116 protein-coding genes and 2 pseudogenes (1 of these 118 cut by a window edge) are annotated in these 115,343 nt (G+C 34.9%); 16 read left to right on the top strand and 102 right to left on the bottom strand.

From position 1 onward, the window contains the following. Positions 1 to 2,464, bottom strand: the 5' portion of a protein-coding gene (locus FA727_RS06160; protein WP_136829967.1) for an MrcB family domain-containing protein. The gene continues 113 nt to the left of window position 1, outside the view; 2,464 of the gene's 2,577 nt are visible here — the first part of the coding sequence; the start codon lies at positions 2,462 to 2,464; its stop codon lies beyond the left edge, outside the window. Between the two features lie 43 nt (positions 2,465 to 2,507). Beyond that, complete coding sequence (locus tag FA727_RS06155; RefSeq protein WP_136829965.1) at positions 2,508 to 2,933, bottom strand: DUF6884 domain-containing protein; 426 nt, start codon at positions 2,931 to 2,933, stop codon at positions 2,508 to 2,510. 744 nt (positions 2,934 to 3,677) lie between these two features. Between FA727_RS06155 and FA727_RS06150 the strand changes: the two are divergent. After that, a pseudogene (locus tag FA727_RS06150) lies at positions 3,678 to 3,899 on the top strand (transposase); the annotation flags it as partial. Between the two features lie 750 nt (positions 3,900 to 4,649). Here FA727_RS06150 and FA727_RS06145 read toward each other — a convergent pair. From FA727_RS06145 to FA727_RS25020, 31 genes are all read right to left on the bottom strand, one after another. Beyond that, positions 4,650 to 5,390 (bottom strand): SDR family NAD(P)-dependent oxidoreductase, encoded by a 741-nt coding sequence (locus FA727_RS06145; RefSeq protein WP_158318801.1) that lies wholly within the window; start codon positions 5,388 to 5,390, stop codon positions 4,650 to 4,652. Between the two features lie 101 nt (positions 5,391 to 5,491). Further along, on the bottom strand, positions 5,492 to 6,424 hold the full coding sequence (locus tag FA727_RS06140; protein ID WP_136829961.1) for a BtrH N-terminal domain-containing protein: 933 nt from the start codon (positions 6,422 to 6,424) through the stop codon (positions 5,492 to 5,494). A gap of 180 nt (positions 6,425 to 6,604) precedes the next feature. Beyond that, positions 6,605 to 6,862, bottom strand: a complete 258-nt coding sequence (locus FA727_RS06135) for a hypothetical protein (RefSeq protein WP_158318800.1) — start codon at positions 6,860 to 6,862, stop codon at positions 6,605 to 6,607. A gap of 126 nt (positions 6,863 to 6,988) precedes the next feature. Further along, a complete protein-coding gene (locus tag FA727_RS06130; protein ID WP_136829957.1) occupies positions 6,989 to 8,170 on the bottom strand; it encodes an acyl-CoA dehydrogenase family protein in 1,182 nt (393 codons plus the stop codon). Continuing rightward, positions 8,167 to 8,415, bottom strand: coding sequence for a phosphopantetheine-binding protein (locus FA727_RS06125; protein ID WP_246041719.1), 249 nt, complete (start codon positions 8,413 to 8,415; stop codon positions 8,167 to 8,169). Before FA727_RS06125 ends, FA727_RS06130 begins: the two co-directional genes overlap by 4 nt. Further along, positions 8,408 to 9,622 (bottom strand): type III PLP-dependent enzyme domain-containing protein, encoded by a 1,215-nt coding sequence (locus tag FA727_RS06120; protein ID WP_136829955.1) that lies wholly within the window; start codon positions 9,620 to 9,622, stop codon positions 8,408 to 8,410. The genes FA727_RS06125 and FA727_RS06120 overlap by 8 nt, the downstream gene beginning before the upstream one ends. Further along, positions 9,609 to 11,099, bottom strand: coding sequence for a class I adenylate-forming enzyme family protein (locus FA727_RS06115; protein ID WP_136829953.1), 1,491 nt, complete (start codon positions 11,097 to 11,099; stop codon positions 9,609 to 9,611). The genes FA727_RS06120 and FA727_RS06115 overlap by 14 nt, the downstream gene beginning before the upstream one ends. Continuing rightward, positions 11,071 to 11,988 carry a Cof-type HAD-IIB family hydrolase gene (locus FA727_RS06110; RefSeq protein ID WP_136829951.1) on the bottom strand — a complete coding sequence of 306 codons (918 nt, stop codon included), beginning with the start codon at positions 11,986 to 11,988 and terminating at the stop codon, positions 11,071 to 11,073. Before FA727_RS06110 ends, FA727_RS06115 begins: the two co-directional genes overlap by 29 nt. Before the next feature lie 44 nt (positions 11,989 to 12,032). Further along, on the bottom strand, positions 12,033 to 13,157 hold the full coding sequence (locus tag FA727_RS06105) for a nucleotidyltransferase domain-containing protein (protein WP_136829949.1): 1,125 nt from the start codon (positions 13,155 to 13,157) through the stop codon (positions 12,033 to 12,035). A gap of 35 nt (positions 13,158 to 13,192) precedes the next feature. Further along, positions 13,193 to 14,038, bottom strand: coding sequence for a hypothetical protein (locus FA727_RS06100; RefSeq protein ID WP_136829947.1), 846 nt, complete (start codon positions 14,036 to 14,038; stop codon positions 13,193 to 13,195). Next, positions 14,035 to 14,661 carry a thymidylate synthase gene (locus FA727_RS06095; RefSeq protein ID WP_136829945.1) on the bottom strand — a complete coding sequence of 209 codons (627 nt, stop codon included), beginning with the start codon at positions 14,659 to 14,661 and terminating at the stop codon, positions 14,035 to 14,037. The genes FA727_RS06100 and FA727_RS06095 overlap by 4 nt, the downstream gene beginning before the upstream one ends. Next, complete coding sequence (locus FA727_RS06090) at positions 14,652 to 16,331, bottom strand: ATP-binding cassette domain-containing protein (protein WP_136829943.1); 1,680 nt, start codon at positions 16,329 to 16,331, stop codon at positions 14,652 to 14,654. Before FA727_RS06090 ends, FA727_RS06095 begins: the two co-directional genes overlap by 10 nt. A 3-nt stretch (positions 16,332 to 16,334) precedes the next feature. Further along, complete coding sequence (locus FA727_RS06085; RefSeq protein ID WP_136829941.1) at positions 16,335 to 18,041, bottom strand: ABC transporter ATP-binding protein; 1,707 nt, start codon at positions 18,039 to 18,041, stop codon at positions 16,335 to 16,337. Positions 18,042 to 18,065: 24 nt separating this feature from the next. Continuing rightward, a complete protein-coding gene (locus FA727_RS06080) occupies positions 18,066 to 18,692 on the bottom strand; it encodes a dTMP kinase (RefSeq protein ID WP_158318799.1) in 627 nt (208 codons plus the stop codon). A 40-nt stretch (positions 18,693 to 18,732) separates the two neighbouring features. Then, positions 18,733 to 19,614, bottom strand: a complete 882-nt coding sequence (locus FA727_RS06075; RefSeq protein WP_136829938.1) for a glycosyltransferase family 2 protein — start codon at positions 19,612 to 19,614, stop codon at positions 18,733 to 18,735. A 93-nt stretch (positions 19,615 to 19,707) separates the two neighbouring features. Then, positions 19,708 to 21,012 carry a glycosyltransferase family 2 protein gene (locus FA727_RS06070; RefSeq protein ID WP_136829936.1) on the bottom strand — a complete coding sequence of 435 codons (1,305 nt, stop codon included), beginning with the start codon at positions 21,010 to 21,012 and terminating at the stop codon, positions 19,708 to 19,710. Beyond that, the gene (locus tag FA727_RS06065; protein WP_158318798.1) at positions 21,009 to 22,526 is read right to left on the bottom strand and encodes an alpha/beta hydrolase family protein; all 1,518 of its coding nucleotides are present in this window, start codon (positions 22,524 to 22,526) and stop codon (positions 21,009 to 21,011) included. The genes FA727_RS06070 and FA727_RS06065 overlap by 4 nt, the downstream gene beginning before the upstream one ends. Beyond that, on the bottom strand, positions 22,507 to 22,737 hold the full coding sequence (locus FA727_RS06060) for an acyl carrier protein (RefSeq protein ID WP_136829933.1): 231 nt from the start codon (positions 22,735 to 22,737) through the stop codon (positions 22,507 to 22,509). The genes FA727_RS06065 and FA727_RS06060 overlap by 20 nt, the downstream gene beginning before the upstream one ends. After that, on the bottom strand, positions 22,713 to 23,669 hold the full coding sequence (locus tag FA727_RS06055) for an aminoglycoside phosphotransferase family protein (protein ID WP_136829932.1): 957 nt from the start codon (positions 23,667 to 23,669) through the stop codon (positions 22,713 to 22,715). The genes FA727_RS06060 and FA727_RS06055 overlap by 25 nt, the downstream gene beginning before the upstream one ends. Before the next feature lie 29 nt (positions 23,670 to 23,698). After that, positions 23,699 to 24,721 (bottom strand): oxidoreductase, encoded by a 1,023-nt coding sequence (locus tag FA727_RS06050; RefSeq protein WP_438646608.1) that lies wholly within the window; start codon positions 24,719 to 24,721, stop codon positions 23,699 to 23,701. A 33-nt stretch (positions 24,722 to 24,754) separates the two neighbouring features. Then, on the bottom strand, positions 24,755 to 25,582 hold the full coding sequence (locus tag FA727_RS06045) for a hypothetical protein (RefSeq protein WP_136829931.1): 828 nt from the start codon (positions 25,580 to 25,582) through the stop codon (positions 24,755 to 24,757). Further along, positions 25,579 to 26,604: a ferritin-like domain-containing protein gene (locus tag FA727_RS06040; protein ID WP_136829929.1), complete on the bottom strand. Its 1,026-nt coding sequence runs from the start codon at positions 26,602 to 26,604 to the stop codon at positions 25,579 to 25,581. Before FA727_RS06040 ends, FA727_RS06045 begins: the two co-directional genes overlap by 4 nt. After that, complete coding sequence (locus FA727_RS06035) at positions 26,601 to 28,463, bottom strand: GMC oxidoreductase (protein WP_136829927.1); 1,863 nt, start codon at positions 28,461 to 28,463, stop codon at positions 26,601 to 26,603. The genes FA727_RS06040 and FA727_RS06035 overlap by 4 nt, the downstream gene beginning before the upstream one ends. Continuing rightward, on the bottom strand, positions 28,453 to 28,872 hold the full coding sequence (locus FA727_RS06030) for a hypothetical protein (RefSeq protein ID WP_136829925.1): 420 nt from the start codon (positions 28,870 to 28,872) through the stop codon (positions 28,453 to 28,455). Before FA727_RS06030 ends, FA727_RS06035 begins: the two co-directional genes overlap by 11 nt. 47 nt (positions 28,873 to 28,919) lie before the next feature. Continuing rightward, a complete protein-coding gene (locus tag FA727_RS06025; protein WP_136829924.1) occupies positions 28,920 to 29,795 on the bottom strand; it encodes a thymidylate synthase in 876 nt (291 codons plus the stop codon). Positions 29,796 to 29,820: 25 nt separating this feature from the next. Continuing rightward, positions 29,821 to 31,317, bottom strand: a complete 1,497-nt coding sequence (locus tag FA727_RS06020; RefSeq protein WP_136829922.1) for a class I adenylate-forming enzyme family protein — start codon at positions 31,315 to 31,317, stop codon at positions 29,821 to 29,823. 450 nt (positions 31,318 to 31,767) lie between these two features. After that, complete coding sequence (locus tag FA727_RS06015; protein WP_136829920.1) at positions 31,768 to 32,550, bottom strand: ABC transporter permease; 783 nt, start codon at positions 32,548 to 32,550, stop codon at positions 31,768 to 31,770. After that, positions 32,550 to 33,323: an ABC transporter permease gene (locus tag FA727_RS06010; protein ID WP_136829918.1), complete on the bottom strand. Its 774-nt coding sequence runs from the start codon at positions 33,321 to 33,323 to the stop codon at positions 32,550 to 32,552. Before FA727_RS06010 ends, FA727_RS06015 begins: the two co-directional genes overlap by 1 nt. Continuing rightward, positions 33,320 to 34,270 carry an ABC transporter ATP-binding protein gene (locus FA727_RS06005; RefSeq protein ID WP_136829916.1) on the bottom strand — a complete coding sequence of 317 codons (951 nt, stop codon included), beginning with the start codon at positions 34,268 to 34,270 and terminating at the stop codon, positions 33,320 to 33,322. Before FA727_RS06005 ends, FA727_RS06010 begins: the two co-directional genes overlap by 4 nt. A 1,627-nt stretch (positions 34,271 to 35,897) precedes the next feature. After that, entirely contained in the window at positions 35,898 to 36,425 is a 528-nt protein-coding gene (locus FA727_RS06000) for a competence protein ComK (RefSeq protein ID WP_158318797.1), read from the bottom strand. A 71-nt stretch (positions 36,426 to 36,496) separates the two neighbouring features. Then, positions 36,497 to 36,817 (bottom strand): helix-turn-helix domain-containing protein, encoded by a 321-nt coding sequence (locus FA727_RS25020; protein ID WP_306461654.1) that lies wholly within the window; start codon positions 36,815 to 36,817, stop codon positions 36,497 to 36,499. A gap of 579 nt (positions 36,818 to 37,396) precedes the next feature. On the opposite strand from FA727_RS25020, the gene FA727_RS05990 reads away from it, so the two are divergent. Then, positions 37,397 to 38,065, top strand: coding sequence for a hypothetical protein (locus tag FA727_RS05990; RefSeq protein ID WP_136829911.1), 669 nt, complete (start codon positions 37,397 to 37,399; stop codon positions 38,063 to 38,065). A gap of 253 nt (positions 38,066 to 38,318) precedes the next feature. Here the strand turns inward: FA727_RS05990 and FA727_RS05985 are convergent, their stop codons facing one another. From FA727_RS05985 to FA727_RS05975, 3 genes are read right to left on the bottom strand one after another with little or no spacing between them, the layout of a single operon-like run. Beyond that, a complete protein-coding gene (locus FA727_RS05985; protein WP_136829909.1) occupies positions 38,319 to 38,744 on the bottom strand; it encodes a hypothetical protein in 426 nt (141 codons plus the stop codon). Continuing rightward, positions 38,734 to 39,981, bottom strand: a complete 1,248-nt coding sequence (locus tag FA727_RS05980; RefSeq protein ID WP_246041718.1) for a replicative DNA helicase — start codon at positions 39,979 to 39,981, stop codon at positions 38,734 to 38,736. The genes FA727_RS05985 and FA727_RS05980 overlap by 11 nt, the downstream gene beginning before the upstream one ends. Continuing rightward, positions 39,971 to 40,870, bottom strand: coding sequence for a DnaD domain-containing protein (locus FA727_RS05975; RefSeq protein ID WP_136829906.1), 900 nt, complete (start codon positions 40,868 to 40,870; stop codon positions 39,971 to 39,973). The genes FA727_RS05980 and FA727_RS05975 overlap by 11 nt, the downstream gene beginning before the upstream one ends. Before the next feature lie 249 nt (positions 40,871 to 41,119). On the opposite strand from FA727_RS05975, the gene FA727_RS05970 reads away from it, so the two are divergent. After that, positions 41,120 to 41,824: a DUF421 domain-containing protein gene (locus FA727_RS05970; protein WP_136829904.1), complete on the top strand. Its 705-nt coding sequence runs from the start codon at positions 41,120 to 41,122 to the stop codon at positions 41,822 to 41,824. A 59-nt stretch (positions 41,825 to 41,883) separates the two neighbouring features. Here the strand turns inward: FA727_RS05970 and FA727_RS05965 are convergent, their stop codons facing one another. Genes FA727_RS05965 through FA727_RS05955 form a run of 3 tightly spaced genes read right to left on the bottom strand, consistent with a single transcriptional unit; the run spans position 41,884 to position 44,455 of the window. Beyond that, positions 41,884 to 42,543, bottom strand: a complete 660-nt coding sequence (locus tag FA727_RS05965) for a CoA transferase subunit B (RefSeq protein ID WP_136829902.1) — start codon at positions 42,541 to 42,543, stop codon at positions 41,884 to 41,886. A gap of 18 nt (positions 42,544 to 42,561) precedes the next feature. After that, a complete protein-coding gene (locus FA727_RS05960) occupies positions 42,562 to 43,251 on the bottom strand; it encodes a CoA transferase subunit A (protein ID WP_136829900.1) in 690 nt (229 codons plus the stop codon). Beyond that, positions 43,232 to 44,455: an acetyl-CoA C-acetyltransferase gene (locus FA727_RS05955; RefSeq protein ID WP_136829898.1), complete on the bottom strand. Its 1,224-nt coding sequence runs from the start codon at positions 44,453 to 44,455 to the stop codon at positions 43,232 to 43,234. The genes FA727_RS05960 and FA727_RS05955 overlap by 20 nt, the downstream gene beginning before the upstream one ends. A gap of 130 nt (positions 44,456 to 44,585) precedes the next feature. Here FA727_RS05955 and FA727_RS05950 point away from each other — a divergent pair, with 130 nt between their 5' ends. Beyond that, positions 44,586 to 45,464: a LysR family transcriptional regulator gene (locus FA727_RS05950; RefSeq protein WP_136829896.1), complete on the top strand. Its 879-nt coding sequence runs from the start codon at positions 44,586 to 44,588 to the stop codon at positions 45,462 to 45,464. Positions 45,465 to 45,503: 39 nt separating this feature from the next. On the opposite strand, the gene fabG is transcribed toward FA727_RS05950, so the two are convergent. The 6 genes from fabG to FA727_RS05920 all read right to left on the bottom strand — a co-directional run bounded on the left by fabG (position 45,504) and on the right by FA727_RS05920 (position 52,738). Further along, complete coding sequence (gene fabG / locus FA727_RS05945) at positions 45,504 to 46,229, bottom strand: 3-oxoacyl-ACP reductase FabG (protein WP_136829893.1); 726 nt, start codon at positions 46,227 to 46,229, stop codon at positions 45,504 to 45,506. Positions 46,230 to 46,592: 363 nt separating this feature from the next. Further along, positions 46,593 to 47,915 carry a gluconate:H+ symporter gene (locus tag FA727_RS05940; protein ID WP_136829892.1) on the bottom strand — a complete coding sequence of 441 codons (1,323 nt, stop codon included), beginning with the start codon at positions 47,913 to 47,915 and terminating at the stop codon, positions 46,593 to 46,595. Between the two features lie 61 nt (positions 47,916 to 47,976). Next, positions 47,977 to 48,930 carry a 3-hydroxyacyl-CoA dehydrogenase family protein gene (locus FA727_RS05935; protein WP_136829891.1) on the bottom strand — a complete coding sequence of 318 codons (954 nt, stop codon included), beginning with the start codon at positions 48,928 to 48,930 and terminating at the stop codon, positions 47,977 to 47,979. A gap of 73 nt (positions 48,931 to 49,003) precedes the next feature. Further along, the gene (locus tag FA727_RS05930) at positions 49,004 to 50,029 is read right to left on the bottom strand and encodes a ketopantoate reductase family protein (RefSeq protein WP_136829888.1); all 1,026 of its coding nucleotides are present in this window, start codon (positions 50,027 to 50,029) and stop codon (positions 49,004 to 49,006) included. 438 nt (positions 50,030 to 50,467) lie between these two features. Next, complete coding sequence (locus tag FA727_RS05925) at positions 50,468 to 51,328, bottom strand: beta-keto acid cleavage family enzyme (RefSeq protein WP_136829886.1); 861 nt, start codon at positions 51,326 to 51,328, stop codon at positions 50,468 to 50,470. A gap of 399 nt (positions 51,329 to 51,727) precedes the next feature. Continuing rightward, positions 51,728 to 52,738: a LacI family DNA-binding transcriptional regulator gene (locus tag FA727_RS05920; RefSeq protein ID WP_136829884.1), complete on the bottom strand. Its 1,011-nt coding sequence runs from the start codon at positions 52,736 to 52,738 to the stop codon at positions 51,728 to 51,730. A 377-nt stretch (positions 52,739 to 53,115) separates the two neighbouring features. Between FA727_RS05920 and FA727_RS05915 the strand changes: the two genes are divergently transcribed. Next, positions 53,116 to 53,514: a cytidine deaminase gene (locus FA727_RS05915; RefSeq protein ID WP_136829882.1), complete on the top strand. Its 399-nt coding sequence runs from the start codon at positions 53,116 to 53,118 to the stop codon at positions 53,512 to 53,514. A gap of 47 nt (positions 53,515 to 53,561) precedes the next feature. Here the strand turns inward: FA727_RS05915 and FA727_RS05910 are convergent, their stop codons facing one another. The 5 genes from FA727_RS05910 to FA727_RS05890 all read right to left on the bottom strand — a co-directional run bounded on the left by FA727_RS05910 (position 53,562) and on the right by FA727_RS05890 (position 59,372). Continuing rightward, positions 53,562 to 54,266 carry a YwaF family protein gene (locus tag FA727_RS05910; protein ID WP_136829880.1) on the bottom strand — a complete coding sequence of 235 codons (705 nt, stop codon included), beginning with the start codon at positions 54,264 to 54,266 and terminating at the stop codon, positions 53,562 to 53,564. Between the two features lie 260 nt (positions 54,267 to 54,526). Further along, entirely contained in the window at positions 54,527 to 55,897 is a 1,371-nt protein-coding gene (locus FA727_RS05905) for an MFS transporter (protein ID WP_136829879.1), read from the bottom strand. A 184-nt stretch (positions 55,898 to 56,081) separates the two neighbouring features. After that, positions 56,082 to 56,972 (bottom strand): R2-like ligand-binding oxidase, encoded by an 891-nt coding sequence (locus tag FA727_RS05900; protein WP_136829877.1) that lies wholly within the window; start codon positions 56,970 to 56,972, stop codon positions 56,082 to 56,084. Positions 56,973 to 57,015: 43 nt separating this feature from the next. Further along, the gene (locus tag FA727_RS05895; RefSeq protein ID WP_136829875.1) at positions 57,016 to 58,176 is read right to left on the bottom strand and encodes an acyl-CoA dehydrogenase family protein; all 1,161 of its coding nucleotides are present in this window, start codon (positions 58,174 to 58,176) and stop codon (positions 57,016 to 57,018) included. Between the two features lie 11 nt (positions 58,177 to 58,187). Further along, positions 58,188 to 59,372, bottom strand: coding sequence for an acyl-CoA dehydrogenase family protein (locus FA727_RS05890; RefSeq protein WP_136829873.1), 1,185 nt, complete (start codon positions 59,370 to 59,372; stop codon positions 58,188 to 58,190). 258 nt (positions 59,373 to 59,630) lie between these two features. Between FA727_RS05890 and FA727_RS05885 the strand changes: the two genes are divergently transcribed. After that, positions 59,631 to 61,208 (top strand): long-chain-fatty-acid--CoA ligase, encoded by a 1,578-nt coding sequence (locus FA727_RS05885; RefSeq protein WP_136829871.1) that lies wholly within the window; start codon positions 59,631 to 59,633, stop codon positions 61,206 to 61,208. Positions 61,209 to 61,246: 38 nt separating this feature from the next. Here the strand turns inward: FA727_RS05885 and queE are convergent, their stop codons facing one another. The 7 genes from queE to mqo form a co-directional block, all read right to left on the bottom strand. Then, the gene (gene queE, locus FA727_RS05880) at positions 61,247 to 61,963 is read right to left on the bottom strand and encodes a 7-carboxy-7-deazaguanine synthase QueE (RefSeq protein ID WP_136829869.1); all 717 of its coding nucleotides are present in this window, start codon (positions 61,961 to 61,963) and stop codon (positions 61,247 to 61,249) included. Further along, entirely contained in the window at positions 61,956 to 62,429 is a 474-nt protein-coding gene (queD, locus tag FA727_RS05875) for a 6-carboxytetrahydropterin synthase QueD (protein ID WP_136829867.1), read from the bottom strand. The genes queE and queD overlap by 8 nt, the downstream gene beginning before the upstream one ends. Beyond that, the gene (gene queC, locus FA727_RS05870; protein WP_136829865.1) at positions 62,426 to 63,094 is read right to left on the bottom strand and encodes a 7-cyano-7-deazaguanine synthase QueC; all 669 of its coding nucleotides are present in this window, start codon (positions 63,092 to 63,094) and stop codon (positions 62,426 to 62,428) included. The genes queD and queC overlap by 4 nt, the downstream gene beginning before the upstream one ends. A 265-nt stretch (positions 63,095 to 63,359) precedes the next feature. Further along, on the bottom strand, positions 63,360 to 64,166 hold the full coding sequence (locus FA727_RS05865; protein WP_136829864.1) for a MurR/RpiR family transcriptional regulator: 807 nt from the start codon (positions 64,164 to 64,166) through the stop codon (positions 63,360 to 63,362). Between the two features lie 18 nt (positions 64,167 to 64,184). Continuing rightward, entirely contained in the window at positions 64,185 to 64,868 is a 684-nt protein-coding gene (locus tag FA727_RS05860; protein WP_136829862.1) for an N-acetylmannosamine-6-phosphate 2-epimerase, read from the bottom strand. A gap of 266 nt (positions 64,869 to 65,134) precedes the next feature. Then, on the bottom strand, positions 65,135 to 66,733 hold the full coding sequence (locus tag FA727_RS05855; protein ID WP_136829860.1) for a PTS transporter subunit EIIC: 1,599 nt from the start codon (positions 66,731 to 66,733) through the stop codon (positions 65,135 to 65,137). A gap of 218 nt (positions 66,734 to 66,951) precedes the next feature. Further along, on the bottom strand, positions 66,952 to 68,475 hold the full coding sequence (gene mqo, locus FA727_RS05850; RefSeq protein ID WP_136829858.1) for a malate dehydrogenase (quinone): 1,524 nt from the start codon (positions 68,473 to 68,475) through the stop codon (positions 66,952 to 66,954). Positions 68,476 to 68,982: 507 nt separating this feature from the next. Here mqo and ahpC point away from each other — a divergent pair. From ahpC to FA727_RS05825, 5 genes are all read left to right on the top strand, one after another. Then, positions 68,983 to 69,546, top strand: coding sequence for an alkyl hydroperoxide reductase subunit C (gene ahpC / locus FA727_RS05845; RefSeq protein WP_136829857.1), 564 nt, complete (start codon positions 68,983 to 68,985; stop codon positions 69,544 to 69,546). A 12-nt stretch (positions 69,547 to 69,558) separates the two neighbouring features. After that, positions 69,559 to 71,088: an alkyl hydroperoxide reductase subunit F gene (gene ahpF / locus FA727_RS05840; protein ID WP_136829855.1), complete on the top strand. Its 1,530-nt coding sequence runs from the start codon at positions 69,559 to 69,561 to the stop codon at positions 71,086 to 71,088. Between the two features lie 432 nt (positions 71,089 to 71,520). Continuing rightward, a complete protein-coding gene (locus tag FA727_RS05835; protein ID WP_136829853.1) occupies positions 71,521 to 71,727 on the top strand; it encodes a helix-turn-helix transcriptional regulator in 207 nt (68 codons plus the stop codon). Continuing rightward, complete coding sequence (locus FA727_RS05830; protein ID WP_136829852.1) at positions 71,724 to 72,155, top strand: hypothetical protein; 432 nt, start codon at positions 71,724 to 71,726, stop codon at positions 72,153 to 72,155. The genes FA727_RS05835 and FA727_RS05830 overlap by 4 nt, the downstream gene beginning before the upstream one ends. 84 nt (positions 72,156 to 72,239) lie before the next feature. Continuing rightward, positions 72,240 to 72,425 (top strand): hypothetical protein, encoded by a 186-nt coding sequence (locus tag FA727_RS05825; protein WP_136829850.1) that lies wholly within the window; start codon positions 72,240 to 72,242, stop codon positions 72,423 to 72,425. Positions 72,426 to 72,612: 187 nt separating this feature from the next. Here FA727_RS05825 and FA727_RS05820 read toward each other — a convergent pair whose 3' ends face one another. The 11 genes and pseudogenes from FA727_RS05820 to FA727_RS05780 all read right to left on the bottom strand — a co-directional run bounded on the left by FA727_RS05820 (position 72,613) and on the right by FA727_RS05780 (position 82,295). Further along, on the bottom strand, positions 72,613 to 73,683 hold the full coding sequence (locus FA727_RS05820; protein ID WP_136829849.1) for a P1 family peptidase: 1,071 nt from the start codon (positions 73,681 to 73,683) through the stop codon (positions 72,613 to 72,615). Positions 73,684 to 73,742: 59 nt separating this feature from the next. Next, positions 73,743 to 74,741, bottom strand: coding sequence for an NADP-dependent oxidoreductase (locus FA727_RS05815; RefSeq protein WP_136829847.1), 999 nt, complete (start codon positions 74,739 to 74,741; stop codon positions 73,743 to 73,745). Between the two features lie 31 nt (positions 74,742 to 74,772). Beyond that, complete coding sequence (locus FA727_RS05810) at positions 74,773 to 75,108, bottom strand: ArsR/SmtB family transcription factor (RefSeq protein ID WP_438646607.1); 336 nt, start codon at positions 75,106 to 75,108, stop codon at positions 74,773 to 74,775. Positions 75,109 to 75,362: 254 nt separating this feature from the next. After that, positions 75,363 to 76,184, bottom strand: coding sequence for an STAS domain-containing protein (locus FA727_RS05805; protein ID WP_136829843.1), 822 nt, complete (start codon positions 76,182 to 76,184; stop codon positions 75,363 to 75,365). A gap of 109 nt (positions 76,185 to 76,293) precedes the next feature. Next, positions 76,294 to 76,803: a GNAT family N-acetyltransferase gene (locus FA727_RS05800; protein WP_136829841.1), complete on the bottom strand. Its 510-nt coding sequence runs from the start codon at positions 76,801 to 76,803 to the stop codon at positions 76,294 to 76,296. A gap of 35 nt (positions 76,804 to 76,838) precedes the next feature. Continuing rightward, positions 76,839 to 77,000 (bottom strand): hypothetical protein, encoded by a 162-nt coding sequence (locus FA727_RS23990; protein WP_158318796.1) that lies wholly within the window; start codon positions 76,998 to 77,000, stop codon positions 76,839 to 76,841. Positions 77,001 to 77,125: 125 nt separating this feature from the next. Beyond that, positions 77,126 to 79,720, bottom strand: coding sequence for a phosphoenolpyruvate synthase (ppsA, locus tag FA727_RS05795; RefSeq protein ID WP_136829839.1), 2,595 nt, complete (start codon positions 79,718 to 79,720; stop codon positions 77,126 to 77,128). A 201-nt stretch (positions 79,721 to 79,921) separates the two neighbouring features. Next, positions 79,922 to 80,050: a DUF3953 domain-containing protein gene (locus FA727_RS24715; RefSeq protein WP_246041791.1), complete on the bottom strand. Its 129-nt coding sequence runs from the start codon at positions 80,048 to 80,050 to the stop codon at positions 79,922 to 79,924. A gap of 197 nt (positions 80,051 to 80,247) precedes the next feature. Continuing rightward, positions 80,248 to 80,486, bottom strand: a pseudogene (locus FA727_RS23985) (zinc dependent phospholipase C family protein); the annotation flags it as partial. 105 nt (positions 80,487 to 80,591) lie between these two features. Then, positions 80,592 to 81,239: a vWA domain-containing protein gene (locus FA727_RS05785; protein ID WP_136829837.1), complete on the bottom strand. Its 648-nt coding sequence runs from the start codon at positions 81,237 to 81,239 to the stop codon at positions 80,592 to 80,594. 84 nt (positions 81,240 to 81,323) lie between these two features. Then, positions 81,324 to 82,295 (bottom strand): macro domain-containing protein, encoded by a 972-nt coding sequence (locus FA727_RS05780; protein WP_136829835.1) that lies wholly within the window; start codon positions 82,293 to 82,295, stop codon positions 81,324 to 81,326. Positions 82,296 to 82,602: 307 nt separating this feature from the next. Between FA727_RS05780 and FA727_RS05775 the strand changes: the two genes are divergently transcribed. Continuing rightward, positions 82,603 to 83,052 (top strand): hypothetical protein, encoded by a 450-nt coding sequence (locus tag FA727_RS05775; protein ID WP_136829834.1) that lies wholly within the window; start codon positions 82,603 to 82,605, stop codon positions 83,050 to 83,052. Positions 83,053 to 83,090: 38 nt separating this feature from the next. Here the strand turns inward: FA727_RS05775 and lipP1 are convergent, their stop codons facing one another. Continuing rightward, positions 83,091 to 84,038, bottom strand: a complete 948-nt coding sequence (gene lipP1, locus FA727_RS05770) for a LipP1 family hormone-sensitive lipase (protein WP_136829833.1) — start codon at positions 84,036 to 84,038, stop codon at positions 83,091 to 83,093. A 270-nt stretch (positions 84,039 to 84,308) separates the two neighbouring features. Here lipP1 and FA727_RS05765 point away from each other — a divergent pair, with 270 nt between their 5' ends. Further along, complete coding sequence (locus FA727_RS05765) at positions 84,309 to 84,698, top strand: ribosomal maturation YjgA family protein (protein WP_136829831.1); 390 nt, start codon at positions 84,309 to 84,311, stop codon at positions 84,696 to 84,698. A gap of 349 nt (positions 84,699 to 85,047) precedes the next feature. Here the strand turns inward: FA727_RS05765 and FA727_RS05760 are convergent, their stop codons facing one another. The 13 genes from FA727_RS05760 to FA727_RS05700 all read right to left on the bottom strand — a co-directional run bounded on the left by FA727_RS05760 (position 85,048) and on the right by FA727_RS05700 (position 97,267). Then, positions 85,048 to 86,034, bottom strand: a complete 987-nt coding sequence (locus FA727_RS05760; RefSeq protein ID WP_136829829.1) for a LacI family DNA-binding transcriptional regulator — start codon at positions 86,032 to 86,034, stop codon at positions 85,048 to 85,050. 16 nt (positions 86,035 to 86,050) lie between these two features. Continuing rightward, positions 86,051 to 87,085, bottom strand: coding sequence for an aldose epimerase family protein (locus FA727_RS05755; RefSeq protein WP_136829827.1), 1,035 nt, complete (start codon positions 87,083 to 87,085; stop codon positions 86,051 to 86,053). A gap of 309 nt (positions 87,086 to 87,394) precedes the next feature. Next, positions 87,395 to 88,885: a UDP-glucose--hexose-1-phosphate uridylyltransferase gene (gene galT / locus FA727_RS05750; protein ID WP_136829825.1), complete on the bottom strand. Its 1,491-nt coding sequence runs from the start codon at positions 88,883 to 88,885 to the stop codon at positions 87,395 to 87,397. A 9-nt stretch (positions 88,886 to 88,894) separates the two neighbouring features. After that, on the bottom strand, positions 88,895 to 89,884 hold the full coding sequence (gene galE / locus FA727_RS05745; protein ID WP_136829823.1) for a UDP-glucose 4-epimerase GalE: 990 nt from the start codon (positions 89,882 to 89,884) through the stop codon (positions 88,895 to 88,897). Between the two features lie 2 nt (positions 89,885 to 89,886). Next, a complete protein-coding gene (locus FA727_RS05740) occupies positions 89,887 to 91,068 on the bottom strand; it encodes a galactokinase (protein ID WP_136829821.1) in 1,182 nt (393 codons plus the stop codon). 119 nt (positions 91,069 to 91,187) lie between these two features. Further along, positions 91,188 to 91,769, bottom strand: coding sequence for a hypothetical protein (locus tag FA727_RS05735; RefSeq protein WP_136829819.1), 582 nt, complete (start codon positions 91,767 to 91,769; stop codon positions 91,188 to 91,190). A gap of 25 nt (positions 91,770 to 91,794) precedes the next feature. Next, complete coding sequence (locus tag FA727_RS05730; protein WP_136829817.1) at positions 91,795 to 93,075, bottom strand: hypothetical protein; 1,281 nt, start codon at positions 93,073 to 93,075, stop codon at positions 91,795 to 91,797. 208 nt (positions 93,076 to 93,283) lie between these two features. Next, the gene (locus FA727_RS05725; RefSeq protein ID WP_136829815.1) at positions 93,284 to 93,937 is read right to left on the bottom strand and encodes a DUF1801 domain-containing protein; all 654 of its coding nucleotides are present in this window, start codon (positions 93,935 to 93,937) and stop codon (positions 93,284 to 93,286) included. Positions 93,938 to 93,965: 28 nt separating this feature from the next. Next, positions 93,966 to 94,334 (bottom strand): iron chaperone, encoded by a 369-nt coding sequence (locus FA727_RS05720; protein WP_136829813.1) that lies wholly within the window; start codon positions 94,332 to 94,334, stop codon positions 93,966 to 93,968. Between the two features lie 128 nt (positions 94,335 to 94,462). Further along, positions 94,463 to 94,849 (bottom strand): SLAP domain-containing protein, encoded by a 387-nt coding sequence (locus FA727_RS05715; RefSeq protein ID WP_136829811.1) that lies wholly within the window; start codon positions 94,847 to 94,849, stop codon positions 94,463 to 94,465. Positions 94,850 to 94,978: 129 nt separating this feature from the next. Continuing rightward, positions 94,979 to 96,139: a DUF4317 domain-containing protein gene (locus FA727_RS05710; protein ID WP_136829809.1), complete on the bottom strand. Its 1,161-nt coding sequence runs from the start codon at positions 96,137 to 96,139 to the stop codon at positions 94,979 to 94,981. Between the two features lie 124 nt (positions 96,140 to 96,263). Beyond that, positions 96,264 to 96,848 carry a DsbA family oxidoreductase gene (locus FA727_RS05705; protein ID WP_136829808.1) on the bottom strand — a complete coding sequence of 195 codons (585 nt, stop codon included), beginning with the start codon at positions 96,846 to 96,848 and terminating at the stop codon, positions 96,264 to 96,266. A 158-nt stretch (positions 96,849 to 97,006) separates the two neighbouring features. Next, positions 97,007 to 97,267: an alpha/beta-type small acid-soluble spore protein gene (locus FA727_RS05700; RefSeq protein ID WP_136829806.1), complete on the bottom strand. Its 261-nt coding sequence runs from the start codon at positions 97,265 to 97,267 to the stop codon at positions 97,007 to 97,009. Positions 97,268 to 97,431: 164 nt separating this feature from the next. On the opposite strand from FA727_RS05700, the gene FA727_RS05695 reads away from it, so the two are divergent. Then, complete coding sequence (locus tag FA727_RS05695; RefSeq protein WP_136829804.1) at positions 97,432 to 98,139, top strand: DNA alkylation repair protein; 708 nt, start codon at positions 97,432 to 97,434, stop codon at positions 98,137 to 98,139. Between the two features lie 39 nt (positions 98,140 to 98,178). Here FA727_RS05695 and FA727_RS05690 read toward each other — a convergent pair whose 3' ends face one another. From FA727_RS05690 to FA727_RS05625, 14 genes are all read right to left on the bottom strand, one after another. Continuing rightward, positions 98,179 to 98,850 carry a GNAT family N-acetyltransferase gene (locus tag FA727_RS05690; RefSeq protein ID WP_136829802.1) on the bottom strand — a complete coding sequence of 224 codons (672 nt, stop codon included), beginning with the start codon at positions 98,848 to 98,850 and terminating at the stop codon, positions 98,179 to 98,181. A 98-nt stretch (positions 98,851 to 98,948) separates the two neighbouring features. Further along, positions 98,949 to 100,475 carry an ATP-binding protein gene (locus FA727_RS05685; RefSeq protein WP_136829800.1) on the bottom strand — a complete coding sequence of 509 codons (1,527 nt, stop codon included), beginning with the start codon at positions 100,473 to 100,475 and terminating at the stop codon, positions 98,949 to 98,951. Between the two features lie 136 nt (positions 100,476 to 100,611). Beyond that, on the bottom strand, positions 100,612 to 101,109 hold the full coding sequence (locus tag FA727_RS05680; protein WP_136829798.1) for an RNA polymerase sigma factor: 498 nt from the start codon (positions 101,107 to 101,109) through the stop codon (positions 100,612 to 100,614). A gap of 67 nt (positions 101,110 to 101,176) precedes the next feature. Beyond that, positions 101,177 to 102,361, bottom strand: coding sequence for a hypothetical protein (locus tag FA727_RS05675; protein WP_136829796.1), 1,185 nt, complete (start codon positions 102,359 to 102,361; stop codon positions 101,177 to 101,179). 13 nt (positions 102,362 to 102,374) lie between these two features. Next, positions 102,375 to 103,205, bottom strand: coding sequence for a hypothetical protein (locus FA727_RS05670; protein ID WP_136829794.1), 831 nt, complete (start codon positions 103,203 to 103,205; stop codon positions 102,375 to 102,377). Next, positions 103,202 to 103,891: an ABC transporter ATP-binding protein gene (locus FA727_RS05665; RefSeq protein WP_136829792.1), complete on the bottom strand. Its 690-nt coding sequence runs from the start codon at positions 103,889 to 103,891 to the stop codon at positions 103,202 to 103,204. Before FA727_RS05665 ends, FA727_RS05670 begins: the two co-directional genes overlap by 4 nt. Continuing rightward, positions 103,888 to 104,265: a GntR family transcriptional regulator gene (locus tag FA727_RS05660; protein ID WP_136829790.1), complete on the bottom strand. Its 378-nt coding sequence runs from the start codon at positions 104,263 to 104,265 to the stop codon at positions 103,888 to 103,890. Before FA727_RS05660 ends, FA727_RS05665 begins: the two co-directional genes overlap by 4 nt. Positions 104,266 to 104,542: 277 nt before the next feature. Then, positions 104,543 to 105,415, bottom strand: coding sequence for a YitT family protein (locus FA727_RS05655; protein ID WP_136829788.1), 873 nt, complete (start codon positions 105,413 to 105,415; stop codon positions 104,543 to 104,545). 195 nt (positions 105,416 to 105,610) lie between these two features. After that, positions 105,611 to 106,186 carry a histidine phosphatase family protein gene (locus FA727_RS05650; protein ID WP_136829786.1) on the bottom strand — a complete coding sequence of 192 codons (576 nt, stop codon included), beginning with the start codon at positions 106,184 to 106,186 and terminating at the stop codon, positions 105,611 to 105,613. 40 nt (positions 106,187 to 106,226) lie between these two features. Beyond that, positions 106,227 to 107,240 carry a S66 family peptidase gene (locus FA727_RS05645; protein WP_136829784.1) on the bottom strand — a complete coding sequence of 338 codons (1,014 nt, stop codon included), beginning with the start codon at positions 107,238 to 107,240 and terminating at the stop codon, positions 106,227 to 106,229. Between the two features lie 22 nt (positions 107,241 to 107,262). Continuing rightward, positions 107,263 to 107,784 carry a GNAT family N-acetyltransferase gene (locus tag FA727_RS05640; protein ID WP_136829782.1) on the bottom strand — a complete coding sequence of 174 codons (522 nt, stop codon included), beginning with the start codon at positions 107,782 to 107,784 and terminating at the stop codon, positions 107,263 to 107,265. Positions 107,785 to 107,861: 77 nt separating this feature from the next. Further along, entirely contained in the window at positions 107,862 to 108,338 is a 477-nt protein-coding gene (locus tag FA727_RS05635) for a hypothetical protein (RefSeq protein WP_136829780.1), read from the bottom strand. A gap of 12 nt (positions 108,339 to 108,350) precedes the next feature. Further along, a complete protein-coding gene (locus FA727_RS05630) occupies positions 108,351 to 109,205 on the bottom strand; it encodes a serine/threonine-protein kinase (protein ID WP_246041715.1) in 855 nt (284 codons plus the stop codon). Between the two features lie 64 nt (positions 109,206 to 109,269). Further along, positions 109,270 to 110,052, bottom strand: a complete 783-nt coding sequence (locus FA727_RS05625; RefSeq protein WP_136829778.1) for a lipid II flippase Amj family protein — start codon at positions 110,050 to 110,052, stop codon at positions 109,270 to 109,272. A gap of 145 nt (positions 110,053 to 110,197) precedes the next feature. Between FA727_RS05625 and FA727_RS05620 the strand changes: the two genes are divergently transcribed. Next, complete coding sequence (locus tag FA727_RS05620) at positions 110,198 to 110,953, top strand: DUF6612 family protein (protein WP_136829776.1); 756 nt, start codon at positions 110,198 to 110,200, stop codon at positions 110,951 to 110,953. Positions 110,954 to 111,003: 50 nt separating this feature from the next. On the opposite strand, the gene FA727_RS05615 is transcribed toward FA727_RS05620, so the two are convergent. The 5 genes from FA727_RS05615 to FA727_RS05595 all read right to left on the bottom strand — a co-directional run bounded on the left by FA727_RS05615 (position 111,004) and on the right by FA727_RS05595 (position 113,897). Then, a complete protein-coding gene (locus FA727_RS05615; protein ID WP_136829773.1) occupies positions 111,004 to 111,732 on the bottom strand; it encodes a hypothetical protein in 729 nt (242 codons plus the stop codon). A gap of 248 nt (positions 111,733 to 111,980) precedes the next feature. Beyond that, complete coding sequence (locus FA727_RS24710; protein WP_246041713.1) at positions 111,981 to 112,367, bottom strand: hypothetical protein; 387 nt, start codon at positions 112,365 to 112,367, stop codon at positions 111,981 to 111,983. Between the two features lie 62 nt (positions 112,368 to 112,429). After that, on the bottom strand, positions 112,430 to 112,618 hold the full coding sequence (locus tag FA727_RS05605) for an amino acid transporter (RefSeq protein ID WP_136829771.1): 189 nt from the start codon (positions 112,616 to 112,618) through the stop codon (positions 112,430 to 112,432). Between the two features lie 17 nt (positions 112,619 to 112,635). Beyond that, positions 112,636 to 113,310 (bottom strand): toxoflavin lyase-like VOC family protein, encoded by a 675-nt coding sequence (locus tag FA727_RS05600; protein ID WP_136829769.1) that lies wholly within the window; start codon positions 113,308 to 113,310, stop codon positions 112,636 to 112,638. 38 nt (positions 113,311 to 113,348) lie between these two features. After that, positions 113,349 to 113,897 carry a TetR family transcriptional regulator gene (locus tag FA727_RS05595; RefSeq protein WP_136829767.1) on the bottom strand — a complete coding sequence of 183 codons (549 nt, stop codon included), beginning with the start codon at positions 113,895 to 113,897 and terminating at the stop codon, positions 113,349 to 113,351. Between the two features lie 103 nt (positions 113,898 to 114,000). Here FA727_RS05595 and FA727_RS05590 point away from each other — a divergent pair, with 103 nt between their 5' ends. Then, entirely contained in the window at positions 114,001 to 114,825 is an 825-nt protein-coding gene (locus FA727_RS05590) for an SDR family oxidoreductase (RefSeq protein ID WP_136829765.1), read from the top strand. Positions 114,826 to 114,947: 122 nt separating this feature from the next. Here FA727_RS05590 and FA727_RS05585 read toward each other — a convergent pair whose 3' ends face one another. Beyond that, complete coding sequence (locus FA727_RS05585; RefSeq protein ID WP_136829763.1) at positions 114,948 to 115,184, bottom strand: hypothetical protein; 237 nt, start codon at positions 115,182 to 115,184, stop codon at positions 114,948 to 114,950. Positions 115,185 to 115,343 lie beyond the last annotated feature (159 nt).

The following is a 115,343-nucleotide window of genomic DNA, read 5'->3' as shown; positions in this document are numbered from 1 at the left end:
GATATTCCATATTAGTGAAAATTGTATAAAGTTCTTTTAGCATTTTTTCCACTCTACTATCGCTTCCTGATATACGAGGCAATATTTTTTGTAAGATACAGTTATCAAGAGCCTCTTCAAAAGAAAATAACTCTCCAGTCTCATTGTTAGCAAGGTAAAAACATATTTCGTCTCTTACTCGATACCCAACATGAGCATGTACGGATTGCAGAGAATTATTAATTCTGACTAGTTCTTCAGTCGTACGTCCAATGATTTCCTTATGGGTTAAGTAAACATCTTTTAAATGTAAAAACTTCGACTCTAACTGATGATTTTCCATGGCTATAGGAGTTATCGAAGCAGCCTCTTCTAGAAAATCTAAATTTTGTAGCTCCACTCGGTTAAATTCAATCGTGTTCGCGCGGTCTAATACCTTTTTACTAAAAGGGTGAGTTGTTTCATCCATATTGACCGTTCCGATAAAATAGAGATTATTAGGAATTCTTAGTTCAAACCCAGCGGTTTCTTGAGAAAGTAGAAGTGATGAAACGATTTTACCATCTTCTCGTCTACGACTCTCCATCACACTTAATATATCACTGAAATAATACTCAACTCTTGCTAAATTCATCTCATCTAAAAGGACAAAATAAGGCTTTTCAAGATTCTCTGAAGCTCTCTTGATTACCTTCGTTAATGGACCTTCGGTAAATTCACCTTTAATATCGCGATAGCCTAAGAGATCACTCCCATCATTCCAATCCGGGCGAATGGGGATTAATGTGAATTGGCCATTATTCTCATTGGCACCAAGACTTTCTGCAAACCATTGGACCATCTTTGTTTTACCTGTACCTGAAATCCCTGAAAGGATAACAAAGGGTTTGGATTTAAGAGATAAAAATAGATTCGTTACCTCTCCCTTATTGTAGTAGAAGCCCTTACTAGTTATGTAGTTGTAGATGTGGGTAGTGAGATCTTTATAACTGAAATTATCTGGCATTTTCTCTAGTACCCTTTCCTTAGGATTACTTGTTTCGTATACCATCGAAGTTTTTCCGTTTTTTATGGTTATAAAGTTCTGGTATATTTCAACCATTTCGTTCAGATCTGATACAAATACATGTTCTTCAGGCATACTATTTAGGTCATATCGAATATAAGCAGCTGTTGAATATGCATAATCTCTAGCTTTTTTACTCGGACCTAAGTCTATGTTATCGTCCTTTTGGACCTTTCTAGACAATCGGATTGATTCTCTAATTTCTTGTTTAATTCTTAACATGTCTTCATTAGACGTTTCTGTTACACCTTGTGCAAGAGTGAGGTAAACATGCTGCATGTCTTCACTAAATAGATAGACAATATAATAGCCTCTCTGAGTTGACATGGTAATACTTCGATGCATAATCGCAATCCAAGGAACAGAGGCCCAATTTCCTTGACCAACAGACCCTGTTACGACATAATCTGTTGAATCGATGAAGGGCAACTGCATAAATTCAGTCGGTATATCTCGTCGAACAAATGCACCTAACGGATGACCGCCAAAACTTTCTCTTTTTGCATCTATGTATTCATTCATAATTCGTAATAAGCTATTTTTGATATTGCTTGTCATAAACTGCTCCTTGTGAATTGATGTCTCAAAATAGTGCTCTTTAGGTGACCAATTCTCATCAATTAATCGGGTGCTTTCGAGCCATTTAAGAAGATTATAGGTCCTTTCCTTTGCTACTGATTCAACCATTAGGTTACTACCCTTAGAATTTCGAACTATTAGCATTCCTAACTCTACTAAGGCCATTCTCTTGTCTTCTTTAGATAGTTCCTGTAATAGATCTAAACAAATAAGCGCCATATGAAAATAACCGATTTTAGGTAGGATATTCTTTATGTACTCATCTTTATTTTCAGCACGTGCGTATTCATCTAATTGGAACTGATTAACCTCAGAAAACTCATTTACAAAGCCTAGTAGCTTTGCATCCTGTCTAGCCCTAGACTTAACCCGATATAGGTTTCCATCTGTTTGTTGGCTTAGTTGTTTAGGGTCGTATTCCCCATTAATCATTTCCTCCAGAAAACTCTTCACCTTGTGATACTGCTCATTAGGGAGTTCATCTGTAAGGTATTCCATTAATTGAATAGAAGTTTTTCCTTTAATAGTTGTAACTTTTACAAAAGGTAATTGACTGAATAGAGCCATTAGGAATGAAGTTCTACCTCTAGTTTTTCTAAAGGAATCTGCAATAGCATTTCTTGCTGAAATAAATTCTTGCCATCCCTCTAATAAAAAATCTTTTGAAATTAAATCGTAGGGTTCCTTGTTTTTTCCGGTTTCAAATTTTAACCGAGATGATTCAGTTTCTATGTAAATCCCATCTTTATCCGTCTTGGCAATAATATTTAATTTTTTTGTGCCTAATGTTTGTGCTTGTCGCACTCTTTTTACTAGTTCTAATATTATTGTTTCTAACAATGTCCTTTCTCCTATCCTTTAAATTAGAAAGAGTTCTATATTTTTAATTGTTTTTATTGTTTGTATAGAATGACAGCTGTTGACCAATCCCTTTACCTTTAAGAGGAACTTTGCATTTGATCCCCGCGTCTTCAAGCATAGGGATCAAATATTCCCGATACTTCTTTCCAGCATAAAAATCTACTTCTTCTAAATCTAGAGTCAATGCTTCAATTTGAGACAGAACCTTTTTAGCCCAATCCATTCGTTCTGAAGTCTTCATAGAATTCAATGTTATATCGTATGGAACTATTAAATTGTGTTTATCTAGTAGACCATATTTGGCTGATAATATATACCAATCATAGTAATCTTTATTTTCAATGTAAGTAGTAGCTTTCCTAAACAGGTTAGACTTTAAGTACATTTCTTTTGCATTACATGGTTTTTCTGCTTTTAGTTTGGTACAACTTGTAAGTGCTATTTTCAAAAAATCCTACATCCTTTCAGCATAACAAGTTCGGTATTCTTATCTAGATATCTTTCTTAATCACTTTTAACTAAATATTAAGAAAAATATATGTTGGAAAAAATCGAGCTATCGGAATAAGGCGAAAAAAATGATATTTATCTAGTAAAAACCGCCAACCTTTTTTATTCAGAAGAGAGAGCTCCGATGGAGATTATAGAAATGGAAGTTAAATCTATTAATACATACCTACAAAATGGTTGTACGTAATGATTGCCTAATTGCCAAAGGATATGATTGACTCAGAATCTTTTAACATAAGCAAAATAAAGTTCATTCCTGTATCACAATTATACTATAATTTGCCAAATGATTTTCATGTTTTGAGAGAACAGAAAGGAATCAGAAGGAAAAAACTTGAAATTCAACATAAATTCACAATACACTATTTCAACTAAATGGGTACAGAAAAAATGAAAAGCAGAGTATCTCTCAATTATTAATTGATCATGACACTCTGCCCTATTGTCTTTTATTCGATATCGGTGGTCGGGGTCGAAATTTGTGTCAAAGTATTGATTTAATAGGGTTTTGCAGATGTGTAGTGTAATATTTGTGTAAACAGAAAAAAATTTATAAAAAGAGGCTGGAACAAAACCCACCTCTAAGATGAAAAAGCCGGTGAAATTTTACGACAAGTAAAATCTCTTTGTCATTCGGTGGTAAAAAGTATGTTGTTACAGATGGTACAATTCGGTGGCCGTAATCAACGAAAAATGGGAACAGCAAAAAGAATATGTGAGAGCGAAGCTTTCAGAAGAGAAAACGAGTGCCATCTATCGAATACGCAAAATCGATGTGGAACCAGTTTTTGGATTCTTGATGGCTAATTTGCGTTTCACTCGATTTTCTGCACGAGGAAAATCGAAGGTAGAAAACGAATTGGGGCTCGCGTTAATGGCAGTGAATTTTAGAAAATTCACTGCCATTAACTAAGGTAATAGAAAAATTTACACACAAAAATAGAGAAAGGTGAATTTGAGTACCCACAAATTCACCTTTCTCTTTATTAGAAGCTAGTTATGTCCCAGACTCTTTTTATTTGCGTTAATAATACCGTATACGACCTCTCCCCTGTCAAATTTAGTTACTAGCAATAAACAGAATTTAACTGAGTTAAAAAGCTTAATTATGTTTGAATTAATAAGGTTTTGATTCAACTCAGTTAAATAAGTTAACCTTTATATCATAATTATGTTAGCAAATTTGTTAGCAAGTGGTCGAGAATTATTATAGCTAAATTGAATGGATAGTTGAATTACTAAAATATTTTTTTTTCTTTTTGACCAAAAAGCCTAGTATTAGTATGCTTCTTCACAATATAAACATAAGAATTAAATACCCTTAAAGCTTTTGTTACTCTATCTTTAGTTTTCTCTTCATAATAATGAGTATCTATATGTATAGTCCAAGGGTTATAAAACAGTTAAATACATTACTTATAAAAGAATATTTAGTTTTTGTAAATTGTAACTGGCGAAGTGAATCTTGATATTCATTCTTATAATTCATATAATGCTAATGTTTTATATTAACTAACAATCTTTAAAAAACAGTTATTTCGTTAAATTCTGTCTATGACTTTATTTTTGTTCCCAAAATTATATTATCTTTTTTACATTAGTATATGGAAATGTTCCATAGCTGAAATAGGCAAAGATAATATAAAACTTGTTATTAAACCTTTATTCTTGAATCTAAATTAAATACTTGACCAGAAATAGAGGAGAAACTATCAGATACCATAAATATGACAAAGTTAATTAAATCATAAAGTGAATCATGATATTTTAGAACACTCGCTTTTTGTGCAGCATATGATTTAAATTCTATATTTTTATTCATATCAGTAGAAATAAATCCAGGACATAAAGCATTTACTAAAATATTATACTTACCTAATTCTATTGCCATCGACTTGGTTAAAGATATAACTCCTCCTTTACTAGTACTATAATTTGCTTGGTTTTCACTACCGCTCTGCCCTTTAAGAGATGCAATGTTGATTATTTTCCCTTGTTGATTATTTACCATATATTTTGCAACTATTTTTGAACAAATAAACATCCCTGTAAGATTTGTTTCTAATACACTTCTCCATTGATCATTTGTCATTTCTAAAATTGGACTGTCTGATATTATTCCTGCATTATTTATAAGAACATCAATAGACCCAAACTTTTTTGATATCTTGTTACACATTTCTAAAACTTCTTCCTCGTTTGTTATATCAGCTTTACATAATAACAACTTATGACATGGAAAACCCTTGAATACATTTAGGGTAGAAGGATCTGATTTATAATAATTCACTATTACATTTGCACCTTCATTTAAAAGTTTTAAAGCTATTTCTCTTCCAATTCCTTTTGATGAACCAGTTATTACTATAGTTTTATTAACAACATCTATAATCACAATTTAACAAAGCCTCCATATTCTGTTCATAATGAAAAAAGAACATGAAAATATAAATACCACAGTAAAAATACTGTGGTTAGTTTTCAATTAATACTTTACTAGACTTTACTTTCAGTAGATAATAGAGTCTCGCAAAGTTTATTTTCGCCGTAATAAACTCCTTTAAACAAACTAGTTATATCATCAATATCACATTTATTTTTTTGTAATTTCAATAGATTTGCTGTGAATAAATTCCAATTATTTGACAACTCAATATATTCATTAAATAAATTTATATTTTTTGATTTAAAACTATTGGCCATTAAATGCCTGGTATATACCATTCCATTAACACCTAAGATACTTCTTGCTAATGTATGAAAACCAAAATTCTTAGCTATTCCTTCTAAATTATTTAAAGTATTAAGCATTTCAATAAACTCATCGAATTTTGCTTGTAGGTGTTCATAATAGCTTTTAACATTTACAACACAAGAATTATCTACATTATTAATAATTTCTATTGGATCATATGCTTTTGAAACATCTATATCTACAAAGCGAAGAGTACCTTGTTCGGTATTTTGCCTAGCAATCATTAATGTTTCTATATCGATCTTTGCAAAGTCGACTAAACTATCAGATATTGTAAACTCCTTCCTTACTGGATCGTAATCATGTATTATTACTACATGATTATTATGTGTTTGGTTAAAGTTATTTTTATCATATGGAAGATAAAAACAATTTGTATAAACCATATGTATTTGATTGTTCTTTATCATTTCAAATGTTTTGAATAGCGCTTCTTCCTGATTAAGTTCTTCTGTAACATTTATTGTGATTCCAGTCAATTGTTTAAAGTACTCGAAATTTTTATTACTTCCATATATATTAAATAAAGAAGTATGTTCATTGTTCGACTTTACAATTTTAAAAGCAATGCCACCAAACAATTGAAAAATATCAGCAGGTTGTAAATCTATATTTACACTTAATTTTAAGTACTTGCTTATTGCATAGTACAAACAGTGATTACTTTGTGTCATTTATTATCATTCCTATACATATATTATTCAAACAGAATATGCAAGATATTCTGTTTGAACCTTCTAAGTAAGTTTTTTAAAACCCTAAAATTATACTACAATTTGTGAGCAAAAAATTTAATAGGACCTAATGCTGTGATCTTTAGTTTTTTTGATGATCTCATTATTAAACACCTCCTTTCAAATTTCTTCCATTAATAATATTTTTATAAAAACTAAATCTCTAATAAAATCTTCTAATTCTTCTCCAGAATATAAAAAATTCTTATCTATATCTTTTACGTCAACGAAATCACTTTTTGCATTTAATAATAAATCGTATATGAATCTTTCAATATAGTAACCTTCATTTGTTTTGTTAACAATTATTATCTTGCCATCTTCAAAATCATTAATTGTTAAATCTGGATTTAACTTTACTTTTAACAAAATTCTCACCAACAATTCACAGAAAATTAATATTATAATAAATTTTCTAATATTATGATATACTATATTTTTGTAACTATCAATCGAAAAATGTAAATTTTTTATAAAAAAAACAAAAAAATGGATATTTTTTCTCTACCTTGGTAATAAATCTGAGTCGAATAATGACAACTTTCCATTAGCCATTGCTAATCTATCGTTGTGATACATCAATTTTGCAGATCTTAAATCCCTAAAAGCTCTTTCTATAGGAATTTTTTCATTCTTTAAATAACCTAGATTCATTCCCGCAATATCCATCAATAAATCAGTTGCTTTAAAAAGCTCTTCTGATGCAAATATTTTAAGATTATTTATATTTATATTAAACCTTTTAGAAGGGTACTCATAACTGGCTTTTCTAAAATCCTCATACTCAACCAACATATTTCTTAAATATACATCTACTGTATCTATAATCAGTCTAACTTGAGAAAGTTTTATATATAGATAGTCAGATTTATTTGAATACCTCTTATTATGATTTTCCCTTATTATTCTTATCATCTTATGATAAATGTCCTTAGTGGCACCTAACCAACTTGAAGCCCACATAATGTGACCTACTGGTATTAGTGTTCTTTGAGTTATTTTTTCAAAATTATTTAATATAACAATATTCGCCCTTTCTAACTTCCCGTACAAGTGAATACCATTACTATTAGTTCCTCTCATCCCTAATGGATTCCACGATGAAAGTTGTCTAATTTCTAACTCATTTTTCCTAGCTAATACTAATAGAACGTCATTTTTAAGGCTGCTACTTTCCCTCCTTACTGTAATAAGAAAAAAATCAGCTAAGTTCCCTCCAGTAACAATCGGCCCTTCTCTGTCTAAGATGAATTCATTTTCAGAAATCCATGACAATGCAGATTGAGCACTAAATAGATCTCCTCCTTTTTCTACTTCTGTTGTAACTGAAGCAATATATTCTTGATTCTGAGAAATATTTTTTATTGTTTGCTCAATATGATTATTATCATTGTTTCGATTTTCAATTAAGGTCATAATCTGTTGGCAATGCATTCCCCACATCATAGATGTAGACAAGCAACCACTAGCTAATATCTGAGCAACATCTGAAGCTAATTGTAATCCTCCCCCTCCTCCACCAAACTCCACTGGAATTAATAGATTCATTAGATTACTTCGTTTTAACAAATTGATTCCTGCTTCAGGTGAAATATTATTACTATCAATTGCTGAGGCAATTTCTTTGAGCTTATCTCTTGTCATATATGCTTGAGAAATTACTTTATTATCTTCAATTAACGTCATACTAACGAATTCTCCATATTAACAAGTTGGATTACAACTTTCCACAATTGGTTAGCAGTTGAAAAAGTCTTTTCTGATAAATATTCATCTGGAAAGCTTATATCGTAGTATTCCTCTATTTCCAATAAAAGTTCAATTGTTGCTAGAGAATCCAGACCCAAGTCTCTTAGATTTTCATCAATCATGTTTTGAGTTAGATCACTTTTTATAAAAATACTTATTATTTTTAAAAATTCGTTATTCATTGCTTATCTCCCTTTTTAAAGATATTTTATTAATATACCTGACTCGGTCATTTAGAATTATTAACTCGGTAGGTATTTCTCGACTTAAAAAGCCAATTAAACTTGCTGTTAAACCATATGCTCCAACGTTTGGTACGAACACTATATCTCCTTGTTTAAAATTTGGCATATTAATTCCTTTTGCCAAGTAATCCAAAGGAGTACATAAAGGACCTACTAACATTACATCTTCAACAATATCTCTAATATTATCTGCACTGTATAACTCTAAACCTATGGTAGGTACACGTTTCAACCCTGCCATACCCCCAAGATTATTAATTCCAAAGTCAACAATACAATACCTCTTACCTCGACTTACTTTATTACTTAGTACAGTCCCAACTAGGCATCCACTGAGTGCAGTCAGGTACCTCCCTGATTCAAATGCTAATTTCGGCTTATTTTTAAAAATTTTATTTATTTTGGTTACTATTTCACTTTTTATTGAACTATAGTTTATTAAACTTTCTTTTTTACCAAATGGTGCTTTGAATCCTCCACCTATATCAATTACTTTAGCTTCAATTTTAAGTTTTTTTTGTAATCTATCTATAGTTTCCAGTGCAAATATGAAATTTTCTTTTAATTCATTCTCATCTTTAAAATTGGAACCATTGTAGATATGAAAGCCCATAAATTTAATATTTTTGTTTTTATATATGGAGTTAGGAATATTTATTATCTCATCTTCATCGAAACCAAACTGAGATGGAACCCCCGTCATCTTAATACTTGCTCTTCCAGTATTTGATGATGGATTTATTCTAAATAATACATATAAAACTTTTTCAGTCTTCATAGCAATTCCATTTAAAAGTTTTAATTCCTCAATAGACTCGACAGAAAAAAACGTTACATTACACTCAATTGCGTAAAGTAATTCATGTTCTGTTTTACCTGGTCCAGTATACAAACACCTGGACAAATCAGCATTAATTTCCAACAAAACTTCTAACTCGCCTCTAGAAGAAATTTCCGCATAGCAACCTAAATCTAACAAATGCCTTGTAATATGAGGATTAGGATTTGCTTTTAGAGAATAATAAATTATACTTCCTTGAGGCAGTGCTTCTTTTAATAACTTATATGCGAAATCTACTTTATCCAGGTCATAAACATATAAAGGACTTCCATATTTTTGAGTAAGCGTTTTATAATCTAACATTTAATTTCTCCCTTTTTCTTCTTAACTCTATCTTATTAATTTTCCCATTTATTGTTGCCGGGAGTTTAGGAGTAACAATAACCTCAGTAGGTAATTTATATTCTTCTAAATAAATTTTAAGTTCATTATAAATCTCCTTTTTAGTCCTATCTTCGCTGGATTGAATAAATAATGTTGAATGATTATAGTGATCATCAGGTGGTATCAATGCTGCTTCCTCCACAAAATCTAGTTTATAAGCAGCTTCCTCAATTTCCAGTGGGCTTATTCTGAATCCCCTTTGTTTAAATTGTGAATCTATTCTACCTATAAAATACAGGTATCCCTCACTATCAATCTTAAAGAAATCCCCAGTTTTCAAAACCTTTTGCCCATCAGAATTAATAAAATATGATTTGTTTGTTAAGTTACTGTTATTCCAGTACCCCTGCATGACATTTGGACCACTTACAATTAGCTCACCAATATTGTTATGTGGTAGCTTATTTCCCTCATTATCAACTACATAACATTCTGTTCCTTTTAAAGGTCTCCCGACTGAGTCTGGCTTTAACATATGTTCTTCTGGTTTTAAAATTGAAACTCTTTTGCATTCAGTAAGTCCATACATTAAATAGACCCCACAATTAGGAATTAACTCAATTATCTTTTTATAAATATTACTGTGTAACTTTTCTCCGGTATTGGTAATAGCCCTTAAATTTGTTAATTGGGATAATTCCCCAGACCTCTCAATCATTTTTATTAATCCTTTTGTTAAATGAGGAAGAGATGGAAACACAGTAACATGCCAGTTTTTAATATATTTAAGTATTTCTATTCCCGCGTTTTCCCAGCTTCCTAGAGCGAGTGTACAGCCGGAATAATTACTTAAAAATACTTGATATAAACCATAATCAAATGAAAATGGTAAAAAATTACCAATTATATCGGATTTTACTAAGCTTAGTTCACGTGCAATTTCCTTTGTACAAAAAATAATATTTTTATGGTTTGACACTACTGCCTTTGGTTTACCCGTACTTCCTGAAGTATAGATTAATAAAATTGTTTCATCCGAATCTGTTTCATTTTGAATAAACTTATTAGAACTTTTTTCAATCTCAGATATTACTGTATTAATTTTTTTATTATTAAAATTTGTTAATGCAAAATTCTCTTCATATATAAAGAGAGAGGGTTTGCAATCCTCAAGAATATAGTTAACATTATAGTCCGTAGTATCAGGGCTTATAATGACAGCAATCGCACTTACCCTTGATAATCCATAGAGAAGATATATCAGCTCTATTCTATTATTGAGTTTAAGTAATACCCGGTCCCCATTTTTTATATTTTCTTTTAAGAAAAAGTTTGCAGCTTGGTGACTTTTTTTTACTAGTTCTCCATAAGTAATAGAATTGTTATTTGTTATGATTGCTAATTTGCTCGGGTTTTCCTCAGCCATTTTATCTAGTATATGGTGAATTTTTTCCATAGAATTCCTCATCATTTTTAGTTATATTATCAATTGAATTAGACAATTGATTGAAATTCACGTTAAAGCTTAATACTTCATTATTACCATTAAAAAACCTAAAAACCCCATCTTCATCATTTGTGAATTCTGATACATAATTGGCAACTTTTTTTAATTCTGTATTCCCATTCTTCATAGCTATTCCTGTACCCGAGTTTTTTATAAGGGAATAGTCGTTACTTCCATCTCCAACACTAACTATATTTTCATTTGATATACCAAGCATTTTTGCCAATCTATTTACATTCACCCACTTATCCACGGAATTAATTGAGAGATCAATAATATCCTTCTTTCCTTTCCATGGGTAAATCGATATATCTTTAAATTTATCAACTAATAGACTACAAATTTGATGTCTATTATTATTGGGCACACTTATTATTACTCTTTGGAAATTGTTAATTTCCATTAATTCAGTAAAAGAACAATACTCATAATCTAGATATTCACTAACCATCATATTGGTTAGGTAACTATTATTATTATTTAACAGAAAAGTTTTAGTATCTGCTGAAAGTATGATATTGATAATCTCGAATTTTTTTTGGTTTTTGTATAAATAATTTATGATTTTTTTCCCTTCCCACATATATCTTGATTCTATAACAGAATTTTGTCTTGGATTCCACATTAAAGCACCGTTATAATTAAGCATGTATGTATCCAAATCTAATTCCAAATAATATTTATAAGAGTCAGATACAGATCTACCAGTGGCAAGAACTACATAAATTAATTGTTTCTTTAAACTTTGGACTAAATTTACCATTCTTTTAGAAATATTATGGTTACTATCTAATATTGTTCCATCTAAATCCAATACGAGCATTTTTTTCCAAACCATTTTCGATCTCCACTTTCCATATTTTCTATTTTTGAAATAATCCTTTAATGTCCGAAACCAGCTAAATCGAATTTCAATTCAATTTCTTTGTATTTTGCATCAATAGAGAATAATCTTTCCCTCAAACTTAAGTCCCAATTTTGTTGAACTCCCTGCTTATCATAGTAAATATCAATAATTGATTTACTTATATTAATCTTGTAAAAAAAATCCTCTGGGACAGTGTTATTGTATACTTGATTTACTATATATAATGTATAGACCACGGGTTCTTCTATCTTATACTTGGTTATTAATTTTTCTAACTTATTCCAATTAATATCTACTGATTTAATTAATTCATAAATATCACATATTCTCATTAGAATTACTTCTTGTTTTGTTTTAACCCAGCTATTTTTAAATGGGAAAAAAACAGCTTCATTGTAAAAATGTGCGCATAACTGGATTATGTGATAATGAGGTTCTAGGTGGTGACAAGGAGTGTTATTTATTTGAAACTGTTGGGTGTTTTCGAATAGTATTCTTGTATTAATTGAATAACCTTTTTTGAGAGTATTCCAAAATACATCCAAATTAACATCAACTGGAATTATAGGTATTTTTGAGTTGCCGCTTATTTTCTTAAATTCGATTAATTCATGTGAATACATCCTTTGTGTGAGTAATTTCCTACGAGATACCGGAGTAATCTTTTGGTTTATTTCATCATAATCTCCTTGAATAAATCCATAATTATTTAATATCTTAGTGACAATAGGTATATCCTCAACTTTTATTAGTAAATCTATATCCCCTAATTCTCTTAGTGAATAATCATTGTAAAGTAAAGGACCTAGTAATCCTCCTTTTATTAGTAAGACTTTAATACCTATTTTAGCAAATTCATCATTTAAATTTTGCAGTTCTTTATAAAAGATCCTATTACGCTCTGCATTTTGATTAAAAATTTTATGCATGGTTTCTCTTATTCTCTTATTAATTAAGTCTAACAAATCTATTTTCTCTAAATTTCGATATACAATACTAACAACTCTGTGGTGAACACAATAGTATAAAAATTTATTCCATTTTATATATCTAATATTGTTTTGTACGTATTTCTTTTCGTCTTCACTTAAGTGTGACTTAGAGCACATAATCAATATTTCCGATTCTATATTTTTCATTTTTTTACCAACCCTTCACTGAAATAACACAAGATTTAATAGAAGATAAATGCATTACTTTCTCTGTTATGTATACTTAACCATTGTGAATATTTCTCAAAATATGGTATACTATTAGTTTCATCTAAACTTACATAATCAAGATATATTTTATGACTATTGATTGGTTCCTCTGTATCTTTAATATAATTATTTAGTAATTGATTAAGTTCTTGATATAGTAATATGGGATTTTTTTTCTTAACTAAATCATTTTTATAACTGTTACAAATTCTTCTCAATTCTAGTATCTCCTCAAAACTCTTATTAGTGAGATTTGGTATTTTTAATTTACTAAAATTAGTAACCAATGGATTCATATTTCTCTTTCTCAGATTAAAATTAAATATACTCCTTCTATTAAATAATCTAATATCAGAATCGTAATAGACTAAATTATTTATCCCTAGTACCTTCGAAACAGCTAAATCCCATAGTTCATCCCTAAGATTTAGAACGTCACTGGTTATTCCAATATACGATTTTTGTTCTTCGAGTTCTTTAAATTCCAATGTTGATTGAGAAAATTTATTTCTAATATTTTCTGAAAGTATATGATAGTTAATTAAAGAGTAGATTCCTAGATATTTTTTCTCATCAATTATAAAATCTCCATCTTTTTCAAAAGACCAAGTTTTTAAAAATTTGTTATGTATTAGTTGCTCAATCATTTCACTAATTCGAATACTGTCACTACTGCATAAATTTCCTTTGATAAAAAAACATTTCTTCATCCAAATTTCATCAGCTAAAATTATTACCGTATATAATAGGTTGTTTAATATGAATTTATCAATAGTATGATTACCACAGTATAATACTGCATTATTTTTTACTTTCATATAACACTCTTTCTAGAAAAAGTATCTTTAGCAAGTTTAAAATCATTTTCACAAATAAAATAACTTAATGTAGTTAATCTAGCATTTCCAAGTTCTAAGCCAAGTTGATTTGCAACTATTTCTTGAAACTTTACAATTTGATATAAGTCTGCTATTCCAACCAGCCACGCATCCATATGTTTTAAGCTGGCACTTATGTATAATTTATTTAACTTAATATAAAAGTATATTAATGTATGACATGGACTATTAAAATTACTAACAAGATCTTCACTTGGATTATATATCGATATAATTGCTTCCTTAGATGTAGGATCATTTTTTAATATATATACTATTTGATTGAGTTGATTAATACCTTCGCTTCCATATTTATATATTCGTTTAAATGTTCTATCATCTTTTTTATTAATCATTTTATTAACATGTAGACTAATAAATTTTTTACTAAATGGATATAGTGGATGTATTACTTCATTAACATTAGGTTCTAATACTACTAAATCCAAGTGATTGATTTCTAATATGTTTCGTTTATTATGAGGGATGAATTCACCATATTCTAAGAGATATTCGATACTCTTTTCCCATACTTCACCTATAGTTTTAGCTACTAATTCCATTGTTTTATATCCTTTCGTTCCAGATTATAACTACTATTATCTGTTATAAAATAAATCTTATCGGTTGGGTTAACAATTTCTTCATCATGCGTGATGATTATTTTTATGGAGTTTTTAAAGTAATTTCTAATATTCATCATCAATTCTTGTTTAATTATATTGTCAAGCCCTGCGGTAGGTTCATCTAATATAATGATTTTAGGGGTTGACATCATAGCCCTAGCTATATTAATTCTTCGTTTTTCTCCATCTGAAAGCTCCCTTGAATCACTTCCATATTCCCATAATAAACCGTTTCCAAGTGAATTAATTAGACTATGAAGTTTTGTTGCTTCTATTATTCTTTGTGTTTCTAACATTGAAATAGATTCACTATTGTAATTAATATTATTGAGTAAAGATGTTTTTAAAATATCATTTGTTTGTAATACGCATACAACGTTTTTATGAAACCATTCTTTATTTATTTTGGTATGCGGAATACCATTTATTAAAATCATGCCATTATCAGGTTCAATTTGTCTCATAATTAACTGTGTTAGTGTAGTTTTACCTACTCCAGATTGACCTCTAATAATTATGGTTTCCCCTTGACTTAAGCTAATATTAATATTTCGAAGATCTTTATTAGAGTTTTTGTAAGCAAATGAAATATCTTTTAGTTGCAATTTTATAAGACCGTTATTATCTGGAATATAGCCTTTTTCATATTTTTTTGTAGGGAAATATATTTCATTTATTCTTCGAAAGTTAGTTAATGCTCGAAATAAATTCATTATCCATTCCTGATATTTTAAAACAACTGGAGAAATCCAAGAATAATAACTAGTAAGTGCAACTAGCCCACCAATTGTTAAAGTTGAGTTTTTCATTAAACTTTCGCCTAAAAAATAAATAATAAAAATTGATAATATTTTAAATATTTGACCTATATTAGCTACCAAAAAATTTATGAATATAGATTTTAAATTGGACTTTTCCCTTTTTTTTTCTATATTTTCAATCTTTTCTATTTCATATTTTCTTCTTTTAGATACTTTAAAATAATCATTAAATATAATACCTTGATTTAAAGTATCAGTTAATTCGATTCTAATATTTAATAGTTCTTTCTCAATTTCTTGTTGCTTTTTTTTGAAGAATTTTACAAACAAAATTTGAAGTAATGTAAATAGAAATACTATTGTTGTTATTTTTAAATTTATTTGTGCCATTAAGAAAATGCCTACTGCAATTGTTGTTGTAAACCAGATAATATTACTTATAGTTAGGAAATAAAACTCTCCAACTGTTGATGAACTATTAACCACTTTATCCAAAAGTTCACTCTTATTTGATTGTTTATGCCAGCCTATATCCTTATATAATATGCCTTTAAATATTTCTGATCTTATTTCTGCAGCTATATCTAAAACGAATTTATTTAAATAAGCATCGAGTGTGTATAATAATAAAATTATTATAGGAATAATAATTAATAATGAACCGTATGTGACAATTTTATTTAAAGAGAAACTTGGGATAATTTCATCAATTATTCTCATAGTAACTAGTGGAGGTAAGAGTAGAATTGAACTTCTAAAAATACTAGATATAATTGCAAATATAAGTTTTGCTATATTAGGTTTTAGCATTTTTATGATTAGTGATTTCAAATTATACTCTTTCATTTGTTAGACTCCATTCATTAACTCTCTATTAGAAACATATTTTGTTTCCTTTGAATAAGTTATTGATCCATTTTCAATTTCAATTATCCGATCCAATTGTTTGGCTAATTCAATATCATGGGTAATAAAAATGCACGTTTTCCCTTTAAGATATCTTCTTATGGCACTGAATACTTTATCTCTACTTTTCTCATCTAGACCTGTTGTTATTTCATCTAAAAAAAAGATATCTCCCTTTGACAATAAACCTCTAGTAATACCTAACTTTTTTAATTGCCCTCCTGATAGATTACCACCGTTACTTTCTAGCTTTGAATCTAAATAATTTTCAAATTTATTAATATCATTATGAAAACCAGTTGCGTTTGATATTTCAAATATTAGTTCATCATTTATATTTTTATTTTGGACTAAGTTTTGTCTAATTGTATTTGCTTCTATGTAGATTCCATGTTGAACATAAACCACATTTTCTCGTAATATATCTAGGTCTATATTTTGAATGTTGACATCACCAAAATATATTTCACCTTCCGTTGGAGAAATTAATCCAGTTAGTAGCTTTAAAATAGTACTCTTTCCACTTCCACTTTTTCCAACAATCGCCACATGCTCCGCTTCTCTAATATTAAATGAAACATTTTTTAATATTTGCATATTATTCACTGTGAAACTAATATTCTTAAATACGATATTTCCACTTATACCTTTTATTTTTTTAAAACTACATTCCCTATTTATTTCATCTGGAAATTCTAGTGTTTCAATAATTTTCTTTATTTTAAAAGAAAATGATTTTAATTCTAAATACGTATTAACCATGGTGCTAATTGGCAGGCTTATTGTAGGTATTAAACCAATTGCGGTAACAATCATTCCTATTGTTAGATTTCCTATAAATACTTGATAACCACCAAAGATTAAGATTATAGCAGGAGCTAGGGCATCAATTATCCGAACAAACGTCCTATAAAAATTATTAGCAAGATAGTATTTTGTGCTTATACTACTCCACATATTATTTTTATTTTTAAAAGTTTGATAATGCGACTCTTCTTTACCATATGATTTAATTAAACTTATTACTCGCAAACTATCTAAAAAAATGTCCTTAATTTTAACATCAACATTTCTTCTTTCTAGAGATACAGACTTCTGATGATTTCCGAATTTTCTGACTGGAATGAGCGCAAGTAAGTAAATAAATGTACTTAAAATAGAGAATAGTGGATATATATTATATATCAATACAAATGCAATGATTCCACTTATAAATTGTTGTAAAAATTTCGGAATTACCGAAAAAGTTATTCTTTGAATTTCCTCAATATCTCCCACGCCTCTTTCCAACAATTCTGCATCAGAATATGATTTTATTTTTAAATAATCTCCTAAAATAATCTTATTATAAAAATCTTTTCTAATTCTGTTACTTACTCTTACCATACTTATTGATTCAATTGCTTGAATAACCCTCTCTAACAGAAAACTGGAATATTGTAAGGTGCACAAATTAACTAATATTAATAGAAAGCCAGAGTTTTTAGCGATGATATTATCAACTAATTTTCCAGTAATAAAGGGAATTAAAGGAACTATAACTGCTAAAATTATTGTAAACAAAATAATTAGCACCATATTTAATAATTCTTTTCTTAAATAATATTCTTTTATGTAATAATAAAGTCTTTTTGTTTTTGTATTATTCATATTTTTACTCCCTAAATAAACCTTTCAAACAGACTTTACAAGGTTATGATTCCCCAAGTATTTAATTATTATTATTTTAATCTTCTCGATCGCTTCGTTAAGCTCACCATCTGAATTTCCAATTAAGAAAATATTATTTTTTTCTTTTGCTGCTTGTAGATACCTCTTTTTTGCCCTATATAAAACTGGATAAGTTTCTTGTTTTTTAATTACGTCTCTTTGAGAAATTCTTTCCAAAGCAACTGATAAATTAACATCAATCAAAAAAGTAATATCTGGTTCAATGCAATTATCTAAAATACTTTTAAGAGCTTTACTATTTAATAAGTATGCAGAGGAATATGCATCATGACAAAGTTTCCATCTATCCATTAAAATAATATTATTATCTCTTGAAAATGATTTTATCTCTTCCGATTCTTGAAATAATTTAAATGCCAGTATTATACTACCGTATTTACCTGGAAAGTTTTCAGAGTATGTTTTCTTATAATTAGAAATAATTTTTTCAAAATTATTACAATAAATTGAGTCACCTTTTACTGATTTCATAGAATTGACATTATAGCCCTCTGATCTTAGCCACCGTTCGATAGCATTAATAATAGTGGTTTTCCCAGCACCATCTATACCACTAAAAGCAATAAACAAATCTACTCCTCCTTTCATATTTAACCATTTATCAAATATTTTAATAATTTAATATTGTGTTAAATATAGGTTTGTTCTTTTCTAATAACCATTTTTTTTTACCATCAATTTGCATTTCATAATCTTGCAGTGAAAGTTTCCCCTGAATAAAATCAATTAACATCAATATTTCTTTTGCATTATGTTTTTCAACAAATTTGCTATGACTTTTATATAAATTTTCATTATAATAATCTTTATTTCTAGCATGAGCTATATGATAATTTGTTGCAGATCTATTAAGTCTTATTGACTTTTTTTGTTGGATTAACCTATAACCAAGTTCAAAATGTTCAAATCCCCACTCTATAAAGAACTCATCAAAAGTTTCACACAAATCTTCTCTTCTTACTGCCATATTACCAGTCAATGTAGCTAACCAAGATATCTTGCTATCTGTATCACCTAAATTATTAAAAAGATTTTCAATAACTCTATAATATGTTGCTTTTCTTGCCATCCTTCCATCTGATAAAACAGCATTCCATATTTCATTTAAATTATCAATAGAATAATATAATTCTTTAACCTCTCCAATACATATAGAACCAGGGTGGTTTTTTAAGAAATTGATATGATTTTTAAGAAAATTTTTACTTGGAATACGATCTGAGTCATTAAAAATTAATATTTCACCATTAGAATATTTAATTCCGACATTTCTACTATAAGCTCTACCCATATTGACCTTATTTCGTATTATCTTCAGATTAAATTTAGAATCATTTATATATTTATCTATAATTGTTGTTAATTCATCAGTTGATCCATCATCAATTAGAACAATCTCAAATGATTCATTATAATGTTGTAATTGAAATGCTTCTAAAACATAATCTAAACTCTTACTTTGGTTATAGACAGGAATTATTATACTAATCATATATAGTTCTCCTAACGCTACTACAATTTAATTTAACTCTGGCATAGAAGATAACGAATTATTTCGAATCTTAGTTTAACGAAATGGCTACTGTTATTTAATTTTCTTTATACCTGTATTGGTTATTTCTCTTCCAGAATCATAATACCAACCCGTGAGACTTTGCTTAAGGAAAGAAAACAAACTTAAACCTCTTACTAAACCTCTAATAGGACAAATTATCATTAACAGCAGACGCTCTTTTAAACTATTCTCTTTTAAGATATATTTATGAGTGTAGAAAACACTATATGATGATTCTATCCATAGAATAAAAAAACCAAATATTAAATAATTTATTGAACCCTCAGAAATTGAAACTACAACACATAAGAAAAGATATATTATATATTGAACCCAACTCAATAAATCAAAAGCTATTTTAGTAAAAAACATCACACTTCTATAAATTGACATTTTCTTATAATGTCTAATCTCTTTATACATTTTGATAGATACCAATGGAGCTTTGATCCAATTTCCTGATTGATAAAATAAGTCTTTAAAAGTTTCAACGATTGTTCCACGATCATAAGTAACTGTTGGGTAAATGGGTTCACCTATTAGTATCATCTTCTGACCAAATGGTACATCCTCATTTGGAGATGGATATTTCCCCACATTATATAAAAAATCACTTTTTACAACCATTCCATGTCCAACAGTATATGCGAATGGTACAAAAATTTTATTAATGTACTTATTAACAGAAAGCATTTGATTTCTACGTTCAAAACCATAAGCCCATCTAGTTTGAAAACAAGCTTCTAGTTTTAAATACAAATTTAAACCATTATAATTTTCGTCAAATTTGGTAGGTTGTTGTATCACATTACAATTTGTTATATTAATTATTTCTTCTAACTCTTCAAAAGTCTCTTTTAATGGCCTGGAATCAGCATCATATTGGCAAATATAAATATCTCTTTCGTTTTTGTTAATTACATCCTTTTCTAATTGATCCAACGCATAATTAAGTTGAGAAGGTTTATTCCCCTTATGATATGGGTAATTAATTAAACTAAACTTATTATCATTCCTAATTAATTGTTCTAGTATTTCTTTTGTTTCGTTTCTTCCAGTTACTAACTTCTCTTTTTCAGTTGTTATAAAAACACACCGAATATTGTTTTTTACATTTACTATCTCCTTAAAATGTTTGTATGTACTTTCAATAATTTTGGATTCATTAAAGACTGATAAAAGAATATAGAATTCTATTTCTTTATTTTTTTTAGATACAGGGGATGATTTATATAGATATTTCAATTTTTGGTCCTTAAAATAAAGTAATGAAGCAACAATTAGGAGTCCATGAACAAAAATAATTAAAGATAATACAAAAAATAATACTTTCATTTTAGAGAAATCTCCTTAAAATGATTAATTAATATTTCAACAACACGGTCCCTTTCATTTGCATCTAATAAAAGTCCTGTTTTATCGTTTGATTTAATTAATATTAATTCATCTGATATGTTATCATTGTTAGTTATTACAATTCCTTTTTCCATTTTATTTAGTTTTTCCCACAATTTAATATTTGATATATCTATTAAAAAGTTTGATTTAACTAATAATCCTTTTGTCCTATTGTGTGTATTACCTAATTTATAGAATTCTTTCTCAACTTCAGGATATTTCTCAAATAAGTCACTTGTATCAATCAATCCATTGTTACTTTTTGTAAATACTTCATCTCTGAAATTTATTTGTTCTGGAAAAATAAAACATGGGAAAACATTAAATTTATTATCTAATAAAGTAATTAGTTGATTTCCCAATCCACTTCCTAATAAAAAAAAGTAATTAATTTGGTATTTTTCCATTAAAAACATTATTACCGAATTTAAATTATCAACTAATATTCTCAAATCTACGTGCTTAAATTCACCCTCACTATCACCACTTCCTGAAAAATCAAACATACAGTAATTGAAATCTTCACGAATTTTTTGTGCTATTTGGTTGAATAAATATCCAGGACCAGTTTTATTTTGGCCAAACCCATGAACAAACACTAGCATGCTTTTTTTCTTTGAAGTACAATTAATATTTACTAGTACTTTTCCATGAACTGTTTGTATGTAAAAAGTATCCATCTTCTCATTATTACTTATGAATCTTTGCCCCCAATCAGTGATATCAACTACAACTTCATTTAACCATTCATCTGTTGTAAATAAATGATCTGCTTCCTTGATAATTTTAAGTTCAAATTTATTATCTTTAAAATATTGGCAACTATTTTGTGAAAGTAAATCGGATTCCGAATAAATGCCGAAATAATCAATACTATCTGGTAAAAGCATATGATCTATCAAATAATCCTTGTATTTCATTATTATCTGAAAATTTACCCAAGTGCCGTAATAACTATTATATGCTATAGTTCCATTTTTCAGGCGTGGTCTTTCAATAGAGAATTTCGTATCCTCTTCTACTATTAAACCATTGCATGATCCTATACCTTTCACATCATTTCTACTCTTTGCAACATCAATACATACTTTTAGACCTTCACTAAATCCAATTAAAATTACTTTTTTTATAAATGTAAAGTTCCCTTTAACTTCATCAATTATAAAGTTCAATACATCTGAAAATATTTCAAAAGTGTTTGTTTCATAAAATCCATCACTTATTCCTGCACCAGGAAAATCAAATCGTAATACGTGTGTATTTTTTTTAGAAAGACCTCTAGCTATTTTAGTTAACATAGACCTTGAATCGCATCTATCTCCTAGTAATCCTGGAACTAGGATAAAAAGAGAATCACTATGAAAATCTAAATTGGAATGAAACATTCCTCGCAATATTAGATCTCCATAATTAAAAGATATTGGTATCTCATTATGAATTTGAATATTCATGCTTACTTACCAGATTACAGATAGATTTTACTGTTTTTAATGAATCTACATTCAATTCTTCGTCAGGAATATCAATATTAAACTTTTCTTCCAATGTTACAATTAAATGCAACACTAACAACGAATCCATACCTATACTGAAAAGATCTTCATCTAGATCAACATTAGTTTTTAATAGTTCTTCAATTATTTCTCCAACAATTGTTTCCATATATTTTCCTCCATCTCATTCTCCGTAATAACATCAAGTAACATGTTTAGATAATTTAACATTCCAGTATAACGCTTTAATACATGAAAATTCTCAGCATGTTTAATTAGTTCATAAGAACAATGAAGTTTCATAGCTTCAACAATATCATTTACCAGTTCTTGATTTATTAATTGATCTCCAAAATAGCTCTGTAATAAATATGCTATTTGACCATAGTTCCTATTAAACTTTATTTTGTTATTTCCTGAATAACATAGAGATAAAGATAAACATGCTAAATCGTCCAATCTGTTTCCAAGGCGAATTGTGTCAAGATCAATAATCTTAAAAATTTTATCCTCTTTGATTACATTGTTTAGAGTAAAATCACCATGAACAATAATATTATCAATTAATTTATATGAATTTAAAGAATTGATAATTTCATATTTATAATTTGATATTTTAGTAATAAAATCATCATCTTCTGTGTATTTAAGATATTTATCTAATTCAGAAATAGCCCAGTCAATTTTAAGAGTTTCTTTAGTGGCATTTATTTCTTCTTCCTTAATCAGACTAGAAATATCATGAAACCCCCTTAATATTACTGAAATATCACTAATATCCGATATATCTGACTTTACTCCAGGTAAATAATCATATAAAACATATACACCATTCGGTATTGAAATATGTAAATTGCCATTATTTAATGAAATAATACTTAAAGTATTCATCCCCCTTTTTATTAAACATTTTGAAAATTCATTTATTAACTTTATCTGATCAATACTAAAGTTACGAGGATAATACTTAAGAACGTATTGACCATTACTAGTGTTAAGTAAAAAACTTTGTCTAAAAAGAAGTCTATTTATTACTGTAATATCTTTGATTTCAATTCGATAATTTTCACTTATCAAAGATTGTATTGTATTAATATCCATGACTCACTTCCTTTCTTTTCAAAAAATTCTTAATTAAATGCTCTCTTGTATTGATCAGGAACCTCAATATGTTGATTTAAGATTTCAGCTGCATCTAGCGCCCAATAAGGATTACGTAGCATCCCTCTACCAATAGCGATAAGATCAGCATCATTATTTCTTATAATTGAATCAGCTAAATCGGGACTATTTATTACCCCAGCAACAATCGTTGGTACTCTTAAATTGCCTTTTATTACTCTTGAAAAAGGCACATGATGTCCTGGATAATCTGTAGGAAATGGACCCTCTCCACCTGAGCTTATACTGAATATGCTTATACCTGCATTCCTATAATGCTCACAAATTTTTAGGACATACTCAATATCGTATCCCCCAACTGCATATTCAATAGCAGAAATCCGCATTATTAATGGCATTGATTTTGGAATTACATTTTTTACACTTTGAATAACTTCTGTTCCAAATTTCCATGGTATTACACCGTATTTGTCATTCCTCTTATTCGTTAACCTTGAGTGAAATTGATGAATTAAATAACCATGTGCACCATGGATTTCAATACAATCAGCTCCCGCTAACACAGCCCTTTTTGCAGTTTGAGTATAGCTATCAATTATTTTCTTGATATCATCAATTTCTAGTTCTCTTGGTTGATTATACATTTCACCTTCAAATTTTATTGCTGAGGGTGAAATTGGTATATTTATATTTTGTGCCTTTCTACCTGCGTGAGAAATTTGAACAGAAACTTTAGCGCCATTTTTTTTGCATAGACTAATAATTTCTTCAAATTTAGGGATATGTTTATCCGACCATAACCCTAAATCTTTATCTGTACTTCTCCCCTCAGGACTAACCGCTGTCATTTCTATAGTAATTAACCCTGCTCCACCAATTGCACGACTTGCATAATGAACCTTATGCCATTCATTTGGCATTCCTTCTCTTGCAGAATATTGACACATTGGTGACATTACTATTCTATTTTTTAAAAATAAATCGTTGATAGAAAATCCAGAGAACAAAGTATCTATGATAATCACTTCCAACTATTTAATTTATTTCTACAATTAACTAATTTTCTAAACTACAAAAAATGGCCTGCTTTGAATTGCAACCGGTTTATTTATATGTTCTCTTATATAAAAGGGTTCAATTCCGTTTAGTATTTTTTTAATTTCAATACCCATATTGTTTGTTGTTGATCCAAACATCAAATTAACTTTGTTTTCGCAATTTTCCGGGATAAAAAAGGTATCAAGCGGTTGATGAATATTCCATCTACTCCCTATTAATTCACCATCTCTATAACCATAATATGTTATTGGAGAAATATTACTAATCGTACGAGGTAATCCTTCTAGATTAATTTCAAGTGAAAATATCATGGTTCTATGGTCTTCAAATTCATTACAAGAAATTTTCCAATCACGAACTAGTAAATCATTATACGAAGGCATAGAACTTTTGAAATTTGCTAAAAATTTTGGTTCCCCAAATTTATTTATTCCTGCATCTATTGCTAGTTCGTCATCACATGGAACAAATATTCTATATATACCTATCAATTTGGTTTGATCTTCGCCCATTAGAAAATCTTTAAGATCTAATGTTGGTACTTTCTCCTTATATAATCTTGGTATACAATAAACTCCAATTTCAATTTCTTGTGTTTCCCCATGTCCGTTTTGAAAATTCGAAAAATATTGTTGATAATTAATTGTAATACATGCTTTTCCATTAAATAAATATGGAATTAGGTTAGTATTATCAAAGTAATGTCCTAATTGATCCTTACTTACTAAATAACCAACCTCAATATAATTTAACCCAGAATAATAAAAGTGTTTAGAGGGTGATTCAATATTTGGAAGTAATTTTTTATTACTTTCTATATAATCTATTTTCATTTTCTGTTTGACTCCTCAATATATTCAAAAGTAGGTGCGGCCCGAAAGTTATCTTCCAAAGGAATTTTCATTAATTCAGTTGCCTTGTTCCTCAATGAGAACATTATTATGTTACATTCGTTAAATACTTCAGGCTTCCCATTAATAGCAATATGTATTAGGTCCAATAAATTAGAGTAAAGTATATTAAATTCCTTTGATTTTTTTTCTAATTCTTCATGATTTTTATAGTTAATATGTTTGGGATTTGTATATATTTTATACACTTTGTCCCACTTTACTGTTATTCTATCTCCAAAAAAAGATTTGCTATCCTCTGAATTAGTATTTAGAATTTCGAAAAAACGTTGATAGTGAGACGGCCCTTCATGGCAGAAACTACTTTCATCTTCTCTATGACCTTGATCTATTATTAGATTTATTGCATTTATCGCTGATTCCAAGTCCGTTACTATAATGGATGTACCACCACTGTTATAATAATATTCTGGATGAATTTGTTTTGTGGGATCCCCACAGAAAAAATTACCTTCTCCAATATGATTATTAAAATAAATGAGAGCGTCTAATATAGTAGAATAAAATTCAGCTATGGAGTTAAACGGCTCATCACGTGGTACACTCTCTCTTATTTCATCTAATGGTGTGTTTTTTTCAATTTCTAAAAAGGTTTCTATAGCTTCCCTTGAGAAACTTTGAAGATTTATTTTTAACAATTCATTTTTTTTAGTCTTTATTGGAACCTCGTAAGGATACTTTGGTATATTTTCTTTATTATTTAATACAGGTGTTCCACCAATTGCGTTTATTATATTAGCAACTAATAACATATGTAACATTTCTTCTACTACGACAGTACGGATTATTTCTAAAGATTCTTTATTTGTATCAGGTTCTAATGTGTACATTGATACCAAATAAGGTGGTATAGTCGATAATTCTATTTCTAAAGCTAAGTTTAAGTAATTCTTAAGTTCATCAATACTTTGAATTTTGGGAGGTAAGCTAACTATTTTACTCATTTATCTACTCCTATAGTAATTTTTTCCTTTTCTAAGCTGTTATTAATCCATTTTGCAGACATTAAAGCTAAAGCAGCTAAAGTTAAAGTTGGGTTTGCTGTTCCTGTCGTTGGTAAACTTCCACAACCAACAGCAAATAAATTTTTATATCCCCAAACTTTTTGATACTTATCTACAACTGAATTATGAATTGATGTCCCCATTACATGTCCACCCATAAAATGTCCTGCACCACTAAAAGCATAAGAGTTATTGTTATATTGTATAAATCCTGGATCGTCATCAGTATACGAGGTGCATTCTTTCGCTCCTAAATAGCTATATAAGGTACTAGCAGTTTGTTTTGCAGCTTCCATTCCTTTAATTGTATATTCAGATAATTTATAATTAATTATTGGCCTTAAGTTTCCAAAACTATCTTTTTCTCTTCTGTCAATGGTAATTCTATTAGTTGCTTCTGCAGGTTGCTCTAGCATAAATCCAAGTTGAATTTGACGTTGATTCATATCATACGTGCTTTCTCTTAATTTTTTTCCAGAATTATTTTTTTCAAAAACTAAACTATTAATTATTGAATATGGTGCACCGTTAGACCATAGCCACCCTAAATTACCAATTTCAATTCTAAATGCACTTCTATGTTCACGAAACTTCCCGTTTCTTAAAGACTCTATCCCTGAAGTAGATCCAGGTCCTTTAAAAATCCCTAATAATTGAGGTGATAATCCCCAAGTCAATAAAAATGGATGGTCCATTAAATATTTACCTATCAAATCATTTTTAATTAATGATTTAAGCATCAACTTGGAATTTTCCACGGGATTTGCAGCCAAGACAAAAATTTTTCCAACTGCTGTGTATAACGAAAAATCATTTGGATTATTACTCGTATATGCCTTATATACAACCTTTTCTACTTTTCCAAATCCATCAACTTTTATTTCTGTTACTACAGCTTTACTAACAATTGTTACATTTCCACTTTTAAGTGCGGAGTCTAATGTTTTTAAAGCACTATATTTTGCTTGGATAGGACAAATGGGAACGCAACTTGAATAACCAACGCATCTTTTTCCTTGAAAATCATTTCCAACAGCACCTACAGGTTTGTATGGTTCACCTCTATAGCGATATTTCATATTAGGTATACCGTTTCTTGCCTGAGGTGTACTAGTAACTTTCAATGAATATTGATGACCTTGAAAAGTGATACTTTTTCCTTCTAATTGTTTAGATAAGTATTTATCTATATTTGACTCGGGAATCTTGTGCATTGGGAAGACATATTCTTTTCCAAACCACTCTTCTTTAATATTTAATAACTGTCCAAGTTCTCTTTGATCATTTACTTCACCAGAAATACCGATTTCATATTCTGCTTGTTCGTAATAAGGTCTTAACTCTTCATAAGTTAATGGCCAGTCTAATCCAACTCCAAACTTTGTCTTTGTCTTAAAATCATCAGGTATCATTCTTAAGCATGTTCCTAACCAATGTAAAGTTGCTCCTCCAAGATGACGAGTATAATCACTTCTATATGGGGTTGGTCCCATTTGTATAAAATATCCTTTACTGTTCATATAAGGAATTTTGCTGATAACATCTAACTCATCTGGTTGAGGAGCATGTGAGTTACTTGAAAACGGAGAATTTGGTGATTTGACACTTGCAGAATAGTATAAATCTAGATTTCTTTGATAATCCAGATATTTCATATGTTTACTCTCTCCTGCCTCAAGAATCAATACCTTCTTCCCATATATACCCAATTGTTTTGCTATTAATGATCCAGCAATACCTCCGCCCACTATTACCACATCAAATTCCTTTTCTGAAACATCAATACATTCATTTATCATTTATATCCTCCAGGTAAATAGATTTCCCCCAAGAGCCATATCCAGTTGGGTTGGCACCGAAAGGATGCGCATTAATAGCTTTCCATATCAGACCTTGTTTGTATGACTCTGAAGATAAGTAATAGTAATTAACTGAATTTATATACCAACGTCCTGTATACCAAAGTAGTATAATTTGCTTTATCAGAAAATTTAATTCTTCAGAAAAGTATGATTTATCTAGCGAGAAATCAGAACAGGGAACAAAATAATATTTTTTTAGTAATTCTTTTAATGTTTTGGGTTCTTTCGCATTAATGAACTCATAATAGTGAACATCTAACCCCGTACTTAAAAGGTCAACTCTTGTAAAACCAGTGATTGTCTCAGATAATTTCAAAAATAGGTCGTAAGTATTTACTCTACTCATTTTTTCTCACCCTACAAATCTATTAATCGAAAAGTTTTTCAACAAAGTTAAGATATTATTGTCGATGGTCTATTCGTTTCCTTATTTTGAATAATACTTATAAGTTTTTCCCAAAATTCAGGTAATTTAATTTGACTATAGTCCTTACCATTCCTTAGTAATGCTTCTACCTCTAGAATTTTATTAATGTCTTCATCACTTGTAAAAGGCATAGTATCCATAGCTTTTAAAATAGGATTATTCGTATTTTGAATTTCATGAGAGAGGTTATAATGATTACTATACAAGTGCAGACTTCCTGCAAAGTGTTTATATGTACCGAGATTAACTCCTAATTGATTTGCTAATAGTTCCTGAAACATCGTAAAACTAAATACATCATATGGTAGACCCCATATAATGTCATTTGACCTCATATATGTTATGCAATGAAGAGCATTATTCCTAATGAAAAATTGCAATAAACAAGTACAAGGAATATCCTTCGAATTATGATTTAAATCTTTAGATGTAAATATTGAAATTACTGCTTGTCTGGATGAAGGATCGTTTTTTAGTTTCTCTTTTAAAACTGACCATTGTGACTGTGACTCTGTATTTGTTTGCCCAAATATTCGTTTTCCATAAGCTCCATATAGAGTTTCTCCATCATCAGAATAGTTTTTATAACGTTTATTATAATAATTAATAATCTCTAACTGATTACTTCCCCTCAAGTACCATAAAAACTCCCCAATTGCAAAAGAAATAGACATCTTTCTTTTTTTATTTATGATTACTCTGTTTCTAGGGTTTGTTAATTCAAAACTTGCCCCCAAAATCTCCTTTGTTTCGAGTCCTCTTGGTGAATGTACTTCACCTCGTTTTTCAATTTCTTTTAATAGTAAAAGTAAAACATCATCCATATTATCGGCTTTAATCACCAGTAGTCCTCCTTTTCATGTCGTTTTAATTTATTCTTTTCATTTTCCCTGTGGAAGTTTTCGGTATTACTTCAACCTTATAGAATCTCTTTGGAATTTTATAATCAGATAGAAACCCTTTACAAAATTCATAAATTTTCATATCACTCAAGTTACTTGTTTCCTCAAGTATAATATTAGCCACTGGCCATTCTCCAAGTAACTCATGATCCTCACCATATACTCTGGCCTCTTTAATATCTGGATGTCTTAATAGTATTTCTTCTACTTCCTCTGGATAAATATTAAGTCCACCTGAAATTACAACGTTCTTTTTTCTTCCAACAAAATAATAATAGCCTTCATCATCCCTAAATCCCAAATCACCTGTATGGAGCCAACCATTACATAGTACTTCTTCAGTTGATATATTATTTTTATAATAACCTCTCATAACACTCTGACTACTAACTATTATTTCACCGACTTCGTGTACAGATAACTCATCATTATTCTCATTAACTATTTTTACAGACACATTCGGAATTGGTTTACCTATAGAACCTAATTTATATATAGAATCACCCGATAATAGAGCAGTTACCCTGGGTCCAGCTTCTGTCTGGCCATATGTTTGGACAAAACCTATACTTGGATACATTGAAATAAGTTTATTTAACTTATCTAAAGGCATACTCCCTCCACCAAAGCATATATGCCTTAACGAACTTATATCGTACTTATCTAAACTCTTAAAGCTAATTAACATTTGCAGCATAGATGGTACAGCAGTAAAATTTGTGATTTTTTCTTTTTCTATATATGAAAAGAAAGACTTTGGAAGAAACATTTTGTCCATTATTACAATTGTTGCACCTAAGTATAGATGTGTTAAGAATTGAGCTGTATTGCAGTATCCGAACAACATTGGAAGTACAATTAGTACTACATCATTCTCAGTTAAATTTAGTGATTGAATATTAGACTCTACATTGCTTATAAGGTTTTTATGGGTGAGCATAACTCTCTTTGGATTACTAGTGGTTCCAGAAGTATGTAACATTATGGCAACTTTTGCATCAGTATCAGGTTCGTTTATATCTGTTATAGTAATATAAGGATGTTTAGGATTTATCTGAAAAACAAGTTTAGATTCAATGTTAATTATTACAACTTTATACTTATATCCTTGGAGATGATTAATTAAATTATTTAGATTTGAATTGTTTGTTAGAATTAATCGGATCTCACAATAGCTTAAAGTACTTTTCAGTTCCAATTCTTTACTTTGAACTGAAATGGGTACAATTACCTTATTATTCATTGTTATTGAAAAGTAGGCTATTGCGTAATCAATTGAATTAGGCAAAAATATCCCAATATTATTCCCGGCATATTTACCCAATCCTTCTATTAAACAGCTTATCTGTTTTGATAAACTGTATAACTCTCTGTACGTTATTGTTCTATTTCCAAATTTAATTGCAACTTTTTCTTTATTTCTATTTTTTTTGATTAGATGTTTTAAGAGTATTTTTATCACACCTTTTCTCTAATTTCCCTCAAAAAGAAATTATAGGGATATTCCAAAATTTCAAATAATAGTTATATTAAACATTATTTTACATATATTTTCAATATATTTCAACAAATTACAAAATTTTAATTTTTCTAAGTTTTTTAATGAGCTAGAAATTGCAAATAAAAGAAATTATGGTTTTCAAAATGAAACTAGTAAAAGATAATAATAAAAATCAAAAGATTTCTAGACTTAGTACCTCTGCAAAATAATCTTCGAATTAGAGGATTCCAAACTCATTAAATTTAAAATGCAAAAAACCAGTTCCCACGAAATATTATCGGGTTCTGGTTACGAAATTGGATATAGAATTATGTTAGTATGTCTCAGACATTTCTTATTAAACGGTATAATTTTAATTGATATCAATTATTTATTTAATCCTTCTAAATGATTTCACTTCAAAATTATATACTAAATGTCTTTAAACAATTCTCCATTTTTCCTTGCTAGCTTTTCCATAGATATAACTAAAATTAATGATAATATTAAATAGCAAAAACCTAATGTTAATTCTTTTAACAGTAAAGAAGTTACTTCATATTTAGTTATCCTATATATAGTTCGAAGTGCTTCAATACTGTGGGTTAGTGGTAATAAACGAGAAATAAACTCTAGAACCTCAGGAAGTTTGTTTACCCCAAAATTAACACCACAAAATATTTGTAAGAATGCTAATGTAATATTAAGAAATAAATTAACATTGGAAAACACTAGACTTATACATGCAAAAAGTAAAGAAAAACAAAACATAGTAAACATTGTAACTAAACATAGAAATATAATATTAACTATATTATTTATTGGAAGGTTTAGGTCAAACAAAATACCACCCAGTATAATACTAATTAAGAAAACAAAAAGACTGTCAAGCAGAGGTACAATTCCTTTTTTTATTATCACATATAGAGTATTTGTTGGAGATGCAATATTTAATTCTAATGTTCCATATCTTCTTTCCATTCTAAACATATTTATAAAGTTAATCATCATAGTTTGACAAGTATAGTACACAATATTACCCAATACAACAAACTTCAAATAACTTGTACCAACTAATGCACTTGCAAGGGTTGCAAAAAAGATATAATGCATAAATGGATCAACAATCCGAAATAGTATAAATAATTTAATTGATTGATAGGAATAAACTGCTTTATATGATAAGGTTGTAAGTCCATATTTATTAATAAACATTAAATTGCCCCCAATTTACCAGTTTTACGTAATAATAATTCAATCCTTTTTATTATAAAAAATGCTGCTAACAGATAAAAAAGACTAATTAAGATTGAAATTGTCATAGTTGTATAAATAGGAGAAGATAACTGTAATGCTTCATATACTGACTTTATTCCCCATGTCATTGGAATTATGTATGAAACTACCTTTACAACAAGTGGAAATTGCTCAACAGGAATGAAAACACCACACATTAACACCATCGGGGTAAGTATTAAGTTTTGGTAATCATAAACATTTTGAAATGCTACAAATACAATCGCTAGTATCAATCCCATAACACTAAGAGAAAGAATTAATACTAATATTGCAATAGAAAATAAAGTATAACTGGCTATCTCTACTTTAAAATTAAAGATAAATTTAGCATAAATAAAACTTAATAACATAGAGAACATAGCTATAAACGAATTACTGATTACTTTAGTCATTAATATCGCACTTAAAGATACTGGAGAAACCAATAATAATTTTAATGTGTCACTCCATTTTTGAGAGGTAAGAGCAGATCCTGAAGAATAAAGTACATAACTCCACATACTAATTAAGGCAGATGCAATAACAAAACGACCATCATTAATATCCCCTCTATATTCATTGAGAAAATAAACAATTGACAAAAACATTAATGGTTGAAAAAAAAGCAAAAATTGATACATCTTATTTTCAAAATTAGTAAAGTACTTTATTTCACGAACTAACAATGTTAGCCAATTTATAGTTGTCATTTATTTATTACCTCTCTCATATGAAAAATATATGCATCTTCTAAAGAAATCTCCTTCTTTTTAATATCCAATACTTCTGCAAAATTAGAAAGGTATTTCATAATAAACTCAATATCTGCTTCATTCGCTTCAAAATTAATAATATAATAAGGTTCTTTAATTGTCTTAATACTAAGATTTCTAAAAAAATTTTCTTTTTGAAGTTTTTCAATATCATTGATACTAAGAGTTGCTTCAAAAAGATTTAAATTGTTACAACTCTTTTTAATATAGTCAGGCTTACCAATTAAGGTTATTTTTCCTCCTCTTATAAATGCAATACGATCACAGAGCTCATCTGCCTCTTGCATGTAGTGAGTTGTCAAAATAATAGTAATACCTTTCTCAGATAATTGTTTTACTATATCTCTCAATAACTTTGCCCCAAGAGGATCTAAACCAATTGTAGGCTCATCAAGAAAGATTAATTGTGGATTATTTATTAAACACCTAGCAATATGTAAACGTTGAATCATGCCTTTTGAAAATGTATGAATTTTTTGGTTTTCAGCTTCGTGTAATTGAACTAAAGTTAGTAAATTATTGATTAAATCGTTTTGATTGTTATTTTTTATTTTATAAAGGGTACAAAAATAATGCATATACTCTTTGGCAGTAAGTCTTCCATATACTCCTTTTTCTCCACCGTATACAAAATTAATTTTATCTCTAATTTTATTACTATCCGACACTACATCATAACCGAAGATCTTGACTTCACCACTTGTAGGTAATAATAATGTTGTTAATATTTTAATAGTAGTAGTTTTACCTGCACCATTTGGTCCTAACAAACCAAATACTTCTCCTTTTTCTACTTCAAATGACACATTATCTAATGCAGTCTTTAATCCCTCTTTTAATTTATAAGTACGAGATAGTCCATTTACTTCTATAATTTTACTCATAGTTTTCCTCCACACTTCAGATTATCGTGATTATAATAACAATATTTTCTAGATTTTTCTATATATTTTAAATTAATTGTATATTTAACAAGGATTTATTATTGGTAATATAAGCTTTAAAAAAACTTATAAATAAGAAAATTTGAAGGTTTCTTTCTCTCCTATTTTTTATCTATAAAATACTTTGAAATAATAGAGTTTTAGCATTCAAATGAATTGTAAGTTAATAAATAATAGAGTTCTGGAAAATTCCCTTATAAATGGAACCTTAATGATCCTTTTTAATTACAAATTCTACTTGTACTTTAAACAAAGTTACATAGGATGTATAATATGTAAGTAATATTCCTTTGATGAAACCAACTAGTTTTAGTTACATATTAATCTGATTTAATATTCTATCCTGTAATTATAGATAAGTTGTTTTTTCAATGAATAAGAGGTTCAAATAGTATTATTTCTATTTTTATGATTTTTGGTTTAAAAAAAACAAAGTTCCTTTCCCATAAATGGAAGGACCTAAAAAATTATTTAATGTTGTCTTTATTTCTTTAATTAGATTAAATTGGTCCTTGTTAACCATTATATAAATTCCTCTCTCAAAACTCTCTTGGTTCTCCTGTATTTTAATAAATATAAATCCACTCGATTCATTAACTCATAAAGCTATTGGTTTGGAGATGTCTTAATAAACTAGTAGATGTAACCCAATGACACATTAGTAAGATTTCATCCAAGTAAACTCTATTCGCTGCACTCGGATGATTTTTACACATTTTGGAATAAATTTCTTCATTGTTAAAAAAATATGTGCAATTACTATTTTTTAATGAAGAACAGAGATTATTTATTAATTTAATTGCTACCTCTTATTCCTTTCCGAATGGAAATATTTCATTCTTTAAAACCATTATTTCTCCACCTTTCCTAATTTTTTCTCCCCTTACCATATTCTTCACCTTCTAAAGTTTTCCCTTCTTCACTACCTTGCCTTTGGAGTAAAATTTATGCCTTATCCATACGAGTTAGCGTACAAATCTGTATCATTTCTGCTTTGATCCCCGAAGCAGACTAATAACCTCTTTATTGAGTTACTATGATGTTTTGTTTCCATTTTCTATTTTAATTACAATATAAAATTTACATTCTATTGAAAAATCCTTTCTTATAGCGTTTATAATTTATGGCTTGTCATGAAGCTATCAATAATTAGTTTCATTTAATCATTTATATCGTGTGAAACTTAATAGCCTGTTCCTAAATCCCAACTTGTCTCTTTCTATCATTTTAAAACCGGAAGATGAAAAGATTATGCTAGGAGAAGAAGATGATAAACTCACAATACAAATTTTTAAAGATATGTATGAGTAGTCCCTTTACAATATTTTCAATTCTTTATTTCTTTGTGTAAAAAATTTGTGTAAAAGAAATCAATAAATATGTAAAACGTGTGTAAACAAAATCAATTCCTATCGTTTTCTAACTTATTCTTGGAAAAAAAAATACTCATAAACATTGATTCATCAACATTTACGAGTATTTAATGCTTAATTAAAATTGACCAAAATTGAGTAGATAGTACCGATGGTCGGGGTCTAACTTCAAAAAATTCATTAATTCAATCTTTCTACTTATTATTCGTCTTTTTCTCTTCTTTTCGCTTCTCAGGTTCCAACACCATCATGTAAGTTCCGTTAGAAGCTTCCGTAGTTAATTTCTTTAATTGCTCAGCAGTTTGAATTTTAGTATTAAATGATGTTAATCTAGTTGGAATGTATAAAGAAGAATGATTGCTTAATATGATGAGAGTTTTTCCTTTGATGTTAGAAGTTCTTCTTATTTGGTAGGGGTTGAACCAGATGTTGTCTTCGTGTGTGAGGGATCTTGTTGGGAACAGAATGACTTCTTGATAAGGATTGGCTACAACTGGAACCATTTTATCCATCTTCATTATCCATTTGGATGATTCAATTGCGCCATCTAAGGTGAAGCCTGTACACCTCAAACTGTACGCTAACACTTCAATGGGAGATTTGTTTATAAAGATAGTTCTATCGGTTTCAACAATTTGTGTGAAGGGATTTCCATACCGGTCATAATGGCCGATCATATACATAAATGAACGAGTGATAATATAATGACCTTGAATAAACAACTTAATCTTCTCCTTTATTAGGCTGCTGCCTGTCATTTGTTACATAACTTTAGAAGCAATATAAAATGGATTCACCTCAGTGTCTTCCTCGGATCTTTATGTAAGTATGTTTGTGGTTGAGAAAGAAAACGTTTACATTCGCGTGTGCACGCAACTGGTATCTCAGATTCTATGCCAGATTGGTTAAGTGATTCACTTACAACATCATCGAACGTGATGATACGTCGTACATCCGTAATTCCCAATGCATCTGCAATACTATTTATATGACCAAAATGAATATTTTGTCGCTTATGATTTGCCAGTTCATGAAGTGTAGCATTTCGAATACCGGTTCTCCTTCCTAATTCTCTCATTGAGATATTATTTTCATCTAATAACTTGTGAATCATAACCCGTAAATCTTTCCCCACCTTTACACCACATCCCATCTATACTAGTTTACAAGAAAAAAATACCATATTCCGAAATAATATGTGATACGTCAATACGTATCATTTTTATCAAATTATGTCGAAATAGTGAAAATATACTGTTATATTGTCGTAAGAATACCGAATGAGAGGAATCATTTCATCCCCATGACCAACAAGTACAATACTAAAAGTTCAAAATAACTTAGGTCGGATTCTCCCCCATTCGGTGCAAATTCAATCAAATCTTCATACATAAGAACGAATCATCAATTGCTTCGTGATGCAGTTTGTAGTATTCAACAAATTCTGCAACTCTATCATTTGTAAGGCTTCTAACTTTCATATGATTCTCTGATCAAGCAGAACGATACGAAATCATCCAAGTATACATAGACCAAAATAACCCAAACTAACAGAGGAAAGGATTGCAATGATTTACCAAAAATTCATAAGCATGAAGAGGGAAAAACTCAAATAAGGATCTATTTTTTGAAACGTTAGTTCTAATATATTTCAAATTATATTCACTTAAGAGTTCAATAAGGAAAGTGGACCATGGATACCATAATCTATTTTTTGCTTTGTATGGGTTACCTCATTTTATTGTTCATTGGAATTCATTTAGCGAAACATCACGGATGGAAAAATAGTGGGAATGTCCTGATGCTAGTGATTCTCGCTTTAATTTATGATAACGGAATTCTAGCACTTGGAAAATATGTAGGTGAAGGAGACTTACTGAAAACATTAAACCTAGTGAGATACTGGTTACATGCTTTCTTCACACCCTTACTTGTCCTATTTGCCTGGAATACTTTAACGAAGGTAAATCTTCCATGGACAAAAACAAGTATGATTCAATGGCTTGTTGTCGTATTTACTCTATGTTTAATGCTCATTGAACTTACCACAGTTGTTTGGGGTATTTCTCTCGAATCGAGCTGGAAGTTTGGCGTGTTAAGCTATAAGGAAGCAGGAGACACTGGTGGTCCTCCCATCATGATAATTAGTGTCTCAATCATCTTGTTAATTACATCTATCATCGTTTGGTGGAGAGAAAAATGGCCATGGTATTGCGTAGGAGTCTTATTTTTGGGAATCATACCGATTGGTCACTTTCTTCTAAAAACTGGAGCTTTTCATAATATATCGGAGTTCATTTTAATGATGTTTCTGCTCACTACAAAAGCTCACCAGGATCGAATTAGTTCCTCCTCAAGGTAGGAGGAACAATTTCTTTAGCGCCTCTTACACACTCTCCAATTAGTCGGCCCAAGGTTCTTGCTAAAGACGGGCATCAGCAAGGAAGAACGACCCCGATCCCGATCCTGTTAATCTCACGCGTGCTTGAAAGACCTTGTTGAAGAGCGCTTGCGATTCCCATAAAAACACCCCAATTGAGTTCACTCAGATACCAAAGAGGAAAGACGTAGCATTTGTCATATCGCGAATGAAAGTTTCGCCGTCAACTTCCCCTTTAATAATCCCTCACATACCAACCCGACACCGCTGGAAATTTCACATGTTCCTTCTTCAAATCCCGAAAAGTGAGGGTTTCGTTTCCCCTCACCAGTTCGTATTCTAGCAATTGTTGCTGACAGTTCAGAGGTGGTTTGTGGTAGGTTTTTATATAAAACTGAGTTGCTTCCTCTTGACTGGCTGCAAAGATGAAAACAAATTTGTTTTGGTCCATTTTGAGTGAGAATATTTTGATAGGATGAAATCCTAATTTATTTTCTTTGATCATCGCAGCTACTTGTTCGTGATTGGCCTTCTCCAAGTCAACATTGGAGACATCATCGTCTAAGGTGATCTGCTTATTTTCGAGGAGATGCTGGATATAATAGGCTAACATCGGCTCTTCATAGTGAATAGAATCGAGATAGAGCGTTCTAACCTTCATGATTGTGCTCCATTATTTTTCCTGTATATTCGTTATATTTAACTATGACGGTACCTGTTGGGCCATTTCGGTTCTTGGCGACGATGATCTCAAGAGAATCATCTTTTAGCGCTCTATCATAATATTTTTCACGAAATAGAAAAAGAATTAGATCGGCATCCTGCTCGATACTCCCAGATTCACGGATATCGGACATTTGTGGTCGTTTAATGGCTCTTGATTCGACACTTCGGTTCAGCTGTGCTAAGCAAATCATAGGGCAGTTAAACTCTTTTGCGATCTTTTTCAAATTTCTCGATATCTCCGACACCTGGTAATGGGTATTTCCGCCGTAAATATCATTAGCTTGAATTAACGTTAGGTAATCGATGAAAATAATGGGCTTTTTGTCTGAAAACTGATGCATGAGTTTTCTAATTTTGGCTCGCATTTCAGGAATGGACTGGCTAGAGCGATCAAAGATTTGAATATTTGTTTCGTTGACTTCATTTATGACACCGGGCCACTTTTCTTTTTGCTTATCCTTCAACCATTTTGCTGTATTCCGTAGTTTCATTCGATTAAATTCTCCAGTAGAGGCAACAAGTCTAGAGGTGAGTAATTTTTGAGGCATTTCCAGTGAGAAAATAATAGGCAAATAACCACACCACCCCGCTTCCTTGGCAAAGTGAAGCATCACGTCCGTCTTCCCCATCGACGGTCTTGCTGCAAGGATGGCAACCTCACCATCCTGCCAACCACCTGTCAATTTATCCATCTCATTGATGCCAGACGTAGCCGTCAGTACCTGTTCCCCTTCTTCCCATGGCGAATTATAGATATCTGCTAAGCAGTCTGTGATCGAATGGTAGTCATCTACCTTCCTTTCGCTGATTTTTTCTAGGCGCTCGATGACATCTCCAATTTCCCAATCGTTCATTGCGCCCAAGGTCAAGATACTCCGCTTTTCCCGTTCCCTCCATAGCTCTAGGATAAGTCCCTCCACTTCCTCAAACTTATCGAGCGCTCCATGGGACTGAAGATCAGCTAAATAGGAAACTCCTCCGAACGACTCTAAATTTGGGATCGTTGTCAGTGTAATTAGATCTGTCTTCTTACCTGATTGTTCAAGTTCTACCATCCTTCTCAACAATTCCTGATGACGAGTCTCTTGAAGATGCTCTGGACGAATAGTGGTATCTTTGATTAGGTAATGCTCCTTCATCAAGCAGCCAAGAAACACTTTTTCAACAATCATCATCACTCTCTCCAGCGTTGATATCGTAATTAGAGTTTCTAGGAATATCTCTTCCCATTGGTGCAGGTGCACGATTCAAATTTTTCGACAATCGTTCCTTAAAAGCAAGCTGTCCAGCATGGACATCATCGATCGTTTGATAGCCGCGATCGGCCCAATAACGAAGGATCGCCTCTACATACTTCCAGTTCTTTCCCCCATATTCTACTGCTTGTTTCATTGCCTCTAAAACCAACTCATCGGACAGATCTATACACCACGCAGAAATCCTATCACTAATGTGAACGCCTATTGTCCCAAAACCATTTTTTTCGAAAAAGGTGAATGGATTTTCATGACCGCGTACGCCAACTTCTTCATCTTCGCTTTTCTTCTCTGGGGTAATCTCTGAAGTAGTCTCTGGTAATGCTTCGTCCAAAATGGACGGTGATGGCGACCAGTCTGGCTCATGTTGTTGCTCAGATTGGTCTGCCACTTCTGGAGATTTATCAGGTTCATCAGTTCGATTGGACAATTCAAGTAGACAATTCTTTTTGCCTCTATTCTTCCGTTCTGGCTCCTCCTTACAAAGTTCCGCGATTAATTCATAATTAACCCTGTACCATTTGGTTTTGTCATTCTTATAGATATTGTAATTTCCCGTAATGATTAATTCTACTTTCTCAAGCCTCGTCACAATTCGCCGAATCGTCGTGTGTGACCAAAATGGAAAATGCTCATTCCAACTTTCATAGCTGTTATATACCCACTTTTGTCCATCATGGACATGCTTGCTGTTGGTCTGCCAATAATGAAGCTGCTGAATAAAAATGTCCTCATTCAACCCCACCATTTCTGCTAATCTAGGTGATAACAATATCGGATGATCCTCAATGACTAGTTTGCTCATTTGCTAACTCCTCCTTGAAATGTTCATTTCGTTCTCACACTTTATATATGGATTTGTTAGCAAAAAGGACAGGCAGAATTAAAAAATTTGGGCAAAAAAAAGAACGGAATTTATGCTTCCTTCATTCTTTTCCTCTGCAAAATTCCTTCAACTACATCAGTTGATAATTGATATCACGAAGTTCTGGTTTAATAAAATGGCAACCGTGTTAAACTATGGAAAGTTATTTTAGTGAGGGACGTGTCTCTGATGAATTTTTTCCAAAGTCAAGAATCACTTACAACAATGGAGTGGATTCTTCGTGCGGTTGTTGCTTATTTCTTTCTATTAATTGTAACGAGAGCTTTAGGTCAACGTGCCATCTCTCAATTAAGACCGCTTGATTTTGCTATGGCGTTGGTTATTGGAAATATAATTGCTCATCCTCTATCAGACGAACATCTCGGGTTAAAAGGGTCTATCATCACCACCATTGTATTAGTGGCCCTATATATCATGAGCATTTTTATTATTTTAAAATGGCCATGGGCTAGAAAAATTATGACCCCTGAACCAATTACCATCGTTAAGGATGGAGAAATCATTTACAAGGGATTAAAAAGAGCAAGGATCACGTTGGATTTACTATTAGAAGAATTACGGGAAGAAAAAATCTATGATGTAAAGAAAGTAGCTTTAGCTATTTGGGAGGCACACGGAAAGTTCTCGATTTTCTTGGACCCAATACACGAGCCTTTAACTCCTTCAACGATGCAGACGGGGACTCATCCATTCGATTTTCCGAAGACCATTATTAAAGAAGGAAAACTGAATAAAAAGGAATTACAACGTACTACTCATAACGAAGAATGGGTTGTTACAGAATTAGCAAGCCAATATCATACCGAAGTAAAAGATGTTTTACTTGCTACATTAGATAGTCAAGATAATCTTAATGTATTTTTATATAAATAAGAGGCTTAAATCATTTCAGTTGATTTAAGCCTCTTTACTTATAAATTCTCTAACGAAATTTAAAGCTGTATCACTCGTAGTTGCTCTGTAACAATCAACTCTGCTTCAGTAGAGTTAATAATGTCCTGCACCGTGTAGCCTTCAGCCACTTCAACTAATTTCAATCCATCTTTCGTTACATCAATCACCGCGTAATCGGTGATAATACGGTCTACAACATTTTTACCCGTTAATGGTAACGAACATGTTTTTAGAATTTTCGGTTGTCCGACCTTGTTCACGTGTTCCATGATGACGATGATTTTTTTGGCGCCGTGGACTAAGTCCATGGCTCCACCCATTCCCTTGATCATTTTACCTGGAATCATCCAGTTCGCTAAATCTCCAGTCTCAGAAACTTCCATTCCTCCTAGGATGGCTAAGTCGATATGGCCACCGCGGATCATGGCGAATGATTCGGCGTTGTTAAAGAAGCTTGCTCCTGGAATCGCGGTTACGGTTTCTTTTCCGGCGTTTATTAAATCAGGATCTACTTCTTCATTTGTTGGGTAAGGACCAATCCCAAGTAATCCATTCTCGGATTGTAAAACGACATTCTTATTTTCAGAGATGTAATTGGCCACCATCGTTGGCATCCCGATTCCTAAGTTGACATAGAAGCCATCTTGAATTTCCTTTTCAGCTCTTTGTGCAATTTGTATTCTAATATCCTTTGTCATCTTTGTCCCTCCTCTATATTATGCTTGAACTATAAGTCGTTCGATTCGCTTTTCATGTGTTCCAACAATCAGACCCTGTACATAAATACTTGGTGTATGAATTTGATCTGGGTCTAGGTCTCCCACTTCGACAATTTCCTCTACTTCAACAATCGTGATTTTTCCTGCTGCTGCCATGATTGGGTTGAAGTTTTGTGCTGTTTTTCGATAGATGACATTGCCCATCTTGTCTGCTTTCCACGCCTTAATTAAGCTAAAATCAGCCGTAAGGGATTCTTCGAGTAAATATTCTTTGCCTTGAAACTCTCTTGTTTCTCTTCCTTCTGCGATAGGTGTCCCGACTCCAGCTGGAGTATAGAATGCAGGAATCCCTGCGCCACCTGCACGAATCTTCTCTGCCAAAGAACCTTGTGGAGTTAGTTCCACTTCTAATTCCCCGTTTAGTACTTGTCTTTCGAACTCTTTATTTTCACCTACATAAGAAGAGATCATCTTCTTGATTTGTTTGTTTTTCAGTAACAGTCCAAGTCCCCAGTCATCAACTCCACAGTTATTGGAGATAACTGTTAAATCTTTCACATTTTTTTCACACAGAGCTTGGATAAGGTTCTCTGGAATCCCTACAAGTCCAAATCCCCCAACCATAAGTGTCATACCATCTTTAATTTCAGCTACAGCTTCTTCAAAACTAGTAAATATCTTTTTCATCTAATCGTCCCTTATTTTCATAGTTTTCGATAATCGTGGCTACACCTTGACCGCCACCGATGCATAACGTTGCTAAACCATATTTTCCATTTAGACGTTTTAATTCATGAATTAAGGTAGTGAGAATTCTTGCACCACTAGCCCCAATGGGATGGCCTAAGGCAATAGCTCCTCCATTGACATTTAAGATCTCATTTGGAAATTGAAGTTCTTTTCCAACAGCTAGTGCTTGAGCCGCAAAAGCTTCATTGGCTTCGATTAAATCAAGGTCACTTACTGTAAGCTCCGCTTTATTTAATGCTTTTTTCGTTGCTGGAACTGGTCCAATCCCCATAACACTAGGGTCGACACCTGCACTAGCATTCGCACGAATTGTCACTAACGGTTCGATTCCAAGTTCATTTGCTTTCTGAAGGCTCATCATTAGCACTGCAGCCGCTCCGTCATTTATGCCTGATGCATTCCCTGCCGTGACACTTCCATCCTTCTTAAAGGCTGGACGTAGTTTTGCTAATTTCTCAACAGTTGTACCCGACTTCACATATTCATCTGTATCAAAAATAATCGGATCACCTTTACGTTGTGGAATTTCTACAGCAACAATTTCATCTGTGAATTTCCCTTCGTTTATAGCGGTTGTTGCTTTTTCCTGGCTCCATGCAGAAAATGCATCTTGCTCTTCACGTGTTAGTTCGTATTTGTCACAAATATTTTCAGCAGTGATGCCCATATGATAATCATTAAAGGCACACCATAATCCGTCTTGAATCATACTATCGATGAACTTCTGATGTCCCATTCGATAACCATCTCTAGCACCCATCGATAAGTATGGTGCTTGACTCATATTTTCCATCCCACCTGCCACGACGATTTCGGCATCTCCTGTTGAAATCGCTTGTGCTGCTAAATGGACCGCTTTTAGCCCTGAACCACATACTTTATTTAAGGTAAAAGCAGATACATGCTCTGGAATACCTGCGAGGATTGCTGATTGTCTTGCTGGGTTTTGACCAAGACCGGCTTGAAGCACATTCCCCATGATTACTTCATCAATTTGCTCACCAGAGACACCTGTTTGTTCAATAACTGCTTTAATCACATGTGCACCTAATTGGACAGCACTGACATCTTTTAAGCTTCCTCCAAATTGACCAATCGGTGCTCTTAAAGCGCTTACAATTACAATGTCATTGTTACTCATTATCTCTTCCTCCCAGTTTGTTCTGAATTTTCATTATCTACTTATTTATTAATTTACAGCATCCATACTTATGAGTAAAATGAATATTAGGTATATCAAATATTCCAAAAAAGAATAAATGGTGATAAACATGGAACTAAAGGATCTTCGTTATTTTACCGAAGTAGCTAATTACGGAAGCTTCACAAAAGCTGCAGCAAGTACCTTTATCTCACAACCAACATTAAGTAAAGCGATTAAGAAATTGGAATCAGAGCTCAAGGTTGAACTGTTTGAACGCTCCACAAGAACATTAACGTTGACGGATGCGGGCGAAATTGTCCTAAGGCAAGCTAGCAAAATATTAGGAGCTACGGATGAGCTTTCTGTTTTACTGGATGATTTAATCAATCTTCCTACGGGAAAAATTAAGATTGGTATTCCTCCTTTAATCGGTACCCTCTTTTTCCCTGCTATTGCGAAAGAATTTAAACAGCGTTATCCGGAGGTAACCCTTGAATTAATTGAACTAGGTGCAAAACGAATTGAGCAACTAGTTGAGGATGGCCAAGTAGATGTGGGAATCGTTGTTTTTCCAATTGACAACGGAAAATTTGATACGACTCCTTTCATTAAAGAAGAATTCATGCTTTATACTAGTCCAAAGAATCCACTTGCTGCATTAGATGAGGTCAATCTTCAACAATTGAAAGATGAACTTTTCATCTTTTTTAATCGGGAGTTCGCTTTACACGAATTAATTATTAATGAATGTCAGAAGGCAGGCTTTTATCCTCAAATCGCATACGAAAGCTCCCAATGGGACTTAATCACTGAGCTCGTTATAGCAGAACTAGGGATTACACTCTTGCCAAAGTCCATTTATCGAAAGATGGACCATGACGCCATTAAGATGGTGAGCTTATCTTCCCCACCGATGTGGGAGCTTGGGTTCATTACCAAAAAAGAAAGATATAAATCCTTTGCTGTAAGAACACTTTTGGAGTTTATTTCTGAAGGAGATAAATAAGAAGAGGCACTTATCCAAATTTGGGTAAGTGCCTCTCTTCTAGATAGAAAGACCGCCATCTACAGGAATCACAGCTCCATTGATATAACTAGAATCATTGCTTGCTAGGAATAAAAATGTATTCGCGATATCTCTTGGAGTACCAAGTCTTTGCAGTGATACTTTCTCTTTCATTCCTTGAAGAACTTGTTCTGGCATCTTTTCTGTCATTGGCGTCATGATAAAGCCCGGAGCCACTGCGTTCACGTTGATTCCTTTACGACCTAACTCTTTCGCCCAAGTCTGAGTCATTGCAATCACAGCTGCTTTTGTTGCCGCATAATTCGTTTGCCCGAAATTCCCCATTCTTCCTACGATACTACTAGTATTAATGATTCTTCCAAAGCCTGCCTCAATCATATGAGGAACAACGGCTTGTGTACAATGAAAGACACCCGTCTGATTAATGGCGATCACGTTATCCCATTGTTCCTGAGACATTTTTACAAGAGTGGAATCCATGGTGATTCCAGCATTATTCAGTAAAATATCTATTCTGCCATAGCGTGCAATAACGTCTTCAACCATCCGATTAACTTGGGCACGTTTCGTCACATCGACTTCCACACCAAATCCGTCTACCTCACTTGCTGTTGCTTCTGCTAATTCCTTGTTATAATCAGCTACAACAACATGTGCCCCTTCACTTGCAAATAGCAAACTTGTTTCTTTTCCGATTCCACCAGCACCGCCAGTAATAATGACCACTTTTCCTTCGAGTTTCATTATTTACACCTACTCCTTTTCTTTTTTAGGCTCTGTTATCATTCATTGTTGATTTTCGAAAAGTGTACCCACTTATCCGGATAAATTCCGTTTATTTTGAAAAATGAATGAATATTAGGTGAAATAGGCGGAGATTTTCCGCTTCAAAGACCTAAAAACCCTTAAAATCATTAAACTGTATAGCTTAACCGGAAAAATTCCGCTTATTTGTAGAGAGATAGGTGAATTTCTTCATTTAGGCGGAATTTTTTCGCTTATTTTTTCAATGTAATAAAATCAACACTCACCTTTAACAGAACTTTTTTTAAACTACGATTGCCACTCCGAACGGTGATAGCTCGGAATGGCAATTCGCACATTTTTTTATCCAATGAACATATTCAAAACTAAGACACCAAGGATTCCATATATAGCAACTAGTGTATACATGAAAGAAACAGATTTAATGGTTTGGCCAACTGTTAGGTTAAAATATTCCTTTGTCATCCAGAAGGAAACATCACTTGGTGGAGCCCATGCAATGGAAGCACTTCCAATTGCTAGTACCATTAATTCAGGGTTAACACCTGTAGCTTCGACAATTGGTAACATAATTCCTGCTGTCGTTAACACGGTTACAGTTGCGGAACCCACGGCCAAGCGAATAATTAAGGCAATAATCCATGCGAGTACAAATGGGGAGATACTCCATCCACTTGTGAAATCAGCAATGTATTCGGCCATTCCACTATCAAGAATAACTTGTTTGAATGCACCGCCCCCGCCGAGGATAAAAATGATTCCACCCATCGATACGAGGGCAGCCTCTACAGTTTTCATTAATTGAGACATCGTTTTTCTCTTTTTGTGTAAACCAAATACGTAAACTGCGATGAGAAGTGAAATGAGTAGTGCCATATCAGCATTTCCGATAAAAGTTAAGATTTTTGTTAGAACCGAATTCTCTGGTAATGAAAAATCTGCGATTACACCGATTAAAATCAAAATAACCGGTAGCAATGTCGTCAAAACAGATGTAGCAAATGATGGGACTTCATTCATGTTGAATTCTTTCTTTGAAACTAGGTGATTTGGAATTTCAATATCCCAATTTTTATATAATTTCGCAAAAAGGATTCCGAAGATATATGTAGCTGGAATGGCTAGTATAAATCCATACCCTAGAACGACACCTAAGTTTGCTCTTAATGCAGCAGAAATCGCAGTTGGTCCTGGGTGAGGAGGTAAAAATACATGTGTGATGGATATTGCTGCTAAAAATGGAATTCCGACTTTCATTAGCTTGACTTTTGCTTCAACAGCAACTGTATAGACGATTGGGATGATTAAAATATAACTAACTTCATAGAATAAGATAATCCCCATAAGGAAGGATGCTATGCAGATGGCCCAATCGACTTTTTTCTGACCAAACATTTGAATGAGAGTCGATGCGATTCTGTTCGCTCCTCCACCTTCAGAAATGATTTTTCCAAAAATGGCACCTAGTCCTATAATGATAGCTAAATGTCCAAGAGTTCCTCCGAGTCCGGTTTCAATCGATGTCACGATTGCTAATGGGTCCATCCCTTGGAAAAGTCCTACGATAATTGCAGAAATAATTAGGGATAGAAATGCATTAAGCTTAAATACGATAACCAATACAAACAATATGACGATCCCTAAGGCCAATGCGATAAGTGGCATATAAACACTCCTCACTATGATTTTTAGATGAAACTTTTCATATTACTTTTAAGTTAGAGCCTCAACTTTTGTCTATGTAGTATTCAGACGCTTTCAGTTGATGGATGAGCTTTTTCGCAAACGTTTCCTTAATTGAATTGGCTTCGTCCGTTTTATATTCGTAAAATCCTTCACCCGTTTTTAGCCCTAATTTTCCTTCTGATACCTTTTGTCGAAGCATTGCGTTTGCTTGCTCCGAATGATCCATCACCTTTAATAAGTTATCACCGACCGTACACCATATATCTAGCCCACCTAAGTCTGCAATTTTTAATTGCCCCGTAGTTGCATAACGGAAAGCGGGCCCAAACTTAAGTGCCTTATCAATATCGTCTGAGGTTGCTGCCCCCATTTCGATCAGTGAGAAAACCTCCCGTGCAATACCTTGCTGAATTCTGTTAGCGATAAGCCCTGGTATATCTTTTAAAACGCGAACGGTTTGCTTTTTAATAGATTGATATAATTCTTCAACTTCTTGAAAAATATCCTCTGGCATATTTCCGAAGTAAGATAGCTCTACAAGCGGCATCAAATGTGCTGGGTTATACCAATGGTTGACGATCATTCTTTCTTTTCGATTTTCACTGATAAACTCCATCATACTCGTTAAACTGAGACTAGATGTATTACTCGCCAAAATCGTATGAGGGGAACAATATTCATCCAATTTTTTATAAAGGTTTTGCTTAAGTTCCAAAATTTCAGGTACCGCCTCAATGACATAGTCTCGGTCCTTGACGGTTGCCTTTAAATCTGTAAAAAGATGAATCCTTTCGAGGGTTGATTCGATTGACTCAGCTTCAATAAAGCTTTCTTCAGACATTAATCTTAATTCCTCAGCTATTTCCTTCTTAGCTGATATTAATTTATTTTCGTCCACATCATACAGATTCACATCATACCCATACATGGCAAATGTTTCTGCAATTCCATGTCCCATTGTACCTGCGCCTAAAACAGCAATTTTTTTTATCATACTCGTTCTCTACTTTCTATATTATTTTTCACACGAATCAACAACAACGAAAAACAATTAGAAATTGGTTCTTTTATTTTGGAGCTTCCTCAAAGTGTTTAATATTATGTGAGAACTCTGGAGGAACCCCCTTTTGCTCAGCTTCTTTCACTAGTTTAACTACAAGGTTGTTAAAAGGAGTTTTGATTCCAACTTCCTCCCCCTTTTTACAAACAAAGCCGTTAATATAGTCAATTTCTGACTTTCTATTTTTCTCTAAATCTTGTAGCATACTTGCTTTAGTTTGGCTATGGGGTGTCCAGACTTCACGGTAAAAGTCCATTTTATTTGGAACATCATGTTCGTCTTGGAGTTCTAAAAATTCCATATCTTTTCCTTGCATCTCTTCTAATTTAATTCCATGTGCATGTGCCACTTTGATTGTTTCATTGGCGATATGTGCTAAGCTATACATGGCCGTTTCGTTTGCTAACACGTCGCCAAATCGACATCCAAGTGCTGCTGACATGCCACTAAAAGTTGCATTCATTAAAAGTTTTGCCCATTTGATCCCCATGATATTATCGGAAACATGGCAATGCCCAACTAAATCCAAAATCTTTCTTACTTCCTCAAGTCGAGGAGTCATCGCTCCATCTAACTCCCCAATGTCGAACGCATAGCTTTTGAGTGTGTGCTCTTCAGTAGCTAGTTCTGAAACACCCGGCCCTATCCATGCTGCCCCAAATCCTACTACTCCACCGAGCGTTCTTTCACGTCCGATTATGGAAGCTACGGAATCCTCAGGTACTCCGTTTTGCAGTGTGCAAACGATACTTTCAGGCGAAAGATGAGGACGTAGTTGATCAAGTGATACTTGATTGTATACTTGCTTGGTTAGTAAAAAGACCAAATCGTACGTGTCAGTCATTTCATCAGGTAATAATGCTTTTACAGGTACAGTTAGATCCATAAAACCTGTAATTTTTGCTCCGGAATGATTTAATGCATCAACATGTTCCTTATTAATATCAATTAGGTCTACTTGTTGTCCACCTGCTGTAATCAAAGCCCCTATGATTGTACCTAAAGAACCAGAACCCATTATTGCGACTCTCATGTTTCTTTTCCTCCTCGTTGAAATGTGAATGGTGTGTACATGAAATATTTCCCTATGTTATGTGGTAAAAATCTGTTTTCGAAGGATTTCCTGTTCTATTTGTAATCGCTTACAATGAAGTGTCTAATTATCAATCATTATTTTTTCATCTATACCCGCAGCCAAAATATAGTTCGGTTTCCTTGGCGAGTGATGCCATTAGAATCAACAAGTATTATGGCTGCTGAGTTAACGTGTAAGGTAGATTTTTCTCCTCTTTGATTATTTAACGCTGTTTTCGTTTTGATTGTTGTTTTTTTCGTAAATGTCCAAAAGCCGACATTTACACTTCCTACAGAGTTCAGTGCTTCATATTATTTTTGCACGGCACTTTTCGCGCTTTTACTGTTTTAATTAATTAATTATTATCTTAAAGCAACAATCTTCGCGAAAAGAGCCTTATTTAACCACACCAGACTCGTTTTTTAGGTCACGTAATTTTCTTAGTTTATCCAGTCCTAATATTTTCCTGGCTTCGTTTGGCGTAGCAATATCTCTTCCTAACGTTGTTGATAAATCTACGATTCTATCTACAAATTGAGCATTTGTCTTGGCCAATTCTCCTCTGCGAAAGTATACACTGTCCTCCATCCCAACTCGAACATGGCCTCCTAGTAAAATACTCATCGTATTAATCGTTAATTGCTCTTTGCTTGCTCCAATTGCAGACCATGTTGAACCTTCAGGTAAGTTGTCAGCTAAGAACATGAGATTTTTTGGAGTTGCCGCCATTCCACCGTGTATACCTAACACGAATTGGAAATGAAACGGAGGATCAATAAGACCTTTCCTGATGATTCGTTTTGTGTTATCAATCATCCCAACATCGAATACTTCAATTTCAGGCTTTATGTAATATTCTTGCATTTTACTAGCCAATTTTTCTAGGAAGATCGGTGTGTTATGGAATACGTCTGAACCAAAGTTCATGGTTCCAGCATCAAAAGTAGCCATCTCGGTTTTTAATTCACATACACGAATTCGATCTTCATCGTTCATGAAAATTCCACCCGCTGTAGTTAAGTTGATAATGATATCACATTTGTCCTGGATACGTTCAACAACTTCTCTATTCGTATTCAGGTCAAGTGTATTGTTACCGCTTACATCTTTAACATGAATGTGAGCGATGGACGCGCCAGCTTTCCATGCTTCGTAAACGGAGTCTGCAATTTCTTTCGGAGTAAGTGGTAGATAAGGAGTATGCTCACGTGTTGTCTGTGATCCAGTAGGTGCAACAGTAATGATTAACTTTTCCATGATTGATTCCCCCTTTGAAATATAGAACTTCTAACGAAACGTTTCGGTAACAACTGAAATACTACTCAGTTGAATATGTATAGAGTTTTAGCTATTTACATTGCATTATTGATGATGTTCGTGAATAGGAAACACACCACTTTTACTTTATTAGCGAAACGTTTCGTTGATTTGATTATTAGTATAAATGTAAACGTTTTTAAAATCAACAGAATATTTTCAAAAAAATAAAATTTGAACAATAAGAAAAAGATCAGTGAATCCCACTTACAGATGTACAACGGGAATAAAAAGCGGAATTCTATCTATCTTTGAGAATTATTCAATGAACAAAAAAAAAGACAATTTCATAGATGAATTAATTCTTCTATGAAACCATCTTTCTTACCCTTACAAAACCTAGGTATTCCTATTAACACCGCAACTTTCACGCACGACTAATGATGGAGTAAGGATAATCTGTCTGTCAGCCATGGCCTCTTTTTCCTTAATGACCTGTAAAAGTAACTCCATCGACAGCTTGCCCATTTCATAAGAAGAATGATCCACGCTAGATAACGGAACAAGAAAATGTTCAGAAAAAGCACTATTATCGTTTCCCATAACAGCTATATCATCTGGAACGCGAATGCCGGCATCTCTAAGTCCCTTAATAACTCCGAAAGCTACGACATCACTCACGGTACAAATTGCTTCTGGTAACTGCTCCACTTCCATCAACATTTTTTTGACATTATTATATCCAGAGTCCAAAGAGTATTCCCCTTCAAACACAAGCTTTGGATCAACGTCTAGACCATGTTCCATCATACAACTGATAAATCCCGATCTTCTTTCCCTTGCCGTGTTTATTTTTAGGTCGCCACCAAAAAATGCAATTCGTTTGTACCCCTGTCTCACTAAATGATTAACAGCTAGTTCGGAACTGAGTGTATTATTTATGCCAACAAAATTTTTATCATAAAATGGAGGTTTGCGATTAATTAATACATATTTTAACCCTGTTTTTTCAATTTCGTTTAAGTCCGCCGACGTTGCAATATTTGCTAATAGGAGGCCATCAACTTGTTTTTCTAGCATAAGTTCTAAATAAGTTGAAATTCGATTATGTTCATTTGATGTATTGCATAGAATGACATTGAAATTATGATCGAATGCCACGTCTTCAATCCCTTTAATCATTGGTGGATAAAATGGATTGAGAATATCTGTCACGATTACCCCTATCGTCTCGGTACTCTTTTTCTTCAAACTTCGTGCAACTGCATTAGGTCTGTAATTTAGTTCTTTGATTGCATCGGTTACTCGTTTCGTAAGTTCTGGACTAACATATGCTGATTGATTTATAACAGCCGACACTGTTGAGAGAGAAACATTAGCTTTTTTTGAAATGTCCTTCATCGTTGCCATCTACAATAACCTCCGCATAAAACGTATCTATAGCTTTAATTTATATTAAATTTTGAAAGTTTTCAATTTGTAACTAAAGCATAATAGGAAATTCACTTTTCAACCTATTTTCTTATGAAAAAACTTATTGAGACGTCCTGAACGCAAAACGTGTGTATAAGCTACATGGTATCTGAGTATAAGTGTAATAATATCATAGTAAAAAGACATGCATTATTTAAGTAGCCGGTCCATATATTTGATTGACAGTTTTAACCTTAGTAAAAGTTTCAAAATATTTCATTGACAAAAAAATCATAAAAGTATTATAGTAGAACTCCTACTAATAAAGCGTTGACATTCTTGTATTTATACATATTTTGAAAGGGTGAATGAACATGAATAAAGAACAATTGGTTGAAAGTGCTCGTAAGATCATGGAAAATGCCTATATTCCTTATTCGAAATTCCCGGTTGGTGCTGCATTGTTACTGAAAGATGGCACTGTTATTAATGGAGTGAACGTGGAAAACGTATCATTTGGAGCAACAAATTGTGCCGAGAGAACAGCGATTTTTACCGCAATCGCTCAAGGGTACAAAAAAGGTGATTTCCAAGCAATCGCAGTGGCTGGTGCTACTCAGGATTACCTTTCACCTTGTAGCATTTGTAGACAAGTAATGGTAGAATTCTGTTCACCAGAAATGCCCGTTTATTTAACAAATGAGAAGGAAGAAATATTAGAATTAACTCTAAAAGAATTAGTACCTTACGCATTCTCAACACTTGATATGTGACGAAAAAAAGGGTCAGACCACCACACTGGGGTCTGGCCATTTCTCATTTATAAAGTCTTCTCCCTTTTTATCAACCACGCCATCGGCCAATAGGTTATACAGAACACCACGATTGCAGCAATTTCCAGATTGATATAATACCAAATCCCGTTGCCAAAAAAAGATAAGATCGTTTCGTTATCTGTTGGGCTCGCCAAGTAGAAGAAGTTCGTGTCGAGCAGTTGATTTAATACATAAATTGGAACGGCGATGATATTTAAAATGAGTAAACTATGGATAATGGCTTTTTTCGGAACTCGATAATTTTCGATTAGAATAAAATACAAAACTGATAATGGAATGGCGGAATGATGAAGGAAATATTTAAAGAAACGAAAATGAGGAAAATGGTATTCGAGTTCAGGTGTGACCATGCTTAAAATCGCTGGAAGCAATCCAATGAAATATAACAAGTTGAACACCTTTTGATTCTTTTTCAAAAATAGAAAGATGGCTAGAAAGGTACTGAGGGAACAGAGCTGCAATGGCAATTCTTTCACTTCCCATTGCCCTGTGAGAATGATCCATGTGTGCTGTAATACCTCACAAACGATTAAAATACTAAATAAAGTCCATTTGATGAGTGCCTTATGTGCTTGAAGCTTCGCCCTGTAATAGATAAATACAAAACAGACAAGAAGGAACAACAGAAACGTCACGATATGTGAGAACGAAAACATGGTGAAATTCTGCATTTCTGTTACAGAAAACATGCGACCACCTCTTTTATAGGGTGAGGTACTGCTTCTAACATTTTATTCATGAAGTATACTTTAGAACACAGTTATGGAAAAATATAGACTTCAACAAAAGACAGGACACCGACTTCATACTCCCTGTCTTTGCACTATCAAACTTGACGCCCAACAAATTCGTTAAGACTTAATTTGGCTACTAGCCTTCGGTAAGAAAAGGTAAAGCCAGGCAGCCGATGATATAATCCCCCCTTTCCGAATCATTTTGTCAGAAGAACCTATTTCAAAGATTTTCTTTTCTGAAGATCTGACAGAATCACAGGGTATATACGATCAATTTTAAAGAAATAGAGGAGTATTAGTTGGATGATCACAAGAGCTACTGGAATATAGAGGTTTAATACCATGATCATTTGATTTGCTAGAGGTGTTTGCTCAGCTACTCCTCCGATGTAACCACCAAAGGCTAGTAACCAGCCGATTAGGCCCATTCCAATTCCTGATCCTACCTTGATACCGAAGCTTGCTGCACTGTTAATAAGGCCTTCTGTTCGCAACTTGAACTGCCATTCACCATATTCTACTGTATCATTTACCATTGCCACTGTAAGTGCAAGACCTGGCATAGCACCAAAGCCTCCGATCGCAGAACCTAACAAAAACGTTGTTAAATTGGTTGGGTCAATCATACGAATAATTCCTCCGAGCATAAATAAGAGACACCCTGCCATTGTCACTTGTCTTTTTCCGAAGCGCTTGACGAGCGGACCTACAAAGAAGAGGCCGATTAACATTGGTGCAGATATCGCTAACCCCACCAATGGGTAATAATTGATATCTCCCAAAATATACTGAGAGTAATATAAGACTGCTCCCTGTGTAAGAGCAATTGTTGCATTGAATGTTACGCTGTAGCTCGTGATGATCCACCAATACTTGTTTTTGAATAATGCACTTAATCCTTGCTTAAGCGGTACGGTTAAACTCATCTCTCCCTGAAGTCCAACCCTTTCTTGAACAAGTCTGAAAGTGACAAACAATGTAATAATGGATAATACGCCATAAAGGATGGAGAGATTTGTCCAACCAATAATTGAGACTAGTGGTTGAGTTAATGTCATCACGATTAAATTTCCAACCATTGTAAAAATTGCTGTATAAATATTAGCTAAGGAGCGACTGTGTTGGTGCTGGGTCATAACACCCATTAAAGTTTTATAAGGAATCATAATCATGGTAATAAAGATGATGAATAAGAAGTAAGTCGTGTAAGCATAAACGAGCTTTCCTGTGTAGCTAATATCGGGTACAGAAAAAAGAAGAACAGTCGTAACTGCAAAAGGAACAGAAATCCAGAGTAACCACGGGCGAGCTTTCCCATATTTTGATTTTGTTCGATCTACGATATAACCCATTCCAACATCTGTTATCCCGTCAAACAATCTAGCCACTAGCATTAACGTCCCCACAGTAGCGGCAGCAAGCCCGACATTATCCGTATAGTAATAGGTTAAGAACGCTCCAATCCATGTTGATATGGCATAAACTCCAAAGCTCCCCAGTCCATAAGACCATAATTCTTTCAGTTTTGGCTGTTCTATTTCAGGCGATTCATATATCCGTATATCCTCTTGTTTGGATTCAAGCATAAGGACTCCCCTTTCGATAAAGCGGAACTTTAATGGATAAAACTAGAATCTAAAAACAGCTTAAGTGTTTTACGCACTATGAAAATAGTAGAAAACCAATCAAAATTGACACCCAGTTGGGTGTTTTGGGAGCAAAGGGTACCGTTTTGACTCAGTACCCTTTAGGCTGTCTGAATAGAAGATTTTATAAAACGCCTGCTTCCACATCAGACATCCTATAAATGTCTTCCATTTTCCTTCCTTTTGCTCTTGTCAGAATTTCGATTCTTACTTGGAGCTGTTTCATGGAAAATTCCGTTGATTCAATTGGCTTGCCAAATGCTGAAATTTCCGCACCTTCATTTCCTTCTGTATTAATTTGAATGGCAAGTGGGGCCAATTCTTGTAATTTATTCATAATGACATCGTATAAATGAGGGTGCTCACAGATCAATCTTTGCAATAGGAATGTACCATATCCTATATGCCTTGATTCATCTCTTTTCAAATACCCAATCCCTTTTAGAAGACCTGGCATATATCCGATATCTTCAAGAGAATTGTAGAATGAATAGTAGCCGGTTTCTGCAAGAACGCCTTCCACAAACATATTGTAGACCGTTGAGGCTTCTGCGATCGCTTCAGGCGATTGATCGGTTTCGATCCGTTGCATGGCCGTTGGCAAAATCTCATAGAATACTTTTTTATAAGTATCGGAATGGAAATGGGATAAATCGCCCTTTTCTCCGATTGTATTCAAAACAATTCGGAAGAACTCTGTGTGCTTGGCTTCCTCAAATAAGAAAGTGGTTAAGAACATTTCTTCTTCTAAACGTCCTTCTTTCGCTATGGCCATTATTAAAGGGAGCAAATCAAGGGTTACAGCTTCTTCACCTGCTTGGAACATCGAAATAAGGCGCAGGATCCCTTCTCGCTGTTCATCATTCATTTTTCTCCAATCTTCAGCGTCCTGTGAAAAATCGATATCAGTCGGATTCCACACACCGAATTTCTTCGCCTTTTGGTAAAGACGATACGGCAACGAATCTTCTATAATCCCCCTGCTACTTGTCGTTAAAATTACTCTTTCTTTCATTTTTTACCCTCCTTCTTTTGAAAGCGATTTCATTTTACTTAAATTAAACCTCGACGAATTTGACTTCTCTATTCGCTACTTGTTGTTGTTCCTCTAGCTGGTCAATGGCTACTTTCGCCACCTTTTCAAGATGCGAGTAGCTATCTCCTAAAACTGCCGCACTTCGTCTCGCTCTTTTGAAAAATAGGTGCATCTCATTTTCCCATGTGAAGCCAATTCCTCCGTGCATTTGGATGGCATCTCCACAAACTTGGATGCCTGCATTCGATGTATAAGATTTAGCAATCGAAATCGCGAGTTCGGCTTCCTCATTATCCGAATCTAAGGCCCAAGCAGCATACTCAACCGCGGCCTTTCCGCTTTCCACCTTCAAATACATGTCTGCTGCCATATGCTTCATTGCTTGAAAACTTCCAATTAATTTTCCAAACTGTGCCCGTTGTTTCGTATATTCAACCGTGTCATATAGTGCTCGCTCGGCACATCCCACAAGTTCCGCAGAAAGAAGCAATGCGCCAAGCTTCCTCATTTGGTCCATTAGCTGTTTGCCGCGTCCCATTCCTATCCCTTTTACGATTGCGCTTTCATCTAAATGATAATTTAAGAGACTTATATCAAACAGTGGATACGTCAAATCAATGGAATTGGCGTCTCGAATGACAAGATTCGTACTTTTTGGATCTATAACAACCAATGTTTCTTCTTCAGATGGAGTACGACCTTTTCCAAGTACTCGAACATTGGCCAAAATAACATCCGCATCCTTGGCAAATGGAACTTCCCTCAATGTCCCATCTAAACAATACCCATTCTCCGTCTTTCTGGACTTTGCATCAACGTTCACCCATGCAATCGTTATTACCTTTTTCCCATTTTCGATTTCATTTACTACACTCGTATGGTTGCTACACGTTTTTAGTGCAGACAGTCCTACCATCGTTTCTAACAATGGATAGGTTAATAGATGTCTACCTGCCTCTTGAGCGACTAATATAGCGTTAACAATCCCTTTTCCGTTTTCATCCGAACCATCTAAATCAATGATTCCGAGTAGTCCTTGGTCACCCAATAGTTTCTGCATCTCTTTTGACATCGTCTTGTCTTCCATAAAGCTTCGCACATGTTCGATCGTGTTCTTATCTTTAAACATGTCTCCTACACTTCTTCTAAGCATCTTCTCTTCATCATTAAGTCCAAAAAACATCCTCTCACCCCTTACCTTGGCATGCCGAGTACTCGTTCAGCAATGATATTTTTTTGAATCTGTGAAGTTCCTGCATAAATGGTTTCCCCGCGAGAACCTAAATCAATATCCTGTAACACGCCACGTCCTACACTCTCTTTTCCCATATAAGGCCCTTCTTCACCCAATACCTCTAACCCGAGTTTGCCCATGTTCAAATGCATCGTTGACCAGAACAATTTTTGCAAAGACGCTTCAGGTCCTAACTTCCCTTCGTTTAAGAGCTGACTGATCGTTTTCAGTCCGTGATAACGAAGGATACGGATTTCAACAAATAGCTCCGCCAACTGTTGACGGTAATAGCTATTTTGACTAATGTTTTCGCCATTCTTATTCAATGATTTACTTATTTGGACTAAAGTATTGAATTCGTTTTGAAAACGAACCTGTCGACCAAGTGCTAATGTTCCTCTTTCAAATCCTAGTGTGCCCATGGCTACATTCCAGCCATTGTTAATGCCACCAACCACATTTTCTTGCGGAATTGACACATTATCAAAGAAGACTTCATTAAAATCTCGATTGCCATTGATTTGAACCAAAGGACGAACGGTGATCCCTTCGCTATTCATCGGAACAAGGAAAAGCGTGATTCCTTTATGTTTAGGAAGCTCATTGTCTGTCCTCGCTAACATGAAACACCAATCTGCATGGTGGGCGAAACTAGTCCAGACCTTCTGACCATTGATCACCCATCTGTCTCCAACTAGTTCAGCACGCGTCTGTATGGCAGCTAAGTCAGAACCGGCGTTTGGCTCCGAGAATCCTTGACACCAGACCTCGTCTCCTTTTAAAAGTGGGGGAAGAAATCGATGTTTTTGTTCTTCTGTACCAAACAACATAAGGGTTGGGGCGAATAGCAATTTCCCTAGAACGTTAATTCCGCCTGGTGCATTGAGCTTACCCGCTTCTTCGTCAAAAATGATTTCTTCCACATGAGTAAGCCCTTGCCCACCATATTCTTTTGGCCAAGATATACCCGCAAAGCCACCCTCATACAACTTTCGATCCCAGTTTCTTAATAGTTTTCCACGTTCAGATTCATCATCGGGCATTTCAAATTCTGGTGTGCCCCATCCTTTGGGAATGTTATGGATGAGCCATTCTCTCGAATGCTGCCTATACTCTTCCTGTTTTTCGTTAAATGAAAGGTCCATATGTACCACCTCTTTTACTTAATTTTTGATACAATAAGGTAAATAAGATTCGATTATTCCCCCCTTAACTTCAATCTATGGTAAAAATAATAGTGGTAGACTTTCAATTATGTCATTTACAGTATATGAATCCTAGATTAGTTTTAATAATATTATAAATATTTTGACTATTCAACACATATTTGTTATCTTTCTCTTAGATGAATGGAACTACATAAGATATTTTGTAAGCGTATACATTGCGTAAGGAGGTTTAATATGCTTCTCACTCATTTAATCGATTTTTCCAAAAGAGAGTATGGTGAATATCCCTTCCTCTATTTCGAGAATCAGGTATACACCAATCTTGATGTTGAAAAATACGCTAAAAAGGTTTCGGTGATGTTAAGAGATCTCGGCATGACTGATGGAGAACGAATCGTTGTCAGCATCCCCAATTGCCCAGAAGTTATCTACTCATACCAAGGTATCCTACGCTCCAGAAGCATTGTCATACCTGTTCTTCATCTATTACATGCTAGTGAAATTCACTATATTCTTAATGATTCTAAAGCTAAGGCAGTATTTACATCTTCTCACATCCTACCAAAATTCCTTGAAGCAGCTAAGGGCCTATCTTATACACCACTTTTTATCGTTGTAGACGAAATTGACGACCCTTCCCTTCTATTCCAACATGAAATGCTCCTTCTTCATGAAACGCTCGATTCGGTTGATGAATCGAATGAAATCATAAAAGATGCAGAGGAGAATGATGTTGCCGTTATCCTCTATACCTCTGGTACAACAGGCAGACCGAAAGGCGTAATGCTTACACATAAAAATCTGTATAGTAATACGAAAACAACCTATGATTTAGCAATGGAAAAAGGGCCATTAAACCGAAAGACGACATTAGGAGTGTTGCCACTTGCTCATGCATTTGGTTTCACGATGATGAACTCTAATATTCTATCTGGAAATTCAGTTGTGATATTTTCTAAATTTGATGTCGAACAAATTTTTGAAAGTATTGAGAAGCACAAAGTATCGTCATTTGCTGCAGTACCAGCCATGATTCACGCCATGGTCGCCTCCCCTCATGCTGAGAATTATGATTTAAGTAGTTTGGAATCGGTAGCATGCGGTTCGGCATCTCTACCAATTGCACTTATTGACGCATTTAAGATCAAATTTAATGCAGAGATTCGCGAAGGCTATGGACTATCTGAAGCTACGACCATTGTTACAACTAGTAGAAATGGGATGCCTGTTAAATATGGCTCCGTAGGTGTACCTATTCCAGGTGTGCAAGTTAGAATCGTGGATGAGCACGGGGGCGATGTCCCACGCGGAGAAATTGGTGAATTACTTGTAAAAGGTGATAATGTGACGCCAGGTTATTATGGTTTAGTAGAAGAAACGAAAAGTACGATAAGAGAAGGATGGCTCTATACGGGTGATCTCGTTCGGATGGATGAAGATGGATACCTCTACATTGTTGATCGTAAGAAGGATCTGGTTATTCGGGGTGGACTTAATATTTACCCTCGAGATGTAGAAGAAGTCCTCGTGAAACATGAAGCTGTTTCGGAAGTGGCGGTCGTTGGCTTACCTGATGAAAAAATGGGTGAGGAAATCGTAGCCTATGTTGTAAAGAAAACGGGTTTTGAAGTGACTAGTGAAGAGATTATTCTATTTAGCCAAGAAAAACTAGCAAAATATAAAACACCTAAGCAAGTCTATTTTGTTCAGCAACTCCCAAGAAACGGTGTTGGGAAGATATTAAAGAAGAAATTAAGAGATATGCATGTGGAGAAACATGACGAAATATTATTGAAAAAAAACAGACCCTGATTGAATAGCTATATCAGGGTCTCATTTGTTGTGGTTTTTTATACCCCTCGCTTATTGCCCCAAATCAAAGTGTGCAATTGCGGAAGTACTCGTATATTTTTCAGCTCAGGATCTTCAATAGTTTTATCAATGAGCCATTCATATTTCTTCAATAAATGATGGACTAGAGATGCTGTGTTTATTGTTTTACTATCATCATTTCCAACCTGCAGGTAAAATAGAATATCGGGATAACGAAGGTGAACTTGTTTGGCGTAGACATAATCTTTGTCATCAAACACAACTACTTTTAGACTTGTTTTCGATGGTGAAAGTCTGCCGATAATCCTATCTAATACTTCAAAATTGGTATCCATTCCGGAGCTTGGCGGTTTCGGTGAGATGGTCAGTTGGTCGATGTCTAGGAACCAATCCTGCCACTTGCTCCCCTGTGTTTCTAATCCAATTTGGATATTGTTTTCTTTTAATAGTGTCACGAAATAGGAAAGATTTTTTAATAGGGCGGGATTTCCACCTGAGATCGTGACAAAAGAAAATCCGTCTCCACCTAATCTCTTTAACTCTTCCCAAATTTCTTCTGCTTCCATTTGTTTGATTAGGTCTTTACCTGAACCATCCCATGTGAAGGACGAATCACACCAAGAACATGAATAATCACAGCCGGCTGTACGGACAAACATCGTTTTTTGACCAATAACCATCCCTTCTCCTTGAATGGTTGGTCCGAAGATTTCCATAACAGGAATTTTACTCACCTTCCATCCACTCCCGTCTTGCCTCTGCATAGCTTGTAGGTGTCTCATATAGACGAATGAATTCTACTCTAGCATCTGGATATTTTGCCAATGATTCTTTGAATTTCTCATAAATCCAAACGACCATATTCTCAGCAGTTGTATTCATTTTCGGCAATGTTTCATTTAGATAGCGATGATCCAAGTAGATTTCGATTTCGTCTTTCCACATCTTTTTGAGATCCCCAAAATCGACTACAAGACCAATCTCATTAACAAAGCCACTCACCCCTACGATGACTTTATAGGTGTGGCCGTGTAGATTTTTGCATTTTCCTTCATAACAATGAAGGTGATGAGCAGCATCAAACATGAACTCTTTGCTCACTAGTACGCGTTTCTTATGATATTGAAGCTCACTTTTTTGAATATCTTGATCGATTTTTTGTAAGTTTTCTACGACTCTAAATCCGAAGAACTCCATTATTTCGCAGCTCCTTCTCGCGTAGAAAGATAGTTATCTAGACCATTCTCTCTGAGCTTGCATGAAGGACATTCGCCACATCCATCACCAATCATTCCGTTGTAGCAGGTTAATGTTTTTTCACGGACAAAGTCTAATGCATTCAAGTCATTTGCAAGTCCCCAAGTCTCGGCCTTGTCTAACCACATTAGTGGTGTGTGAATCACAAACTCCTTATCCATGGACAGATTGATTGACACATTTAACGATTTGACAAAAGAATCACGACAATCTGGGTATCCGCTAAAATCAGTTTCACATACGCCAGTAATGATGTGCTTTGCACCAACTTGACTAGCTAACACAGCTGCAAAGGATAGGAAAATAAGGTTTCGACCTGGAACAAATGTTGAAGGTAACTCCCCATCTTCACCTTCCTTGATCTCGATGTCATCTCTTGTTAGAGCGTTTGGTGCTAACTGATTCAATAAATTCATATCTAATATATGGTGTCTTACATTAAGTTCTTTGGCGATTTCGATGGCGCAATCAATTTCCTGTTTGTGGCGTTGATTGTAGTTGAACGTCACAGCCTCTACTTCTTTAAACGTCTTCAGCGCCCAAAATAGACAGGTTGTGCTATCTTGCCCACCACTAAATACAACAATTGCTTTTTCATCTTTTAACATTTGAAAATCTCCTTTTTCAAAAGAAAAAGCAGTACCCCAAGAATGAAGTACTGCCTCCTCTTAGTTTTTTTAAAGAGGGGTGCTAGAACCTCTACCGTTTTTTGAGGACGGAATTTTATTTTGTTGAAATAATAATAACATAATCTCATACGAAGGGCTATAGGGTTATAGTATGAATCATAAGGTAATCACCTTGGTTATCCTAAGTTGACTATCTTTAATCATTGCCCTTCTAAAATAAAGAAAAAGAGCACCCTTTTGGATGCTATTCTTCAATATATGCTTCTGACGATATAATCGAAATGGTCTCATGATATATTTTCTTCCTTTTTAAGTCATTCAAAAAATGTAAACTTATTAAATCAATAAGGTAAAGTGCGCTTAGGTCTAAACCCGTTGATAAATATGAATTTCTTCCAGGATGAATTGTCCATAGTACTTCATTAGATAACTTTGTCAAATGAGTATTACCATATGCAGTCAGCGATACAAGCATTGCTCCATTACTTTTTGCTTTTTTAACAGAAGTTATCAATTCTCTTGTTTGACCAGAACGTGAAAAAGCTATGAGTAAGTCCCCTTTTTTTAGTAAAGTACTTCTAATGATCATTAAGTGTGGATCTGTCACCGCTTCACAATCAAAACCCATCCTACTTAATCGATAATTTAATTCTTGAGCTGCGAGTCCTGAGCTTCCGAGCCCGTAGATATATATACGTCTTGCATTTGTAATTAATTTGAGCGCCTTAGTTAATGCATCAGAATTATTTAGACCTTGCATATCAGTAAAGATATCGATATATTGACGCCTAATTAAAGAATCTATATCTTCACTTTCTTCATGCCGAGTTTCTCTTGCTAGCTTTACTTTTAATTCAACAAAATTTTTGCAAGACACCTTTCTGCAAAAACGAGTTACTGTGGCAACTGATACACCCGTTTTGTCAGCTATATCTTTAATATTACTTTGCGATGCTTCTGTTGGAGAAGAAAGTAAATAATCCGCTATGCCTCTTTCTTTGTCTGAGAAGGAAGCATATTTCGATTGGATTTCCTTCAAGAGTGTAACCATTGATTACTCCTTTCAATTTCAATCCCTCATTACTTCTTCAACAAAACGACTCGTTATTTGCTGCGGTCTAGTGATTGCTCCACCTACCACAACAGAGTATGCACCAATGCGAAGTACATTTTTTGCCATTTCTGGAGTGATGATATTTCCCTCAGCAACAATTGGTATTGAGACATTCTTAAGGATTGTTTTTAAAAATTCAAAATCATTCTCATATAGTTTATATCCTTTTGTCTCTTTTGTATATCCATATAAGGTTGTTGATACACAATCAAACCCTAATTGTTCTGCTTGTATAGCGTCTTCTACGGTAGCGATGTCTGCCATCAGTTGAACTTTTGCGTTTTTTTCTCGAACATACGAAACTAATTCTAATAATGTTGTTTCATTAGGACGCTCTCTCAGTGTTGCGTCCATAGCAATCATTTCACAACCTGACTCTATTAGTTCATCAACTTCTTTTTTTGTAGCAGTTATAAAGACTTCGCTGTCTGAATAGTCTCTTTTTACTATTCCAACAACAGGAAGATTCACTTCTTTCTTAATTGAAATTATATCTTGTTTCGAATTAGCTCGAATACCTACAGCTCCTCCTAACTTTGCAGCCAGTGCCATTTTTGACATAATATATGAACTATGAAGTGGCTCGTTTTCTAGTGCTTGACAAGAAACAACAAGTCCATGGGATATTTGTTCTAACATATAGAAGTCACCTACTAAGTCTGTAATTTTTACTTGATGTTCTATTACGGTTGAGTCATAAAAAACAGTTATCTATCTTGTTAATATAGTAGAATTTCTCAATAAAATCTTTTCTTTTGACAGCTTAACTGAACTTGGAAATCAATACTGTAGTCTCCTACAAATATTCAGAATCAATATTAGAGTGGAGGTAGCAAAGCACTTGGCTAAATATTTTTAAAACCGTGAGTTAATTACGATTTACTATTCCTCCACCCATTCGCTGATTATTTAATTCTATTTATCTCATTCTTTAAAATCTCTGCAAGTGCTCCATATACTACTTGAACACCAGACCCCATTTTAAAAATACCTTTTGCTTTTAGTTGTTCTTTCCATATGGAATCTTCTGCAACTATGCTTGTATCTTTTACTGTTACCCTTAGTCTAGTAATGCATGCATCTACATCAACTAGGTTCTCTCTACCACCTAATGCAGAAATTACTTCTTCTATATCGATGTCTTTTAAGAGAGCGTCCTTTTTTGTATATAATTTATTTTCAGAATCCTCACCACGTCCTGGAGTTTTCAGATTCAATTTAACAATGAGGATTTTAAATACATAGTAGTAGATAATGGCTGTTGGAATTCCCAATATCAAAATCCAGATGTAGTTTGTTTTATCATTACCTTGTAATAGACCGAATAAGGTAAAATCTATAATTCCCCTTGAAAAAGTTACACCTACTGCTACATCAAGAGCATATAACACTGCGTAAGATATACCCTCTAAGACAGCATGTATTCCGTACAGCAGTGGAGCAACAAATAAGAATGTAAACTCAATTGGCTCAGTTATACCTGTTATAAACGATGTTAGAGCTGCAGAAAATAATAGGCCCCCAACTATTTTCTTGTTTTTGCTATCAGCAGTTCTATACATGGCAAGAGCAGCTGCTGGTAAGCCGAACATCATTGGTAAATATCCGCCTGTAAAATACTTTGTAGCTTCTGCAGAAAATTGTGTAACAGTAGGATCAGCTAACTGAGCAAAGAAAATACTTTGACCACCTTGAACTAGTTTTCCTGCTACCTCTAATTCTCCTCCGAGTGAAGTGTACCAAAATAGCGGATATATCGCATGGTGAAGTCCGAATATATTAAGAAGACGCATTAAAGTACCATAGAAAAACATTCCGATCGGACCCGTTCTACCAAAGAACTCAGAGAATGTTGAAATTCCGATGTGAATATAGGGCCAAATAAATGGAATGATGACTCCGATGATACTTATTGCTAATACTGAAATAATCGGAATAAATCTAACTCCAGAGAAAAATGATAAGGCTTCTGGAAGTTTCTTATCATAATAGCGATTAGCTAAAAAGGCCACAAGTAGACCAACGATTATTCCTCCAAGGACCCCAATTCTAACGGTGAAAATTCCAAGTTCATATCCATATACATTTGCTTGTTTTGCAGCTTCAACAGGATCTAGACCAATAGATAAGAAATATTCTACAGAAGTAGTGTCAGGAGTATGACCAAGAAAACCTAAAATGGTGCTAATAATAGTATGCATGACAAGGAAAGCGATGGAAGCTGATAAACCAGCAGCCCCTTTTTCCTGCAATGCCAAACCCGAAGCAATCCCAACTGCAAATATGAGCGGTAAATTACTAAAGACGATATTTCCTATTGCGGACATCGTACTTAAAACGTAGAACAAAAATGTCCCTTCTCCTAAGATTCCAGTTAGCCCATAAGTTTCAACCATTAGAGGATTTGTAAATGCTGCTCCAATTCCTAGCATCAATCCCGCTATAGGAAGAACTGCAATGGGGATCATGAAGGCCTTTCCTAAACGCTGAAGTTTTTCAAACATTCTAATCCCTCCATTTAATTGTTTTGTTTGAGGTTTACGGAGTACTCAAACATATGCTGTTAAACCCAAGAAAGAAATTTATTATCATCCTCCTCTACTATGTGTAAATTATTTTCATTATTAATTATATAAGATTAATAGAAATAATTGCACAATTTTTTTAAATTATCTTAATTTTCATTTTAGAAATAGAAAAAAGCACAACCACCCTAAGGCAGTTATGCTTCTTGTAGTATACGTTCTTCTTCTTTTGTTTCTACTTTCTTTACTAGCCCAAGTGTTTCTGCTGTGGAAGTGTGGACTTCTTGTAGCAGCTCTGGGTTGTTCATTAGTGAGACTCCATAGGATGGAATCATTTCTTTGATTTTTGTTTCCCATTTGTTCATTTGTTCTGGGAAACACTTGCAAATAACTTCAAGCATGACGTGAACGGCTGTGGATGCTCCTGGTGAAGCTCCAAGTAAAGCTGCAACTGAACCGTCTGCTGCAGTGATCACTTCTGTTCCGAATTGAAGTGTACCTTTTCCTGCTGGTGTATCCTTAATAACCTGTACCCGTTGCCCAGCTACGATTAAATCCCAGTCCTCTGATTTAGCGTTTGGAATGAACTCACGAAGCTCTTCCATCCGTTGTTCCTTTGATAATAGGACCTGCTCGATTAAATACTTGGTCAATGGAATCTCTTTGACTCCAGCTGCAAGCATTGTTACAAGATTATCCGGTTTGACGGAAGTAACCAAATCGAAATTTGAACCAGTTTTAAGGAACTTTGGTGAGAATCCTGCAAACGGTCCGAATAGTAATGATTTTTGGTTATTGATAAAGCGTGTGTCTAAATGCGGTACTGACATTGGTGGTGCACCAACCTTTGCCTTCCCGTATACTTTCGCATGATGCTGTGCGACGACCTCTGGATTGTTGCATACCATAAAGAGCCCGCTAACTGGAAATCCGCCAATATGCTTTCCTTCAGGAATCCCTGTTTTTTGAAGCAAATGAAGGCTTCCGCCACCTCCGCCGATGAAGACAAACTTGGCAGTATGGCGCTCGCTTATGCCCGTTTCCTCGTTCCTCACCTTCAACTCCCACTGACCGTCTGCAGTGCGCTTGATATTTTTCACACAATAGTGATAGTTAAGTTCGACATTTTGACTTTCTAAATAGTCAAATAGCATACGTGTTAAAGCACCAAAGTTAACGTCGGTTCCAGTATCAATTTTTGTTGCCGCGATCTGCTCGTCCGCATCACGGTCGTGCATGATGAGTGGAATCCACTCTAACAGCTTCTCGGGGTCATCGGAAAATTCCATTCCCTTGAAAAGTGGATTATTCGACAGTGCTTTAAAGCGATTTCTTAAAAAAGTGACATTATCTTCCCCTTGGACAAAGCTCATATGAGGCAGTTGTCGGATAAAGTCTTCTGGATTATGTATCAACTTACTTTTCACAAGATAGGACCAGAATTGCATCGATTCCTGGAATTGCTCATTGATATTAATTGCTTTCGTAATATCAACCGTGCCATCTGGTTTTTCGACTGTGTAATTAAGTTCACAAAGTGCGGCATGACCAGTCCCTGCATTGTTCCATTCGTTCGAGCTTTCCTCTCCTGGACTTGCGAGTTTCTCAAATACAGTAATGTTCAAGTTTGGTGCTAGTTCTTTGAGCATCGTCCCCAACGTTGCACTCATGATTCCGGCACCAATTAAGATAACGTCTGTCTTCGTTTCTCCGTTGATCATTTCTACCATCCCTATACGTCTAGAATTCGCAGATCGATGTAAGCGCTCCCCTTTAAGCACTATTACAAGCTAGTCCGAGAACTAGCTGTACATCTGCTCTGTGGCATTTACTGTCTTCTATAGTTTATCAGAATTTTTTCTAGATTAAAATATTTATTTACTATTATAATAGTTCAATTACTTTTTATCTGTTAAAAAGGGATTTGTTTATCAATCAGAATGAACTAAATGATTTTTTACAATAATAATGAAAGCGTTCGCTTTTTGTGTTTGAAAAAAAGTCTTAAGATGGCCATATTTCACGGAACGCCTATCACTTGTGAACTTTTCACATAGAACCATACAATTGCCCTTCGGATGGCTCTTGACAAAAGAATGTTATTCAAGTGATAATGTTTACTCGATTAGAATTATTACAACTAACTAATCATAATAAAAAATGATTGATTGGTTATTCATATTTCTGTCGATAATGATATATAAAAACAATCTAGGAGGAACTTAAAAATGTCATTAATCGGAAAAGAAGTACTACCATTCACAGCAAATGCATACCAAAACGGTGAATTCATCACTGTATCTGATGAGAATTTCAAAGGAAAATGGAGCGTTGTTTGCTTCTACCCTGCAGATTTCACTTTCGTTTGCCCTACTGAGCTTGAAGATTTACAAAACCAATACGCTACATTAAAGGATCTTGGAGTAGAAGTATACTCTGTTTCTACAGATACTCATTTCACTCACAAAGCTTGGCATGATCATTCAGATGCAATCGGTAAGATTGAATACATAATGATTGGTGACCCTTCTCAAAAGATCACTCGCGGATTCGACGTTCTTGATGAAGAAGAAGGTCTTGCACAACGCGGAACTTTCATCATCGATCCAGATGGTATCGTTCAAGCAATGGAAATTAATGCTGATGGTATTGGCCGTGACGCTAGCACATTAGTAAACAAAATCAAAGCTGCACAATATGTTCGTAACAATCCAGGTGAAGTTTGTCCTGCTAAATGGCAAGAAGGTGCTGCAACTCTTAAGCCAAGCCTTGATCTTGTAGGAAAGATTTAAGGAGAAGGTAAGATGTTATTAGATGCAGATATTAAAGCACAGTTAGCCCAATATCTTCAGATGATGGAGGGCGACATCTTACTTAAGGTGAGCGCTGGCGAAGATCAAGTATCTCGTGAAATGCTTGAATTAGTAGATGAATTAGCAACGATGTCTTCTCATATTAAAGTTGAGAAAACTATATTAGAGAGAACTCCAAGCTTTAGTGTCAACCGTATTGGTGAGGATACTGGTGTTGTTTTTGCTGGTGTACCACTTGGTCACGAATTCACTTCCCTTGTACTTGCCCTTCTTCAGGTAAGTGGACGTGCTCCTAAAGTGGATCAGAAAGTGATTGATCAAGTAAAAAAGGTTTCAGGTGAGTATCATTTTGAATCTTACATTAGCTTGAGCTGTCATAACTGTCCGGATGTTGTACAGGCGTTAAACGTGATGAGCGTGTTAAACCCGAACATCCGCCATACGATGATTGATGGGGCTGCTTTTAAAGAAGAAGTCGACAGCAAAGAAATCATGGCTGTACCAACTGTTTTCCTAAACGGAGAATCTTTCGGTAGCGGACGTATGTCTCTTGAAGAGATCTTAGCAAAATTAGGTACTGGTCCTGATGCTTCTGAATTTGCTGATAAAGATCCATTTGATGTGCTTGTTATCGGTGGTGGCCCTGCTGGTGCTAGTGCGGCTGTTTATGCAGCTCGTAAAGGTATCCGCACTGGGATTGTTGCTGAACGTTTTGGCGGTCAAATCATGGATACACTTGGGATCGAGAACTTCATTAGTGTGAAACACACAGAAGGTCCTAAGCTTGCTGCTAGCCTTGAAGAGCATGTAAAAGAGTATAATATTGATATCATGAACTTACAACGTGCGAAGAGCCTTGAGAAGAAGGAACTTGTTGAGGTTGAGCTTGAAAACGGTGCTGTTCTTAAGAGTAAGACGGTTATCCTTTCTACTGGTGCTCGCTGGCGTAATGTTGGCGTTCCTGGTGAAGCTGAGTTCAAGAACAAAGGTGTAGCTTACTGCCCTCACTGTGATGGTCCTCTATTCGAAGGTAAGCGTGTTGCTGTTATCGGTGGAGGTAACTCAGGGATTGAGGCAGCTATCGATTTGGCTGGAATTGTGAAACATGTAACAGTTATCGAGTTTGCTCCTGAGTTAAAAGCAGATTCTGTTTTACAAGAGCGTCTTTTCAGCTTACCAAACGTAACGGTTATCATGAACGCAGCTACAACTGAAATTACGGGTAAGGATAAAGTAAACGGAATTTCTTATCAGGATCGTGCTACTGGTGAAGTTCATCATGTGGAACTTGAAGGTGTCTTCGTTCAAATCGGTCTTGTACCAAACACCGACTGGTTAGGCGATACAATCGAAAAGACTCGTATGGGTGAAATCGTGGTCGATAAGCACGGTTCTACAAGCATCCCTGGTGTATTTGCAGCAGGTGACTGTACAGATAGTGCTTATAAGCAAATCATTATTTCCATGGGTTCAGGTGCAACTGCAGCATTAGGTGCATTTGATTACTTGATTCGTAATTAATAGATAGAAAAAAGAGGATGTCCCAAGGCCTAGCTTTTGGGACATTCTCTTTTTCTGTTTGCTCTATAAGTTTATTTCCACTCCAGGGTGATCTTGCAATAATTGACTTCATTAACGCTTCATGCGGATAGCTCTCACTAGATTCTTGCAATAGTTGTCTTCATGAACGCGGCATGCGAACACTAATCACTGCCTTTCCCAAATCAGTGTCTTCATGCGCGCTTCATGCGGACACTATTCACGGCCTTTCCCAAATCAGTGTCTTCAACGTACTGTTCTATTTGAAAAGCCAAAAATTATCTGGATGAATGTCATTTCTATCCCTGCAAAAATAGATTGCATTTTCATCACGGAAAGTAAGCTTTACATTCATATCATCACCTATTATACTTATCTTATGTAAAGTTAACTTTCCATTAGGCGGGTGAACAAGTGAAAAACCGTTTAGAAAAAATCCGTAAACAACACGGAATTAATCAAGAAGAATTAGCAAAAGCACTTGAAGTTTCAAGGCAAACTATCGGTTCGCTAGAAAACGGACGTTATAATCCATCGATTCTTTTAGCATTCAAGATTGCACGTTTTTTTGATATGACTATTGAAGAAATCTTTATTTATGTGGAGGACGAAAAGGTATGAAAAAAATTTTTTCCGCTTATATTCTTACCATAGTAGGTGTAGGACTACTAACAGGTGGTCTGTACTTCATCATAGCAATTGAAAATCCACAAGGTTTGTTGGGGGCATTGCCTTATATCTGTGTTGGACTGGGCTGTGCTGTTTTTGGTCATGGTTTGGGAGAAATTATCCTCCAAAACGCAATGAAGAGGGCTCCCGACGCAGCAAAACAGCTAGAGATTGACATGAAAGATGAGCGTAATTTGGCAATCGCTAATCAGGCAAAAGCGAAAGCATATGACATGATGGTTTTTGTGTTTGGAGCGTTAATGTTTTCATTTGCCTTGATGGGTATAGATTTACTAGTGTTATTACTATTTGTTTTTACCTATCTGCTTGTCATTGTATATAGCACTTATTATCGTTTCAAGTTTAATAAAGAGATGTAATAAAATGAGTAAACGAACAATGATACTTTTTCACTCCTCCAAAGGAAGCTAGGGAATCAATTGCATTGAAACGAGGTGATGAATATGGCACATGAAGCAAAAAAGCTTATACCCGGTTTAGGCACTCTAGTTAAGATACAACCTGACGAGGTTAGTTTTCAAATTGAACACCAAGCTGATTCTACTGCAACTACACTACCTGAGTTAGTTTCAGACTTTAACAAGTTATTAGAAAAGCTTCAAGAAGCAGGTATTATGAAGAAGCAATAGTCCTTAATTAGTTCAGGAGCAAAGGAGAGACTGTACGAAACTTACCATTCTCTCCTTTGAAACAAAGCCCTATCGAAAATCAACTATTACGTAATCTGTATTAATGTACAGGAAGTACCTATTCATATTTGATTGTAGCGTTAAATAATTTTAACATTTTCAAAAAGCTAAATTTATTTAAAAGTGATTATGTTTTTAATAGATTATACGGTAGCTCGTTCACGACTCTCCCTTTTCTCCCTACTGTTGTAGTTGCGCAACTTAAAGAGTTCAAAATTGCCTCTTCCGTAGATTCCGCTGCCGCAGTAAAAAGTGAATTCAGCACTGTGTTGTCTTCTCTTAACTGACTAAATGTTTCTTTATGATCAACCGAGAAATGTGGAATTGTCTGTGCTGTTGAAAAAGCAATGACAATATCTCCACTCCCATTACTCATATGACTGCCTGTTCTCCCTAAACCAATCCCGCATCTTTTCGCCAATCTCTGTAGCTGCCGTTCATTGAGAGGTGCATCTGTGGCAAGAACGATAATAATGGAACCATCTGTTTGTGAATCCGTGACTTCCAGATCAGTCTGAGTTTGAATAAAGCGATTATAATTTTCCAATTCTTCTGTTTTGCCGAAATTACTTAGAACTAGACAACCTACTGTATAATCCACCACCCCTTCGTTTTTAACGATTCTTGAGGAACAACCAATTCCCCCTTTATAGCCGAAACAGACCATTCCAGTGCCTGCGCCAACTGCCCCTTCTTCAGCTTTGTCAGTTGAAGCTTTCTGGATTGCCTCTTTTGCATGTTCAGGTTTTACTGGCATTGTCCGTATCGAATTGAGGTAACTATCATTGCATTCCCCTACGACAATATTTACAGTACCGGTAGATTCACCGATTTCTGGGTTTCGTTCGAGGAGATACTCTAGGGTCCCTTGCGTTACAGCTGGAACCCCAAATGTATTGGTTAGCATAATTGGAGACTCTAATCTTCCTAATTCGTTTAGTTGTACGAGTCCCGTTGTTTTTCCAAAACCATTAAAGACATAGCTTGTTGCGACAACCTTCTCTTGAAAAATATTCCTTTCGTGTGGGAGAATGGCAGTTACCCCTGTACAAGCCCACTCATCTTCTTCGGTTGAAAGTGGATATTGAAGGGTGACATGGCCGACATGGACTCCTTTTACATCGGTTATGCAATTGTTCGAACCAGTTGGTTGTTGTCCTATCTTTAAGCCTAATTCTCTTATTTTCTTTCTAGACATTGGAAATCACCCCTCAGAAATATTTGCTCCTATACTTGTATCTATTGGTTTAAAACTACCTATCTAATTTTAACGATAATTTTGCCTTTTGCTCTACCCAACTCCGCATATTCCATTGCTTTTTGTGCATCTTCGAATGGAAATACTCTGTCTATTACAGGCTTGATTTTACCACCCTCGATATAGTTTGCTATCGTACGTAATTGCTCTCCACTTGGTTTCATAAACAAAAATGAATATTGAACATTGTGCTTTTTTTCAAGTGCAGTAAGTTTACTACTTGCTAGTGAAAACAACATCTGTTTTAAAAATCCTGAACCATACTCTTGTGCAAAACGAGCATTGGGCAGACCAGAAACGGAAACTATTTTTCCACCATCTTTTATGACCTCGAAAGATTTTTCTAGGTTCTTACCCCCGAGTGTATCAAATACGGCATCATAGTTTTTCAATTTTTCTTCAAATTTTTCAGTTTTATAATTTATAATTTCATCTGCTCCAAGAGATTCTACTAACTTGGCCCCGACTTCACTAGCAGTTGTTGCAACAGTTGTTCCCATCAGTTTTGCCAGCTGAATTGCAAACGTGCCGACACCACCAGCTCCAGCATGTATCAAAATCTTTTGTCCCTTTTGCAATTGGATGATGTCATGAAAAGCTTGATAGGAAGTTAACCCTACCAATGGAATCGATGCAGCTTCCTCAAAGCTCAAATTTTTTGGTTTTAAGGCGATGTCGTCTTCATGAATCGCGATGTATTCTGCAAAAGTACCGATGTTATCCTTACGTGGACGGGCATAAATTTCATCGCCAATTTTGAACCGAGTCACCTTTGAACCAACCTTAACAACGACTCCAGAGAAATCATTTCCAAGGATAAGTGGCATTTTATATTTAAGTAGCATTTTCACTTTTCCATCGCGTATTTTAAAATCAATCGGGTTAATACTTGCTGCATGGATTTCTGCCAGTACCTCATGCTCCCCAATTTTTGGTGTGGGTATTTCTGTCATACGCATTGGGAATTTCCCGTAGCGCTCTATAATCATTGCTTTCATTACCTATTCCTCCAAATTTATTTCGATTTTTTCAATAATAGTCCTGCATGAATTTTTCAATATCCAACACAAGTGTTTTTATTAGATCAAATTTTGTACGAACATTTATATAGTAAAAGTTTTTTGTCCCTTCTTTTCGCATTAGAATAACACCAGCTTCTCGCAAAATTTTTAGATGATGTGACACAGCAGGTCTAGAAAGATGTGTTTGTTCAGTGATTTCTCCCACTCGTAAGCCTGTCTGACAATCTGTTCCCATTAAAACTAATAAGATCGATTGACGCGTTTCATCACCAATGGCCAAGAGTACTTTTTGAGCATTTAGAAAATCCTCTTTGATCATATTTAGATGTTCCTGTTTATTCATTAATTTCAAAACCTCCCACAATCAGTTGAATCGTTTAAGTTGATGAACCATAATGCTGAATACAACATTATACGATCTACGAAACGGGTGCAATATTGAGAAAGAAAATCGAGACCATTCAATAAAAAGTAAATCCAAATGAACATAGCCAAAAGATAAAAGAAGCAATGCCATATAAGGCATCGCTTCTATATAGTTAAATACATATTTATGTATTTAGTTCTATTTACATTTTCCTCTATGGTTGAAATCAACTACGACAACCATGTATCCAAAGCTGTCTTGACACTAGAAAATGTGATCAAAGAAGAGAAATCAGTACCAATCTGCACCATTTTTTGAGCTAATTCAGGTCTGAGGCCAGTCAATACCATTTGGATACCCAATAGCTTCAACACTTCGCTCATGCGAAATACGAAGGTGGTGACTTCTGTGTCAACTGTATAAATTCCTGAACAGTCCAAGATTAGAGTGCTAATGTTCATGCTTCCTATCTTCGGTACCGTATGTTCCAGCAAGTGTTCAGTTCGATCAAGATCGATGGAACCGATTAATGGTAGAACGGCCACACCGTTTCGTAGTGGAACCACAGGTGATGCAAGTTCAAGTATTTCTTTTCTTATTTGATTGTGCTTTTCCGTATTATATCGTTCATAAGCAATAATCGAATCTGCTAAACTGATATCCAACACATAATCAAATCTTCCAATGATAAAGAAGCAATCTTTTAAGGAAAGGTTCAGCTCTTCCATCATGTTCATGAGTTTCTTTTGGAAAAATAGCCTAAACGCTGGATATGGTGCGACCAAACTTGATACTTTATTTAATGCGTAAGTTGATTCTTCTACATATATCTTGTGCCACTCTTTAAATTCGTTCGCAACAATTTCTTCTGACTCTAACTCCATTGCTTTTCCAAGGAAAGATACAAACTCCGTTTGGTATTTCAGATTTCTGTCTATGACTACTTGCGGAACCTCGAAAGGCAATGCATTCAGACTGTATTCCAGAAGTTGTCTAGCGATGTTTTCTGCATTATGTATTAAGGTTGTACTGAATTCGGTTTTGTTTGTCATCGTTTCCTCCTTAAACCGTCATAAATTTCTATATATCTATATTATAATGGTACATATTGAAAAAGTCGTAGTTTTTTTAACAAAACTATCCAATAAATAGATTGAAAGATTATACAAGTTTATCTAATGCATATAATCTCACAATATTATTCGTATCCTCTTCCTCATATTCTCGAATAAACTGCATAGGTGAGTTTTCGAGGATTTTTACGGATGGTATGTTATCCTTTTCAACAATAGCATTAGCCTTCATTAGCTCTAAATCATGCAAACAATATTGGAGTAATCCTTTCAATATATCCGAGCCATAGCCTTTTCCCCAATGACGTTCGGAAAATCGATATCCTACTTCACATTCATCTTTTTCAGTTTTAATTACAGCGCAAGTTCCGATTAAGGATGCATCACCTATTTTTGAAATAGCCATGATTAGAAGTTCCGAGTAATTATCGTCATAAGCCTTTATAACTTTTGAAAGCTCATCTGCGTTTTCCGTCTTTGTTTTCCCTCTTCCAATGATAAACCTCATAACATTTGGATTGCTTTGCATTTCGTGAAAATCTTCTAGGTCACTTAATTTAAATCTTCTAGTGTATAGACGTTCAGTTTCATAAAACATACTTAACTCCCTTTTAGATGTTTCAATCGATGTTATTATTTGCAACTATTACAAATGAACATGGATGCATCTTGATTCATAAAGATACGATTTCCGTGATGGAATGTTCGTATATCCGTTGATATAAATCCAACTTCGGACAATCTATCTTCTGTGTCATACCTTTTAGCTAACTCTTCAAAAACGTCTGTTTCCATTGTTCACTTCCCAATTAAATACTATTTTATGGTCATTATAACAAAAAGTAGAAACTTCAAACACATCTAAAAAAGCGACGCAAAGGTAAGTTTTGCGCCGCACATAAAATAAAGTTGACAGTTCATTACAAAATTTCAATATACCCTTCTGTCCCATGAACGCGAATTCGTTGACCATCCTTAATTAGTTTCGTTGCATTTTCTACTCCAACAACTGCGGGTAAGCCATATTCACGCGCGATAACTGCTCCGTGCGTCATCATTCCTCCCACTTCGGTAACGAGACCTTTTATAGAAACAAACAATGGTGTCCAACTAGGGTCAGTGAAGGCAGTGACTAAGATATCTCCATCTTCAAGATTAGCATCTTCCATTTTTAAAATAACTCGGGCACGTCCCTCGATCACTCCAGCCGAAACAGCTAGACCTACCATCGCATTAGCGGGTAGATTCTCACGTTTGTACTTCCCGGTAATAATTTCACCTTCTGACGTGATCACTCGTGGTGGAGTGAGTTTTTCGTATAATTTATACTCGTCTTTTCGGGTGTTAATAATCGCATAATCCAGTCTTTTCGAACGTACAAGTTCGAGCAGTTCTTCGAAAGAAAGATAGTAAATATCTTCTTTTTCAAGAAGTACACCTAGTCGAACAAGTTCTTCGGCTTCTTTTAGTAATGCCTGCTTATAAACGAAGTAGCGATTGATCATCGAGTATTTTGGATATTCACGATACCCAATATAGTTTCGAATGACATCGATCTTTTGCTTGGCTTCTGTAGCTTTTCGCTCACCATCTGGCAACTGTTTTAAGCGTTCAAGTAGCTCTTCTTCCTTCTTCAAAGCTTCGTGCTTTCCTTGTTCGAATTTTCTACTCGCCTCATTCGGTTCGAAATTTTTAATATTACTAAGAATCAACGGGACAAGTATTGAGGGTTCTTCCATCCAACGGTTTTTTGTAATATCGATTTCTCCAGCACATCTCATGCCGTATTTATTGAGATAAGCTAAAATTGCTTCCTTAGCTACTTGTCCACCTTCAAATTGTCCTAATTTTTCTAATGAATTTTCCTTTTTTACATGCTGTAGATAATCGATTACTTCTGGATAAGGACGAATGACATCCGCAACATCCATTAGCTCCAGACCCATTTCTGACGTAATATTGTTTGGCACAGATTGAGAAAGTGTGTCAGCTACACCTTTTTCTCCTAACCACTCATTCATTTTCTCATTTACCCATTCGGTAGCATTCTGTGCTGCCGTAATTACTTTCATACTATCTAGGTCCGATAAAATCTTTCTTAATTCTTGCAGGTCTTCTAGAATGAAATCAAATAATCCTGTACCAGTTTTCAATTGGATGTTCGCTTTCAAAATCTCAAGTGATCCTTCATATTTTTCTATCAAATCTGCAACAATGGTTGGATCGATTTGTTCCGGGATATTTGAAGTGAAAACGTTAGGATTCGGAGCCCTACCTTCAACCTGAACCATTTTTATAAAATTGTCTTTCGCTACGGCGGTCTTGAGCGCATCTTTTATAAGTGGGTCAGATTTCCCTAATGCTTCGATAATCATTTCTCTACTGCTTGGGACAGACAGCATTGGTGTGACATCCACAAACAATCTCCCGCCAGATTTTCGCATAGGTGCCGGAGTTGTTAACAAGAAGAATGACAAGCCCAACGGTTTCATAGCATCCGTCATCATTTGTTGATGACCTACCGAAACATAGACACGATTTTCCTCATCATTGGCTTCAGGTATTGGGTATAGAGTGGTGATTGGACGACTTTGGACAATGTAAAAAGTATCATCAACCAGACACCATTCGATATCCTGTGGCTTGCCGAAATGTGCTTCTATCTGCCTTCCGATCCGTGCTAATTGTAAAATTTGATCGTCCGTTAGAGTTTGTGAATCTTGCTGTATAGGTTCTAGTTGAAGTGTCTCTGTTCCGCCTTCTTTTCGACCAAAGATCGCTAATTTCTTTGTACCGATTCGCTTCTCGACGATTTTATCTTCTTGAACTTTGTAATTGTCGGCAGAAACTAGGCCAGAAACGAGTGCTTCTCCAAGACCATAACTAGCATCGATTGATAGTAGCTTTCGATTTGAGGTAATGGGATCAGCAGTGAAAAGAATTCCAGAAGCTTGAGGAAAAACCATCCTTTGTATCACAACAGATAAAAGAACTTGACTGTGTTCAAATCCATTTTGTATACGATAGATGACAGCACGTTCTGTAAAAAGAGAAGCCCAACATTTCTTAATATGGTTTAGGATCTCAGCAACACCTATGATATTTAAATAAGTGTCTTGTTGCCCAGCAAAAGAAGCGTGTGGTAAATCTTCCGCTGTTGCACTAGACCGTACGGCATACGAGTGTTGTTCACCAAGATGTTCTACATAACGAGTAACTTCTTTCACAAGTTCAGAAGGAACTTCTACTTGCGTAATAATTTGGCGAAGTTGCCTGCTGATTTCGCTAATCTGCTCTCTGTCTTCTGCATTTAATGTTGCCAAATGTTTTAGGAAAGTATGATATATTTCATTTTGTTCGATAGCTTTCTTAAATCCGTCTGTTGTCACACAAAATCCTTCAGGTACATGTATCCCTTCGATTTTTGACAATTCTCCTAGATTTAATCCTTTTCCACCAACAACGCTAAGCTGTGTTTTATCCATCTCTTGAAATCCAAGTACCCAAGAACTCAATCCACATCGCTCCTATCCCTTTATGTTCTATTGATTCTAACAGCATTAAATATGTATAAACAGTCTATAATGCATATATTTTGTATGCTATAATTAAAGTAGGAAGAGTACAATTTCCGGATTTTAGCCCCTTTTTATCATGTCTAATTCTCCTTAAATTATATAAAAAAAGCACTAACCCGAATTGGATTAATGCTTCTACTAGTTCAATATATACCCTTGAAATGTCACAAAAATTGCAAATAAGCATGCGGCTATGGACACAATTCCAATTCCTTTTCTCCCTTTTTTCAATTCTTCTATGCCGATGACCAATATAAAAAGTCCCATAAAGAACGTCATAAAGGGTTGTAACTCAAAATTTTTCGTAATTAATCCATAACTCGCCAAACATAAAGTGATGACACCAAAGATGATTTTCGCTAGTTTAAAAATAATTATCTCCTACTTTCCTATTAAAGATTTTGTTTTCAATATCCCCAAATCAACTGAAGTCTCTATATAGCCAACAATCTGATCAAAGGTAAATAACCTAGGAGATATGGATTTTCGTCACTTGAATTATATTTATGTAAGAATCCATCGTAATCCACTCTTCGAGTATAATCCTCTACGTACCTATGAAAAAATGTGAGGCATTTTTCTCTTCATATGCGAAAACAGCATCTGGTGCAATACTTCCGAGTAAAAATGCTGTCTTATCTTCAATCGATAATGCGTCTGCAATTCTATTCCCAATAATCATATGCATAATTCTTGAACCCAAAGTCTATACCCCCCTTTTAGAATATTTTAACAGAATTTTCTAATTGGTATAGGAGTTTGTATAAGAAAAGAGTGCAGATCATTACTGATTGCACTCTTTTTGATTCTATTTTGAACGACTGTTGTAATCAGCTTCGATTCCATGTTTCCAGCTACGGTCAATTTTTTTCTCTTTTCGAAAATTCATCACGGCCTCGTTTAGAACTTCATAGTTTAATTGCGTACCTTTTTCGTCTGCATGATAATCAACAGCAAAATCTTCACTAATACCAAAATTGGCTGCAGTTGTAACAGCATCAATATTTGCTCCTAGAAAAATAAACTGCCAGCCATCCTTCTCCTTATGGTGCTCAATCATCTTTTTGATTTTCGTTGCATTGTATTCCTTACTGGAATTCTCCATACCATCAGTGGTGATGACGAAAAGTACTTTTTCAGCACGTTCTTCCTCTTTCGTTTTCTTCTGGACATTGGCGATTTTTTGAATCGAAAATCCAATAGCATCGAACAACGCTGTTGTACCTGATACCTCATAGTCTTCTTCCGTTATTGGAGAAATGCCTTTGATGTTGAAACGGTCATGCAATAACTCATAATCGTGGTTGAAGATAACCGTGGTTACAACAGCTTCCCCTTCAGCTCCTTGCTGTTTTGTTAACATGGAATTATAACCACCAATGGTATCGCCCTCAAGGCCCGCCATCGACCCACTTTTGTCTAAAATGAATACTAATTCTGTTAAATCTTGCTTCATCTCTAATGTCCTCCATTCTTATGTTTATGAACTAAGGATAGCAAGATGAAGATTTGGATTGGTCGCTTTGAAAGCGACATTTTTTTATGCGCCTAACAACGGTTGGTCAAAGGAGAATAAGGCTTCGTTAATTTGATGAATGTTGTAGCTTTGCTCTTTGATAAAATATTCGATGATCACGTCAAATTTGCTACTACGAGAAAGCGTGTAACCCGCCGCAGACAGTAAATCATTCGTTTCATCTACGTCGAGTTGTAGCGCAATTGCAAATGCGATGACAGTTTTCTTTTTTGGCAAGTAATCTTCATCCGAGCGTATTTTAGAAAAAAGCCTACGGTCAATGTTTGCGCGCTTATATGTCTCTACATCTGTCATGTTCTTTTCATCAATCAAATGAAGCAACCTTTGGGAAAACGTTTCATCTAGATCCTCAACGATTTCAACTAAGCTGCTCATACTTTCTAATGGTGCCTCGTTAAAAACTATATGTTCTTCCCGTAAGCGATGAAAATGAATTTCTAATTCTTCCACATAGTTTTCATCGATAAATTCATTAATAGAAGTAAAAAGCTGTTTGCTTAATCCGAACGTTTTTTTATCAAAAACTACGAGATATACATGCATATCTGAACTCATGAGGAACTGACCTATGGCTGAAACAGCAATTTGTAGGGCTTCTTCCTTTGGATAACCGTAAATTCCTGACGAAATGAGTGGAAATGCGATTGATACACATTCGTTCTCTTTCGCAAGCTCTAGTGAATTGATGTAGGATGCCTTGAGTAGCTCAGCTTCGTGATGAGAACCTCCACTCCAAACGGGACCGGGCGTATGGATGATATACTTAGCTGGAAGCATAAATCCCTTTGTGATAACAGCTTCTCCGACTGGACATTGACCAATTATGTCACATGCTTTTTGAAGCTTCGCAATACCTGCTGCTTGAAAAACAGCTCCACAGACGCCACCACCCATCTTCAACTGAGTGTTTGCAGCATTGACAATTGCATCTACCTTCATTTTCGTTATATCATTTCGTACAATTTCGAGCGGCATTGGGGTTGCTCCTCTCTTTTTACCTTTATGATAAACGAAAATGGATTGAGAGAATACTATAATCTATTTCACACTTTGTTACTTCATAAGACATTGTTGATATTCCATATAGTACTTTAAGGTTCTTTGATAATGATTAGTAATCTCTTTCCTCATATTTTCATCCAAGTATAATTCTCCGTTATATGTTTTTTTATCGAATAGCTTCGATAAACTATTTCCCTCGTAATTTGAAAAATAATTTTCTAGTAAGTTTCTAACCGATTATAATGAATACAAACCGCCTTCAAGAAAGGAAAATAAGAATATGCGACATGATCAAATTGTTTGTTCGATCCCTACCTACACGACTGAGGATTCAGCCATTCGTCTTCCAATTTGCGGTAATTATGATTATTGGACTGCTTTAACTCACTATTTTCTACCCAAAGCAAATACGATTGAAATTCATTGCTGGAATGAGGAAATAGAGACTATTAAAGATGTTGAAGTTCTATTTAAGGATAAAAAGTATGAGGGGAATTTAACGATTTTTAGAGGAGAAAACGATTTTGCTCTTACTGATTATCTCTTGAAGGCACACTTAAATCGGTCTGGAGAGTTCAAATGGTTTACGGTAAATTTGGATATGGATACATCTTCTGTGTTTCATTCAGGTCACTGGGGTACTGAATTATTTGTACCGAATGCAACTGAAAGAGATATCGCATTTATCAAAAGTGTCATTCCGGATGAAACCATAATTGTTCAATATTAGCCTGACACCAGATTTCCTGGATGTCAGGCTAATTTCACTTACTTCGTTAATGTCTTGCTAAAAGCTTCTGCCAGTCCTTTACCAGCTTGTTCAAGAGCATCTTTCCCAAGGTCAATTAACTGCGACATGCTAACAAATCCGTGGAATGTTCCGTCATAACGAATGCAATCGACTTCAACACCCGCTTCTTTTAATTTTTCTGCATAGGCTTCGCCTTCATCACGTAACGGATCATATTCAGCTGTGATAACAATGGCTGGTGGAAGTCCGGTTAGATCTTCGAAAAACATAGGTGTAACCAGCGGGCTTAGTTTTTCTTCATTATTGTTTAAATAGCATCTCATGAACCATTTAATCAAATCGCCTGTAAGAAAATAGCCCTCTGCATTCTCGATACTAGAAGCAGTTGGTGTTGATACACCTGCTGCTGTACTTGGATAGAACAATACTTGATAACAAATCTTCGGACCATTGTCCTGTTTAGCAAGGTTCGTTACAACGACTGAAAGTGTAGCCCCTGCACTATCGCCTCCCACAGCAATCCGCGACGGATCAATTTGAAACTCCTCCGCATGTTCCTGAATATATTGGACGGATGCATAGGCATCATCCACCGCAGCCGGAAATTTATTCTCAGGAGCCAACCGATAATCAACGGAAATCGTCACACAGTTTGCATGGTTCGTTAATGCACGGCAGACACTATCATGAGAGTCCAAATCTCCAATAACCCAACCGCCTCCATGGAAGTAAACAAGCCCGGGATAACTTGTTTGTTCCTCTTTTGGATAATAGACTCGAACCTTGAGTTCTCCTCCAGGTCCTGGTATTGTTCGGTCTTCTACTTTACCTACTGGTTCCACATCCTCATTACGAGGTATGGCTTGTGAAGCTCTCAGCTGTTCAGCCGTTAAGGTTTCAAGAGGTGGCATTCCTAGCGCATTAATTTGTTCCAACACAAATTTCGATTTTGGCTCAACTGGCATTATGATCGCCTTCCTTTTTTAACAGAATTTTTGAATAATAAAACGTATAACTAGACCTTCTACCCTCCTTTTTTATAAAAAAATAGAGCTCACCTGTTAGATTTCAAGTAAGCTCCATTTCTCCGTCAAAATATGTACTTGCTATTAAAATACGACACTATGAAAGCGTTGTCATTATTAATGATATTCGTATTTACCACGATTATATTCCTTGTATTTTCTCGTCCGTATTATAAAATTTATACATGTCATATTAAAAGAGTGATTTGAATGAATACAAAAAGAAGATACGTATATTTTGTAGCGATTGTATTTGTGATAATTTTGGGACTGGCCTCTAGGAAATATGGTGAACTCCTCCTTCCCACATTTCTAGCTGAACACGCTGGTGATGCCCTATGGGCCATGATGGTCTATTTCGGATTCCGCTTTCTATTTGTTCAAAAAGGCATCCTTACAGCGGTCATGCTCAGTATTCTTTTCAGTTTCTCCATCGAATTCAGCCAAATGTATCGGGCAGATTGGATTAACCAATTGCGCAATACAATAATTGGCGCATTGATACTTGGTAAAGGGTTTCTTCTTGTGGATTTGGTTCGTTACACTCTTGGGATTATGTTTGGAACTATTTTAGATAAGTTGTTTAAACAACTTCGGTAAATTTATAATTTAGTTTTCTAAAATAAGACTCTTTCATTGTAACTTTATGTTTTTTCTACAGATGTACCCATTTAACCGGAGAAATTCCGTCTATTTTGATATATTAATAGATACCAGGTGAAATAGGCGGAGATTTTTCCCCAATTAACCTAAAAAGCGTTAAAATCATGAAAAATGTATAGATTAACTGAAAAAATTCCTCTTATTTATAGAGAACTAGATGAAATTCTTAATATAGGCGGAATTTTTACTTCTATTTCTCAATGTAAAAGGTTCAATACCCATCTTTAACAGAGAACTTAATAAAATAGAACCCGAGTGAAAATAACTTCACTGGGGTTCCTGAATTTCATAAACTACTATTCCGAATCACCAAATTAGTTGCGATGTAAATTTTCTTCGCGATCTTTCTTCCTGTAATACGTTCTAAGAGCGTATCAACTGCTGTCTCACCCATAATTTCGGTGTACACTTTTACCGTTGTTAAGGCTGGGAACACATATTTAGATACACTAAGGTCGTCCACTCCTATGATACTTACGCGATCCGGCACCGCTATCCCTTCTTCATGAAGTGCTCGTAATGCACCAATAGCAAGTAAATCATTGGCTGCAAAAAAAGCTGTTGGCAGCTTGTCTCCTAAATCTTTAATAGCCTTTTTCATCAATTTGTGTCCATCCTCCACAGAGAATGACCCAATATATAGATGATTTTCATGGTAGAGCTTCACATCCATCATATACGATTTGAACGTTTTTTCACGCATGTCCTCGATTTGGGCTGTTTGGTCCTTAAAAGTTTCTCGTCCACCAAGATAGCCAATCTTTTTGTGTCCTTTTTGGATAAAGTGATCCAATACGTTTTTCGTCACTTTTTCGAAATCAATGATTATCGCATCAAATCGGTCTTCATCTGGATTGGAATCCACGAACACAACATGGTTTGTCATCGCCGTTAATTGCTCAACCTGTTGATGGCTGAATTTCCCTACTGCGATAATCCCTTGGAGTTCCTCCGATTTCATCGCTTCGATGTTGTTATAATAGTTCATCACCTGAACATCCTGTTGTTCACAGCGTTGCTCAATACCTAAGCGAATCGACATATAATACAAATCGTTCAATTCTTCTTTCTCAGTATACCAATGAATAATCCCGATTTTAGTGGAAGCTGTCTTCTTCAAGGATTTCTTTTTATAAGACAATTCTTCTGCAATTTCAAAGATTCTTTTTCGCGTATCATCTGACACGGAAAGTGTGGAATCATAGTTCAAAACCCTTGATACGGTTGCTATTGAGACACCTGCTTTTTCTGCTATGTCTTTAATGGTTGCCATCGCTCTCTCCTTTCAACTAGATTACACCGAATCTATACGTTGTTACTGCGGTATATTCATTTCCTTTTACAAGGACAATTGTCGGAAAATGAGGGTGATGAATCGCATCAGGAAGTCCTTGTGTTTCTAGGCAAATTCCGAGATACGGTCGAGCTTGTACCCCTCTTATTTTAAAATCGCCATCCAATTGATTACTCGTATAAATTACCACTCCAGGTTGGTTCGTTTCAACCGTTAGTGTTCTACCAGACACTTCATCAACAAGATAAATTTCTTGGTCCTGATTCGAATGAAGAACAAATGGGTGGTCATAGCCTTTTCCCGCTAAGTGGTTTTGGGAAAAATCAGTCTCTGTCCCTGCTACTATTTTTTGTCCGTTTTGGAAATCAAACGGCGTACCAGATACATCTGCCAATTCTCCAGTTGGTAGTAGTTTTTCATCAATCGGTAAAAATTTGTCGCTCTTCAGCGATAAGGTATGATTTAAAATATCACGTTTGATATCGCCAGAAAGATTGAAGTAGGAATGATTTGTGCAATTAAGGATGGTATTTTTGTCGGAAACCCCATTGATCGTGATTGTAAATTCGTTTTCGTTATTTAGTAAATATTTTACTTCCATATTTAATGTACTAGGATATCCACCTTCGCCATCCTCACTAACATGGGTAAACACGACACCATTTTCAATCATTTCAGCTTGCCAAATCACTCGGTTGAACCCGTTGTGCCCACCGTGTAAGTGATTGCTATTTTCATTTTTTTCTAATGTAAAAGTTTGCCCATCCAATTCGAATTGCGCGCCTTTAATTCTTCCAGCAGTTCGGCCAACAATCGCTCCGAAATAAGCCGTATCATTTAAATATTCTTCAATGGTATCAAATCCCAGAACAACATTCTCAAGATTCCCATTTTTATCAGGTACTTGAATATCAGTGATGATACAGCCGTAATTGATACAACTTACACTCATACCGTTTCCATTCGTAATAGTATATAAAACTACTGAACGATTTTCGATTTCTCCAAACTTCTTCTTGCTTACATTCATTTGTATTCGTCCTTCCATAAAAATATGGTAGTTTGTTAGTGCGGAAGCTACTTGAGTGACAAGTCTAGTTCCATTTATGGAAATCTTGTCAGTCATTCTGTATTTAAGTGACAACTTTGTTTGAACTTCGGTTTATCTTGTCAATCATTATCGTTTTGATTGACAACTATACTAGAGTTTGGCCATATCTTGTCAGACAAACTAGCTTTGATTGACAACTTTTCGTTCACCTGACTACATCTTGGCAGACAAATTACATTTGATTGACAACTATACTAGAACTCAGTTACATCCTGTCAATCAAACAATTCATCCGATAAGATGTTCTATAAATCTTCTAAAACCAGCTTGACCCTTCTCATCAATTTTAAACACACCTGCATCCTCTAATGCACGGAGGAATTTCTTGCCAACTTCGCGCTTTACAAACTCATGAACATCTTCACCGGTTCCAGAAAAAGACTGCTTTAACTCCTCGGCCCAAGGTTCATGCATTGGTTCAATTGAGTTTGGCTCATCCAGAATATAGTGTTCAACCTCAAGTAACTCTGTCTCAAGTCTGGCTGGTAACACTGCCAACCCCATAACCTCGATCAATCCAATATTTTCTTTCTTGATATGATGAACATCTTCATGAGGATGAAAGATTCCTAGTGGATGCTCATCGTTTGTGCGATTATTTCGTAAGACGAGGTCCAGCTCGTATTGGCCATTACTTTTTCGCCCGATTGGCGTAATCGTATTATGTGGTGTGTCCTCAGAAAAAGCGAAAATACCTACGTCAGGGTCACTGTATTTTTTCCACGCCTGTAAAATCACATCTCCCGCTTCAACTAATTCACTTATATCTTTACTTCTCAAGCGAAGCACAGACATCGGCCATTTCACCTTTGAAAATTGTACTTCTGGAAAGCGAATCCATTCGAACTTATATTCATCCTCTGCTTTCGCCATTGCAAATTCATAGTTACCACCTTGGTAATGGTCATGACTCAAAATCGAGCCACCTACAATTGGTATATCCGCATTCGAACCGATAAAATAATGAGGAAACCGCTCTACAAAGCCTAATATTCTTGCGAAAGTGTCTCTACTAATCTTCATGTCGCAATGCTCTTCGCAAAGCAAAATGCAATGCTCATTATAGTACACATAGGGCGAATACTGCAGAAACCACTTTTCCTCTGCAACTTCAACGGGAATAATGCGGTGATTCGAACGAGCAGGATGACCGATTCGTCCGGCATAGCCTTCATTCTCCACGCAAAGTAAACATTGTGGGTACTTCGTTCCTTCTGATTTCGTAGCTCGTTCTAATGCAATTTGCTTCGGGTCTTTTTCTGGCTTCGAAAGATTAATCGTTATATCGAGTTCGCCGTATTCCGTCTCAACATTATATTCAATTTTCTTTTCGATTCGTTTCATTTGAATATAGTTGCTATTTTTACTTAATTCATAGAAATAACTTGTCGCAGCAACGGGATCATTTTTATAAAGCTCATAAAAACGTCCAGAAACAGTAGATGGCAATGGCATCATCGTATTCATAATCTTGCTTGCAAAAATCTCTTTTGCATCAAAATAATCATCACAATTGCCATTCGAAATCGCAAAGTATACTAGGTTCTCAACAAGTGTAGGAATATCTTTTTCAACGAAAGCCGAGTCAGTCGGCTCAAAACTCTCCAAACCTAGCAAGGAGAGGATTTGATTCCTTACGTAAATCAAGTCTCCTTGCTCGATTAATTGTACTCTGACGGCATGAAATGTTATCTGTTGTACGATGTCATGAACGTTCATACGATTCCCTCAGCTTTCATACCCATTTGGGTGGTTGACATGCCAGTTCCACGCATCCTTAATAATGTCTTGAATTGATGTAAGTTTCGGCTCCCAACCTAAGACTTCCTTTGCCTTAGTAGAAGAAGCAATTAACGTGCTTGGGTCCCCGGCTCTACGTTCACCGATTTTCACTGGAATTTCACGTTGTGTAACCTCTTTTGCCGTTTCTACGATTTCTTTTACAGAAAAACCACTATTGCTTCCTAGATTAAAAATGTTACTGTCCCCGCCGTTTTGGAGGTATTTTAAGGCAAGAATATGCGCATCAATTAAGTCTTCAACATGGATGTAGTCACGGATACAAGTGCCATCTTGCGTATCGTAATCTTCTCCAAAGATTGTAATGAATTCACGCGTTCCAATAGCTGCTTGTAAAACAACAGGAATGAGATGAGTTTCTGGATTATGGTCCTCACCAATTTCACCCGTTTTTCTAGCACCCGCCACGTTAAAGTAACGGAGTGACACGTACTTGATTCCGTGTGCAATTTCAGTCCACTTCATCATTTTTTCCATCGCCAGCTTCGTTTCCCCGTAAGTATTCGTCGGAACAGTTGGCATATCCTCGGTAATTGGCACTTGCTTAGGCTCTCCATACGTTGCTGCTGTAGATGAGAACACGATGTACTTCACATTGTTGGCTTTCATCGTTTCTAAAACGACTTGAGTTCCGAAAACATTGTTGTCGTAGTACTCGAGTGGCGTTTCCATTGATACTCCAACTAATGAATTAGCAGCAAAATGAATCACAGCGTCAATCGTTTCTTTTTCAAAAACGGATTGTAAAAAGGCACGGTCACGAATATCGCCTTTGTAAAACTTTGCTTTTGGGTGTATCGCTGCTTCGTGTCCTTGTTGCAAATTATCGACAACGACAACATCATTTCCTGCATCAATTAATTGATAGACTGCATGTGACCCAACATAACCTGCTCCACCTAAAACTAAAATACTCATGTTTAACACCTCTCCAATTGTTTTAGTTCTCGTGCTCCATCACCAATGCTTACATCATAAAAGGAAGCTTTGTATCCAATTGTTTCTTCATATATTTTATCGATTGCGCGGATTACCGTTTCAACTTTATTCTTTTCAACAAGCGCAATCGCACAACCACCAAATCCTGCGCCTGTCATTCGTGCACCTAGAACACCATCTTGTGCCCAAGCTGCTTCTGCTAGTGTATCCAACTCAATCCCCGTTACTTCATAATCATCTCGTAGTGAGCGATGGGATTCGTTTAAAAGTTGGCCAAACTCATTTAGATTGCCAGCTTTTAGCGCAGCTAGCGCTTGGATCGTTCGTTCATTTTCATACACTGCGTGTTTTGCACGCCTTAGTAAAATTTCATTCGCGATCAGATGCTTATGTTGTTCAAATGTTTCAGACGTTACTTGACCAAGCGCTTCAATATCAAGGGTCTGCTGTAGTAGCTTTAGTGCCTCTTCACATTCACTTCGTCTCTCATTATATTTTGAATCAGCAAGCTCACGACGTTTGTTCGTATTCATAATTAAAATGAGACGGTCCTGCAAATCAAGTGGTGCATATTCATATTTCAATGTCTCACAATCTAGGAAAATACCTGCATTCTCTTTCCCCATTCCAATCGCAAATTGGTCCATAATGCCACTGTTGACACCGATAAAATGATTTTCCACCTGCTGGCCAATTTTCACGAGCTCCACTCGGTCAATCGTTAATTCGAATAGGTTCTCAAACATCACTCCGGAAACCAGTTCAATTGAAGCTGATGACGAAAGTCCAGCACCATTTGGAATATTGCCGTAAAACAGAACGTCCACACCTGTAGGAATCGAAAAACCTTTTTCTATTAGATATCGAAGCATTCCCTTCGGATAGTTCGCCCAATCATGGTCCTTATTGTAGTCTAGGTTGTTAAGGTCGAATTCGATTACACCAAGCTCAGCAAAGTTCATCGAGTACATTCTGATTTTCGTATCCGGGCGCTTTCCTGCTATTGCATATGTTCCTTTGGTGATGGATGCTGGGAAAACGTGCCCGCCATTGTAGTCAGTATGTTCCCCGATTAGGTTGATTCTTCCTGGTGCAAAGAAGGACTTGTATTCGTTTACATTAAACAGTGTTTGAAATGTTTTGACGAGTTGATTGATTTCCATGCTGTGTACCCCCAATAAGTGATCGATTTAATTCTATTGTAGAACCTTAAGTAAAAGCAGTCAATGAATTTTAGTAAAACTTTAACTAAAATTAATAAAACGCTTAGGATTTTATAACCCTAAGCGTTTTTATGGAAACTCAATAATAATCTCCGGATTAGCTGTTTGTTATTCACAATGCAATCGCTTAACGAAATCACTGCAAAATATGAGTCTGGTTCTAGCTCAAGCAATATACACTCATCATAAATCAAAGAGATGTTTAATGATTTTTCAGGTTTAATCTTCTTTTCTAAAAGTAAATCCGCTAGTTCTGTATACATCTTATGTACTTTTTCATCAATTGCTTTTTCTACGGAAAAATGTCCAGCGAAACTGTCCCACCATACTCTAAAGGATAAGTAGAGTTCATTATATCGATTTAGAGTATATTCATCTTCAGCAAATAATCCGTGAAAAAATAAAGGTTTTTCTTTAGTGAAAATAATTTGATCATTATTTGGATTCTCTGAAATTCGTTTAGAGACTTCAAGCCAAATCTCTTTGTAGTTCCTCTCGAAGTCTTTATGAAATTCAATGTTTGTTGGAATGTAAGGAAATTTTAGGTTCTCATTACTTTTGTTGAGATATGCATTTTGGATATAAATCAAAAAATTCAAGGTATAAGACGGGTCTATTCGCATTTGTAATGTATTATTCATTCTAGCTCCCTGTGTAAATTCGCCTTTAAAGATTTTGTACTCGCGAATCATCTGGGTACATTTTTTTGAGATTTACCTTTACTTGTGATTCGATTTCTTTATAAGTAATCAAATTCTCTTTAAATAATTGAAGATACGCACTAACAGGATCGTCGATATTATTCCGGATAGCATCTACAAATGGAGATGTAGAGCTATTATCAGTAAATTTGGTTTTATTTTTCTCCTCGGACATTTCCATATACTTCAGAGAGTCATTCAAATCACTTAGAAGTGACAACTCAGCTAACAATTGCAGGTCAAATGATTCTAGAACTTCCATATTTGTTAATTGACTCACTGCATCCGTGAATTTATATTGTTTCACTAAAAAGTGTGACAAGCTAGTATTAGCAATGTAGTTATTGGGTTCTATGCGTAGAATTTCTTGATAAATATTTGTTGTCTCTTTATAAGCCCCATTAACTGCATATTCACTAGCTTTTTCTAATAAATCATTAATTTGTTCGCTTCTATCTAAAGAATTGCTTAGTAATTCTTCGCTACTAGTGCCAGTTAGGTCATCCAGCGCCTTATAAATATCACTATCTTTTAAAGCCAACAATACTTTAGGGACAATCTCTGGTCCAAATTGATGTACTAGCTCATTCACTGTGAAATAGCTTTGAAGATATGGATCAATATTTCCTTGCCTACCTTTTAAAAATAAGGTATTCGAATCTAGTTCTTTAAAATCAATTGTTTCTAATGAATCTTTATCTACAGATGTATTTTTTTTTGCTATCACTTCTGATATTCCCTCATTAAACCATTGAGGCAAGTCTTCTTCCAATATTCCATGCTCATCTATGTAACGGTTCGTTCTATAATGAGCATATTCATGAAAAAAGGTATCCTCTAATTCAAAGTCCCCAACTACTTCTTCGCTTTTCAAATGGATGGAGTCATTAATTGGCGTATAATACCCACCTAAAATTTCAGAATCCGAAGCAGCATTAAAATCTTCTAATTTCGCATAAACGACAATCGTTAATTCATCTGAATGACTTCCGTACAGTTTGTCTAACTCTTCTTTGGCGTCTGGATAGAGAGTTTTAATCGTTTCAACTGTAGCATAATCATCTTTTTCATATCTGATAGTCAATCCTTCGAATTCCTCGGTGAGAAAATCTTTGTCCAGTGGATTTGCGATCGTTTCATTCACGAGATTCTTAAATAAGGGTTTTACATCTTGAATCAATAACCGTGTCACAACAAATACGCTTACAATGAGTATTACAAATAGTATTTTCTTAAAAAATTTCAATCCATCGAACCTCTTTCGATTATTTTACTAATATATACTTCTTCAAAAATGACCAATATTCCTGCATTGAAGGGACCCATTTGCTGAATATTACCTTTTCTTCAATCTTGTTCCACAGAAAAGTTTACTAAAATGGCAACATATTCATGCCAAATAAAAAAGCATACCTTTCAGCAAAAAGCTGTTCGGTACGCTTCTATTCATTATCTTATTCAAAGTTCTTATGCGAACCATCACAGTTCGGAAACCTTTTTGAGTGACCACAAGTGCAATCGTTGATGCCCTTACCAGCGAGGATTTTCGGCACATATTTCTCAATCCTAGTGGTACGTGTTTTAGATTGTTTTGCTTGATTAAAATGGTAAATATAAGCGTTTCTTCGTCCAACCGTTAAAGCCTCAAACGCCGTTTTCAATTCTGGCATTTCTTCGAATTTATGCTCCAATTCTTCAGGGAAGTCGACATCTTCCTTCTCTTTCATTTCAACCTTCAAACCAGCTTTTTCAACTTCAATAGCTTGTTTTATATAGTCTTTAATAACAGCTTCCATCTCGATGATTTCTTCTAAACTAGTAAACCGAATTTGACGTGCCGACTGTACATTTTCCGTTTGTTGAATGAGAATTCCTTGAGGGTCCTTCAACAATGCACCTTTGTGAAAAAGCAGTGCACAGTATTCTTTGAACCCATGGATTAAGACAATATTTTTATTATCCAAGGTGTAACAAGGATGCATCCACTTAAAATCTTCTGTTAGGTCACAATGGCGAACAATCTGTCTGAGCTTTACAAATTCATCCTTCCACGTTGTCGCCTTACTTAAAAATTCTTCAACCTTCGGATTTGTTTTACTATTCGTCATTTAGTAATACTCCTCTTCCATTCTTCATTTATCGCCAAAAATTTGTATAATCGGCTTTATCTTCAATATTAAATGCAATCATTTTCTCAAGCAGTTCGTAATTCACCTGGTCTTTCCACTTAATTCGAAACATACCATTTGTAGCACTATAACCAGCTTGTGCAATATCCTCAGCAAACCGTATCATTGTAACTTCTTCAGGTGCAACGCTGATATGTTGTTTCGCTGTGGAAATCCCAAGAATAAATGTACCATGATCAGTAAACATCGGCGTGTTCCATTTGATTTCAGATTTCAAATTTGGGAATTTCTCTGATATCCAATTAAATATTTCTTCTAATCGCTCATGATGTGATGGGGTGTCAATCCCTGCTAAATAGTCTTCTAATGTTTCCATGTCATTACCTCCTGAAAAAAGATTCGGTAGATGGGAAAAATTTTTTTACACAATTAAGTAGGTTTTCTAAGGGTATATTTACTACATTTGCACTATAATTAGATAGTAAAAATACTATATTTACTAGGCTAGACATTCTCCACTACTTCTAATCGTCCATTTACAATTGCATTCTTTGTTAAGTAACTTTCCTTCGGAAAAATAAACGTCCAAGGCATACTAACTTGAACTGGAACTGTCAATTTGGCTAAATGAAATATGTGTTCTGCGACTTGCTCGCCCTCAATACTGTACCGTAATCGAATGTTCTGAAATGAGAACGGCATGCTCGTAAAATTGTGCACCAAAACCGTCACAAGGAAATCATGATTATGATTAAATGCTTCCTGTAGCGGAGAGAACACTATTTTAGAATTGTTAAGATGTTTTGTATCATTAAATATTTTTTCGATTTCTATTCGATCTTGAGCTGATAAGGCTTTGTCCCAAGACGGTTCGAATTGTAATTGCTGCATCACTAAAACCACCTTTAATAAGTTTAGTGTATCACAAGTTTGTCCAATGGCTAGAAAACATATCTTCTATATGGACAGGAACAAATGCAAAAAGGCATACCAATTTAATTGATATGCCTAAGTCAACTATTATAATTCCACTGTTTCTAGCTTGAAGCCTTCCAACAACACGTCTTCATCGATTTCAAGTAATAGACACTTTTTCCCGTTGAACATGATGTACTTGACCTTCTTCATTTCCTTCGGATTAATGGAAAGGTCTGCCACGTGCGTGTTGATTTTAATCTTTTTCGGAACAAGGTTTGTAGCTTTGAATTCACGAGTTTCGTCATCAATGATGTCTTTGAAGGCGAACTCTACTTTTTCCGTGTCCACATTTTCAACACCGCTTACCGTCAGGATTCGTTCGACGTCCTTGTAATCGAGTCTTGGCTCTTCAGGTTCATGGTTTTCTTCATGAACCTGAACGATTTTATCGATTTCTTCATACACATTCGAGATAATTTCCGTGTCCACTTCGTCACCAATTACTTTTTGTAAAATAATTTCGAATGTCGCCTTGTCTTCCTCTGCTGTAATGATCTCTTCACAATTTAAGACATCCTCAATAAAACGATAGTCCGGTTGATTCGATTTTGCAGCACTGTATAAAATATGATTCACATCCGCAGCATTTTCGCTGAAAGCTGGGAACATAAATCCTGCTAACGGTGCGGTTAAATTGATGATTGGATCAAGATTGGTATTAGGTTTGAATTCTCTCTCAATATAATCAAAAGTTAGCGATTTCTTTGGTTGATCCGTTTTATTTAGGCTACAGAAAACGAACTGGCTTGTATAAACTTCATCATCTCCGCCTTCTTCTGATTCAGGATCACGCTTTCTCGCTGGTTTCTGGTATTCTCCGCGAATGAAAGTAACAACTGTGTCAAATTCATAAACGGAAACCTTAAACATTTTCTCGACGATTTGTAGCATCGACTCTTTCCAGTCATCTAAGAATTCAAATTGTAGGCCATCATAAAGAATGGATTGCGTGCTGTTCTCGACGTCCGGAGTGAATTTCAGCTCAAATAATTTCGTATCAAGCTGACCAGTTAGTACCTTTTTAAAATTGGCTAAAAATAACTCCTGCGCCTCTTTTTCTAACATATCAAAATGTTGGCTAACGTGCGTGTAAATTTCGCCAGTTTCTTTTTTTACATAAACGTTGAAGATGTCACGAATTTGCATGTATTTGCTGTTAAGTTTAAATTGCTTTCGGATATTTACGATTGTCTCTTTATTCATTTTATCTCAACTCCCAGATCCGATTATACTTGTTTAAAATAATTTATGTAATACTTGATTATTCATTGAGTTTCATACCCATAGAAAAAAGAACTATCTTCCTAAGAAAATAGTTCTTTTGACATTATTGCTCTGCCAACACTTTTTCAAGTGCTTGAATCATTACATCAGTTGGTTGTGCACCAGTAAGAGCATATTTCTTATTTAGTAGGAAAAATGGGACTGCTCTAATTCCGTATTGTTGAGCTAATCGCTGATCCGCACGTACTTCATCGGTCATTGCATCGCTAGCCAGCATGTATGCAACTTCTTCACGATTTAAACCTACCTCTACTGCCAACTCTATTAACGTCTCATGTTCACCAATATGCTTAGACTCAGTAAAATAGGCGTGTAAAATACGCTCAGTCATTTCAGCCATTAAGCCTTTCGTTTTCGCAAACATTGTGAGACGATGGGCATCAAAGGTATTCGTTAAAATAAGCGTATCCATATGGTAATCGAGCCCGACTTCCTTCGCCAATTTTGTCATGTTTTGATTACTAGCTACTGCTTGCTCAATACTCATGCCATATTTTTTCGCTAAAAGTTCATGCATATTTTCCTTTATATCTGTTCCCATTGTTGGGTCCAATTGGAAGCAACGATACGTTACCTCGACTGGAGCATTTATCTGTTTAATAGCGTCATCCAGACGCTTTTTGCCAATATAGCAAAACGGTCAAGCAAAATCCGTCCACATTTCGATCTGTAGCATGTATGTACCCCCTATTCGTTATTCCTAAATAGTATACGGGGTGTTCTTGAATTTTACACGAAATGTGCTTGGACCATTAGAAGTGCCGAATTCATGCTGCCTCAAACTAGTTACCTATTCTTACTCAAATTCTCCTGCGCCATTTTCACAAGTTCCTTCACCATATTGCCTCCTAATCTGCCTCCTACTTTTCCAGCTTCAACTGATGTCAATCTACCGTTATAACCGTCCTCTAAAGGTACTCCCACTTCCTTGGCAGCTTCAAATTTGGCTTGGTCAGGATTGTTTGTACCAGCTACTTTTGCTTTCAGTTGGTCAAGTCCAGCTCTTGCTTCTGGAACTAGAATGCGATTTCGTCTTTTACGTGCCATCGTTGGCATCCCTCCTTATCCTTATTTTTTCTAAAATAACGAAATTCATGTTAGGATTTGAAATTAAAGAATCCTGAATTCTACTATATGTTTATTTCATACTTAAAATATGATACGATAACGAATATACGTTCTAGATTTAGATTGAAAGGATGTGCAATTCAATGGATTTCGCTGCAGTAATGCAAGAACTAGAATCTCTTGGCAAGGAAAGATTGAAGAAAATGTACATAGGCAATGGCGCAGAGGAGCCTTTATTCGGTGTAGCTACTGGTGCTATGAAGCCAATGAGGAAGATCATTAAGAAAGATCAAGCATTAGCTGAGGAACTGTACGCGACTGGAAACTACGATGCGATGTATTTTGCTGGGGTCATCGCCGACCCAAAGGCAATGACTGAAGAAGATTTTGATCGTTGGATGGATGGTGCTTACTTTTTTATGCTGTCTGACTATGTGGTAGCTGTTACCCTAGCAGAAGCTGATATTGCCCAACAGGTTGCGGATAAGTGGATTGCATCTGGTGAAGAACTACGAATGTCAGGTGGCTGGAGTTGCTACTGCTGGCTTCTTGGTAACCGAAAAGACTCTGAGTTTGATACAGACAAGCTTTCAAAGATGCTTGACCAAGTTAAAAATACGATTCATGATCAACCAGACAATGTTAAGTCTGCAATGAATAACTTCGTTTATACGGTAGCAATCTCGTACGTACCACTGCATGATAAGGCAATTGAAACTGCGAAAGCGATTGGCTCAGTCGAGATTAAAAAAGGTAAGAAAAAGCCGACTGTCTCAGTCGTTTTCGAAAGAATTCAAAAGGATCTCGACCGAGGAATTCTTGGTTTCAAACGTAAATATGTAAGATGCTAAATGAAAAGACCTTCCCATATCAGGAAGGTCTTTCTCTTATTAAAATGGCTTCAATTCAACCGTTTCTTTTGCTTCCAAACTGTCAATCATTTCAAGCCATTTCAAAGGCTTGTTAGATAATACCGTATAATATCTCTTTAAAAATTTCACTATCAATTCAGCGTCGATTTCCTTAACTTCTGGATCGATTGTTAAGAAAGATAAATCCAACCCTTCAACCGCTTCCCCATCATTGTTCCAAGAAGGATGCACATATGGGAAATCTAAACGACGATAGCCCAAATGAGACAAGACTTCGCGACGAACATAAGGGTCCATCGGTTTTACCCCTCCGAACTCATAGTGCTCAACACGATATGGGTCATAAATTTCTGCAAACATCCCAAATAGCTCTTTCCCATGTTCTTCAGCAAGAGCTTTCAAATCATCCGCTCTTTTATTCGCTAAAAATGGACCAATTCCAAGACCTGCTTGTCCAATAATCGTGAAATCTGTCATAGCGACATTGAAGTCCTTGTAATAACGATATTCAGTAGCACCAACAACCTTTCCTTCATGGACAGCTACAAATACACGGATTCCCGGGTCTTCTAACGGCTCCGCCCACAATTCGAATTCTAATACTTCCTCTGGCGGAAAAATATCCTTCATTAATTCATGCATCTGTACAAACAAAGGATCGATTATATTCGTAATTCTTATGTATTCCATTTTCATTCTACCTCCCACTCTGTTTAGATCATCATTATATAGGGTTAAGACTCAAAATACATAATTATATGTTTTTTCCCATGATCACCTGCTATACATCATGCCTTCACCTTATTCCTAACAGGATTCTTAAACGAAATATGAAATGTTGTTCCCTCGTTCAATTCACTACTAACCTGAATCGTCCCCTTATGGTTTTGAATGATCTTATAACTGACCATCAGACCTAATCCATTGCCATTTTGCTTTGTTGTAAAAAATGGCTCTCCAAGTTTTTGCACCTGCTCCGTTTCCATTCCAACTCCTTCATCCTTGATCGTAATGGAAATCATCGTATCGCTTTTTTCTACCACTACAGTAATCTTACCACCCGATGGCATGGCCTCAATCGAATTCTTAATCAGGTTTAGAAAGACTTGTTTTAGCTGATTTTTTTCACCAGAAATATAGACTTCCTCACTCGGAAATTCATATTCTATGTTCACATTTCGAAGTAAAGCTTCTGGTTCCAAAAATTTTATCACGCTTCTCAGAATACTAGTTAAATGACAATCACTAAATTGAATTTCATGTGGTTTTGCGAGGATCATAAATTCACTAACAATAAAATTTATCCGATCGATTTCATCTAATATCGTATCTCCATACTGCGAAGCAATTTGCTTTTCATTCATCAACTGGACAAATCCACGAATCGTCGTTAACGGATTTCTTATCTCATGAGCAATTCCGGCAGCCAATTCCCCGATCATCCCAAGCTTCTCCATTTTTCGTAACGTCTCTTCCGTATTTCGCTTTTCCGTGATGTCGTATTGAATAGAAATATGCTTATATCTTTTTCCATTCCCATCCACAAACGGAATGATCGTTGTATCAAGCCAATACTTTGTTCCGTCTTTCGCCTGATTGAGAATTTCCCCTTTCCACACCTCTCCGCTTTCTATTGTTTGCCATACGTTATGAAAGAATGAAGGAGGATGAAAACGAGAGGAAAACATTTCATGTTTTTCCCCTATTAATTCATCAATCGCATATTTATATAAATCACACAAATTTTCATTTGCATAGAGTATTCTGTCTTCATGGTCAGTAATGGCGAAAATGGTCGCTTCGTTTAATGCTCTTTCAAAGTCTGCAAGCTCACGGAGTGTCATTTTTAAATTCTCGTTTGACTCTGCTAACGCGTCTTTAATAAATGACATTTCATCATTATACATTTCTAATAATTTCCTCGTAATGATCTGGTACACCGTTTCGATGATTTTCATCACATGGTGATAGCAACGAACCGAAATGGGTTCATTTTGTAATTCTGCTTCAAATAGATTGAGAATGGAAAAACGAGTAAGATAAACAAAATCAATCAATTGATCCAGAGGAACTCTAGAATGAATTAATTTTGGTCCAAACCCTTCTACAAAACGAATGAGATCATTTTTACGAATGTCGTCTTGATAAATGAGAAAGTCACCGATATGAATGAATAATTGTTCCAATGCTTCTTCTGAGATGTCTAATTCCTTACAACAGCCGTTGTCGATAACATTGTCGTGTTCAAGGATTCGCATTACTTCATGGTTCAGTCCCTTAATCCTCGCAGCAATAAACTCAATCTGTTTGTCCATCCAATCCCTCATTTAAGTATTTTTACCTATATATTTTGACATATTTCCCTAAATTCCTTTTTTTCTAAAAATTATTCGTGGGACAATTTCTGACAAAATATTAATAAAGACCACGACAAATAGTCGCGGTCATCGTTTAATTCATAGCAGCTTTCAGCAAATGCTTCGCCCGAAAGAGTCTAGTTTTCACTGTCGAAATATTGATATCTAAATGTTGCTGAATTTCCTTCATTTTCAAATCTTTAACACATGACAAATATAGCACTTCCTGATAGATAACTGGGAGACTTTCAATTTGTTCATAAACCTCATTACAGCTTTGTTTACCCAGCATTTCTGATTCTGGTGTGACTTGATTAGCTAAAAAGAATTCACAAGTTGGCGTTACTCTTTGATGATAGCTTCCTCTCAAATAATCCTTACATTGATTCTTCGTAATCGTATACAGCCATGCTCTTACGGAACGAAGTCCTTCTAATTGTTCTTGGTGTAGGTAGCATTTTAACATCACCTCTTGAACAATATCTTCTGCAAGATATGGGTCCATCGTAAAACTCCACGCAAGCTTTTTGAGCTCTGGACTGTACATTTGGACAATGGTATCAAACTGTGTTTCCTGTATATTATCTATCATTTTAACCACCAAAACCTATCATGATATAGGAATAAGGTGCACACACGACTCTTATTCCCTGTTCTTCTTACTCTATATAATGGATGTAGAGCGCTTCTGTTTTATTCGGATTGTTGCTCACTTTTATTTTTCCTTCATATAAGGATTTACCTGTCCTTAAATCCCCGATATATAATTCATGTCCATCATCTGTTAAATAAGAGGCATAAATCTTCCCATTCATTAAAGTTGTGTAAATAGATTCATAGCCATTTTTATACTTTGGTAAGTCGATAATACTCTTTTCGCCCCATTTGTCCGTTTCGATATCATATTGAATTACTTCGATTCCTTTTTCCATAGGTGTAGAAATATATAATTTGGAATCCACTATGGTAGACCAATAGATAGAATTAAATAGTTCATCCCGAACATCTATCTTTTTCAACTGATTCGTTTCTATGTTGTACACTTGTACTTCGTGTCCAGTTGCTTCTTGTACATAATTCCCGTCTTTTTCGATATCCTTTAGGATTTCTGTTGTAAACAAAATATACTTTTCTTGTTCAATAGAAGAAGAATTGCTGATTATACTTAATTCCGTCCAGCTATTATCCTTCGTAATTGTAGATATTAGCTTTTCGGTGCCAAGGAGTTTTTCTTTTTCAATATCGAATGTGTATACATTTACTTCCTCACCACCGATTACTAGACTAGACCGTGTAATGAGTTTGAGTTGACCATCAACTACCCCAACATCAATAACATCATACCAACCATAAGTTTCCGTATCAGATAAATCTAATGGTATGCTTTTTACTTCGTTTGATTTTTTGTCTAAAACATCAATATCAAACGAAAAATCGATAGAGTTATATTTATAATCTCTTTTTACACCAGCATAGACGACAAGACTTTCATTTTCGAAAAAGTAGTTTGGAGATAAATCCTTTCCGCGCATAAAACTCCGATGTTCTTCGATCAATTTATCTATAACAGGAACGGTATAAGATGTTGTAAACTCTTCAATTAAAGAAAGACCACTCAATATTCTCGTTTCGCCATCTGCTTCATGTACAAAAGACTGTGTTAGATTTCCTGACCCATAGTCCCCATGAATGGACAAACCTTTTAGCTCTTCCTCATTACCGCTTCTTTTTTCAAGTTTTAATTGAACTGTGTTTTTCGCTGCAAGACTTGCTTGTATATAGAAGCTCCCAATCACGACTAGCGTAATTATTGAAAGTAATAATATTTTCCAATATCGTTTCATCTCTATTCCTCCATTACACCCTAACTTTATTCTTTATTAGCAAATTCCCTATCCAAATGGCTCCAGCTAACACAATGACGCATGCAGCAATTTCAAGAAATAATAACTCCATTGGATAAAAATAGTTTTCTAGAAGTGAAGCTTGTAGTAACAATGGTGCAAGAAAGATTAGTATAGATACGGCACAGTAAACAATTCCATAGAAAATACCTTTTATTCGATAAGAGCGTTCGAACAGTATGGCTGTAAAAACCATCGTAACTGCTGTCATTCCAGCTCCGTAGAAGAGAATAAATTCGAGAATATTTTTCGGGAACAATAGATTTAAATAATATTGATTGGCGATTTCCAGAACGGAGAGGTCTATACGGTACACATCCTCAACCATCCATTTAAAAATCTGATTCTCTATAGGGAGCAATACTAATTGTAAGGCGATTAGACCTAAAACGAATAGTAGAATCGTTGTTGCTTTTGCAAGGTAAATATTCAGTCGTGCGGTAGGTAACATAAACAAACGATAACTAAACGTGTTTTTACCTACCCAATCTCGATACCAAATAAAGAAAACATAAATGACTAACGTAATCGCACACAATGCAATTGGTCCCATAATCCATGGAGACATTGAAATGTCTATGAAGGACATTGGTCCATATTGGATTACATATTCACTTTTTGTCAGCATAGACTCTTTGATCGCTTCATTCGCCCCGTTTAAATAAGATTTTGATTTAACAACCACTCCACTCAGCTGCACAACAATCGTAAAGGCAATTAGAACAAAATATAGTTTAATAAATCGATTAAACTCGAAATTGACAAGTTTCATATAACGGTTCATGCCTGGTACACCTCTCTCATCACATCAATCACAGACTTGCCTTCATTTTCTCGGACTTCTTCTGTATCGAATTCTTTTAAAATCACGCCATTATCAAGTAACACAGCTTTGTCGATTAAATGTTCAATATCATTGATTTCATGTGTCGTAATGATAACCCCACGGTCCTCAATCAAATGACTCGTAAACACATCGGCAATTTGCTCGCGGCTAAAGATGTCAATCCCTGAGAAAGGCTCGTCCATTAAGACATAGTCCACATCCAATGCTAGTCCAAGAATGAGATTCACTTTTGCTGTATTCCCTTTCGATAGCTCAGAAATTCGGTCATCTTCGTTCAATCTGAAGAACTTCAAAAGTTCACTAGCGCGTTCTGAATTCCAGCTGTCATAAAAATCAACCATGAACGTAAATGCCTCACGAATTTTCATATTCGGTAACATCGTAATCGTATCTGGGATAAATGTGATTTTTTCATATGTAGCTGGATGGATTTTTTCACCATTAATAAGAATTTCACCACTCTCATAAGGTGTTAGTCCCATAATTGCTTTTAGTATCGTTGTTTTTCCGACTCCATTTATTCCAATTAAACAAGTAATCTTCCCTTTTTCAGCGGTAAAAGAAACGTCTTTTAACACTTTCTTTCGGCCAAATTTCTTGGCAACGTTTTTTACTTCAATCACTGCGAATCCCCCTTTTTGTGATAATTTTGCTCTACTAAATGCAACACTTCATTTAGAGGAACATTAATAGTTCGGATCGAATCAACAAACGCACCGACTGCTTCTAAAATCAGTTCTTCGCGCACCTGTTGGAATACTTTTTCATCATTAGTAATACGACTTGGCAAATTCCCCTCTGTAAAAATCAAGCCTTGTTCCTCCATTTCTTTATACGCCCGTTGAGCCGTATTCGGATTAATCTTCAGCTGATTTGCTAGTTCCCTTCTAGATGGAATCTCTTGACCTGGTTCGAATATTCCTGTTGCAATCTGTTCCTTAAAATGTCGAATGACTTGCACATAGACAGGGTCCCGGTTATTAAATTTCACATTCATCGGTCCAACTCCTAAAAAGCATAATTTCTGTATCAAGTAGATAATACACCTAGTATAAAATGATATGTATTAAACAGTTAATACACCTAATGCATAAAATAACGTGTATCACACACTTAATACACCGTGTACAAAAATATGTATTAAACACATAATACACCTTCTGACTGTATTATATATTTAATACACAGGAAGTGTCAACCAAACTTTTCACAAAGGATTCAAAGTACAAAAATGAAGCACTCCTTTAAATTGGAGTGCAAGCTTCTTTATATGTTTAATGAATATCATTCTTTCTGAAATTTCCGCCCTTCACTTCTGCTACATCATATACGGTAACAAAACATTTTGGGTCAATCTCATTGATAATTTCCTTCAATTTCGTTTCTTCTAGTCGATTGATGACACATGTAATCTCTACAAATTTCTCGTGGGTAAAACCGCCATATGCTTGCTTATATGTTGCACTTCGGCCTAAACGATCGCGAATTGTCTCTACCATTAATTCAGGTTGAGTTGTGATAATTTGAAACATCTTCGAACCACTTAAACCTTCTTCAACAATATGTATAACTTTGGAAGCAATAAAGTAAGCAATGGCCGAAAGTATAGCCCCTTGAAGACCGAAAACACTTGAAACAACAATAAACACAAATACGTTTAGGAAAAGAATGAAGTCACTTGTCCCAAAAGGTAATTTTCGAGAAAGTAACACGGCAAGCATATCAATTCCATCTAATGCACCGCCATTTCGCAAGGCTATCCCCATTCCAATACCAAGGATAATACCACCCACAACGGTAACTAACAATGTATCCCCTTCAATAATGGCTGGGGTATGATGCATCACACTTGTTCCAACTGCTAATGAAGCTATCCCAATAATCGAAAACATGGCGAAACTTTTTCCGATTTGTTTATATCCTAACCAGATAAATGGTAAGTTAAGAACTGCGATTAGAACGCCTAATGGCACACCAAATAATTGTGATCCCACGATACTGAGACCAGTCACGCCTCCATCAGATACACTATTTGGGATTAAAACAGTTTCTAGTCCATATGCTGTAATGAATCCTCCGAGGATGACTAGTATTCCTCTCAAAATCAATTTTAGTTTTATAGGCTTCTGTTTTTTTATGTTTCTCATCAAATACCTCTCTTCAAATCATCTGTAGTATTAAATTTTACCATAATAACAAGAAATAATTATTGAGCAAGTAATTTTAAAATAATAATATATAAGAGAATTATTTCAAATGAAGATACAAAAACACATCAAAAAAAGCCAGCCTCCTGTTTTTACTATAATCAGCCATTTCAAACTAGTTTTATAGGTAAACCATTATCCTTCAGTAAGATGAGAAACTATATTGAAGTCCACTACGTTCCATGTTTCATCAGCATGTTCGATATGATTCAAACAAGCATTTCTTAGTCTTGTTATACTAGAGCCGATTTCTTCATTAGATATTTCTGCCAATATTGCATTAATCACAGCTCCATGTGCAACGACAATAACTCTCTTTCCTTCCCATTTCTGCTTAATTTGTTTCAAACCACTCATAATCCTTTTTGTCAGTGATGTCCTTTCTTCTTGGTTTGGATATTTCTTATCTGGGAAGGTCTTCATTCTTTCTTCAGCCGTCATTCCTTCAGCGTCCCCATAGTCCCTTTCAATGAATTCTGCCATTTCAAACGTGGGCTTATCTATAAAACTACTTATAATTTCAGCAGTTTGCTTCGCTCTAGTTAATGGACTCGTCACAATTACATCCCATGTATCAGACTTTAAAAACACACCACATTCTTTTGCCTGTTTGATTCCCTTTTGATTTAAAGGAATATCCGTTTTCCCTTGTATCATCCCTAATGCATTCCAATCCGTTTCACCATGGCGAACTAAGCAAATTGTTGTCATAGCTGTTATCACTCCTTAGTACAAAACAAATAGAATATATTCAACAAAACGTCTGCAATATCCTTCCCTTGCCACTCTCCACTTCAACTTCTGCAAAGGCTCCATTAACTAACGTAATTTGAGGGGGTACATGTCCGCAATCAATATCATAGATGATTGAGATTTTAAGCTCTTCTGCTAGATCCTGATAGACATCTTCCACCGTATAATTATCGACTGGCATATTCGCTGGACTACGCCCAAACATGATTCCACTACAATTTTCAAACCAACCTGCCAATTTCATTTGAACGAGGGACCTGCGCAAGTCTGTCGTGGATAACTCACAATTTTCGAGATACCAAATAATAGGTTCACCTTCTATGAACTTCTCTGAAAATGTTCGTACATCTCCATAAGGTGTACCAACTAGATGACGAATCACATCAACACAGCCACCAAGTAATCGGCCCTGTATTTGAACTTTATTTCCATCTACTGTTTTCCAATTTGTTTCTTCAGTCAAATGAAAAACACAAGGTGATGGAGTATCATGCTGCCATTCCTTTTGATACTTATCTGATGAGTGTTGGACAATAGACTCGTTCTTTTTAGTAGATAAAACGGACTTCCACATGGTTGTGGTTTCATCAGAATACTCTCCTCTCAAGTCGGCTAAGTTCGTACCATGCGCAGTAGCAATACCTGTTTTTAATGTAATTGCTAACATGAGCAAACTCGTATCGGAATAGCCTAGTATCCACTTATTCTGTATATGATCAAAATCTAGGTATTCTAAAATCTCAATAAGAAGTTCTCCACCCCAAGGCGGAATAATCAAATCGATATTTTCATCTGCCATCATTTGATTCAGTTCTGCCGCTCGTACTTTTGCAGGAGCCGACTTTGCTTTCTTCTGCGTCCACACTGTTTCTCCACAAATCACGTTGAATCCTTGTTCTTGTAATCGATTGATTGCCTCATTTACAATTCCATGTAACTGACTCTGGACACCTGATGACGGAGCAGTTACTCCAATCGTTGCATCTTTTTCGAAAATTGGGTATCTAATCATAATATTACCTCCACTGATTAAATCAAAGCTTTGTAAGCACCTCATTAATGTTATTCCACTCGTAGACTAGTAGATTCAATTCTTCACCAGCAAAAGTTATCCGCTGGGTTTCCTTCAATTTTGCACCATAATTCTCATAAAAATATCGTGTTTTGTTATCCTCTAATACTTCCACAAAAACTCGTTGATAGCCAAGTTCTTCAAATTGAAGAAAGAGCTGTTTCATGAGTTGTTTTCCTGTACCCCTTCCTTGGTACTCTTCAAGAATATAAATGGAGGTTAAGTCCCCGGACTGTTTAACATGATTGGTTTCTCTTTTTCCACAGTCAGCAAATCCAACGATTTTTCCCTCTTCATTTTCTGCGACAAATACGTAATTACCCTCTTTTTTAATATTGCAATTCCATAAGTCCGTTCGTTGTACGTAGGATAATTTCTTGAGGAATTCATCTGGAATGATATTTTTATAGGTACTACGCCAGCTATCAACATGTACTCTGGCAATACCCTTTGCATCCGATAAATTTGCCTTTCTAATAATCATCATGCTCACCTACTTCGCTTTCGAAATTTTTTCCAATAATAACACAATTCAATAAAAAAGGACATAATCTCGGAAGATTAATGTCCTTTTTGTTCTAATTCATTTAAGAAATCTAATTTTCTCTTGTCTTTATTATTATATTTATTACGTCGGTATCCACCGAGTAAAGACTTACTATACACCTTTCTATAATCCGAAATAGAGAGCCTATAATACACTCCACCATCGTTATCATTTTTCACTAAATTGGTGTAGTCCACATCCGCAAAAGGTTTCAAGTCCTCTATATAAGCAATCCCAACTTTAAAGTTATCTTTCTTAAATTCATGTTCTTGCAAATCAGTCAATTCATAGCCTAAACCTTCAATTGTTGATTTTAGAGCCTCCCATATCTCTTTTAAAAAAATGTACGGTACTAGAACATCGATGTCTTGTGGTGAAAATTCAACCTTCGTCACTCGTTCCAGGCGCAAAGAGCCATATAAAACTGGGATAATACTCAATTCCTTATTAAGGGTTTTTGCAATAGTAAGAAATTCATTAAATAAATTCATTGTTTCTCCTTATTACACGACTGTGAGCCAAGCATGATAAAAATCCTCTACTGAAGCATATCGATCATTTCTATCTTTTTGAGCTGCCTTCATAACTACATTATAGAGTTCTAAACTTGCATCCCATTTTTCAAAAGAATGATCTAGCTCTCCACCAAATAATCCAAAAGCGATGGAGCCCATATTGAATACATTGGTTCTTTCGTCAATCTGCGCTCCAAATTCGAATTCCTCTGGAGACATTGATCTTTCTGCACCCCAAAGTCTCCCCATTGTGTTAATGAAAGGTTTTTCTTGATAGAAATCGATATCGCATATCTTTGTCAAATTATTCTTAAAATCATAAAGAATACTTCCGTCATAAAAATCAATTGCTACGTACCCCTTCTTTTCCACATGAACATGGAACTCCAAGATATGTTTAAAGGATTCTAACCGTTGATACATTGATAACTGTCTGTACCGATAGAAAGGAGAATCGGGATGCGTGTACTTATGTGGTGGAGGAAATGACCAATGTGAATGTAGACATTCCCCATCAAACCATTCGAAAATAATCGCAAAGCCGTTATCTACCTCAAAATAATCTAGTAATTTTATCAAGTACTTGTGTTGTAACTTCTCATATGTAGAAACTGAATCCTTCAAACGTAAAACCGCATCCTCAGGTTCACCTTGATATTCCATGGTCCTTGCACCAGCAAACTTCACGAATTTCTTAAGCCCATCCTTTTCAATCCCAAAACATAGATTTCCTGAATCTTGCTCATCAAAAACCGTGAATACTTCACCTAAATCCGTTAACCATTTAAAATTGCGGTTCTCTCTTAATTGGAATGAAACTTTATCCAAATTGATAATGTGCAATACTTGTACCCCCCAAATTCTTGGTTCCGATAATGAATTCAACAAATACAACCCGAAATCCTTTTTAAGAATAAAATCGAGCAATAATGATTGCGGCTGGATAAATTAAGAGTAGTCCAATTAGTGTACCGAGTAGTTTCGTTCCGATTAACAAGATGACCAGTGCTTTAACATCCCCATAAGGACGCTTATCGCGTATGGCTTGATCCGTGATAATTGCGGACTGCGGGTCTACTAATAATGTTAAAAGAATTGTCGCTATCCCATTAATCATACCAGACGATGCCGAAGCTGCTAAACGGTATTCCTCATCTATAAAAAATGCAGCGTAATAAGCCGATAGCACACCGATTGTATAAATGGCGGTTATCATTGTGTTTAATAATAAAAGTCGTTTCGGAATTTCGCGATATCTTAAGCTACGAAACATCATTTTTCTTGGTTTCGTAGTGTTTTTTACGATTCGTTTTATATTGGAAATGCTCAGCGCCTCAACTACGATTGATGGAACTGAACCTTTTACTTCTAGTCGATCGACCGCTTTAGAAAATATTTTTAAAAAGGTTGGTATTAACACAATTCCCAAAATCGTACCTATTGTCGATGAAAGAATAACCCATCGAATATCATTTTGAGGGTCGATTCCTTTTGCAATACTAATACCAATGAGTCCACCAATCAGTGGCGCTTGAAACATATTGGCAGTTCTCGAAACAAGCACAAATATATTAAATAGAGACATCGATAGCGCAAACTTTCCACTTTTTACCGAATTGAGTCGAACAGAATACGCCAGTGTATCGACTAAATGGATCACCAATGTCAGCCCCATAAGACTGAATAACATCTAAATCACCTCTACTATTAGACGAAAATCGAGTGTTTATGTTTCAATTCGATTTTTTCAATGGAAAAATATCAACGAAAAGTAAGTATTTTCCTATCTGGAAGAATATAGTAAACTATTAATAAGTCTAATATTGGGGGTCAGTATGAAAAAGTTTTTGTTTTTTGTAGTTGCAGCCACTGCAATGGTCTTGTCTGCTTGTGGTAGCACCACAGTTTCTAAAGAAGATGTTGTCAGTAAAGCTTTGAATGCAGACATTAATAGTGCTGAAGTAAACGGGAAAATTGATGTAAAACTTGATTCAAATGGAGAGAAATTGGATCAGTCCGTTAATTTAGAAATGACATATTCACAAGAACCCTTCCTCACTTACTTAAAAATGGGCACTGTAGAAGGAGATATGGAAATATATATCGACAAGGATAATACATATTTGCTTTTACCCGAGATGCCAAGTTGGGTGAAAACTCCAACTAATGACACAGCCGAATTTTCCGAATTAGCAGCGGGTCAATCCATCGAAGAAGACCTAGATAAATTGAGAAAATTCGAGGAGCTATTCGAGTTGGAAAGCGTTGAAGACGGATATAGCCTGAAGGTTAATTTAGCTGAAGATGCAAATGAGGAAGAATTTGCATTAGTAAAGGAAGTCTTGAAGGATTCTGTTCAGGAAATAGAAGTCGAAGATGTAAAAATTCATACATTTGATTATATACTCACGCTTGATAAAGAATACTTACTAAAATCAGCTGTTGCGAAGATGGATATCGATGTTACTGCTGAAGGAGAAACTGTTAATATGATCACAGCGGTCGATGTGAAATATTCAAATGTGAATAAGGTAAAGGAATTTAAAGTTCCTGCAGAAGTAGTAGAGAATGCAGCGGAAATTGCTGAATAAGATACAAAGAGCATGGTATAGCCATGCTCTTTGTATCTTTTATTTCTTAGTTACGCTTTTAAACCTGTCTTAATTGCAGATTCACTTATGATTAGACTAAGTCTTAATCTACTAAACCATTTTTCAGAATCAGAGATTTTCCTTGTTAGTCCATTCGTCTCTTCGTGATATTCTAATCCTTCTACAGGTAAATAATGAACCTGATATCCACCAATTCTTTTTGCTATCATTGCCCATTCAGCGTCAGTCATTTTTTCCTTTGAAAACTTATTAATTAATTCAGCACTCTTCCTTGAAAACGAACAAGAGCCCGCTGTAATGTCTACAACATTTCCTAACTCGATTGAGCAAATTTTATTCGTTATCTTTTCGGTTTCCACCCACTCAATGGGATGAGTATTCATTGCGCGTTCTGTGCGTCCTAGAATCAGATAGTCGTATTTTGGAATATCCGAGACGATTGTTTTTAATTCATTTGGGTAATACTTGCACCAGGTTAGTAGTCGATCAAAATCACAATAATGAAAGTAATCACTTTGGCCTGATAATCCAAACTTCACTACTTCCCGTCGTGCCGCACCTGCACCATTTTTTGGGATAATTTTAATATTGAATTTACTATCTTTTATTGTTTCGATAATGTCAGTTGAAGATTCCTCGCTTATTGTAATAAATAGCTCAGAATAGTTGCTCTCAATATGTACCCGTAATTCATTAAACAATTCAATGTTCTTACCATTCGGATCGTGTGTAACTACGATAAGTGCAACCTTCGACAAGTGATTCACCTCTATTTTTCAGGAGGTAATTTATATACGACATTACCTTCCCCATCAGCACATCATTTTCTTCGACGACCATTCGAATCCTTTCATGTCCTTTAGAATCCATTAGTTTAACGGCTACTTCACCTTTTGAATTTTTCCCATAAATGCTCTTTGTGTATTGCCTTCCCATACTTCTTCTGAAAGACTATCCTTTTGCTCGTCACTTACATTTGAGTTTTTAATTTTCTGTGTTCTTTTTATTAAATGTGGGAGAGGTCTTTCGGCCGATCATAAATTGAAAACCCATATTGTTTTTCTCCATTATTGTCCATGTAATGCATCTGTACTACTTGGACTTGCTTATACTGATCAAATGTTAGAGATGCAGAAGCTTGATAATCACCATTTTCATCCTTGCTACTTCCGAAAATTAAACCTCCACACTCGTCACCTTCATTGTTATAAAACATCAGTCCAGAGATCGGGTCGTTTTGTCTGTGTCCAGGTAAAATATCTTCGCCATCCATCATAGCAGGAGGAATGTTTTCATTATTGAATAAAGTCATTTTCACATTACCCTTTGAATCAACAATATTAAGTCTTTCCACATCAAGACTAACGAATTTTTGCTTCTTATGTTCTTCCATAAAATTAATCCCACTGCTCTATTTCGCTTAAAAAATGCATTTCTTATTTGCTCGAAGAAAACTCACTTCAACCAATTCAACACAATAATCAGTAGAATTCCCACTGAAAAGAAGCCCATCATAAAATACCCAAAATATCTTATCGGTTTTGGCAATTTTTTTAGATCCGTATTTGCTAGATTGCCTACATTTCCTTCAATCTTATTCAAATGGTCAATGGCATCATTCATTGGTTTATTCTCTTCCTTCATACAATCAGTCCCTCGTATTAGAAAATTTCGAACTGTTTTTCTAAATTGACAACAATTTTCCTATCCTCAGTTGTTATTATCTCCAAAGGAAATATAGCAGACTGCTTATCTGAGAAAATCCATCTCCTACCTGGCTGATTCAAAATAATGAAGATCCCCTTAGATTTTTCTCCCATAAAATTGAGAGATGATGCAGTTAAATCACCGTGTTCCCGTTCGTGAATTCCAATCTCCATTAATTTATGACATGCATGTATTGCATCATCTACTGTAAGACCAATTTCGCTTATGTTCAAAATAGATTCTATCGAAAAGTCGCCTTCCTGCGCATTTGCTAACGCATGCCTTGCAATTAATTCAACGATGTTCCCAGCTGGGTCATAGAAATATAGTGAATGAGCATCGAAGTTCGAAAAATAGATTTCATCTTTTTCAAAATCTACATTTAAAGCAACTCTATCTTTCACCCACTCTTTCGCTTCCTCAAATTTATTCGTTGGTATGTTAAAAGCAAAATGATAATAGGGATTCGCCTCTACTTGTTTTGAGCTAAATTCCAATTCACTAGTCCCAACAACGATCCTAAATCCAGATTCATCCTCCTTAACTAAAGGAAAGCCAAAGTGCTCCACATAAAACTCTTTCATTTCTTCAATATTATTAGACTGTAGAATGACTGATTTAATTTCCATTATTCACACCACACCTTTGTTAAATTTTAACATATTCATCACAGAATGTTCCGAATTTTTATTCCGTTACTGAGTGTTGACCAATCTGTAACTCCTATTTTCACCAGTTCCGCTGCGGCTTCATCCGGACTAAGTTGAAATCCATCTTTTACCCAAAAAGTTAAATACCCAATCGTTCCAAAACTAGCAAATATCGCATAGCTTTTGTCGTCGTATACCTGCAGCAATTTTTCCGCTAATGTATTGGAAAGCTCTTGGACATATGAGGGATTATCAAACTCATATTGATAAAAGTTACGATAGTCATAGATATGTTGGCAGATGTAATACGTTGTCTTGTTCACTGCAAGTGAAGCATTCTCTTTATGGCCATAAAAAGAAAGGAATGTAGTCGTAATATCATCCCTTACAGTATCAATCAGATCAAACTTATTTTGAAAATGGAGATAGAAAGTCGAGCGACTTATCCCTGCTTTTTTGACAATTTCTTTTACCGAAATCAATTCAAAGTGTTTTAAACCAAGTAGCTCTAAGATGGCCGATACAATATATTGCTTAGTTGATAGCTCTGATTCATTCGTGATCATCTTGGCCCTCCTTCAAAATGGACATATTGTGTGCAAATGTCGTTTGAATTTACTGAAATTATACCATACGATCAAAGTGTATTGACTATAAGGGGGTATTACCATGGGAAATGTTCATGTAATTACTGGTGGTTCAGGCGGGATGGGGAAAGCAATAGCATCATTAGTTGGGAAAACTGGAACAGTTCTGTTGGCGGATGTGAATGAAGAACGATTGGCTCTAGCCAAAGATGAGCTCGCAACAAAAGGAATTACAGATGTACATTATCAAACAGTAGATATTACTGATTCCGCAAATGTGAAAGTACTCGCAGAAAAGACCGCTTCACTAGGAACTTTGAAATCTATTATTCATACAGCTGGATTATCGCCAACAATGGCTGATTCTATGCGTATTACAGAAGTGAACCTCGTTGGAACTGGTATTGTTTTAGATGAATTTATCAAACTTGCCGTACCAGGTACTGTTGCGGTTTGTATTTCTTCAATGAGTGGTCATTTTACACCAAAAGAAGGTCCATATACAGAAGTATTGAAGAATCCACTGGCAGAGAATGTGGTTGAAACAATGGAACAATTCGCGCAAGGAAACTCTGGTGCTGCTTATGGACTATCAAAGTTAGGCGTTATCTTAATTGTCGAGGAGCAAGCATGGGCTTGGGGTCAAAAAGGTGCTCGTATTGTTTCCGTTTCACCTGGTACGATTAACACACCAATGGGACGCCAAGAAGCATCCCAACAAGCAGAAATGAAAGTGTTATTGGATCACACCCCCCTACAACGCGAAGGAGAACCATCTGAAATTGCTACAGCTGTTGAATTCTTAATTTCAGATGCTGCTTCTTACATTACTGGGACTGACCTTCGAGTGGATGGTGGTACGACAGCTAATATTGCAAAATTTAGAGCCGCGCATGCAAGTAATTAAATACTCTTTATGACAGTATCATTTCATATGATGCTGTTTTCTTATTTGCGTATGTTTTTCAAGTTCCTCTACCTGGAATGGAAAATGAAATCATTATGAGGGACCAACATACTTTCATCTAATCACCAAGTTATTTCCTTTTTAGTAAAGAGATCCCAATGATCCGCAATCACAATCATTTTTTCGTCCTCATCCAATACAAAGCCCATCTCCAACTTCCCTTCATCATTTTCAAAAATCAACATCCCATGAGGAGAATGATCATATTTAAATCCCAAAGTAAGTAGAAAGAAATCGCGTGGGCTAGTATTTATTAACTTGATGAACTCTTCAATTTCCACTTTATCCGTGATCAGCATTGTCGTCTCGTCCGCCTGTCTGATGGTCAATTTCTCGTATTTGGTATCGATAATTTTGTTATTAAATGTCCAAAAATTACTATGATTAAAAAAACGAATAGTACGATTAAAAGATTACGGATATTTTTGTTCACCATTCCCTCCCCCTCAAGCAAAAAA

Origin of the sequence: Robertmurraya kyonggiensis (assembly GCF_005116465.1) — a bacterium.
Classification (GTDB): Bacteria; Bacillota; Bacilli; order Bacillales; family Cytobacillaceae; genus Robertmurraya; species Robertmurraya kyonggiensis.
This window is presented reverse-complemented; position numbering and strand designations above follow the sequence as displayed.

Bases quoted from the DNA above. Each gene is read 5' to 3' on its own strand.
- FA727_RS06140 (WP_136829961.1), bottom strand. From the start codon at position 6,424: ATGACACAAAGTAATCACTGTTTGTACTATGCAATAAGCAAGTACTTA.
- FA727_RS06130 (WP_136829957.1), bottom strand. From the start codon at position 8,170: ATGACGTTAATTGAAGATAATAAAGTAATTTCTCAAGCATATATGACA.
- FA727_RS06125 (WP_246041719.1), bottom strand. From the start codon at position 8,415: ATGAATAACGAATTTTTAAAAATAATAAGTATTTTTATAAAAAGTGAT.
- FA727_RS06120 (WP_136829955.1), bottom strand. From the start codon at position 9,622: ATGTTAGATTATAAAACGCTTACTCAAAAATATGGAAGTCCTTTATAT.
- FA727_RS06115 (WP_136829953.1), bottom strand. From the start codon at position 11,099: ATGGAAAAAATTCACCATATACTAGATAAAATGGCTGAGGAAAACCCG.
- FA727_RS06110 (WP_136829951.1), bottom strand. From the start codon at position 11,988: ATGGTTTGGAAAAAAATGCTCGTATTGGATTTAGATGGAACAATATTA.
- FA727_RS06105 (WP_136829949.1), bottom strand. From the start codon at position 13,157: ATGAAAAATATAGAATCGGAAATATTGATTATGTGCTCTAAGTCACAC.
- FA727_RS06100 (WP_136829947.1), bottom strand. From the start codon at position 14,038: ATGAAAGTAAAAAATAATGCAGTATTATACTGTGGTAATCATACTATT.
- FA727_RS06095 (WP_136829945.1), bottom strand. From the start codon at position 14,661: ATGGAATTAGTAGCTAAAACTATAGGTGAAGTATGGGAAAAGAGTATC.
- FA727_RS06090 (WP_136829943.1), bottom strand. From the start codon at position 16,331: ATGAAAGAGTATAATTTGAAATCACTAATCATAAAAATGCTAAAACCT.
- FA727_RS06085 (WP_136829941.1), bottom strand. From the start codon at position 18,041: ATGAATAATACAAAAACAAAAAGACTTTATTATTACATAAAAGAATAT.
- FA727_RS06075 (WP_136829938.1), bottom strand. From the start codon at position 19,614: ATGATTAGTATAATAATTCCTGTCTATAACCAAAGTAAGAGTTTAGAT.
- FA727_RS06070 (WP_136829936.1), bottom strand. From the start codon at position 21,012: ATGAAAGTATTATTTTTTGTATTATCTTTAATTATTTTTGTTCATGGA.
- FA727_RS06065 (WP_158318798.1), bottom strand. From the start codon at position 22,526: ATGAATATTCAAATTCATAATGAGATACCAATATCTTTTAATTATGGA.
- FA727_RS06060 (WP_136829933.1), bottom strand. From the start codon at position 22,737: ATGGAAACAATTGTTGGAGAAATAATTGAAGAACTATTAAAAACTAAT.
- FA727_RS06055 (WP_136829932.1), bottom strand. From the start codon at position 23,669: ATGGATATTAATACAATACAATCTTTGATAAGTGAAAATTATCGAATT.
- FA727_RS06045 (WP_136829931.1), bottom strand. From the start codon at position 25,582: ATGAAAATAGATTATATAGAAAGTAATAAAAAATTACTTCCAAATATT.
- FA727_RS06040 (WP_136829929.1), bottom strand. From the start codon at position 26,604: ATGAGTAAAATAGTTAGCTTACCTCCCAAAATTCAAAGTATTGATGAA.
- FA727_RS06035 (WP_136829927.1), bottom strand. From the start codon at position 28,463: ATGATAAATGAATGTATTGATGTTTCAGAAAAGGAATTTGATGTGGTA.
- FA727_RS06030 (WP_136829925.1), bottom strand. From the start codon at position 28,872: ATGAGTAGAGTAAATACTTACGACCTATTTTTGAAATTATCTGAGACA.
- FA727_RS06015 (WP_136829920.1), bottom strand. From the start codon at position 32,550: ATGTTTATTAATAAATATGGACTTACAACCTTATCATATAAAGCAGTT.
- FA727_RS06010 (WP_136829918.1), bottom strand. From the start codon at position 33,323: ATGACAACTATAAATTGGCTAACATTGTTAGTTCGTGAAATAAAGTAC.
- FA727_RS06005 (WP_136829916.1), bottom strand. From the start codon at position 34,270: ATGAGTAAAATTATAGAAGTAAATGGACTATCTCGTACTTATAAATTA.
- FA727_RS25020 (WP_306461654.1), bottom strand. From the start codon at position 36,817: ATGATTCACAAGTTATTAGATGAAAATAATATCTCAATGAGAGAATTA.
- FA727_RS05990 (WP_136829911.1), top strand. From the start codon at position 37,397: ATGGATACCATAATCTATTTTTTGCTTTGTATGGGTTACCTCATTTTA.
- FA727_RS05985 (WP_136829909.1), bottom strand. From the start codon at position 38,744: ATGAAGGTTAGAACGCTCTATCTCGATTCTATTCACTATGAAGAGCCG.
- FA727_RS05980 (WP_246041718.1), bottom strand. From the start codon at position 39,981: ATGATTGTTGAAAAAGTGTTTCTTGGCTGCTTGATGAAGGAGCATTAC.
- FA727_RS05975 (WP_136829906.1), bottom strand. From the start codon at position 40,870: ATGAGCAAACTAGTCATTGAGGATCATCCGATATTGTTATCACCTAGA.
- FA727_RS05970 (WP_136829904.1), top strand. From the start codon at position 41,120: ATGAATTTTTTCCAAAGTCAAGAATCACTTACAACAATGGAGTGGATT.
- FA727_RS05965 (WP_136829902.1), bottom strand. From the start codon at position 42,543: ATGACAAAGGATATTAGAATACAAATTGCACAAAGAGCTGAAAAGGAA.
- FA727_RS05960 (WP_136829900.1), bottom strand. From the start codon at position 43,251: ATGAAAAAGATATTTACTAGTTTTGAAGAAGCTGTAGCTGAAATTAAA.
- FA727_RS05955 (WP_136829898.1), bottom strand. From the start codon at position 44,455: ATGAGTAACAATGACATTGTAATTGTAAGCGCTTTAAGAGCACCGATT.
- FA727_RS05950 (WP_136829896.1), top strand. From the start codon at position 44,586: ATGGAACTAAAGGATCTTCGTTATTTTACCGAAGTAGCTAATTACGGA.
- fabG (WP_136829893.1), bottom strand. From the start codon at position 46,229: ATGAAACTCGAAGGAAAAGTGGTCATTATTACTGGCGGTGCTGGTGGA.
- FA727_RS05940 (WP_136829892.1), bottom strand. From the start codon at position 47,915: ATGCCACTTATCGCATTGGCCTTAGGGATCGTCATATTGTTTGTATTG.
- FA727_RS05935 (WP_136829891.1), bottom strand. From the start codon at position 48,930: ATGATAAAAAAAATTGCTGTTTTAGGCGCAGGTACAATGGGACATGGA.
- FA727_RS05930 (WP_136829888.1), bottom strand. From the start codon at position 50,029: ATGAGAGTCGCAATAATGGGTTCTGGTTCTTTAGGTACAATCATAGGG.
- FA727_RS05925 (WP_136829886.1), bottom strand. From the start codon at position 51,328: ATGGAAAAGTTAATCATTACTGTTGCACCTACTGGATCACAGACAACA.
- FA727_RS05920 (WP_136829884.1), bottom strand. From the start codon at position 52,738: ATGGCAACGATGAAGGACATTTCAAAAAAAGCTAATGTTTCTCTCTCA.
- FA727_RS05915 (WP_136829882.1), top strand. From the start codon at position 53,116: ATGAATAAAGAACAATTGGTTGAAAGTGCTCGTAAGATCATGGAAAAT.
- FA727_RS05910 (WP_136829880.1), bottom strand. From the start codon at position 54,266: ATGTTTTCTGTAACAGAAATGCAGAATTTCACCATGTTTTCGTTCTCA.
- FA727_RS05905 (WP_136829879.1), bottom strand. From the start codon at position 55,897: ATGCTTGAATCCAAACAAGAGGATATACGGATATATGAATCGCCTGAA.
- FA727_RS05900 (WP_136829877.1), bottom strand. From the start codon at position 56,972: ATGAAAGAAAGAGTAATTTTAACGACAAGTAGCAGGGGGATTATAGAA.
- FA727_RS05895 (WP_136829875.1), bottom strand. From the start codon at position 58,176: ATGTTTTTTGGACTTAATGATGAAGAGAAGATGCTTAGAAGAAGTGTA.
- FA727_RS05890 (WP_136829873.1), bottom strand. From the start codon at position 59,372: ATGGACCTTTCATTTAACGAAAAACAGGAAGAGTATAGGCAGCATTCG.
- FA727_RS05885 (WP_136829871.1), top strand. From the start codon at position 59,631: ATGCTTCTCACTCATTTAATCGATTTTTCCAAAAGAGAGTATGGTGAA.
- queC (WP_136829865.1), bottom strand. From the start codon at position 63,094: ATGTTAAAAGATGAAAAAGCAATTGTTGTATTTAGTGGTGGGCAAGAT.
- FA727_RS05865 (WP_136829864.1), bottom strand. From the start codon at position 64,166: ATGGTTACACTCTTGAAGGAAATCCAATCGAAATATGCTTCCTTCTCA.
- FA727_RS05860 (WP_136829862.1), bottom strand. From the start codon at position 64,868: ATGTTAGAACAAATATCCCATGGACTTGTTGTTTCTTGTCAAGCACTA.
- FA727_RS05855 (WP_136829860.1), bottom strand. From the start codon at position 66,733: ATGTTTGAAAAACTTCAGCGTTTAGGAAAGGCCTTCATGATCCCCATT.
- mqo (WP_136829858.1), bottom strand. From the start codon at position 68,475: ATGATCAACGGAGAAACGAAGACAGACGTTATCTTAATTGGTGCCGGA.
- ahpC (WP_136829857.1), top strand. From the start codon at position 68,983: ATGTCATTAATCGGAAAAGAAGTACTACCATTCACAGCAAATGCATAC.
- ahpF (WP_136829855.1), top strand. From the start codon at position 69,559: ATGTTATTAGATGCAGATATTAAAGCACAGTTAGCCCAATATCTTCAG.
- FA727_RS05830 (WP_136829852.1), top strand. From the start codon at position 71,724: ATGAAAAAAATTTTTTCCGCTTATATTCTTACCATAGTAGGTGTAGGA.
- FA727_RS05825 (WP_136829850.1), top strand. From the start codon at position 72,240: ATGGCACATGAAGCAAAAAAGCTTATACCCGGTTTAGGCACTCTAGTT.
- FA727_RS05820 (WP_136829849.1), bottom strand. From the start codon at position 73,683: ATGTCTAGAAAGAAAATAAGAGAATTAGGCTTAAAGATAGGACAACAA.
- FA727_RS05815 (WP_136829847.1), bottom strand. From the start codon at position 74,741: ATGAAAGCAATGATTATAGAGCGCTACGGGAAATTCCCAATGCGTATG.
- FA727_RS05810 (WP_438646607.1), bottom strand. From the start codon at position 75,108: ATGAATAAACAGGAACATCTAAATATGATCAAAGAGGATTTTCTAAAT.
- FA727_RS05805 (WP_136829843.1), bottom strand. From the start codon at position 76,184: ATGACAAACAAAACCGAATTCAGTACAACCTTAATACATAATGCAGAA.
- FA727_RS05800 (WP_136829841.1), bottom strand. From the start codon at position 76,803: ATGTTTTATGAAACTGAACGTCTATACACTAGAAGATTTAAATTAAGT.
- FA727_RS23990 (WP_158318796.1), bottom strand. From the start codon at position 77,000: ATGGAAACAGACGTTTTTGAAGAGTTAGCTAAAAGGTATGACACAGAA.
- FA727_RS24715 (WP_246041791.1), bottom strand. From the start codon at position 80,050: ATGGGACTTTTTATATTGGTCATCGGCATAGAAGAATTGAAAAAAGGG.
- FA727_RS05785 (WP_136829837.1), bottom strand. From the start codon at position 81,239: ATGAAGCAAGATTTAACAGAATTAGTATTCATTTTAGACAAAAGTGGG.
- FA727_RS05780 (WP_136829835.1), bottom strand. From the start codon at position 82,295: ATGCCGCTCGAAATTGTACGAAATGATATAACGAAAATGAAGGTAGAT.
- FA727_RS05775 (WP_136829834.1), top strand. From the start codon at position 82,603: ATGCGACATGATCAAATTGTTTGTTCGATCCCTACCTACACGACTGAG.
- lipP1 (WP_136829833.1), bottom strand. From the start codon at position 84,038: ATGCCAGTTGAGCCAAAATCGAAATTTGTGTTGGAACAAATTAATGCG.
- FA727_RS05765 (WP_136829831.1), top strand. From the start codon at position 84,309: ATGAATACAAAAAGAAGATACGTATATTTTGTAGCGATTGTATTTGTG.
- FA727_RS05760 (WP_136829829.1), bottom strand. From the start codon at position 86,034: ATGGCAACCATTAAAGACATAGCAGAAAAAGCAGGTGTCTCAATAGCA.
- FA727_RS05755 (WP_136829827.1), bottom strand. From the start codon at position 87,085: ATGAATGTAAGCAAGAAGAAGTTTGGAGAAATCGAAAATCGTTCAGTA.
- galT (WP_136829825.1), bottom strand. From the start codon at position 88,885: ATGAACGTTCATGACATCGTACAACAGATAACATTTCATGCCGTCAGA.
- galE (WP_136829823.1), bottom strand. From the start codon at position 89,884: ATGAGTATTTTAGTTTTAGGTGGAGCAGGTTATGTTGGGTCACATGCA.
- FA727_RS05740 (WP_136829821.1), bottom strand. From the start codon at position 91,068: ATGGAAATCAATCAACTCGTCAAAACATTTCAAACACTGTTTAATGTA.
- FA727_RS05735 (WP_136829819.1), bottom strand. From the start codon at position 91,769: ATGAATAATACATTACAAATGCGAATAGACCCGTCTTATACCTTGAAT.
- FA727_RS05725 (WP_136829815.1), bottom strand. From the start codon at position 93,937: ATGACGAATAGTAAAACAAATCCGAAGGTTGAAGAATTTTTAAGTAAG.
- FA727_RS05720 (WP_136829813.1), bottom strand. From the start codon at position 94,334: ATGGAAACATTAGAAGACTATTTAGCAGGGATTGACACCCCATCACAT.
- FA727_RS05715 (WP_136829811.1), bottom strand. From the start codon at position 94,849: ATGCAGCAATTACAATTCGAACCGTCTTGGGACAAAGCCTTATCAGCT.
- FA727_RS05710 (WP_136829809.1), bottom strand. From the start codon at position 96,139: ATGAATAAAGAGACAATCGTAAATATCCGAAAGCAATTTAAACTTAAC.
- FA727_RS05700 (WP_136829806.1), bottom strand. From the start codon at position 97,267: ATGGCACGTAAAAGACGAAATCGCATTCTAGTTCCAGAAGCAAGAGCT.
- FA727_RS05695 (WP_136829804.1), top strand. From the start codon at position 97,432: ATGGATTTCGCTGCAGTAATGCAAGAACTAGAATCTCTTGGCAAGGAA.
- FA727_RS05690 (WP_136829802.1), bottom strand. From the start codon at position 98,850: ATGGAATACATAAGAATTACGAATATAATCGATCCTTTGTTTGTACAG.
- FA727_RS05685 (WP_136829800.1), bottom strand. From the start codon at position 100,475: ATGGACAAACAGATTGAGTTTATTGCTGCGAGGATTAAGGGACTGAAC.
- FA727_RS05680 (WP_136829798.1), bottom strand. From the start codon at position 101,109: ATGATAGATAATATACAGGAAACACAGTTTGATACCATTGTCCAAATG.
- FA727_RS05675 (WP_136829796.1), bottom strand. From the start codon at position 102,361: ATGAAACGATATTGGAAAATATTATTACTTTCAATAATTACGCTAGTC.
- FA727_RS05670 (WP_136829794.1), bottom strand. From the start codon at position 103,205: ATGAACCGTTATATGAAACTTGTCAATTTCGAGTTTAATCGATTTATT.
- FA727_RS05660 (WP_136829790.1), bottom strand. From the start codon at position 104,265: ATGAATGTGAAATTTAATAACCGGGACCCTGTCTATGTGCAAGTCATT.
- FA727_RS05655 (WP_136829788.1), bottom strand. From the start codon at position 105,415: ATGAGAAACATAAAAAAACAGAAGCCTATAAAACTAAAATTGATTTTG.
- FA727_RS05650 (WP_136829786.1), bottom strand. From the start codon at position 106,186: ATGACAACAATTTGCTTAGTTCGCCATGGTGAAACGGATTGGAATGCA.
- FA727_RS05645 (WP_136829784.1), bottom strand. From the start codon at position 107,240: ATGATTAGATACCCAATTTTCGAAAAAGATGCAACGATTGGAGTAACT.
- FA727_RS05640 (WP_136829782.1), bottom strand. From the start codon at position 107,784: ATGATTATTAGAAAGGCAAATTTATCGGATGCAAAGGGTATTGCCAGA.
- FA727_RS05635 (WP_136829780.1), bottom strand. From the start codon at position 108,338: ATGAATTTATTTAATGAATTTCTTACTATTGCAAAAACCCTTAATAAG.
- FA727_RS05625 (WP_136829778.1), bottom strand. From the start codon at position 110,052: ATGTTATTCAGTCTTATGGGGCTGACATTGGTGATCCATTTAGTCGAT.
- FA727_RS05620 (WP_136829776.1), top strand. From the start codon at position 110,198: ATGAAAAAGTTTTTGTTTTTTGTAGTTGCAGCCACTGCAATGGTCTTG.
- FA727_RS24710 (WP_246041713.1), bottom strand. From the start codon at position 112,367: ATGGAAGAACATAAGAAGCAAAAATTCGTTAGTCTTGATGTGGAAAGA.
- FA727_RS05605 (WP_136829771.1), bottom strand. From the start codon at position 112,618: ATGAAGGAAGAGAATAAACCAATGAATGATGCCATTGACCATTTGAAT.
- FA727_RS05600 (WP_136829769.1), bottom strand. From the start codon at position 113,310: ATGGAAATTAAATCAGTCATTCTACAGTCTAATAATATTGAAGAAATG.
- FA727_RS05595 (WP_136829767.1), bottom strand. From the start codon at position 113,897: ATGATCACGAATGAATCAGAGCTATCAACTAAGCAATATATTGTATCG.
- FA727_RS05590 (WP_136829765.1), top strand. From the start codon at position 114,001: ATGGGAAATGTTCATGTAATTACTGGTGGTTCAGGCGGGATGGGGAAA.
- FA727_RS05585 (WP_136829763.1), bottom strand. From the start codon at position 115,184: ATGCTGATCACGGATAAAGTGGAAATTGAAGAGTTCATCAAGTTAATA.